Origin of the sequence: Leptospira sanjuanensis, assembly GCF_022267375.1 — a bacterium.
GTDB lineage: Bacteria > Spirochaetota > Leptospiria > Leptospirales > Leptospiraceae > Leptospira > Leptospira sanjuanensis.
Map to the genome: position 1 here is coordinate 3,357,672 of NZ_JAIZBH010000001.1, position 115,343 is coordinate 3,473,014.

Here is a 115,343-nt window from a genome sequence, read left to right on the forward strand (position 1 = left end):
AAAAAAAGATTTATTCGCGGTCGTTCAAGTGCCTTCCGTTCTCCCTCGATTTTTACAGCTCAAAGGAAAGGGAGAAGAAAGAAGATTCTTTCCTTTGGAAGAGATCATCAAACTGCACGTAGACGATCTTTTTTACGGAATGACCGTTAAGGAAATCTATCCCTTCCGAATCATCCGAGACGCGGACATTTCCATCGACGAGGAAAAATCCGTAAAGGATCTTCTCATCACGATGAAGGACGAACTCCGCAACCGAATCTGGGGCGACGCGGTTCGTATGGACATTCATCAAGGAACTTCTCCGTTCATCAAAAACACTCTGCGCGAACTGCTCGAACTTCAGGATCACGAAGTGTTCGACGTCGCTTCGATTTTGAACATCAGCGACGCGATGTTCTTTTACGGACTCGATCATACTTCCAAGCTCAAATATCCGTTCTTTCAACAGAAAATGACGTTGAAGTTCGATACGCCCGAAAAGATTTTCGAAGCGATCAAAAAGAAGGACCGACTTCTGCATCATCCGTATCAATCCTTTTCGGCGATCGAAGATCTGCTTCGGATTTCATCCGAAGATCCGAAGGTTCTCGGAATCAAGATGACCTTGTATCGCACGAGCGGGGATTCTCCGATCATTCAATATCTCGGACAGGCGGCGGAGAACGGAAAACAAGTGACCGTTCTCGTGGAACTCAAGGCCCGTTTCGACGAGGAAAGAAACATCAAGTGGGCGCAGAAACTCGAAGCGAGGGGCGTTCACGTCGTTTACGGCGTTGTCGGTTTAAAAATCCACTGCAAGATGCTTTTAGTGGTCCGCAAAGAGGACGATCACATGGTGCGTTATGTGCATCTTGGAACCGGAAACTACAACTCGACCACTTCCAAATATTACACCGACCTCAGTTTTTTTACGGTCAACAAACAGATCACCGAAGACGTCGCGACGATCTTCAACACGATCACGAGTTACGCAAAGATGCCGACTCTGAATCTTCTGTCCGCTTCTCCGCATAACCTAAAATCGACTTTCATGACTTTGATCGACAAGGAAAGGGAGAATGCCCTCGCGGGAAAACCGGCCCGGATCATCTTCAAAATGAACTCCCTCGTGGACCCGCATATTATTCTTTCCTTATATAAGGCGAGCCAGGCCGGCGTCAAAGTCGACTTGATCATCCGGGGAATTTGTTGTCTCAAACCGGGACTTAAAGGAATCTCCGAAAACATCACCGTTCTTTCGATCGTCGGAAGATTTTTGGAACACACGAGAATCTACTACTTCCACTCCGGAGGAGCTGAATCCGTTTTTCTCGCGTCCGCGGATTGTATGCCTAGAAACTTTGAAAGAAGGATCGAGGTTTTATTTCCGATCATCGAAGGCAAGAATAAGGAGAGAATCAAAAAGATTCTCGACGTCCAACTCCGGGACAACGTAAAAGCGAGATTCCTGCATCACGACGGACATTATAAAAAAAGAATATTACAAAAAGACGAAAAACCCGTCGACTCCCAAATCGAAAGAATGAGTTTCGCGGATTAAAAATTTTAATATATGACTACGACTTCGACAATCAATAAAACAGAACTCAAATCCCTGATCGGAACCGGAAAAATCTTTTTTAAAAACGATCCCGACTTCGACGAAGCGACCTTTCTTTCCTTTGGAACGGATAGAACCAAAGTTTACAAACCGGACTTCGACATTCTCGCGTTTCCGACGACCACCGAAGAAGTTGCAAAAATCGTAAAATACGCATACGACAACGATATCGCGATCGTTCCTTCCGGCGGACGCACGGGTTACGCGGGCGGAGCGATCGCAAAGAACGGAGAATTAGTTCTTTCGCTTGCGAAGATGGACAAGGTTGTCGACTTCGATCCGTTTTTCGGAAGCATCAAGGTTCAAGCCGGAATGATCACCAAAAATCTCCATAAGGAAGTCGAGGAAAGAGAATTCTATTTTCCAGTGGACTTCGCGGCTACCGGCTCCTCTCATATCGGGGGAAACATCGCGACGAACGCGGGCGGCGTAAGAGTCGTTCACTACGGTTTGATTCGCCAGTGGGTTTTAGGTCTTACGGTCGTAACGGGAACCGGTGAAATTTTAGAATTCAACGGAGAGGTTCTCAAAAACAATACGGGCTACGATCTCAAACAACTTTTTATCGGTTCGGAAGGAACGTTAGGCGTCATTACGGAGGCAACCCTCAAACTGACGACAAAACCTTTGGACAACCGGGTTCTGCTCGTATCCGTTCCCGACTTTTCCTCCATTCTTTCCTTGTTCAAGGAAACACATCGGGTCAAAGTTCCTTTGCTCGCTTTCGAATTCTTCACCGAATATTGTCTCGGAAAAGTGAAAGCGCACCTCGGAGTTCCCGACCCGTTTCAGGCTCCGAGTCCGTATTACGTTTTGATGGAATTCGAAATCGCGGAAGAATCGGACGAGGAAAAACTGTTCGGCTTTTTGGAAACGATCACCGAAAAAGGTCTGATCAGCGACGGAAGCCTCGCGCAAAATTCAAGACAATCCGAAACATTTTGGAAATACAGAGAAGGAATCAGCGAAAGTATTTCGATCGAGTACACGGTCCACAAAAACGACATATCCCTTCCTCTACGGAATATGGAACCGTTTCTCGTAGACATGGAAGCGCTGTTAAACGGCAAATATCCGGGTTTCGAAATCGCGCTCTTCGGGCATATCGGAGACGGAAATCTTCACCTAAACATCGTTAAACCGAAGGATCTTCCCAACGAAGAATTCTTCAAAAAGTGCAAGGACGTCGATCCCGACATGTTCCGTTTATTACAAAAATATCATGGATCGATCAGCGCCGAACACGGAATCGGACTTTTGAAAAAAGACTTTCTCCACTTTTCAAGAACCCAAGCCGAAATTCTTCTAATGAAGGAGATCAAAAAATCCATGGACCCTAAAAACATCATGAACCCGGGCAAATTGTTCTGATGATTTCGACCAACGGGTCCGGCGGAAAAAAGCCGAGTAAAAAAAAGAAGAAAATACAATCCGATCACCGGATTGTTATGCGAAGTCTTACTCTGGACGATTACGCGGACGTTAAAGAGATCATGGACATCGTTTTTCCGGAATTCGACGGTGCTTGGAAGAAGAATCAGTTCGAATCTCAAATCACGAAATTTCCGGAAGGTCAGATCTGTATCGAAGACAACGGAAAGGTCGTGGGCGCGGCGATCAGTCAGATCATCAAGTGGTCCGATTACGGAGACAATCATACCTACGAGGAGATCGTCGGAAAGGGCGATCTGAAAAATCATAACGAGAACGGAGACACGCTCTACGGGGTAGACATATTCGTTCACCCTGAATACAGAGGATTGCGTCTCGGTCGAAGATTATACGACGCCCGGAAAGAACTCTGCGAGAAATTGAATCTCAAACGGATCGTGGTCGGCGCGTGGATGCCCGGTTATGAAAACTACGAAGACACGATGACTCCCGCGCAATACATCGAAAAGGTTAGGGACAAAGAAATCTACGATCCGGTTCTTTCCTTTCAACTCGCAAACGGATTCCACGTCCGCAAACTCAAACGCGGATATTTCGGAAATACCAAGGGTTTCAGTTCTTACGCGGTTCTATTAGAATGGTTGAATATTTATTACGAAAAGGAAGAAACTACCCTGATCGGAGGACAAAAAACCGTCGTCCGCGTAGGCGTCGTTCAGATGCAGATGCGTCCCGTAACAGGGATCGAAGAATTGATGCGTCAGGTGGAATTCTTCGTGGATACGGTCGCGGGTTACAACGTCGACTTCGTATTATTCCCCGAATTTTTTAATGCGTCTTTACTTGCCCGCTACAACGACAGAAGCCCTTCCGACGCGATGCGAGCGCTTTCCAGTCATACGGAAAGCATCATCGAAAAGATGGTGGAACTCGCTGTTTCATACAACGTGAACATCATTTCGGGAAGTATGCCCGAATACAGGGATAACACTCTTCACAACGTTTCGTATCTTTGCAGAAGGGACGGAACCTACGAAGAGCAGTACAAACTTCACGTAACTCCGGACGAGGATTTTTATTGGGGCGTCAAGGGCGGCTATAATCTTTCCGTATTCAACACGGACGCGTGCAAGATCGGAATTCTTATCTGTTTCGACGTGGAATTTCCAGAGCTTCCGAGATTCTTAGCCGAACAGGGAATGGACGTTTTGTTCGTTCCGTTTTACACGGACACGAAAAACGGGTACAACCGCGTAAGACATTGTGCGATGGCGAGAGCGATCGAAAACGAATGTTATGTGGTCATCTCCGGATCGGTCGGCGCGCTTCCGTACGTGGAGAACATGGACATTCAATACGCTCAATCCGCCGTATTTACTCCGTCGGATTTCGCCTTTCCGCACGACTGCGTCGCGGCGGAATCCGTTCCAAATACGGAAATGACCTTGATCGCGGATTTGGATCTGGACTTATTAAAAGAACTCCGTAAAAAAGGTTCGGTTCGGAATCTTTCCAACCGAAGAAAAGATCTCTACGAACTCAAATGGATTCACGAATCATGAAAATTTTTTCCATCGTTACGATTTTTATTTGGCTCGTATTTGCGGGGCTTCAGTGGAACGATCCCGATCCGTGGCTTTGGATTCCTTTGTATTTAAGCGTTGCGATCTTATATGCAGGATTTTTAATGTATCCCGAAAAATCGAAACTCTGGCTGAGGACATCCTTGATTCTTTCCGCGCTCTTTTCGGCGGGAACTGTTTTGGCGGCGATGCAGATCGAAAACCTTTCCTTTGACGACGAGGTCACGAGAGAAACGGGGGGTCTGATTTTGTCAGCGATCTGGTCCAGAATTCCCGGCTTTTGGATCCGCAAGAGGGACACGAGTGCAATTTCGAAAGGATGAAATCTTTTCCTATCACAAGAAGAGGAATTTCTATTCCGGCCTGATCTTTCTCGGTTCCGTTTTTTTCGCCGTCATTCTTTTGAGTTTAACCGCATCCGGTCTTTTAAAACTGGAAATTCCGGGTTTGGAAGCGATTCAAAAACTCGTTCTTTACATAAGCAAGGAAATCCGCAAACCGAGCCTGCTCGGAGTTTTCTTTACGACCCTCTTTGGCGGTCTGTTTTTCTTTTATCTTCCGATCGAATTCTTATACATACGCGCCGCATATTCCAAACTTGACGGAAGCGATTTAGTAATTCTGCATATTCTCGGGTTGGCGATATCGTTCACGATCAATTACTTTCTGGGAAGAATCGCGGCCCGCGCTTGTATCAAACTGATCAGTCCGAAAAAATTCTATCGAATGAAGGGTTTCTTAAATCGTTACGGAGTTCTTGCCATCTTCGCATTCAACGCGTTGCCTTTGCCCGCGCCGATCTTGAGCGCCGTGTTAGGCGTGATCCGTTATAAGAAAAAAATTTTTTATCCGGTGTTTATCGCGGGTCAGTCGGCGCAGTGCGTGGCGATTCTTTTCTTTGTTCGTTTCGTATTTACCGGTAAGATTTTTTAGAACGTAGTAGTTCCTACATTCATTTGAAGCAGAAATTCTTTGATGAGTTGGTAAGAAGTAGCAGTTCCAACATTTCTTTTACGAGTCAATTGTCAGGGAAGTGTCATAGCCTTATCATTCCCTAAGTCCTGATTTCCAAAATTTTTTCCGACAGCATAAATGTTTTCTCCGCATTCTCCCTTGACTCTGAATGTCTCCGAAAAAATATTGAGAATCATTTTCAAAATCGAAAATATAAAAATGAAACAAAAATCAATTCTGTCCCTTTCTATCCTGATCTTATTCTTATTTTCTTGGGGAGTTCCCGCACAACCGCAGTCGGAAGAAAATTCAAATCAGCCGACATCCGACAAACAACCTCCGACGCCACAACCCTCGCCTTCTAATTCCAATGGAGAAGACGCGGAAAAGGAAAAATGGGGAAAAGGAACCATCTCGGTAATCGGGAAACGCAAAACCGATCTGAAACGAATCCCCGGTTCTGCAACCGTCATCGAAAAAGAATTCTTAGAACAGACCAAACCCGTCGATTCCATGGAAGTCCTGCGTAGAGTTCCCGGAGCTTCGATCCGTTATCAGGACACAGGACTGATTTTGAACGTCGGATTTCGAGGAGTGAACAACGACCTCGGCCGTAAAGTTCTCATCTTAGAAGACGGAATCTTTACTTCCCTCAATCCGTACTCAGCACCGGAACAATATTATACTCCGAACATCGATCGTATGGAACGAATCGAAGTCGTCAAAGGTTCGGGGGCGATTCTCTTCGGGCCTTCCACCATCGGGGGCGTGATCAACTTCATCACAAAACGTCCTCCGAAAGAACCGGTTCTTTCCGTTTCCGCACAAGGAGGCTCTTACGGTTTTTTCTCTTCTCAAATTTCCTATGGAGGAACGTTCGGAAACACGGGGATCGACATCACTCTCTTGAGAAAACAAGGGAACGGTTTTCGCGAACACCAAGACTTTCGTCTGCACGAACTCTCTTTCAAATCGGTCACCGATCTCAACGAAAAACATACGTTGACTACCAAGTTCTTGGGAACCGTCCAAGACGCGAATATGACGTATCTGGGTTTGACCACCGCTCAACTCTGGAACAATTCTTCCTCCAACTTTGCGGAACAGGACAATCGTCAGCTTCAACGATATTCCGGAGACATAGGTCACGAATGGAAGCTCACCGATCATTCCAAACTCGTCACGAAAGTTTATTCGGCTTATACGGAAAGAAACTGGGCGAGGCAGAATTACGTCCGAAACACTGGCTCGTATTTTACTTCTTATCCGGGAAACGTAATCAAAACGTACGATACGGAACCTTTGGTGAATAGACCGGGAGATACGGTTTACATGTTGGACGGCGTCGGCCATCGAAATCGTACGTATCGTTTCGTCGGCGCGGAATCCCGCTACCAACTCGATTATCAATTTTTAGGAATTAAGAATCAGCTCGACGCCGGTCTTCGGTATCACTATGAAACCGCGGATATCAAATACTTGGACGGGCCGTCTACTCCCGATTATGCGATCTTCGGAAACGGCTTCAACAACCCCGCGACCGGAACCGCTTCTTCCGAATATTCTCTCGCTAAATCCGGAACTCTGAGAGATCACGAAGTCAATCATACGAAATCGATCGCGGGTTTTGCGCAGAACAGTTTCAAATTTTTCGATAAGTTTTCCGTGATCCCCGGCGTTCGATACGAAACGTTCACACAGAACAGAACGATTCTCCGTCAACAAGCGGTGGATCCTGTCACCAACCAACCCGATCCGAATTCTCCCTCTCAAGAAGTGGATAAAGGAAGCAGACACGTCTATCACGTCGTGATCCCCGGTTTGGGTCTGACCTACGACATAAGAAAGGATCTGACTTGGTTTGCGGGAGCGCACAAAGGGTTTTCTCCTCCCCGCTATCAAGATGCGCTGAACAACTCAGGCGTCGTCAATCGAATCGATCCCGAATATTCGTATAATTACGAAACGGGAATCCGCGGAGATATTACGAATTATTTAAACGCCCAAGTCACGTATTTCGATTTGAATTACGTCAATCAGATCATCATCACTTCTTCGACTTCCGGAAACGACTCCGCTTCTTCCGCTAAGAACGGAGGAAGAACTTACAGCCGAGGAGTGGAAACGAACTTCACCTTCGATCCCGCAAAGCTGTTCGACGCCTCCTTTAAACTTCCGATCGATCTGATTTACACCAGGGCCGACGCGAGAATGAACCAATATTCCATCGACGCTTCCAAAGTTACCGCGAATCAATCCCTGCTCGACTTCGTCGTCACGCAGAAAGACAAGAATGGAAACTACGTGCCGTATGTTTCCCGCGATACGGCGACTCTTGCATTGGGATTTGTTCATCCGAAAGGTTTTTATGCAAGGGGAGAATATCAATACTTCTCCGCGCAGTATCACGACGACGCGAACACCCGCACCGTATATTGGGCGGATTCGATCACGGACCCTTTGGGTAAAAAAGTATTACAATATTTGAATATTTCTTCCAATAGTTCGGGCGAAACCGGAGTCATTCCGGCCTACGGCCTGATCAACGCTTCCTTCGGTTACAAACACCCCGTCAAACGCTGGAGCGTTTTCGTTACGGGTAAGAATTTAGCCGACGTTCGATACGTTTCCGGCCGCCTCCCCGAGGGGATTCAAGTCGGGCCGTTTCGCCAAATCAACGTAGGAGTTACCTTTGAACTCTAAGCTTTTTCGGGACCGTATTCGATCGAAATCTGCCGTAAGATTCGGAAGTTGCAGGAGTTCCAACACTGATTTTACGGTAAAACTTTTTGGGAACCGTATGAGTTCCCACATTTTACGAAGAATTCTCCACTTCAGCCGGGGATTTTCCCGGAAAACGTGTGGGAACTCCTCCCAATCCGGAATTTTTCGCGGGAGTTCCCGCAAATTCAACCCAACCCAGAATTTTCGGTTGACGATTTTAATGATATTGAGAATTAGTATCAATATCATAACAACCAGTTCATCGAAAATTCCCCGGTTGTGGGCGATACGCCCTCTTCCGGGCTCTTTTTTCAAAGACATTCAGGAAAATCTTATGAATCTAAAAAAAATCGTTTCTCTCCTCTGCGTTTCCGTTGCGATTCTTTTCTCGAATTGCAAACCCGAAGACAAATCCAACGATACGACAATGTTAACCGGAATCATCGCGTTAGGCGCCGTTCCAACCGCGACCAAAGCGCAGGTCGTCGATCGCTACCTCCAACTCGGATACGAATCCTATGATCAGAGTTATAAAGATGCGGTAACTCTTCAAACCGCGATCAACACCTTCGCTGCGACGACAACTCCCACGGCGGCGGATCACACGAATTTAAAGAATCTTTTTGTAATCGCAAGAGCTTCTTACTTAGTTACGGAAGCGTTCCGATTCTCCTCCGGCCCCGTCGACAACTCCGACGTTTTAGGTTGCGGAAGCAACGCGGACGGATCGGGAACTCAAGAATGCGAAGGACTCATCAACGCATGGCCGTTGGACGAAAGCGCGATCGATAACTTCGTCAACGGCGGCACGGCTGCAACATACGCGAACCTTCTCTTAGCAAACGGAGACGCCGCGGCAAACGGTGGAGCAACGGAAGGTAACGATGAAAAAGCGATCACAGTCGGTTGGCACGCGATCGAATATCTTCTCTGGGGGCAAGATTTGTCCAACGGCGGAGTCAACCAAATCTCCGGTCAACGCGTCGCGAACGATTTCAACGGGGCGGCAGGCGTTCAGTTGAAAAGAAAGACTTACATGAAAGTCGCGATGGACGCAATGGTCGCTCAAATCAAATTGATCCGGGACCAATATTCCAGCGGAAGTGCGTATTCAACTTCTCTAAAGTCCAATCCGGACGCTGCGATCACGAAAATTTTCCAAGGACTCGGAAAGTTCATCGCGGGAGAATGGGGCGGACAAAGACTTACCGGAACCTTCGACGGACAACAAGAAGAGGAACATTCCTGCTTTAGCGATACTACAAAAGCCGACTTCTATTACGACGCTCAAGGAGTGTTGAACGTATGGAACGGTACTTACGAACTGAAAAAAGGTACCGTGGTTTCCAGAGGACCCGGACTCGGAAGTTTATTCGGAACGTTAACCGCTCCTCCGATCGTCGCACAAGCGACCGCTTCCAGAGACGCGTTCTGTTTGAATCTTCCGGAACAAACCTCGGACCCGAACTACACGACTTCCTGTCCATCCGGTTCTTTGACGGGACGTTACGATCAGATCATTCGAAACGTGGACTCCGAATACAACATTCTTTTCAATACTCAGAAGCTGATCGGAGATACTCTGAAAAAAACGATCACCTCCGCGGCAAACGCGGTCGGCGTTTCGATTACGGACTTTTCTATCTAAGCCGAAAAAATAAAATATAAAGATGATGAATGGTTATGAAAAACAAAAATTTAATAAGAAAGGAAGAAGTTTCTTCTTTTCGGGTTTCAATCGTTTCTAAAATAAAAATAGGATTCCTGATCGGAATCCTATTCGGTTTATTCGCGCAGTGTAACAACGGAATCTTCGATCAGAAAAAAAAGAATCACGATCTGGAGATGGCGGCGATCCTATTGTATCTTCAGAACGCGGATCCGGGCGAACAATACTCAGGCGGATTAACCACCACGTTCGATACGACCGTAAACGCATTCGATCTCGTAGCGGCCAATCTGCGCGACGGCGGGAACATCGATTTTCAAGGCGGGAATTCGTTCTTCAATCGTATTTGGGTACAAGGCGGCAACTCCGCATCCGACGGACTCGGCCCGGTCTTCAACAGCACCTCCTGCAACGGTTGTCACGTGAAAGACGGAAGAGGAACTCCGCCCGCAAGCGGAAGCAGTACGTTCGCGACGATGTTGATCCGAGTCAGCAAAAACGGAAAAGATCCGATCACGGGCGGTCCGGTCGGACTCGATAATTACGGTTTGCAGATCAACGACCGCGGAGTCGCGGGCCCGCCCCTCGTACCGGGCGAAGCGACAACGACCGTAACGTTTGCCGAAGAACCCGGAACCTTCCCCGATGGAGAAGCGTATTCTCTAAGAAGACCTACGTTCACAATCTCCGCTTGGAACTTCGGAACTCCTCCCGTCGTAAACCAATCCCCGCGAACTTCTCCCATGATTCCCGGACTCGGACTTTTGGAAGCGATCCCCGAATCCACGATCCGTTCTTTCGCGGATGAAAACGATTCGGACGGAGACGGTATATCAGGAAAACCGAATATTGTCTGGGACGCGAAACTGCAGACAAAAACTCTCGGAAGATTCGGATGGAAAGCGAACGAGCCGAACCTCTTTCAGCAAAACCAAGGCGCGTTTCTCGGAGATATAGGAATCACAAGTCCCCTCTTTCCGAACCAAAACTGCGCGACAACGCAGACGAACTGCGCGGCGTCCACGCCCGGCAATAACGGAACCGCGGAAGGAACGGAGATTTCCACAAGAACGGCGAATCTCGTGACTCTTTATACGAAACTCGTAAGCGTTCCCGGAAGAAGAAACTGGACCCACGCCGATGTCGTTCGCGGGAAAGAAATATTTTCCGAAATCGGATGCAACTCTTGTCATAAACCTTATATCCTCACCGGATACGTGGAAGGGTTCCCCGAAATTTCCTTCCAACACATCAAACCGTATACGGATCTTCTGCTTCACGATATGGGAACGGACTTAGCGGATAACCGCGAAGATTTCGAAGCGACCGGAACCGAATGGAGAACTCCTCCTCTTTGGGGAACGGGACTCGTTCAAAAGGTAAACGGGCACAACAACCTTCTGCACGACGGACGCGCGCGAGGTCATAAGGAAGCGATCCTCTGGCACGGGGGAGAAGCGCTTTCCTCCAGAAATAAATTCAGAAATCTTCCGAAATCGGATCGGGACAAACTGATTCTGTTCCTGGAGTCTTTATGAGAATTTTAGAATATACTGATATTTTCGCGTCAAAAGTCAAACTCGCTCGAAAATTCAAAATTCTTGTCCTTTCTTTATCGATCGTTCTTCCCGGAATCCGTTGCGAAGACCTGGGCAAAATCACCGGCACCGAAACGCTATTGATCGCCTTATTCTCCAATGCAAGCACGGGAGAATTTCTCAACTATACGGCCAATCAAGTCGCGGTGCCGCAGTTCGGCAAACTTTTGGCTGCGGCCAATCAGTTGAAGGCGAGTGCGTTAGCTTACGATTTAGCGCCAAGCACAACGACTCTCGCGGATTTGCAAACCAAGTGGCTCGCCGCACGGAGAATCTTCAAACAAAACGAGATCTTTTACATCAACCGTTCCTACCTTGCATCCAATTACTTTCATCGATTGGACGGTTATATCTTGGGAGAAACGAATCGCCCCGTCGCCAACGATCTGAACACGGCGGCGGGAACTAGTCCGAGTACGAGCACCGTGGATTCGTATCCCTTGACAAGAAAAGGATTTCCCGCATTGGAATACTTCATCTTTGATAACGGTGACGGAGTTCACGACGCGACCGATACGATCGCGAACATCAACACAGCAAATATGGGAAGCGCGGGAAGAAGAGCTTACATCGTATCTCTCGCAAGCGTCATTCAAATGGATGCACAACGTCTCTACAATTCTTGGAACACTGCTTCGGGAAACTTTGCGGGAGAATTAGCGACCGGAACCGGATCGTTCGGCGGAATCAAAGACGCGGTCGATTCGTTTATCAACGGAATCGTTCAATTGGAATACGTGAATCAGGACGTTCGCGTCGGCGTTCCGGCCGGATTGACTTTGACCGGCACGACCCAATTCCCCGCAAAGCTGGAATCGATCTACAGCGATACTTCCTATCAGGATTTGCTTTCTTCCGTGGAAGGTTTCGAACTCGTATATTACGGAAACACGGGCGACAACGACGCGAGATCTCTCAGTTATCTCGTTCAATTTCAAAGCAGCGCGTTGGACGCACGCGTGAAAACGAAGATCGCCGCGCTCAAAGCCGCCATTCAAGGAAGAATCAACGCATCTTCCACGCTTAAAGCTGATCTTACGGGAAATTTAAGTTTTGTGAATACGGAAATCTATCAGAGATTCCGCGATCTCAGAACGACGACCGCGACCGAAATCATCGGAATCTTAGGAGCGAACGCCCTCCCATCCAACGCGGACGGAGACTAAAACTCGAAGCGGGATTCCAAGAAAAGAATCCGAAATAGATTCAAAACTTGGAATATTCCGTTATCCTAAAGAGAATACGGTATACAAGCCATATTCCCGACCGCGTTCGAATACGCGTATGAATGTTTCGCAAGTCCTGGATCAAGCGCGGAGAATGCGCCGAACTCGTTTGCGGAAACGTATAATTTGTTTTGATGAGAAACCGCGATTTTTCCGATAACCGCGTCAAACGTTCCGTCGACACCGGAGATAGCGAACGAAAGAGGAATCAAAGTCCAATTCGCGCCGCCGTCGGTTGTTTTATACAGTTTCGTGAGAGAATAATCCAAACCGTATAGAGCGTAACCGTCGTTCGAGCTCAAAAACTTTACTTTCAAAAAACTTCCGCCGGTCAAGTTATGCGTCACCGTCGTCCAAGTAACCCCGCCGTCCGTCGTTTTTCCCAAAGAGTTCGCGGCGGCCACCCAACCGTTCAAAGAATCCAAAAAGAAAAGTTTGGATCGATACGAAGTCGGAGCGTTTGTCGCATTAAAATTCGCGCCGCCGTCGGTCGAACGATACACGCTCATTTTCGAACCAGAATTCGAAGCGGTGTATAAAATATTCGAAGCGGAAAACATAACAAGATCGTAGACGGCGGTTTGCTGATCGATCGAATACCGAATCCAGGATTCTCCGCCGTCCGTAGTCCGATCCAGAAAATTCTCCGAGCCGTAACTCGCGGTATAAAAAGAGCCTCTTCGAATTCCGTTCAAAGAATCGGCAAACAAAACCGCTCTATAATATCCGGTCAATTTTGGACCGAGATAAATAGGACCGAAATAGGAAGATTCGAATTTCATCGGAGACCAACTCGCTCCCGAGTCCGAAGTTTTATACGTCACGGTTTCACCGTTTGTCGCATACATCGCGGCTTCGGATTGAAACGAATAACCGAACGTATAACCGCCCTTAAGCGGAGAAGCGGGAGTTCGGTTCGAAAAATTAGAACCGTTCACGCTGAACGCGAGCGTCACTTCTTCCTTGGAGTTGGTTTCGTAAGAGGCGGATCGGCTATAAGCGGCGACAATCGAACCGGAGGGAAAGAGTTTGATTTCGTTCGCGGTCACCGGTTGGGGCGGAGCATACGCCGTTTGCGCGCACCAAGTCATCATTAAGAGCTGTGTCTGGTCAAACGCTTCTTCTTTTTTACAACCCGTAGCGAACAGTATAATACCGCACAAAAGAATGAGATAGAACTTCTTATAAGAAGCGGACTTCGATTGCAAACGATCCATTTTCAAATCCTTCCTTTCGTTCTTCCCGACAAAGCTCAAAAAAAGATTCCATCTAAATCGACAGAACTTCACTTAACAATAATATCCGAAAAACGAAGGTTTCAAGCCATATTTTTCTTTTAAAATAAGGACTTTTATGCAAAATCAGATTTAAGACTTTCGAATATACGGCGGACGGATCGATATGAAACGGATTCTTTCTAAAATTCTAATCTATCTCCCGTTGCCTTTTTTTTGTATGAGCCAAGTTCACTACGAAACGATCGACCTTGACGAATTGATCCGCGGCTCTTCGCATATCGTTTTGGTTCGCGTCTCCGATCCTCCTTACTCCGTGCGAAAGGTCAAAATCGATTCCCGTCTTTTAAAGGAACTCGGAATCCAAACCAAACCGAAAAACAAAATCCCCGATTTCGAAAGAAGAATCTATCGTTACGAGGTTTTGGAAACGTATAAAGGAAACGTGGAAACGAAAACGATCGAAGTCCTACCGGCAAACTACGAAGATTCTTTGGAACTTCATATTCTCTATTACGGAATCGGACTTTCCAAATCCCCGATTTATCCCGCCTATCGATCCTCTCTCTCGGAGGAATCCGATCCGGAAAATCAGAATTTTATACTATTCTTAAGCGTTTTCCATCGCACCGGAGAATTCGAAATGAGCGCGATCGGCGGAATCGAATCTGCGGATAAAAAAGAGGAAATCTTAAATAAAATCGAAAAACGCTAAACCGAAAATCGGCTCTGCGAAATCTCTATTCGCAGGCAAACCGCTTTCGCGCCTTCCCGAACACTGGAGATTTACGGAGGAATCGATAGGATCTCTTTAGAAATCGGCTTGCCTTCCGAACGCATACTGATTCCATTCACCGGAAAAACAACCAATGGAGAATGGAATGAATCCTTCAGTCATCGCATTATTGGGTTTTGTCGCTTGGACGCTGATCCTCGGAATTTGGGTCGTAAGCATACGATCGATCAAGGTCTTAATGGGAGAAAAAAAATCGAACGAGTTTCCTTCGGGAATCCAGCACGGAAGCGATTTCTATTGGAGACTCAATCGGGCTCACGTGAATTGTATCGAAAATCTTCCCATATTCGGAGTGTTGGTTTTGATCGGAGTTTTTGCGGGAATGATCGACGAAACGTTCATACTCGTCAGCAAAATCGTTTTAGGAGCAAGAATCGTTCAAACTCTCGCACATCTCAGTTCCGGTTCAGCGCTTGCGGTCAACGTTCGTTTTACGGGATTTATCGTACAATACGGAAGTTTCGCTTGTCTACTCTGGCAGATTCTCCATAAATCCGGCGTCATCTGAAACGCGATGTCGCTTTAAACCGACGCAAAAAGAATTGGATTCTTTAGAATTCCCTAAAATTCTGGAATCAATGATCGTATTTGCGGACAAGGAGAAGGAGCTCAAGGACTCGAAAAGTTTTTGGGCCTGTCTCGGAAGGAACGTAATTTCAAAATCGGGAGAAAACTCGGGAAGACTGATCGACCTTCGTTTTCTCTCCGGAAATCTTTCCGGCATCATAGTACTCAAGGGTTTTCGCAGAGTTTATTTTTCCCGGGAACATCTCAAATCCGATTCCAAAGAAAGACTTCTGCTCAAAATCGATCCGCCGAGCAATCTTTTGGGAAAACGAGTCTACGATAAGAACGCGCGCTTTCTCGGCTCGGTTTCTTCCGTACAAGTCGCTCCTGGAACGGTCAAACTGATCCGCTTCTGGGTTCGGAAATTTCCATTCTCCTCCAAAACGGAATTTTATCCCGAAGACATCGAAACTTCGGTCAAGAATATCATATTAAAAAAAGATCATGCAAAACGAAGATAACATCACTTCGGACGATATTCTCGGGAAGGAAGCTCTCGATCCCGAAGGCCAAGTCCTCGGAGTCGTCGTCAAACTTCACATCGATCGTACGGAAAAAAAGATCACCGGGATTACGATCGATCAGGGTTTCATGAAACCAGATCTGTTTATCGGAATCGATTACGTCAAAACCCTCGGTGTGGACGCGATTCTACTCAACACGATTCCGTTCGAAAAATACAAAGGACTCAAAGTGTTGAACAGCGACGGTTCCGAAAACGGAATCGTGGAGGAAGTGATTTCCAAAAACGGAAAACTCGAATTTATCATCGTAAAAACTTCCCTCAATCCACTTTCCAAAGAACGAAACAAGATCCCCGCTTCCAAGATTCAGGAAATCGGAGACAAGATTTTGCTCAAAAGAAAATCTTCTTGACCAAAGCGGTTTTTTAAGAACGATTCTTTTTACTTAATCTTTTGTTCACGAGTCCTTATGTCCTCCAAGTTCGACTTCCTTCGTAAAAACCTCTACAGCATGGCCGAGCTATGTCTGGAACAGGTGTTGCTGCTGGACGACGCATTGGAACAAGACGACGGAGAACTTGCAAGAAAGCTAATCGACCGGGACGACCTGATCGACAACCTAGAAAAACAAAACGACAACCTTTCCCAGAACGCGATCTTGGAAGCCGTTGCAAACCGCAATTCCATGGGAATGGATCAAGTGGACGGAGAAGTCGTTTTAAAACGGGACCCTCTCCGCTTTGCTCTTTCCGCAATTCGGATCACGAGAAACTTGGAAAGAATGGGAGATCAGATCGTAAACTGCGCCAAATGTTTTCGAAGAGGTCTGATCCCGAAACGTTTCTTCTGCGACGAGGAAATTCTCAACAAACTCTTATCCAGAGTCATTACGATCGTAGGAATGGCGGTGGAATCCTTGGTTGAGGAAAAAAACCGTTTTTACGGAAGCGTTCATTCCGTGGAAGAAGAGATCAACAATCTCTGTCAATCCGCGTTCTTAAAGTTCGTAATGGACCCGAGACTGGATAAGAATCAATTCGCGGACGTTTATCGATTGATTCTTTGTTTGGAACGAACCGGAGACTACGCAGTCAACATCGCGGAAGAGTTGGTTCGTCTCAACACAGGCATGGACATTCGACACGTTTCCGATCCGGTGCAAGCGATCGCAAAAACCGCAAGCTGATCGGTTTCCATTTAGGCGGAGACGCTTTCGGCAATCTAAGAATCTATCGTTCCTTTAAGAATATTCTGGAAATATAATTCACTTCATTTCAGAATATAACCTGCTAAGGCATTTTCAAGCGAATGAGTTATACTGTTTCAGTCACTCTTATCATAAAAAGAATTTGGTTCTATCATGAAAAAACACTTTCTTCATACCGAAAACGGTTCGTCCGTTTTCTGGCAAATCGAAGTCTCCGGTCTTTCTCTGGTTCTTTCCTCCGGTAAAACCGGCTTTGTGGGTAAACGTTCCATCCGCAATTTCAACACGCGAGACCAATGTCTGAAAGAATTTCAAAAACTCATCGATCAAAAAACGAAACTCGGATTCCAAGAGTCGGATCAAATTCCTTCCTTTAAAACTCTGACCGGAAAAGCGAATTATCTCGAAACCTGGAAGTCTATCGTAAACGCCTCCGAACCCAAAGAAGCGCTCCGTTCCCACTTTCAATTCTTAACGGAAACGGAAGAATGCAAAGAACTTCTGGATAAGATCGTTTCCAAGATCGATCAAATCTACATCGAAAACGATCAGTTCGTGTTTACTCTTCCTTGGCATCACGACGAGGAAACCGCCGTTCATATCCGATGGAACGCGCCGTATCTCGGAAATATTCATTCTTCCGTTCCGTATTCTTTAGCGAAGTTCGTTTCCAACTTCAACGGCGTAGGCTTTCATCATGACAACGACGACTTTGCAACGCTTTCCATACAAGGAGTCAGCGCTTACGGAGAAAACAGACCTGCCCGCATCGTCGGAGACGGGGGTTGGGAAGAAGAGATTTTAGAAGAAGGAGACGATTGGTGGATCAATCCCTTGGTCGTCGTGGAAAAAGATTACGGAGACGTTCAAAGTTTCGGAGCATTCGACGAAAGCCAAAATTGGTATGTCTTTCATCCCTTTATCAAAAATAAACTCGGAGAACCCGCGATCGCGAGCGTCTATCACGGATCCTGCGAGATGGAAGGGGAAATCGTCCGTTTCGGAATGGGCGGTTTTATTCTGCGGGAGATCGGTTCCTGGATCTTGAACATCCGAGGATACGATCTCGAAAAAGATCTTTCTCTTTCCGGCGGACCGGTTCTCACGAATAAGTTTCAAGAGTTCATGGCGAAAAAAGCCGTGGCCCTTTCCGAAAATCACCCGATCATCGCCAAACGTTTGTTAGAGTATGATTGGCATTCCCTCTCGTCCTGGATTCATAATACGATTTCCGATTGGGTCAAGTCTCTCCAAAATTCCGTCAAAGAAAATATTCTCGTCATCGATACGTATTGGGACGACGCGGGAGAAATCATCGTTCTCGGTTTCGACTGGCATTCGGGGATCGACTACGACGAAGCGATGTCGGAAGGCGCGAACGAAATCGAATACATTTTAGACTTCACTTCCTTTTATAAGACCGTTTTAGGAACGACCTTTATCGAGGAATTGAACGGAGACGAAGTTATCGGAATCTTAGAGGACGACTACGCGATCACCCGTGACATCTTAGCGTATCTTTCGGTCGAAAATCTGATCTCGATCGTCAACGGAAAAGAGTTTCAAAAACTTCCCCGCGACGAAGAAGGGTTATACGTCGCTTATTCGCATTATCACGACGAGGAAGCGGAAGTCGCTTATCATTCTTCCGAAAAAGAGATTAAAAGCGAGTTTATCAAAAGTCTTTTTTCCGCGGACGAAAAAGGAAAACCGGTCAAGGAGATTTCGGAAAGCGAACAGGAGATTCTCGACGACATCACAGGCGACGTTTTAGAAGATTATCCTTGGGTTTGGAAAAGTTCGATCGAAAAAAGCATCAATCGGCTCGCGGCGAACTTTCAGGAAAACAAGGAACGGTATCAAAGGGAATTCAACAAGATTCTTGAATATAAGGATAAAGCCTCCAGCGACGAGGAGGAAATGACTTTGATGAACCTCGGGATGCAGATGAGTTCCGCCGCATTGAACCGTTTTTTACGCGAAAACAAACCGGACCTCGCGGGATGGGTGCTTCATTGCTACAACGAAATTTATCAGACTCTCGGAATCAGCCGTAATTCCACGTTGAAAGGAAACGAAACCGGAACTTCGTATAACACCGCCGAATACTTTTCCGGCGACATCATCGTCTTTATCGCGAAATACGGCGGAGGAAAATATCTTCCTTTGCTGGAGGATCTTTTGCCTTCGGACATTCAGGACGCGAGACTCGCATTCAATCTCGCGTGTTTGAATTCTCTGGAGAAGAAGAAGGACAATCTTCTGCGTTATACGAAATTGGCGCTCAGTTTAGGAAAACCCAAAAAGGATTTTCAAGACAGCGACTTCGACAACTTTCGAGACGACGCTGAATTCCATTCTTTGGTTGCGCTACACTGAAACAGGAAACCCGCCTAAAAAAATCGCTGCGTGGCGAGGGTTCAACGCGATCCAAGATGATCGGAGAAATTTCTTTCATTTTGGATCGGCTGCGACGAGATCGTTTAAAAAGAATTTTGCGCCGACTGCGATCGTCACTCCTTCGGATTGACCACGATCGGAAGATTGTCTTTTCCTTGCGGAACGAATATCAATTTAGAATTGGGACTTTCAAAAGATTTGTACTGAAGATATTTGGTCGTCAGTTTGTCGTTGATGATCGCCTGAGATTTCGCCTGTGCGTCGGCGCGGATCAACTGTGCCTCCGCATCGGCTCTCGCTTTTTTTTTGGCGATCTCGATATTTTTTTCCGCGATCTCAAGTTCGTATTTCTGTTGTTCGAGTTCCTGTTGTTTGGTCAGCTTCGCCTCGATCGCGTGCAGCATATTCGGTGAATATTCGATGTCGTCCAGAATCACGTCGAACACTTCGATATGTTTTCCTTTGGTCCGTTCCACAACCGCGGTTTTAATGTCGCGGGCCAACACCGCGCTGTTCTTAGAAATCTGAATCATCTGGTGATGCGAAACTACGTTCCGAATGGAAGCGCGGAACTCGGGCTGCACAATACTTCTATAATATTCCGGTCCCACTTCCACGTGAAGCTGATAGATTTCATCGCGGATCGGACGGAGAATGATCACAGCCTGGACGTCTATCTTCAAGTCGTCGTTCGTCAAAACGTCGACCTTCTCCTTATGAGAATCCCATTGCGTGGAATAGGTATAAATATCGTTCCAGGGAAGAAGCCAGTAAAATCCGTTCAACACGGGATCTTTGCTGAGTCCAACGTCCGTGATTCCGAACGGCTTCCAGAATAATCCGATCTGTCCCGGATGAACGGTGGAACCGCAGTTTAAGGTGAAAACCAAAAGTAACGCGAGAAAAAATTGATTCTTGTTCATAAGTAAACTCTTATATCCCTTTTTTAGTTACTGCCTTCGAATTCGATCGTAAAACGTTTGATCAGCTTCATATCCACGAACTTGGCGCTCGCGTAAAAATCCCGTTTGTGTCCGGCAGGCAAACCTTGGATCGCAAACTGACAAGATTCCAAAAGATTGTCTTCCTTATCGTAAATGTTCATCGTAAAGAACGCTTCGGAATAATCCTTGCCGGAAAGGTTTTCGATTTGTCCGTTGATCTCAAGATAGGTGAACTGATCCTGTAATCCGACGTTATAATATTTGAATTTTCCGTCCAAGGTGAATTCTCCCTGCGGTTTGCTCCAGAGAAGAACCGGAACCAATACAAGAAGAAGAACGAGACGGGAGAAAACATCGAAGACGATTCGTTGCGGATTGAGTAAGGAAGTTTTTTTGCCGGATAAGTCGGTGTGATCGGGTTGATGATTCATAAGATACTCGACTTAAAAGCGTATCATTCTATTCAAAAAACGGAAACCGTATTCCGAACCGTTTCCAAATTTTTCCGAATGTTCCGACAAGAATGAGGCTTTTTACTTGCAAAAAATATGATTCTCCGATAACGCTCGCGATCCGTAGAGACCGAGATTGAGTTTTCCCGCCGCCAAAAATCCGGGAAAAACTCAGCACGTCGCTCGCGCCGCAGGGTTCGAAAAATTTTACGACGGAATCGTCGTATCTCCGATATAGTATTTTCCCATAAGAAATTCGCGGGGATTCCCCTCAGTCCGATTCTCATCCGCTTTCCGGAACCTCGTCGAGATAACTTTTCAATTCTTCTTTGAGTCCGGGAGGAAGTTGAAGGCCGGAACTCTCGATCCGTTCGTTGTATTTGCTGAACGAAAATCGATGACGCGAAGTTCTCAGATAATCCGCGAGCGCTTCCGAACCCCAATCCAAAATGTCTTGGATGTATTCTTCGTTTTCTTCCAGCTTTTCGCAATACGGTATAAACAAAGGACGATTGACCGGTCTTCCGATCGTTCTGTAGAACATCAGGCGTTTGAGAAGATCGCTGTCCTTCAACGTGTCCTTCTGTTCCATCGCCTTCTCCACCATTCTTAGATTGATACAATCCAAGAATTCGACTTTGAGGTGATCGTCTTTCAGACGTTTGCAAAGAGAGGCTTTGATTTCTTCGGTTTCGTAGAGAAAATTAGGACAATATTCGGGACATTCCGTTTCTTTATGAAGATCGCAAAAATGAAGGAGAATACAATCGATATCGGAAGCGGTTTCCACGATTCCGAAATTGATCGATCCCAAGATTTCCACGCCCGTATGAAAGCCCTTGTCTTCGAGTTCTTTCAGCGCAATACGAAAGGCCTGCATTCGTTTGAGGGCTTCTTTGGTATCGTAATTTCGATATTTGTTTTTTAAAGCGATGTATTTCTCTACAAGTTTCGTCATCCGGTGATGTTCCTGAGATACAGGTTCATACCCCTAAGTACGATCTCTGGAATTTCATGTCCACCCGGAAAAGCGATCATTTCCCCTTTCCATCCGGCTCCGATTAACAGTTGTTCGAGTTTTTTTGCGGCGGGATAACCGAGGACCGGATCCATTCTTCCGTGACTTTGAAAAAACTTATAGTCCTTCTTTTTTTCCGCAAGGCGCTTCCAATCCGTTTCACTGATCAACGTCCCCGAAAGAATCAGCAAACCTGCCGGAGAAATTTCGGAATGAAGCGCTATGTCCGTTGCGAGCATCGCACCTTGACTGAAACCTCCAAGGATCACCTTGTCCATAGAGACTCCTAAACTGCGGATCATCTCGACGGCCTTCTCGCGAGCGCTTTCCAAACCTGCCGGATAACGATCCGAAAAATCGCGATACCCGCCGGTCATCATCGCTCGTTGTAAAGCTTCCATGTCGATCGGGAACCAAGCCCTTCCGTTATAACCGGGCATTACAGGAATCTCCAACACGCCGTTGGGGAAAAGCCAATTCGTTCCGTCGGGAAGATCCAAATAGGCGCTGAGAGGAGAAAGATCGTACGCGTTCGCTCCGTAACCGTGAAACAAAATCACAGTGAAAGCGTCCGGATTACCGGGCAAATGAACTGCTTCGATCGGGCCGACCATCTCCAAAGGGCGATTGTAAGAAGATTGCATGTCTAAATTCTCCAAAAACGAAATGAAAGAATGTTCATCTAACGAGTCTACCGTTGCAATTTGAAAAGGCAAAGGAAATTCGAGAGAAAGTTTTTACTTGGCAATTCTATTTCTCCCGCGGAAATGGAAAGCCAATTAGAAACTCGACGCGAGGGAAATCATGTCTAAACAATTCGAAGGGAAAGTAGCACTCGTTACCGGAGCGGCGTCTCCGCGCGGTCTCGGAAGAGCGATCGCAAATACAATCGCAAAAGAAGGAGGCGACATAGTAGTCGTCGACTTAAACAAAGAACATATCGAACAAGCGGCCGCCGATATCGCGAAAGAATTCGGCGTAAAAACGTTGGGAATTCCCTGCAACGTCACCAAACCGGACGACTGCGACGCGGTCATCGCCGGTGTAAAAGATAAATTCGGAAAACTCGACTTTCTCGTGAACAACGCCGGAGTATTGAAGGACAATCTTTTCATGAGAATGTCCGAGCAGGAATTCGACTTCGTTCTCGACGTAAACTTGAAGGGAGTTTTCTTGATGACCAAGTATGCGTCCAAACTTCTTCTCAAAGCCGAGTCCGGAAGAATCGTAAACATCTCCTCCGTTTCGGGACTTACGGGACAACCGGGACAAGCGAACTACTCCTCTTCCAAAGCGGGAGTGATCGCTCTTACGAAAGTTGCCGCGAGAGAATTTGCGGGAAGAAACGTTCTCGTAAACGCGGTTTGTCCGGGTTACGTTCAAACCGATATGACCGCCTCCCTTCCGGAAGAAGTTCAAAAGAAACTCACCGATCCGATGTTCATTCCTCTTCGTAGACCGGGAACACAACAAGAGATCGCAAACGCGGTGAAATTTTTCCTAAGCGATCAGTCCAATTACATCACCGGAACTTATTTGAGAGTCGACGGCGGCGCCGCGATCGGAATGTAAGATGGAAACACGCGGAGAGAAGAATCTCGAGCAATCCTGATTTTGTTCTCCGCGTTGTTTGAACGGCTCGCTGCGCATTTCGAACGCTTTTGTATCACGAAATCTAGTTCTTTCTTTTTCCAAACAATTCCGTTTATTCTTCTTAACGTAAAACGCTTTCCTAAGAATCCGGTTTTTACAAGCTGTTCCTAACTTGAAACGTTACGCATTCTTAATACTGCTATCTTTGATCGTATTCTCGTCCGCAAAATCCGTATTTTCCGAGGCGGTTTGTGTCGGCGTAGAATGCGCTTCCATCCCGGCGGAAATCACGTTGGGAGCAAATCTCGTCGATCCGGCCTTGGACGCGGTTTATACGAAGGAATTCCTTCTTTCGATGGGAGAAGCGGCCGTCCTGCAGAACATCAACTCATCTTTGTTAGGCGGGAACAAACTCGATCAAGGGAGAATCGGAATCGGTTATTCGATCGCGAGAACCAACCTAAGTCCGCGGAATTATCTGTTTGAGAACTCGGAACTTCGGGAGCTTCCGAAGCAGGGAATCGCGGCTTCTCCTTCGATCAGTTTCGGAGTCAACCTGGGCTCGCTCTTTGACAAACCGAGTCCGTTTTTATCCAAATGGGATCTTCACTTTCATTATTTTCCGTATCAACTTTCCGAACAAAACGTTCCTTTTTTAAAACTCAGAAAAACGGATCTGCACGGCAAAGTGGCGAACTCCGGTCTGAATCTTCGTTTTTTCCCGTTTGCGGAAGCGAAGAATTCTTTCGGAGAGGAAACAAAGGGCGGACTTTCGTTCGGGTTCGGTTTGTATCAATCGTTGCAGACGGTAAGTCTTCATTCTTACGATCGTAAACCGACAAATATCAATCTCGGCGGTCAAAGAAGAAAGTGGATCGGAATCAACGATCTAACATACAATTCTAATATTTATTCGGCGACCTTGGACGTTCGTTACGCGGAGTCGATCGGCTTTTTCACTCTTTACGGCGGTTTGGGCGCGATGTACAACCGCGGGACGTTGAACATTCAAGTGGATCGAAACGTCGCTCTTTCTTCCGCAAACAATCGGGAAGATTTTTTAACCAACCCTACTCTCGCTTTCCTAAGCTTGGAACGGAATCTTTCCATCGATCATACAAACTGGTACGGAACCTTCGGTATGGAATTTACCTTCGGAAGAGCGAACTTTCTAATCGAAGTTCTGAAAAATAAAAATTCGGAATCGGTCAGCGCGGGCGTATTCTATCGTTTTTGAATGTTCTCGGTTTTCGCAAATCTTCTTTTCGATTTTCTTTCGGTTCTTAAAGTCCCGAACCGGAAGATATGGTTCTCTGGGCAAAATCGGCGCGCTTCCGAATCGATTCCCCAAGGCCGATCGGCTTAACTCCCTTTCACTACGGCTTTTTAATCCGAAAAGACTGATCGAATCCGGCTTCGATCGGCTTTTGTCCGGATTCGATAAGAAAAGAAGCCGGAAATGCGTTTTACTATTTCCGAAAGTTCGGAGAAAAACCCGAACGAAAGGAAAAAACAATGAACGAACAATCTCAATGGATTCAAACCGCGGTCGAGTTACTTCCACACATACCGAAAGTCTTTCTCATCGATTTTCTCCGCTACTTCGTGTTTGCGGGCGTCGCCTTCGTAGTTCTGTATGTATGGAAACATCCCTTTCAAAACAGAAAGATTCAGGCTAAACAAGCGCAACCGTCTCAGTTTCGAAAAGAATTCCTCTATTCGATTTCCTCAGTTACGGTTTATACGGCGGTAACTCTTACCGTTTTATTTTTTCGAAAATTCGGTTATTTCCGATTTTATGACAACATCCAAGAACACGGATGGAGTTATTTGTTTTTCAGCGCTCTTCTCATTTTGGTGATCCAAGACTTTTACTTTTACTGGACTCACCGTTTGATGCACACTCGTCTGCTCTTCAAGGCATTTCATAAGGTTCATCACGAATCGGTTACGCCTTCTCCTTGGACCGCTTATTCGTTTAGTCCGGGAGAAGCGTTCATACACGCGCTGATTCTGCCGATCGTCGTTTCGCTGTTTCCCGTTCATACATTGGCTTTATTGATTTCGATGACGTTTCAGATCGTCAGAAACGTATTGGGACACAGCGGTTACGAAATGTTTCCCCGCTGGTTTCTTTCCAATCGAATCCTGAAATATATCAACACGAACACGAATCACGATATGCATCACCAATTCTTTCGTTACAATTTCGGACTCTATACGACGATCTGGGACGAGATATTCGGAACGATTCATCCGGAATATGAGAAAACCTTTAACAAGATCACCGAAGAAAAAGATGCGGGTGTTTCGGAGGAAATCGAACTCGGAGCGAATTAAAAACGCCGATCCGATCGATCGAAAAACGTGTTTCGAAAAAACGAACGTTAAGAACGAAATCGGATTCCAAGCGGATCTGCGCTTCTTCGGTTTCTTTCTTATCGTTTCAGTTGCGGAACCTGCTTTCTAAAATCGGAAGGTGTGGTTCCGGCAATTTCCTTAAACGCGCGATTGAAAGGCGCCAAAGAACCGTAACCGAGATCCATCGCGATCCGTAAAACGGGAATGTCGTTCTTTGTCTGGTCCGATAAGATCGCCTTCGCTTCCCGGATTCGATAATGATTTAAGAATTCGTTGAAATTTCTATAGTCGAGACCTTGGTTGATCAACCTGCGGATTTTCTTTTCGGAAACTCCGATTTTTTGAGCCAGCTTCAAAATCGTCAGATTCTCCATGAGATATATCTTTTCCTCTTCCAAAAGTGAATTCAATTTTTTGAATAAAACCTCGTCCAAAGGTTCTTCTTTTTTTCGATCCGGAATCAAAAACGTGTTTTCCCGAAATTCGAAAAGTTTAAAGGAAAAGAAAAAAACAAGGATCATGATCAAGAACGAATTCACTAAATCCAGCTCCGCGGAATAGTCGGAGTATTTGAGAATCAATTCGATCAAAACGACGGAGATCGCGTACGAGCCGGTTACGAAAACGAAAAGAACCCGGAATTCCCTTCTGGATTCGATCAAATCAATATTCTTATCTTTTAATACGTTTCCCAACGCCAATAGAAGAAGCGTCAAAAATATCAACTGAGGCGCGCTAAAAAGAATTTTGGAAAAAATCGAAGTTTCATAATACGTTTTCGAAAAAACGAACACGTAAAAACAGAACGCATTGATCAAAAGAAACGATACTCCGTGCAGAAAACTCGGACGAAAGCGATCCACAAACAAACTCGAAACGAAAAGGTAAAAAAAGAAGGAAACCGAATAGCAGCCGACGTGAACGAGTAGAAATACGGCCGGATTCGCCTCCGAGTGACGTAGCATCGGACAGATAAAATACGCGATCAAACTGGATAAAAATAAACTTCCGAAAATCCCTTGGGTTGTCGCCTTCATTCTCACTAAAAAGTTAAGAATCAAAAAACTCAGTTGTGCGATCGTAATCGCCTTACAGAAAAGAATCAAATTCGTCATTTCAAACATTTCGCACCCGATAAATCCGATCCTACGTCCGGTCTTTTTTAGACCTCGCCGTGAATTCTTACCTTACGAAACCGGATTTGCCTGAAAAGACAAATTAAAAAAAGAAGTGCAATCAAAAGCGGGCCGTATTCCCATTCTTCAGAGGGTTTAAAATGTCCGGAACTATATTAGAAATTTTGAAAGGAAAGAAGTGCGATTCCTGCGGTTTTCAAATGACCGAACCTTTGGTCGCCTGTACGCAGTGCGGGAGTTCCAAGATTTCCGAAACCCGGTTCAGCGGACTCGGAAAAATCTACACCTATACCGTGGTTCACGTAGGTTTCGGTCATCTTGCAAAAAGAGCGCCGTACGTATTAGCGGTTGTGGAACTTGAGGAAGGAATCAAAACGATGGGAATCTTGGAGGGAGAAGTTTCCGGTGTTCCTGTAACCGAATCCGTAAAGATCGATCTTCCCGTACGCTTTCAAAAAGAAGAATCCGGAACGGGTTTCATCTTCCACCCGGCGTAATTGGATTTTTCGGAACTTGAGAAAAATCAAGTCTCGTGACATTTGCCTGACAAAAAAATCCTATCGTGAAATTTCCTCGTACGATAAGCTGGTTCGCAATAAATAGAGGTGATTTTCGATGAACTCCAAAAATATGATCATTTCCATCGTGATCGCTCTTACCTCTCTGGTTCTGTTTTTGAACTGTGGAGATAAGTCCGAAAAACCGGCCGAAACTTCCGCACCTGCCGCGACCGAAACCGCTTCCGCTCTCAGCCCCGAACTTCAAAAAGGACAGGAAATCTTTTTACAAAACTGCGCTTCCTGTCACGGTGAAAAAGGAGCTGGGGACGGAGCCGCTGCGGCAAGTCTCAATCCGAAACCTCGTAACTATAAGGCTCCGGCCGGACAGTGGAAAAACGGAAATACGGAAGCCGGAGTTCTAAAAACTCTGAACAACGGGATTGCCGGAAGTCCGATGGTCGCTTACAAGTTCTTAGGTGATGAGAATCTGAAACTACTTGCAAAATACGTAGTTCACCTTTCTCAAAACTAAGATTTTCTTCGGGTCGGGAAGCGTTCGTTTTCCGGCCCTTCTTCCCTTTTTCGACTGGAATTTTTTAAACCTTCAATCCATGTTATTCTTGTGAATCAATCCAAAACACTGCCGCCTTGCGGCGAAGACTGCGGAATCAGCAGAACCTCTCCCAACTCTCGCGAAGAAAAAACATATACCAAACTCGGAATCTTTTTAATCCTTTTTGGGATTTCCTCCAAACCCCGAGCAGTTAAATTTTATTGTAAAAAATGCGGGCGACAATTTGACCAATTGTCCGAAATCGAACTCGGAAATTATGCGTAATTCGATTGACTTTAATGGAATTTAGCGATTTTTAGTTGATAGATTTCTTATGTCCGACGACTTCAAAATTTTCGTAGATCTTTCCGTGTCAGTTCCCATCATCCATATCGAAGGAGAAATCACTTCGGAAGCGGATGAGGAAATCGTTGGAAAATACGAATCCATTCCCGCAGAAAAAAGAAATAGAGTGATTCTCAACTTTCAGGGAACTTCATACATCAATTCGGCGGGAATCGCGACTCTCATCAGTCTCATTACAAGAGCGTCGGAAACAAAAGGAAAAATCGAGTTCGCCGGTCTGAACGAACATTTCAGAAAGGTGATGGACATCGTCGGATTAACCGACTTCGTGTTAATCCACAATTCTCTGCAAGAAGCTCTTAAGTAACCCACTTTCGTTTTTTAAAATCCTCGATTACGATCTCCAAATCCGCGGGCGTGTCCACGGAAAGTCCCGCTTCTTTTGCCAGAAATACGCCGATCCCGTAACCCGCTTCGATCGCCCTCAGTTGTTCGAGAGATTCGGATTCTTCCAAATTGCTCTTCGGCAAAGAATTGTATTTCAACAGAAAATCCCGATCGTATCCGTAAATTCCTATATGACGATAGAGAGGAACGGTCGCTTTGAACTGACTCGGAATGAGAGATCTGGAAAAGTAGATGGCCTTTCCGTTCTGATCAAAAATGACTTTGACCCGATGGTGATCGGTTCCATGAAAAGGGTCCAACATCGGAACAGCCGCCGTACTCATCGTCCATTCCGGATGAGAAGCTTTGAGGCTTGCCACCCCGTCGATCAACTCGGGCTCGATTCCGGGCTCGTCTCCTTGGATATTTACGATCACGCTAAATTCGGGAAACTTTTCGGCAACTTCGATGATTCGATCGGTTCCGGAAGGATGATCCGCGCTCGTCATGACGCTTTTACCGCCGAATGCTAATACGACATCGTGGATTCTTTCGTCGTCCGTCGCGACGACCAACTCGGATAGAGTGGTCGACCGGGAGGCGTTCCGATACGTCCATTCTATCATCGTTTTATCTCCGATCTTAGCGAGAGGTTTACCCGGAAAACGGGAGCTCGCATAACGCGCCGGAATCACACCGAGAATTTTTTTCATCAGTTGACGATAAATTCCGTGAAGTAAACTTCCTGAATTTTTCCTTCGGTAAGAATGTGATTCACCTGAGCCTTGATCTCTTCCCGAAGATCCAATTGATCCTCGATGTTGATGAGTTCGTCCTTGGACTTTCTTCCCACGATCAGGTTGATCAAGTCGCGCATCTGCGCGTTTCTTTCCGCGAGTTCCGCGGATAAGGTCTGATCTTCCTTCGCGATTCCGAACGCGAGTTTCATCTTTACGAAGTGCGCCTCGCCTTTGTCCGAAGTGTTAATCCGAAATTCTTCCGTGAAGTTGTAGTTCGCGAGCGGAGGAGGAGGTTTTACCAAAGCGACGTTCTTCATCTGTTTGAAAGTGCTCGTCGCCGTTTGTTTCGCGACTACCATCGCTATGATCGCGACGATGATAATTCCGAAAATGGCTCCCGCCACATAAAGAAGCCATTTGATAATGGGAGACGTACCACCGCCCCCCTCGGCCGCGGGTAGCCCGCCTTCTTCCTCGTCTATTTCCGCATCACCCATGGGTCTGCCTCCTGAATCTTGACGTTAGTTGTTCTTCCGATCACTCTTTGCCAGGAACGCTGGACTCGGAGCCGGGTATTTTCGTTTTTGGAAGCCCGAAGTTGGTTTCGTAAGGACTTCTCTTGGTTGACTTATCGGTCATAATTACGATATCGATTCTACGATTGTACGCTTTCGCTTCGGGAGTTCCCGTATATTCCACGACCAAAGGCCGGAACGCTCCGAAACTCACGGCTTGAAACCAGGAAGGATCGAGCTTCTCCACATTGATGATATAATCGGTGGAGTTGATCGCTCTCGCTCCCGCAAGATCCCAGTTGTTGATATAAGCCCGTTCTTCTTTTCCCGGCGGAACTCCCGGGTTGACCGCGTCCGCGTCGCAATGTCCTTCCACGCGAACGAAACGATCCAATTCTTTGATAAGCGAACTCGCTTTTCGAAGCGCGATCTTGATCGAATCGGTTAAAACCGCCGAACCAGGATTGAAATAATCCGCACTTACGAGAGAGATGATCAATCCTCGTTCGTCTTCGGTGATCTTCACCTTGCCCGCCTCCACTTCCGGTTTGAAAATTTCGGTCGCTAACTTTTTGGATTTTGATAACGCCTTTCCGGTGGTTTGAGAAGGAAGACTTTCGATGTTCATTCCCATCTCTTCGAGACGTCCTTTCGAAAGAGTCTGACCTCCGTCGAAAAATCCGGTCGTGGTCTTGAATGCGGAAAGAATGATCTGCATTTCGATCGCGTTCGTTTTACCGGTAGTATAAAGCATGATGAAGAAGCAAAGAAGCAACGTCACCATATCCCCGTATGTGAGCATATACTCGGGGATATTCTGAATACATTCCGGACATTTTGCTTTTGCCATAGTGAAAGCCCGAGTTTACTCGCTGTCGTCCTTGAGAACGTCTCTTTCCGAAGGAGGAAGGAACGATGACAGTTTATCCTTTACGATTCTCGGGTTGTCCCCGGATTGAATCGAAAGAGTTCCTTCGATCATGATTTGTTTGATCGTAAGTTCGTCTTCGGATTTACGCATGAGTTTTTTCATCACGGGAATCGCGAACATGTTGGCGCCCATCGATCCGTACAACGTCGTAATCAAAGCCGCCGCCATCCCCGTTCCGATCGCCGAAGGGTCGCCGGAACCGAGGTTCTTCAACATCTGAACGAGACCGATCAAAGTCCCGATCATCCCGAAGGCTGGAGCCAAGGCGCCCCAGTTTTCCCACCAAGCCTTTCCGTTATTGTGACGGGAAGCGATGTTGCCCATTTCGGTTTCCATGATGTTACGAACGAGTTCGGGGTCCGTTCCGTCCACGACGAGAGTGATTCCTTTGCGTAAGAATTCGTCGGGAAGTTCGTTTACGTCGTCTTCGAGCGCGAGAAGACCTTCCCTTCTCGCTTTTTCGGAGAAGGAGACTAACGTTTTGATGAGTTCGATCAAATCGTGTTTTTCGGTTCTAAACACCTTTTGTGTTACCTTTCCGACCGCAAGAGTGGATTCCCAAGGTACGGCCATGATCGTTCCGGCTGTCGCACCGCCGAAGGTAATCAAAATCGAAGGAACGTCAAAAAGGTCTAACGGAGTTAAACCCGCGGAGATAATCCCGAAAATCATCAGGACACACGCCGCACCTAAACCGACTACTGTTCCAAAATCCATGATATTTTATTCCACCCTTTTGAACTGATCCGGAGAAGATCCCAAAGGAAAAACGAGAATCCGCTTCTTATATTCTAAAATTTTTTCGATAACTTCGGGCACGGATTCCTTGACCACATATTTTCTATCGTTGGAAAGAGTGATCGTAGTATCCGGATTCGCTTCTAAGCTTTCGATATGCGAAGCGTTTAATACGAACTCATCCCCTTTCAGTCTGTGGAGCAAAATCAAAACGTTTATCCTTTTTTCCTTGGAGTTCTGATTCTATTCTCGACCTGCTTGCGGATTTCGATAATGAATTTTTCCTCGGTAAAACGGCTTACGTTCTTTTGAAAATCGGCGGTTTTCCAGGAAATCCGATCCGCCCGATCGATTGCCGCCTGAAAAGAATCCACCGTTTGTTCTTTGAAAAAGATTCCCGTTTTTCCGTCGACGACGGTTTCCAGAGCGCCGCCCTTTCCGTAAGCGATGACCGGGGTCGAATACGCCTGCGCTTCCACGGGGGCAATACCGAAATCTTCCATCCCCGGAAAGAGGAAGGCCTTTGCCTTTTTGTAATATTCCAAAACCTCGTCGCGTTTGAGATGCGGAAGCACTTCGATATTCTTAGGAAGATCCGAAGTGAGTTTTTTAAATTCTTGTCCGCCTCCGATTAGAACGAGACGTTTGCCGTTTTTACGGAATGTCTCGATCGCAAGGTCGATTCTTTTGTAGGGAGCGAATGCGGATACGATGAGATAGAAGTCGTCTTTGTTTTCCGAAACGACCTTCCATTTTTCGGGAAGACAAGGAGGAAAGATGACCTTTGCATCTCTTCTATAAAACTTTTGGATTCTTCTTGCGACGAACTCGGAGTTGGACCAGAACGAATCCACTCTCGAAGCGGAGGCCACGTCCCAGGTTCGGAGATAATTAGAGATCGCTTCAAACGCGAAAAACTTCAGTCCTTTGCGGGCGGGAAAATAATCGTAATACAAATCCCAAACATAACGCATCGGAGAATGCACATAACTGAAATGGATCGAGTCAGGATCGGTGATCACTCCCTTAGCGACACAATGCGAAGAAGAAATCACGAGATCGTATCCCTTCAGATCGAGAGACTCGATCGCCGTGGGAAATAAGGGCAGATACCATCGATACTTGGAATCCTTAAACGGAAGGTTGTCGGTAAACGCGGTTGTGATCTTTCTTTGTTCGATGCGAGCGTTCAACTTTCCGGGCGTGTAGAATAACGTGAACAAGTCGGCTGTCGGATAAATTTTTAAGAGAGAATCGAGGACCAATTCTCCACCCCGCATTCCGTTCAACCAGTCATGAATGATGGCAACTTTCATATTGGATGTATCGGCAGGATCGGAGATTCTCCTCGGCGGGAAAGTGTGGGAACTCATACGATAAGAAGTTGATCGGCGGCCGCATCGGCTTCGCCGTCGCGCTACTCCAGGCTCGCGGAGTCCCGCTCGGTCCGAAAGGGCGGCCCGCAAAAGGTAGATTCTGACGGCATTCTCAAAAACGAAACGGGGTTTCTTTCGGACCAAGCCTTTCGTATCGCTGCGGGTCGTGGTCCGTTGATTTTGCCGTGCAACGGGAGTGTGGGAACTCCTTCGTTTTCCCCGGGATTCCGTTCGTCGTCCGGCGACTCATGAAAGTGTGGGAACTCTTACAACTTCCCGAAGTAATAATCGTTTCCGACGCTGCCGATCAAAGTGGTCCGACGATACAAATTGATCGTAAACGGAGTCGGCGCGGAACGTTCCAACTTACGATAACCTTCCGTATAACGACGCGCGTCGTTGCCGAAAATTCTCGCGTCGGTGAGGAGTTCCAACACATTATCGTAGGTTTCGGGAGAATGGATCAACTGAGGAATCGTTCCTCGGTTCGATTTCAGCTTTTCCGAAATCTCATAAAAGTTATTGAAAGAAGTGCGGATGTCTTCCCGATTTTCTCGGATCACACCGGTGGAAGCCGCAAAGAAATCCTCAAAGTAATCGGCCGAAGGAAGAAAGTCGGGTGGTCGTTGTTCCTCCTCCAGATATGTCGGTTGAAAGAAAGTCGTGTCTTCCTTTTCCGACGAACCCGGATCGATGTCGATGGTTCTTCCCGAAAGAATCGTATTGGTTTGAAACGTAATCTTATAATTGTCCCAAAGAGTGATCGGTTCTTTGAGGCGAATCACGATTTCGATTGCCTTCGTCTGATCCTTGTTCAGGAATCTTTGATCTCCGACCTCGTCGATCGGAACCACATCGAGACTCAACACGATTCCCTGTTCCACTCCCAAGATCCGCACCGGCGCTCCGGGATGAATTCCTTCCAAACGGGGATAATAAATTTTCATCGTGTAGGGATATTGGTCCTTCGTTCCGGCCTTTTCAATCACGGACATATACATCGCCATCGAAAAAGCGAGAAAGAAGGTAACGCCCGTTAGGACCGCCGTGTGTTTGGTAAGATTCATAACCTGTGGACTTTATTAAGATCGGATTTCAAAACGTCGTTGTTCCGTCCTTTTAGGAAAAATGTAGGAACTCCTGCATTTCTCAAAATTCCGATTCGTACTTACGACCCGTTTCTTCCTCTGAGAATGGAACCTCATCGTAAAACCGGCAAATCTTTTCTAAAGCGAAACCTACTCCGTAAAACCAAGGATCAAAAAACGGGCTGTACTTCCGACCGCAGATCCCGATATTGGAACCAGGAAGAAATTTCCACGTAGAAATTACGATGAGACATAATCTGATTGACTTTCTAAGAGAATTCGTACAGAAAAGGAGAAATATTCTCCTTTTAGCTCTACTCATCGGTATTTTGAGCATTGGAATGATTCTCGGGTTCGGCTTTCAAGGAATTCCCCGGGAATTGAATAAGTTGATCATAACGGGGCACGAAAAGCTCAAAACGGAAGAAATCGTAAGAATGCTGGAAATTCAACCCGGAACCTCCTTTGATACGCTGGACTTGGATCTTCTGGAAAAAAGACTTTCCAGACTTCCCCGAGTGAACTCCGCCCGAATCACCAAAAAGTCGGAAGATCAACTTCTCATCGAACTCACGGAACGCAAGGCTTCCTATATCGTAAACTCGGACGGACATCTTTACGAAATCGATTCGGAGTTACGACTTCTTTCCAAAGACGACGTGCGCGAAAAAGATCTTTGTGTGCTTTCCGGAAACTTCCCGATCAAAAACGGCTTTATCCAAGACGCGAGTTTCCGCGATCTTTACAATTCCGTCGAACAAGCCTTCCGCATGTATCCGGCTTTAAAGCCGAGAATCTCCGAGGTTCTTCTGCAGGAAGACGGAGAAATTTTCTTTTTCGCGGACGAACCGATTCAATTAAGAATCCAAATCGGAACCCTTCTTCACAGGGACCAAGTACGAAAGCTCTACGCTATATTAGCATATTTTGAAAAAGACAAGATCCAATCCGAGCTTGTAGACATCAGAGGAGAAGACGCGGTCTATCACTGATATGTTGGAACCGAGAGATAGAATCATCGCCGCGTTGGACTTAGGAACCTCTTTGACGAAAGTGGTCGTTGCCCGTCCCATTTCCGAATACGAAGTCGAAATCATCGGAACCGGAGCGTATCCTTCCTCGGGCGTTAAAAACGGATCCATCATCAATATAGAATCCACCACACGTTCCATCATCGAAGCGGTAAGCGAAGCGGAACTCATGTCCGGTCAGGAAATTTCTTCCGTTGCGGTGAACATCACCGGCAAAACGGTAAAAGCGGACAATTCCAAAGGTGTGGTCGCTATCACGAACCGAGATCGAACCGTAACGGAACCGGACGTCGTTCGAGTGATCGAAGCCGCACAGGCGATCCGCGTTCCGGCCGATCAGCAGATCCTGCACGTCCTTTCCAAGGAATTCTCGGTGGACGATCAAACGAGCATCCGCGATCCGATCGGAATGACAGGAGTTCGACTCGAAGCCGAAGTTCACATAGTAACCGCGGGTATAACAGCAATTCATAATTTAGAAAAATGTGTTGAATCATCGGGGCTTGCCTGCGAGGTTATGATTCTTTCCAGCCTCGCCTCTTCCGAAGCCGTCTTAACTTCGGGAGAAAAGGATTTAGGAACCGCTGTTCTAGACATAGGCGCGGGAATCTGCGATCTGATCGTTTACGTGGACGGTGGAATTTCGTATTCTTCCGTGATTCCGTTCGGAGGAATCAACGTCACAAGCGACATTTCCATCGGACTCAAAACGACATTGGAAACCGCGGAACTTCTCAAAAAAAGATACGGTCATACCGTCCTTTCGGAAATCGATCCAACCGAAACGATCGAAATCCCTCCGATCAGCGGAAGACCCGCAAGACAAGTTCTTAGAGAAGAACTCGTTTCCATAATCGAACCGAGAATGCGGGAAATCTTCGAAATGGCGGATCGTGAGCTGGAAAAGTCCGGCAAAAAAGGACTTCTCGCGGGAGGAGTGATTCTTACCGGAGGAGGAAGCCTTCTGGAAGGAATCGACACTCTCGCCGAGGACGTGTTTCGTCTAACGGCATCCAGGGCAAGACCGGGCGGAATCAGCGGACTTGCGGAAAAAGCGTCTTCTCCCGAATTTTCGACGGTGATCGGAATGATCAAATACGCAGATAGAATGACGGACATGGATCAGAAATCCGTGGATCGTTCGGAAGGTTGGACGAAAAAAATCAGAAGATGGATTGAAGACAATCTTTGACCCGTTCTTTATAAGGAAAATTGAATATGATCCGTTTCGAAGAAGAATCAAAAACAAGCCCGGCAGTCATCAAGGTATTCGGAGTGGGCGGCGGCGGCATGAACGCTGTCACGAGAATGTCCAATTCCACTTTGAAAGGAGTGGAGTTCGCGATTCTCAATACGGACGAACAAGTGCTTCTTCGTTCTCCTGTGGAAAACAAAATCATCCTGGGAACCAAAGCGACACGAGGAATGGGCGCCGGCGGCGATCCCGAATTGGGTTACAAAGCCGCGGAAGAGGATAAGGAAAGAATCCAGTCCGCGGTTCGCGGAGCGGATATGGTTTTTGTCACAGCGGGAATGGGAGGCGGGACCGGAACGGGAGCCGCACCCGTGATCGCAAAGATCGCGAAAGAAATGAAATGTCTCGTCGTAGGCGTCGTCACTCTTCCCTTCTCGTTTGAAGGTAGAAGAAGAATGGAACTTGCCCGCAAAGGAATCGAACAACTCCGTTCACACGTGGACACTTTGATTCTTATCAATAACGATTCCATTTTCCGCGTCGTGGATAAAAATACGCCGATCGACCTTGCGTTTCAAGTCATCGACGATATTCTTTTGAACGCGGTACGGGGGATCAGCGACATCATCAACAATCCCGGACTCATCAACGTGGACTTTGCGGACGTCAAGGCGATCATGCGCGACACGGGCGACGCGGTGATGGGCGTGGGCGAAGGAAGCGGAGAGGGAAAGGTAAAGGAAGCGGTGGAATTCGCGATCAACAATTCGCTGTTAGACTCCACTTCGATTGCGGGAGCTTCTTCGCTTCTCATCAATGTTTCCGGCGGAAAGGATCTTACGATCTCGGATTGGAACGAGGTTTCCGGAATCATCACTTCCCAAGTCGATCCGAACGCAAACATCATCATCGGCCTTCACGAAGACGAAAATCTTTCGAACAAAATCCGCGTGACCGTGATCGCGACCGGATTCAACAAACGCTCTTCTTCCGGAAAACTGATTCAAAATCAGGATCTTGCTACGCGCGTTCAGGAGAATTACGGCTTTCAGAAAAAGGCCGTGGGTATGACGGATAACGCGGCTCCGGAAAAGAAGGATTATTTTCAAGACGATCTCGGAGAATCCAATCGGAATCCGGGTTCGTTGCGATACCGTTCTTCGAACACTTCTTCTCCAAAAGCGGAAGACTACGATATTCCGGCGTATTTAAGAAGAAACAGTTCCGGACCTTGATCGTTTTTTAAGTATTTACTTGTTTGAATTACGATTTTGACCGAATCGATTTCGAGCCAAACGAGCAGCTAAATGAGATTCAATTTTTCTTTATTAGTAACTTTGCATCCTATTTTGCGATCTCAAAAAGTATCGTAGTGATATCGACATACTTGGAAGCATGTCCGTGAATATCGATTCCAACGGGCTTTCCATTTTCATCCAGATCAACGTTTAAGTCGGAATTAATCTCTCTCGTTTCAACGGAAGGACGATTGGATAAATCGATATATATGGAATCGGTTTCTGGATAGTGAGTGATTTTCATTCTTTAAACCCTCTGTCGAAAAAGGTATTGTGAATCGTTTCGCCGTCCTCAAGTGTTATTACTCTCAGATATTTTTCGGCTTCCTCGATCCATTTCCAATGCCGGATTCTTCCGTCGTCTTGCACTTTTTTTTCAAGAGGATTTAAGATCGTTTCTTCAATCCATTCCAAACGAAGTTCCAAGCGTTTTCTTAGAACTTCGTTTTCGAAACAACGAGTGCATTTCATAATTCTATAACATTTTCTAAGAACTATTTCATTTCAAAATTTGAAAAAGACGAAGGAAATTTCGGTTATTGAACTTCTTCCTTTCCGAATTTCTTGCATTCTTTGAGATCGGAAAACTTTTCCTTTTCCAGCTCGCATTGAACCTGCTTCAAAGTTTTTTCGGACATACAACGCAAGACGATCGCACGAGACATGTCCGGCTGAAGAATTTGTTTTAACATAAGTTGCTGCATACCCGAAGGAATTTCATCCTCCGATGCCTGCGCGATCAGTTTTACGTTGTGCATTTGATTCTGCACACATTCTTCTTCTTTGGGAGTTTTTCTGCAATCGGCGAGAAACAGAAAAGATAGGACGGATATTGAAATAAGAAAAGCGGACTTACGCCCGCTTTTCCGGAAATTGAACCAATTCAAAAGGATCGGCTTATTTCGCGTTGCTTTCGTCAACAGCGTAAGTAGCTTCTACTCTTTTTCTAAGTTCTCTCAGGTAGCTTTTTTTAGCTCCGTTGATCTTCATAGCTTCTTCGTAGAGTTTGATTGCCTTTTCAAAATCACCGGTTGAGAAGTAGTAAGTTCCGAGGTTTGCTTTCGCTCCCCAAGACTGACCTTTCGCTTTTTTATCGGCTTTTTCCCACGCTTCTTTTGCTTTTTTGAAGCTTGGAGTCTCACCTTGGATTTCTTCGTAACCTTCAGTCAGAAGTTCTTTCACTTCTTCATCTTCGTCTTTTACGAAAATTTCGATCTTCTCGGTTTTAACTAAAGGAGAAAGTCTGCTCTTAATGTAAGCAGCCGCTTCGTCCAGACCTTGTCCGAAAGAATCGAGAACGGAAGGACATGCTAAGTTTCCGACGCTGTTGAAAATTTTCGCAGGGTTAGAAACGACCGCTTTCTTCACTTCGCCGGTATCAACTTTAATCAAAGTAGCATCGAGAGGAATCAGCATGTAACGAACGCCCGTCGGTTTAGAAACAGGATCGTTTCCTGTGTTCACTTCTCTACCGGTCGCCATAGAAGCTGCGAAACCTGCAACTTTCAAACCGGCCGCCACTGCGTCGATTTTGTTTTCGCTACCGCACTCGGTGTAAGGCTTTTGATAACCGATGTAAAGAATCGCTTCCGCTCCGATCAGGTTTCCGATCTTCGCTTTAGACTTAGTGATTCCAGTAAGGGAAAGAGTCGCTTCGTTCAAGATGTCGGCGCGTTTGCTAAGGTCCGTAAGCTTGTAATAGGATTCTTTGTCGAATGCCTCGAATACTTTAGAAGGCATTTGGTCGATGAAGCTGGATCCTTCTCCGAAGATCGCTTCCCAAAGACTTTTTTTAGGAGGCTCAACCGCCAAACCTACGTTACGAATCGTACCGAGGAATTTTTGAAGAGCGCGGCCTTCTTTATCTTTCGGGAATACCGGATATTCTACATCGACTGTATCTGCGCAATTTCCTAAGAACATAAGGAGAACTAGCACAGCAATTAGAGAAGATAATTTTCTCATGGTAAAGTAACACCAATCCTGTTTGATTTTGGGGATAAGGGCTCATTTAAAACTCGAAAAGAATCGTGTCAATATATTTTAGAATTGAAGGTTCAGATTTACATTTCGTTCATTCCCTGCCTCGTTTTTTTTTGATTGTATCGAGACTTCTCGCGAAAGAAATTGAAACGGAATGGATTTTGCTTCGCACAAACAAGCCGTTTGGATTCTAGTTTGGGTCGGATTCACAATGGGTTGTATCGCTTCCAAAAAAGAAGATAACAGTCGGAATCAACAACTTCTGAGCTGGCTTCTCGCTTCGGGTTCCAACCCGGTTTGCGTGGACTATTATTCTCAGGAAAATCTTTGTTTGAAATCCCCCGTTACGATCAGCGAGAAATGCTCGAGTAATGAATTGGATCGGTTCCAAAACGGAATTCAGCCTGCGAGTCTGCAGAAAAGAGAAATTTTAGAGGAGCTTCTCCGCTGCTGGAGCAAGTGCAATTCCACGTTCTTTTTGAGTTATTCCTCGGGTTCTCCCTGTTCCTTTGAAACCGAGGCGGATTACGTCACCGCAAAACGTTCCGGTTCCTCAAATAGCGGGAATCTTTGGAGGCAGTGCCAGTCTAATTGTAACACGGGGATTGATTCTTCCTATCCGAAGTTAAAAGGAATTTCGACTACTACGACCTATTGGCCTTACCCATGAAAACCCTCGACGAAGTAACAAAAGCTCTGAAGAGCACCTATATGGAACATGAGGTGGAAGCGAAACTTCCTCTCATCCAAGAAATTCAAAGATTGAAAAAGGAGAAGAATGCGGTTCTTCTCGGTCACAATTATATGACTCCGGACGTCTTTCACGGCGTATCCGATATTACGGGCGATTCTCTTTATTTAAGCAAGGTCGCGGCCGATACCGACGCCGATATCATTCTTTTCAACGGAGTTCACTTCATGGCGGAAACCGCAAAGCTTATGTCTCCGCAAAAGAAGGTTCTCATCGCGGATCTCAAAGCGGGTTGTTCTCTCGCCGAAAGCATCACGAGACAAGACGTCATCGACCTAAAACAAAAATATCCCGGAGTTCCGGTCGTTACCTACGTCAACTGCACCGCAGACGTGAAAGCGGAAACGGATATTTGCTGCACTTCCGCGAATGCGTTGCAAGTCGTGGAATCTTTGGAAAGCGATACAGTGATTTTTTTACCCGATCGTTATCTTGCGGCGAACGTTCAAAATCTTACCAAGAAAAAAATCATCACTCATCCCGGAAGCTGTATGGTTCACGAGATGTATTCCGCGGAAGATATCGAACTTACGAGAAGACAATTTCCCGGCGTTACGGTGATTTCGCATCCCGAATGTAAAACGGAAGTCGTCGATCATTCGGATTATTCCGGTTCCACTTCGCAGATGAGCGAATTTATTAAGAAGTCCGGAGCGAAGAACATCTTCCTGATCACCGAATGTTCGATGGGAGACAATCTTCGTTCCGAGTTTCCGGACAGACATTTCGTTTCCACTTGTCAGGTTTGCCCTCACATGAAACGGATCACGCTCGAAAAAATCAGGGACGCGCTTTTATACGATCAGTACGAGATTCATCTCGACCCGGAAGTGATCGAAAAGGGAAGAATGTCCGTGCAAAGAATGTTGGATCTTTCTTTTAAAAAGTGATCAAGAAAAAATCGTTTATCGGTCGTTAATCGAAATTTGCGTTTGGACCGAATGTGTCGCCTTTCACTCGAACGAAAACCATCGATCGGGATTCGGAAGAATCCGAAAAACGGAAATCATCGGCGTTCATGTTCCTTTTCGTTACAATATTCTTTTTTTATAATATTTTAGCGTCTTTGTCGGCGACTCCGGACAATAGCGAAATCCTTTTCGCGAATTATCCGAACAACGAAAAGGCGATGGAATTGAGACGTTTCAGCAAAGATGTTCAAAGAATAGCGATTCGAATCGACTTAGATAAACTCGTCGGATTTTCATCCGAACAGAAAAAGAAAATCAAAGAATCGATCTTAGAAGCTTTCGAAAAAGAATCTTACTTTCGATTTATCGAAGTCCGGAATACGGCGCGTTCAAAACAAAAACAACGAAACGCCGGAAGGGATTCAGACAAAAAGCGACGAATCGAAACCGAAAAAATTCTGATGAAAGTTACCTTGGATCGTAAAGAATCGAAAAGCGACGAAAGCGAACTCGCAGAAATCGGCGTTTTCATCGAATTGATCCGCAGGGATGCGGGCGGAAAACGATTCGTTTCTCAGCCGCCATCCTCCACAAATCCGAAAGAACTTAAGAATTTCATAATAAACTGGAAAAAGGATTTTTTTCCCTCGGAGGATTCGCTTACGATCGGAGAATTTTTCTGTTATGATCCGGACAAATCCATAAACGCATTGCTGGTCCGAGCCTGTTCCGATCTTATAGATCATACGCGAAATCCGGGAAGGGCAAAATTCTTTTTAGACAAAGCCAAAAAGAAAGTCGGCACCGATCGGAGTTCCGAATCGGTTCAAAATCTTCTCGGCTACCATTTCGTATCGATCGGAGATTTCAAAAGCGCGGAAGAATGTTTCTTGAAAGCGAAATCTTCGGACGAGGATGTAAATCAAAATAAATACGATTCTACGATCCAAAAGGTTCGAGAATTAAGAAATCAATATTTCTATTATGAAACACGTCCTTGAAAAACCCGAAACGAATCGAAACTCAAATCGTATATAATCCGGAATCAAAATGTGTGGATAAATTCAGCTTGTAAATGACAGAGAACTCGGAGTTCTTGAAACGAGAACGGACGGAAATCGCATGTATAGAATCGGAAACGGAATCGACTTTCATAAATTAGAGATCAATCCGGGACGTCCTCTCATGCTCGGCGGGATCGAGTGCGAATCCGAATTTGCCCTCGTGGGTCATTCGGACGCGGACATCATTCTTCATGCGCTTTCGGACGCGATCCTGGGGGCGCTTGCATTAGGCGACATCGGACAATACTTTCCCGATACGGATCAAAAACTCAAGAATATGGACAGCAAGATCATTCTTTTCAAATGTCTGGAATTGATGAAGGAAAGAAATTTCGCGCTCGTCAACGTGGATTGCACCGTGATCGGAGAACGGCCGAAAATCGCTCCTCTCAAGGAAAGAATTACGAAATCCTTAAGTAGCCTTCTGGATCTTTCCGCGGATTGTGTTTCCGTGAAAGCGACCACGACCGAAAAGATGGGCGCCTTGGGAAGACAGGAAGGAATCGGGACGTTCTGCACGATCCTTTTGGGAAAAAAAACCTAATATCCTTCGATCGATTCGAGAAATCAGGGATCGGAAATTTCTACGATATTCTCCGTTTTTTCAATTAAATCTAACGCTTTAGAGAGGGTTTTTTGAAGTACCCTTTTCATAGAATCATTGGAAGTGTTTCCCGATCGAATCCAAATTAATTTTGGAGGAGGTCCGTATTGATTTATGAGATCTATAAAATCACTGTCCTTGCTCATTATGACGATTCCCGATTTGCTACGGGCTTCCCAGAAAATTTCTCGATCCGTTTTCATGGAAAGCTGGAGTTCTCGAACACTAAGGGTTTCGATTCCCATTTCTTCGCGTAGCCATTTCGCAAGTTTCGGAGATAATTGAGCGTCCAGCCATAGAGTCAACCGGCAAGTACCACTGCATGATCTATTTTCATCGAAGCATACAGTAAACTCGCCTTAAGGTCCGCGGGCTCTAAATCCGGCATTTCCTCTAAAATTTGTTCATGGGAAAGCCCATTAGAAAAAAGTTCCAATACGTCGATCACTCGAATTCGGAGGCCTCGAATACAAGGTTTCCCTCCGCAGATTTCGGGATTCACTGTAATTCTTTTTATTAGATTAGAATCCATTCTCATCGAATTATTTCGGATTCACTCGATGAAATCAATAACAAAATGGAAAGAATCGGGCTATTGGCTTAAACGGTTTCTTTTTATAAATCTTCATTGAACTCCAGGCTCTCGTCAGAATTTTCTCGCTGGCCGGCCCATTACAGCCGAAAATCACCGGAGCACGGTCCGTTACTTCTTCGCCGAATCTTCGAACGCGATCCGGGCGATTTCCGTTTTTGGAATATTCTTCTTTTCTTTTATGGTTTTCGGAACGCGCATATCGATCTTATGAAGGGTGGACTTTTGGATCGTGATTTTTTTACCTTCCAGATTTTCGATCGTCACTTCCTTGTCGTCCTGTCCGATCTGTTTTCCGTCGATGGTTGTTCCGTCGCGTAAATACGCGCGATCGGTAAAACCTCCCTTAGGATCGGGAACCATGGTTTCGACTTCGATGGAAGCATCGTCGAACCCGAGAATTTTCACCTGAATCAAAGGATCTCCCGATCTCAGATGAACGACTGCTTTTCCGGTCACCGCCATTTGATAAAGGGTTTGATCGATCGAAACCTTTTCGGGATTCCAGTTGTTCGCGAATAAATTCTCTTCGCAGAACTCGATCGTTCTGGTTCTACGGACCAACGTGATCGCCCATCCTCCGATCGCGGTTACCGCATAGTCTTTCCAATTGGTGATCTCGGTGACGCGTAACGTTTGTCCGGGCGCGGGAATCGGTTCCGGATTTCGAAACACGGGAACCAAACCGAACAAGAACGCGTAGAGAGGTTGCGCCGCGGCGACCTTGCAACTCGCCGCGTCCTCGGAAGCGAGAACGGTTCTGTGAGTTTTATCGGAACTGATGCGCTGATCGATTTTGCAATCGAATAGAAACACGCAAAACAGGATGAAAAAAAGAACGTGAATTTTATTTTTCATGAAAGAATCGACCTCGGAATTCAATAGAACTTTTTCGTTTCTCCGTAAGCGGAGGAGTTATCATAAGACCGTACGCTTCGATTAAGAAGCGAGATTATACACACATCGAATCGCTTTTCCCTTGCTGCTCTTCGTATGCGTGGTCGTGTTGCTCGCACCGCCGAATTGAATGACTTGCATCGTCGCGGAAGTACAACCTCCTGGAGAAAATGTCCAATAGTATCCGTTTACGGTCTGAGGAAATAAGGTCGTATTGATCGTCGAACCCGTGTTACCCGGACACTGATCGGAGGTGCCGCAAGAAGACCCTTGCGAATAAGAGGAGCAGGAAATCAACGTATTCAAATTGTCGAAGGTAGGGGATCGCATCACGAACGGAAGAGAAACGAGTTCGGGAGGCGCTAACGTAGTCTGCATGTCGTAACATGCGTTTTGAAATTCGGACATACCGTAAGGATCGCAAGAACCGTCATCCGTACCACAAAATGCGACATCGAGATTCGCTCCGTAGTTGTCGGCCTCGCTTCCCTTTCCTTGACAATCGTTAAAACCCGGTCTCCAGACCTGGCCGTAAGAACATTTCGTCCAAATCAGTGACGAAAGAACGACCGTGCCGTTGACTTTATCTCCGGCGGACGCACGCACAACGGTTACGGTATAATTCTGAGAATTTCCGTTTTCATCCGTGAATTTATAAATCACCGGATTCGAAAAATCCAGCGACGTGGTTCCCGAAACCTGTTGAACGCCTCCGACCTCCAATTTGGAATTTTCGGGAATCAAAAAAGTCGCCTTTAAGGAACTTACGTTAGTTGCGTTCGGGACCGCCACGGTAACGGTGGAATTCGGCTGATTCTCCGTAATCCCTCCTGCGCATTTTCCCGAGATACAAAACAACGGAAACGAAGCAGATAAGTCGAAACCGAAAGCTTGAATTCCGTTCGCACGGGGTTGAAACACCGCGGCCAACGCGATCGCTCTCTGCTGATCGCAATTCTTACATTCTTCCTTTGTGGGAAAGAACGTTTCGGAAACCGCCTGAGAAAGAGGATTTAAAAAACAATTCGTAAAGAAGGAACAAGATAGCAAAAGAAAAACTGTACACGCGATTCTTTTCATTTTACAGCGTATCCAAGCATACTATATTTTATCAGAAAGATTAAGCGGCAAGTTTCCGTCCCGGACTCCGCGATTCATAGAGAGCGGTGTCATTGCGTTTTCTTCGGGACAGGTTCTTATAATTTTCCAATAGGTGCAAGTGTATACCGATCGGAAATAACTTTCAGCTAAAAAAGAGGTTCTAACGGACGCTTGACGAAAAAAATTTCCGATTCTTCCGTTAATGCGACAAGAACCGATTATTTAGAATTTTTGAATAAAGCAAAAGAAGGTGGAAACCCCTCGTTTTAGTGATCGCCGATCGGCGTCGGAACGCGGATTCGGTTTCTAATCCGGCACTTCGAAGTTGAAGATTTCGGAAACATCCGGAGGGGCTTTTTTGTAGATCAACGCATCGGAACCGTCTTCGTAATAACGTTTTCGCACGTGGATTCTTTGAAAGCCGCAGGCTTCATACAAACCGATCGCGGGAAGATTGAGGGAACTCACTTCCAGGAAAAAACTCTTTTCCCGTTCGGAATTTAAAAGATATTCCAAAAGTTTTTTCGCGATTCCCTTCTTTCGATGACGAGGATCAACGGCGACACGATAGATTTCGATCTCTTCGCCGGAGAGTTTGTAAAGAATATAACAGAGATCAGTCGCTCCGATCGCGGACGCTTCGTCAAGATGAGAATATAACATTTCCGTTGTCCAAGCGCCGCTTCCAAAACACTCGACTTCCAGGACATTGAGCCAATCCAGATCCGTTTTATTCAGAATTCTCGCTTCCACTTCGGAAAACCGTTCTCGTTTTTAAGTCAAATTCTAGTTGCAGAAGTCCAATATTCAATCAGGATTCAACACTTACCTTTCGGAGGAACCGGAATTTCGAAAAAAAAATTCCCGCCGAAAGAACTGAATCAAGGAGTCTCTATGAAAAAAATAGGTAAAATCGTTTATGCGGTCCCTTTCGCGATTTTCGGATTGTTCCATTTTATCTCCGGTCCGGCGATGTCCGGAATCGTTCCTTCTTACATTCCATTTCCTCTCGTTTGGGTTTATCTCGTCGGTTTGGCTCTGATCGCCGCTTCCGTTTCCATCATCACCGGAATCAAAACGCATCTCGCGACGATTCTTCTCGCGGTGCTTTTGGGAATTTTCGTAGTATTGGTGCATCTTCCCGGCGCGGCCGCAGGCAACCAAGCGTCCACGGTCGCTCTTTTGAAGGACGTTTCCCTTTTAGGAGCCGCTCTTTTGATCGCAGGCTCGACCAAAGACTGATTCTTTTCGTCCTCAAAGCGGAGTTTCGGCTCCGCTTTTCTTTCTTTTTTCCCTAAAATTCAAACCGCAGATTCGATTTCCGAAACCGCATCATTTAAGAAGATGAGAATTTTTCGTTCAACCGATATTCTCATTAGGACTTTGTATTCGTTTCGAGGAAGTTTTATGATTCAGAAAATTCTCCGCATTCTTACCCTACTTTGTTTGTTTGTGTTCGGGTTCGTCTCCTGCGAACGATCCAAAAATTTCGGATTTCAAAACCGAGGCGATCGACCTCCCACGGTCGAAGACTTGGAAGCGTGGAAGGAAAGGCTCGCGATGGAAGAAGCCGAGATCATTGAACTGGAAAAGAAAATTTCCTCGATGGCGCAGAAGACACGATCGGCGGGAGCCTTGAGTTGGAAGATCGCGCAGGGTTATATGAAGATCGGCGACTACGATATGGGCGTGAAATTCTACAACCGCGCGCTCAAAGAAAACAACGAAGGGAAGAAGGTAGAGATCGTCGGAGCCGAACTTCATTTTTTCGAGCCCGCGATTCCGTATTTCGAAAAAGCGCTATTGTTAAAACCGGTCGATCAACAACTTCTTTTCGAAACCGCGCTCGCATACGCGAACGCTTCGAGGGATAGGGGCTGGGAAACGACTCGAAGACAGATCGCGATCGATTTGTTTACGCACCTCGCAATCCAAGATCCGCGAGATTCGCGGTTCCCGTATCAGCTCGCGTTGATCTACTTCGATTCTTCCATGCCGGATTCCTCTTGGGAAGGCGTTTCCGCTGGCTTTCACGACCAGGACAGGGCGCTGCGCATCATCGATGATATTATAAAAAAAGAATATAGAAACGTCCCCGCGCGTTTTGCGAAGGCGAACTTTCTTTACAGACTCGGAAAGGTCGAGGATTCCAAGGAAGAATATCTCAAGGTCAAAAAGACGATCGAAGAACTGAACGACGCGGGTCTTGTCCGAGGCGGCCTCGAAAAGAACGACTCGTATCAGAACGTTCTGCAAAACCTGAAAAAAATCGAAAGCGCGTCCAAGGAAGAATGAACCCGTTCGTCCTTTCGGATTCCGCCGTTGCAAGAGTTTGTCATAAAAATAGAATATTCGAAATTATGAATTCCTGGGAAGAATCGATTCCGTATCTGGAACGGCTTCTTCCCGCAACGGTTTTGGATCGAGCGCTTGCCGCTTCGGAAACGATTCCGCGCGCCTTGGAACGAACCGGTTTTTCCGTCCTTACGATCTTTGATCCGCAATATCCTGCACTTTTAAAGGAAATTTACGATCCTCCTTTGCTTTTGTTTTACAAAGGAAACTTGGACGTTTTGCAGGGAAACTTCGCCGCGGTTGTCGGAACGAGAAATCCTTCTCCGATTTCCGTATATGCTTGCGAGTTGTTTCCCTCTCATTTAAAGCGACAAGGTTTTTCGGGAGTCGTATCCGGACTTGCCAAAGGAATCGACGCCGCGGTCATGCACGCTTCCTTAGACAATACGTTAGACGTCATTGGGGTTATGGGAACCGGACCGGAAACAGAATATCCTTTTGAAAACAAAAAACTTTATCAAAGAATGAAGTCATCCGATCGATCCTTGCTTCTCACCGAATATCCTCCGGGTCATAAAACGATGAAATATTCGTTTCCAAAACGAAACCGAATCGTGACCGGTCTTTGCGTCGACGTGTTTATCGTGGAAGCTCCGCAGAAATCGGGAGCGATTTCCTCCGCGCACAATGCCCTCGAACAAAACCGGAGGATCTTCGTGTTTTCCGATCCGCTCCAATCTCAGAATCAAGGCGGAGAAATTTTGATCGAAGACGGAGCCGAACGTCTCGATCTGCAAATCATCTCCTTGGGGATGCGCGAAGTCTTTCATATCAACGATCTTTTACCCGATTCTCAATCGAAAATCCCGGGAATGCTTGCAGAACTTTCAAAGAAGCGCTTTTCTGGCGAGTGGAAACCGATCGGTTCCGGTTATTATGCGAGAAAAACTTTTTTCCAACCTCTTCTCCCGGGATTTGAAACCGGTCCCGGCTTGGTCCCTGGGGGTTTATAGAATCATCCTCGGCGCCCTTCTTTTTATATTAGCATTTCGTTATTTTTCAAACGGATGGATCTCCCGGTATTTTTTGGATCCGGCGTTTCATTTTAAATTCTACGGTCTTTCGTGGATCGGGGTCCTTCCGGCATGGATTTTATACCCCCTTTTCGTTTCGCTTCTCTTTTTCGCGGTTTTTATCTCGTTGGGAATCTTTTACCGCGTCTCGGTACTTTGTTTCTTTCTGATTTTCTCCTACGTCAATCTTCTGGAAGTCGCCGTTTACCTGAATCACTATTATCTGATCTGTCTTCTTTTGTTTCTTTTGATCTGGATTCCGGCGGACAAGGCGCTGAACGTATTTCATATTTTTAGAATATTCAAAAGTCGCACGATTCAAGAGATCGATCCGATTCCCGCATGGAATCTTCATATCCTCCGATTTCAAGTCGGAGTCGTTTATTTTTTCGGAGGAATCGGAAAACTCGTCCCCGATTGGTTGTTCGACGCGCAACCCGTCCGGATTTGGCTTTTGCGGAATTCGGACATTCCGATTTTCGGACCTACGCTTTCCATGCCTGCCACCGGATATTTTTTCAGCTACGCCGGATTGATCTTCGACCTGAGCGTTCCGTTTCTTCTTTTGAACAAAAGAACGAGAGCCTTCGGATATTCATTAGTCTTAATATTCCATTTTTTGACTTGGAAGTTGTTTCCGATCGGAATGTTCCCTTGGGTGATGGTTTTAAACGCGACTTTGTTTTTTTCGCCCAAGTGGCCCGTGGATCTGTTCCAATTTCTCAAGTCGAAACGGATGCTTCCCGATCGGGAGAACATTCTGCATTTCTTATGGACTCGTTTTCCGATTCACTTTAGAAAATCGTTTTTCGCTTTCATCGAATCCTTTCTTACGCTTTTAGAATCCAAGTCGAACGCTTCCGAGTCCTTTCTTTTTGCGAAAGCGAAAACGATCCGCGGCAAATTCGGGATTCTTTTATCCGATCGGTCGCTGCGATACTTTTGGATTTTTTACGTATTCTTTCAATGCGCGTTTCCTCTACGGCATTTTTTATATCCTGGAAATCATCTTTGGACGGAACAGGGATTTCGTTTTTCCTGGCAGATCATGCTCGTTCAAAAAAACGGGATCGCATCCTTTCGGGTCGTAAATCAGCAAACCGGGGAAACGAACGTGATTCTCCCGGAATCGCATCTCAACGAAATTCAAAGGTTGATGATGAGTTATCAGCCGGATTTAATTCTTCAATTTGCGCACTGGATCGGTAAGACGGAAAAGGAAAGAACCGGTCAGGACGTTTCGGTTTATGCAGACGTTATGGTTTCGTTAAACGGAAGAAAAAGCCAGATCCTCATCGATCCCGATCGGGATCTGATGAAGGTTTCCAATTCTCTTGCGAACAAAGAATGGATTCTTTCGGGCGACGAAGAATGATTTTTTAAACCGAAGTGAAGGATCGCATCGATACGGATCGATTCTGAAAACCGTGATGTATGAACCTCACTTTTTCCTCAGGTTTCATCGCTCCCAACACGTAAAAGATCGGCTCTAAATGTTCCGTGCTCGGCGCGGATAACTTCGCGATCTCGCCCTTCTTTTGAAACTCGAGGATCGCCTTGTCGTTTCTGGATTCCAATGACTGACGTACAAACTCGTCGAACTCGATCGCCCAATCGGACGGCACCGCGTTCATGTTGTGGAAGTCGGCGGCTCTGAGATTGTGCACGATGTTTCCGCTTCCCAAGATCAAGGTTCCTTCTTCCCGAAGAGGCTGCAGCTCGCGTCCGATTTCGTATTGTTGTTCCGGGCTCAGATTCGCGTCGATGCTCAGTTGAACCACGGGAAGATTTGCCCTTTGAAAAAGAAAATAAAGAACTCCCCAACTTCCGTGATCGATCCCCCATTCGGTCGTTGTCTGCACGTCTACGCTCTTCAGAAGATTCTTTACTCGTTGTGCAAGTTTTGGCGATCCGGAAGGACGGTATTTTACCTCGTACAACTCTTGAGGGAATCCGTAAAAGTCGTAAATTTGTTCGGGCGGATCGGAAACAGTCACATACGTTCCCCTAGTTTTCCAATGCGCGGATACGACGAGAACGTTTTTCACATCCTTAAGAGTGGAACCGAATTCTTCCAGATTTCGAGTGAAGTCAGACCGGATTACGAGGTTCATCGGGGAACCGTGACCGAAAAATACTACGGGATTCATTCTTTTACTTAGACATAACCCATCCTAAAAAGAAACGTACTTTTGTCAAAATTCTCCATAACTTCCCGACCTTGATCCCGGCTTTGAAATTTTTTTCCGCGGCTCTCATGTTCGCCTTTTAAAATCCGAGATTTAATTTACGGGCTTTTCCGGCGTTCGCAGAAACCGAATATATTATTTTTTTTGAATATTCAATTTTTGCGTTATCCTTAGGAGAATCGGTCCGTTATTCGGTCATTGCTTCGGGACATAGATCCGAAAGCGATTCAAAACGGAGGCGCACAATGGACTCTAATTCAAAGTTATGGCATTTTGAAGCAAATTTGCGTTCTTTACTTTGCCGGGACAAACACTTAGTCTCTTATCGTTTTCAAACTAATCCCTTAAAGCTAAAAAAATAAACCGATTGCCGGATTTACACGAATGCAAACGTCGAAAAAGACAACAAACAAGATACGCCAAGCCCCTTTGATGAAGTTTAAATTTTTCGTTCTTATTTTTCTTTCGGTTTTTTTTCAACGTTGTATGGCTTGGCCGATGCTCACCGGCGCCGTAGGTTTAGCGGCCGGCAAAAAAGGAAGTTCTCCGTTGTTCTTTCTTCCCGGAGGTTCTTCCGATCCGGTCCTGACTCGCATCGAGTTGAGTTCCGAAAATGCTTCCATCGCTAAAGGAACAAACACCACTCTTCACGTCACGGCGATCTTCGATAACGGAACGAACAAGGACGTTACGAGTTCTTCTACGATCGTTTCGGCTTCCGAATCCATCGCGGCGGTGCAGGGAAATGCCGTTCGCGGAATTTCCGCCGGTGAAACGACTCTACAGGCGGAATACCAAAGTTCGAGCGCGAAGCTTAAGATCACGGTTACGTCCGCCGTTTTAAATTCAATTCAAGTGTCAAGCTCCGACTCCGGTTCTCTTCCGAAAGGTACGAGTCGTTCATTTTCCGCGATCGGAATCTTTTCGGACGGTTCCAATCAAGATCTTTCCACGGATCCTTTGCTCGTTTGGTCTACGAGCAATTCTTCTTTATTAAGCGTCAACGCTTCCGGTTCGGTTACGGGTCGCAATGTCGGCACTGCGAATGTTCAGGCCGTTTGGGGTTCCAGGCAAGGTTTCGCATCCGTGAACATAAGCCCGGCGATTTTATCTTCCATTCAAGTCACTCCGGCCAATCCAAGCCTTCCTTTAGGCGCCAATCAGCAGCTGACTGCGACCGGAGTTTTTTCGGACAATTCCACACAGGACGTTTCCGCTTCCGTGACTTGGACCGTTTTGGACACGAGCATCGCATCCGTTCAGTCGAACGGTTTATTAGAAAGTTCGAATACAGGTTCCACAACCGTCTTTGCTTCCATTGGCGCCGTGATCGGCTCCACCGGACTCACGGTGACATCCGCGACGCTCGTTGGAATTTCGGTATCTCCGGTGAATTCTTCCCGTGCGAAGGGATTGACGCAGCATTTTACCGCAACCGGAATCCTTTCCGACAATACGAGTATAGACATTACCGATCAGGTCTCCTGGACTTCTTCCGATACGAACGTATTAACGATTTCGAATGTATTCGGAAACAACGGCTTGGCTTCGACGCTCAACCAGGGAACCGTTTCCGTCACCGCAACCATCGGAGGAATCGAAGGTTTTACCGATTTTACGGTAACACAAGCGACCCTCGTTTCCATTGCGGTTACTCCGGCGTTTTCTTCCAAAGCGAAAGGACTTACGCAGCAATTCACGGCAACGGGAATCTTTACGGACAACTCCGCGCAGGATCTGACGGCTTTGGCGACTTGGACCTCGTCCTCGGGGGCGGTAAACGTGTCTAACGTTTCCGGTTCGGAAGGCCTTGCGCAGACTTTGTTTACGGGGAGTTCGGTGATCACGGCTGCGTTTGACGGGATTTCAGGGAACACTTCGTTTACGGTTACTTCCGCAATTCTTACTTCGATTCAAGTCAACCCGAACAATCCTTCTTTGGCGAAAGGATTAACCCGATCCTTTTTCGCCACGGGGATCTATTCGGATCTTACCAATGCGGATATCACGACTTCCGTAACTTGGGCTTCTTCCGATCCGACGGTTTCAACGATTTCAAACGCGACGGGAAGCGAAGGATACGCATTCGGGAATTCGATCGGTTCCGCCAATATCACCGCTAGTTTAGGAACCGTGACCAGTTCTTCATCTACGTTATCCGTAACAGCCGCCGAACTCGTTTCGATCGGTATCACACCGGCCTCTTCCTCGAAAGCCAAAGGACTTACGGAGAATTTTTCGGCCACCGGAATTTTTACGGACAACTCTACGCAGGACTTAACCGAGCAAGTGACTTGGTCTTCGTCCGATACGGTGATCGCGCAGATCTCCAACGTCGCGGGCAATAAAGGTTTTACGAACGCTCTTGTTTCCGGTTCGAGCGATATCTCTGCGGCTCTCGGTTCCGTGACCAGTCCTTCCGTTTCATTCACTGTATCGGCCGCGGAACTCGTCTCCATCGCCGTTACACCGAGCAATTCTTCCCTTGCAAAAGGATTAACGGGACAACTGAACGCGACGGGAACGTATACCGATAACTCGACCGAAGATCTTACGAATCTTGTTTCTTGGTCTTCTTCCAATTCCTCAAGAGCGATCGTGAGCAACGCGTTAGGATCGCAAGGTATTGCAACCGCGCTCGGAGCGGGAAGCGTGAATATGACCGCGACCCTCGGCTCTATTTCCGGTAGCACCGGCTTAAACGTGACCGCCGCCGTGTTGACTTCGATTCAAGTTACCCCGAGCATCGCTTCCGTCGCCAAAGGTCTTACGATACAATTTGCCGCGACCGGTATTTATTCGGACAATTCCACCCAAGACCTGACCGCGCTTGCCACTTGGATTTCTTCCGATTCTTCCAAGGTGATCATAGGGAACGCGGCCGGCTCCGAAGGTTTAGCGCTCGCTTCTACTTTAGGAAATTCGAATATTCGAGCGATCTACAATTCGATCCAGAGCGCCTCCGCTGCGATGACCGTCACCGAAGCGGAATTAGTCGGCATCGTGATCAGTCCGCCTTCTCCCTCCAAGGCGAAAGGTCTTACGCAACAATTTACCGCGACCGGTATTTTCACGGACAGCACGAGTCAGGATCTGACTTCTCTTGCGACTTGGGTTTCTTCCGATACGAGCGTGGCGTCCATCAGCAACGCAATCGGTTCGGCGGGTTTGGCGACCGCATTGAGCACTGGTTCGTCCGATGTTTACGCGGTTTATAATTCTAGGAACAGCAATACAGTATCTTTCGGAGTCACACCGGCAACGTTAGTCTCTCTTCAACTTTCTCCGGTAAACGGAAGTCTTGCCAAAGGTCTTACACAACAATTCAACGCGCTCGGAGTTTATACGGACGCATCCACGCAGGATTTGACTTCTTCCGTAACTTGGTCGAGCATGAACACGACTTCGTCCACGATCTCAAACGCCGTCGGCACGGTGGGAAGAGCGACCGCGATTCAAATCGGAACCAGCACGATCTCGGCCACTTCCGGTTCGATCACCGGCAGTACAAACTTTACAGTAAGCGCGGCCATTCTTTCTTCGATCGCCGTGTCGCCGACCAATCCGTCCATCAACGCGACCGCGACTCGACAATTCTCCGCGGTGGGAACCTTTTCGGACGGAACTACTACGGACTTAACTTCTACCGTAACCTGGGCTAGTTCGAATACGTCGATGGCAACCGTAAGCAACGCGTCGGGAACGCAAGGATTGGCTACCGGAATTTCCGCGGGAAGCCCTACCGTTTCAGCGACTTACAATTCCGTTTCGGGGAATACGATTCTTACCGTGAATGCGATCGACACGACACCTCCTACGATCACATCCGCCGTTTCCTTGTCTCCGAATACGATCCGAGTAGTATATTCAGAATCCGTAAATAACACGGAAGCATTGAGCTTATCCAACTATAAGATCGTAAACGGTTCTTCCTTTACCGGAAATTGTTCGGACAATACGGACTTTACCGGAAATTCTCAAACGGCAGATTTTGCGCCGAGCAGCATCAGCGGAAGCGGAAACACGTTTACGATTACGCTTTCGACTTCGCAGCTTTCCGGAAAAACATATACGCTTGTCGTAAACAAAGCAGGTGTTCACGATCTTTCCTTCGCTCCGAATCTTTTGGGTTGTCCGAATAACGCCGATTTTACGGGACAGGAACAACTCAAAATCTCCGGCGCGGTCTGCAACACGGTGGGAAGAGTGATCGTGTCCTTCTCCAAACCGTTGTTCGCGGGAGCCGATGTCGCTAAGTCAGCGGAATGTTCCAATCAAACACAGTGCGCACTTCGGTATAAATTTACGGGAGTTTCCTCTTTAGGAAACATCACGAGCGCGAAAATTTTGGACGGAAGCGTTTGCGGCGGAGCTGCCGCGGATTCCTCCAAAGTTTGTATTACGCATTCCTTGTCCCAGTCCGGCGGTCAATATACGATCATCGCCGCGAACAACTTGGACGGAGACGGATTCGACAACACGTCTTGGGGATCGATTCGTAATTCATCCGATGCGGAGAATTTACAATCTTCTCCGAAGGATAGAACGAGCTTTATCGGCTGCGGAAGTTCTCCCGTAAACTTCACGGACGGCCCCGTTGCGACCAATCCGTTTGCCGACGATTCTTCCTTCGGTTATCTCACGGGATACAACAATCGGATTTATATCGGGCCGAACACGAACGGAAACCAAGCGGTTCGTTTTAATTACGACGGCACTTCTCCGGAGTCGGTATCGTTCTCCTTTACCAAGGATACGACTTCCTCTTCCGGAACTTCGAACGTATCGTCTAACAGCGCTTCAACGAGGGACGGAGGAATCGGAGTTCCTCCATACGTGACGATCGGTCATACGGGCTGCACTCTCAATAACGCGAATCAGGCGAACGGCTGCGGTCCGGATAACGAAGACGGCCGGGGCGTATTCGCAACCGGTTCACTCGGTGGAACGGCTCACATCCTGATGGCGGGCTCCCGATCCGCGGAGAACTTTAATTATCTCTACTATTCTTCCGATACAGATTCCGGATTGGACTTCAAATACATCGATATGGGAACGATCACCGGAACGGTTACTGCGGGAACTTCGTCGATCACCGTTTTGAACGATCGGATCTACGCCGGTTTTGCTAAGCGAAATCAAGGTTCTAATTCTCCGGACTTCGGAAAAATCACTTTCAATGCCGCGGACTCTTCTCGATGTACGGTCGGCTCTAACTGCAACGCAAACGACGGTTCGCGCGGAGATCGTTTTAGAATCGATAGAATGCCTTACTTCGGAGGCGGTTCTCAGGAAGGGAACAACTCCTCGATCAACTGGGCTTACTACGTCGGAATCGATTCGCTCTTCGTTTTTAACGGAAGAATCTACGCCGCAAACGGAGGCTTTCCAAATTCCTTACATAATGGAAGTATAATACGTTCCACGAGCGGAAATCCGACTCCTTGCGACGGGACCGACAGTTGTCCGGGTTGGGTCGATGCCGCTCCGAGAAGCGACGCAAAGTGGCATAACGGATCGAACAACAATTGGTTCTCTCTCGAACTTACGAAATACTACGATATGGTTCCGGGCGACAAGGCGTTCTCTCAGTTCGCCGAGTTTAACGGAAGAATGTACGTCACAAGAACGATCTGCGTGACTCCTCAGGACAACTCCGGTTTACGCGGATCGGTTCAAACGACCGCAGGTTGCACGAACGGATCCTATACGAATCGAAGACCGCAGCTTTGGAAATGCGATCCGAGTCTGAGCGGAAACTCGACTTTGTGCGATGCGGGTGATTGGTCCGTGGTCGGGGACGACGGAAGCGGTTTTACGAATTTCGGAAACGTTTCCAACCATAGTATGACGATGGCGGTCGCAAACGGATCGTATCTCTACGTCGGCTTTGACAACGAAAGCGGAATCCAAATTTGGAGAACCAATATCGCAAATCCGGGAAGCGCGTCGAATGTTTGGGAACAAGTCGGCGGAAGCGGCTTAGGAGACGCGACCAATCGTCAAATCTACTCGGCCATTGCCGGATCGGACGCGGGTGTAAACTACATCTACGTCAGCGTCGGAAAGAACAATCAACCGGTACGAGTTTACAGACAACAGAATAATTGATATGCGACATCGACAAACCTTATCACTGATCGTTACCGTGCTGATTCTAATCGGTTTCGTTCTCTTCGGAGAAGAAGGAAATTCGGAACGACTCACGTTTACGAAAAACGATCGGAACGAAATGATCCGGCTCCAATCCTTCGTTCACGGAAGAATGGAATCTGGAAACAACGTTCAAAATTACGAATTTATCCTCAAACAATCGGAGAATATGCGAGGAATCTTTCAAATCGATTCCGTAAGCTCCGATCTAAAACTCGAATTGATCAAAAAAGAATTTCCCTTCGACTCAAAGACTTCCTGTGCAAACACGAATTCAGGAAACACGTTCTCCTGCAAAATCGAAATCCAATCCCTGGAAAAAGGAAAGTATCGACTGACCGTTTTCCGGGGCACAAACAAAAAAGAATCCGATTTCAATCTATTTGCGGGAATATTCGGAAAGGGTTATATAGATGTCGACTCAACATCCGATCGTTAAAGCGGCGATCGCGTTTTTATTCATGGGAATCTTCGTCGCCTGCCAGCACGCGCGCGTCCGATTTCCGCAGGACCCGCCTAAATCCTGTTTAAATCCGTCCACGCAGAGGCAGTGTAAGGCCGCGCTGGAAGACAGGGAACGATTGAACGCGGAACCTTCGCAGATGCACGTGATTCCTCAGTCCTTTTATTTCTGGGGAATGAGCCCGAAAAACTATCCGATAAACGCGGCCGACTATTGTACGAACGGAGTGAAGGAAGCGCATCAGTATTCGACTTTTTTCGACGCGCTCTACGAACAGCTTACGCTCGGAATCTATTCACCGAGGACTTTGGATCTGATCTGCTACAACTGAGAAGTATATGAGAATTTTAAAAACCATACTGTTGACGATTACGATCGGAACGGCGACGGGATGTCACAATACCACATTACAAATCTATAATTCTCCCGGAGCGGCCTCATTTCCGGACGAAACCAAAGCGGATCAGACCTATAAACAAGGCGGCTACGCCGTGGGCTTGATCGAATCTTTCGATACGCCCGAGGTGAAATGCCAGGAAGGAAAACCGCGGATTCTCATCCAAAGAAACTTTTGGGATAACGTGATTCACTGGACGATCGGCGGAATTTACACACGAAGGACAGTGCAGGTGTTTTGTAAAAAGTAAGGCGGAGTTAAAACAGGAAATCCTCCGGCGTCGTCGAAGGATTTCGAATCTGTGAAAGTACCGTTTAGACTTCTTTCGGTCCCGGATAAAAGGCCGGATTCCAAGCGACTTCCCAATAATATCCTTCGGGATCCTCGAAGTAACCCGAATAACCTCCCCAGAAAACGTCCTGTGGTCGCTTAACAATTTTTGCTCCCGCCTTTTCCGCCTTTGCGATAACTTCGTTGACTTCCTCTTTGGAATGTCCGTTGTAAGCGAGCGTAAATCCCCGAAAACCGTTTCCTTTTGCGGGAACTCCGACGTCCTCGGCGAGAGCTTCGAGCGGATATAAAGCGAACCAGGTTCCGTTTAACGTAAAGAAGGCGATATTTCCTTCGAACTTCATTTTAGGAAAACCGAGTCCTTCCTCGTAGAAGCGAACCGCTTGATCGAAGTTTTTTACGCCTAAGGTGATGATGTTGATTCTGGGTTGCATGGGGCCGATTTTTAATACGACAAAGAATTTAGAAAAGAATTTTCCGGTCGAAAGAGATTTCGAAACGTAGAATTTATCGATCGGGTAAAGTTCGTTTCGGGGTAAAATCCGAACAATCGGTTTCGGAAAGAATTTGAAACGGAGAATAAACGAGAATTCGGAAAGATCTTTCTACCGCTTCAGACCGTATCGCGCTTTGACCGTTTGGATTTTCTTTTCCATCTCAGCCCAAAGGGATTCTTTGTTCGGATGAAAGGAGGCGAAAACTCCCTGCCGGATCAGGTCCACGATTTCGTCCAAAGAGAAATCCAAGAATCTCCAAAGTTTATAATATTCGTATGTAAGATTTACGTTGAATATTTCAGGATCGTCCGTGTTCACGCTGAGAGGAAGTCCCTGATCGTAATAGTATCGAACCGGGTGATTCTGCTCCTTGCGGACGTATTTCCCCGTAAATACGTTAGACGTCACACAAATCTCGATGGGGATATGATTCTCTCTGAGATATTTTACGAGTTCGGGATCTTGGATCGCGGAGGTTCCGTGTCCGATCCGTTCCGCTTTGAGAAGTTCGACCGCTTCCCAGATCGCCCAAGGACCGTCGTCCTCTCCGGAGTGAGCGACCACGCGGAGTCCCGCTTCTCTCGCTTTTTTGAAAACTTCCTGATAATCCCGCGCAGGCCCCATCAGTTCCGCGCCGCCCAAACCGATCCCGATCACTTCGGGATGTCTGAGTTTTAAAACGCGGTTTAAGTTGTTCATCGCGTTTTCCGGTCCGAAGGAACGCGACACATCGACTAACAAGCGTATGGTGATTCCGTCGTTTTCCTTTTCTTCACGGATACGGTTCACGAGAAAGTCGATCATCTCCTCGAAATCGAGTCCGTTTTGGATGAATTTGGAAGGAGCGAAGAACACTTCGGTGTAAACGATGTTGTTGGCCCGCATGTATTCCGCCAAACTCCCTACAAAGTAGGAAAAGTCAGCGGGTTCTTTCACGAGCGATTGTATAAAAAAGAATACTTGGATGAACCCGTTCAAGTCCTTGAAGTTGAACTTCGCTTCGAATTCTTCGTCCGAAACGCTGATCCCGTTCTTTTCCATCAACTGTTTCATCGTGTCTTTGTTGACGCAGGCCTCGAGATGAAGATGGATTTCGGTCTTGGGGAGTTCCCGCAGGAAGTTGATTACATCTTGGTCGTCCGGCTTCTCTTTGGAAAGATCTCCGGAAGGAAAAAGCCCTTTGATCGGAACCGGAGTTTCTTGAGGAATGCCGGCCGTGGGAACTCCTAAAATCCAAGAAGGAGGGTCCAGAACCTCGAGTTCCATGAGTCCGACCCTTTCGTTCAAAAGTTCGTTGATCTGTTTGTCGAAAGAAATCTGTAAGGAAGAAGAATAAGGACGGTCGGCGGGAAGCCTGGATTTCAGGCGGTTCAATTCGGTTACATCGCGATCGATGATCCGAATTCGTTCTAAAATCTCTCCAAAAGTTAACGCCACTAAGGCAAAATATATTTCCTCGGAAAAGATTTCAATTCTTATCGAGCGACCCGTAGGAAGCGAGATAGCCAACGAGCAGCGGAGCGACGCGAGTGGTTTCCAACGAAGGTGGAAAAGAGAGCGCCCCGTAGGAAGCGAGATAGCCGGCGAGCAGCGGAGCGACGCGAGTGGTTTCCAACGAAGGTGGAAAAGAGAGCGACCCGTAGGAAGCGAGATAGCCAACGAGCAGCGGAGCGACGCGAGTGGTTTCCAACGAAGGTGGAAAAGAGAGCGCCCCGTAGGAAGCGAGATAGCCGGCGAGCAGCGGAGCGATGCGAGTGGTTTCCAACGAAGGTGGAAAAGAGAGCGCCCTGTAGGAAGCGAGATAGCCAACGAGCAGCGGAGCGATGCGAGTGGTTTCCAACGAAGGTGGAAAAGAGAGCGCCCCCGTAACTTCTGAGTTCAGAAATTCTCAATGGCGGTTACAATTGGAGTTCCCACACACAGCCCGCAAGGGACGCGCAAGACTTGGTCCGATTTTGCGGTTCCTGTAGAAGAAAGAGCACGCTTTTTTTTCGACCGACGCCTCAGACCGAGCGGGACTCCGCGAGTCTGGAGCGGCCCGACCCCGCTTGCGGGGATGCGGCCGTAAGTTTTCGTATGAGTTCCTACATTTTTCCGGATCGCCGATCGATTTACAACTCAGGAAAAATCGAAATCTGCCGAAGCTTAAAAAAGCACCGGGGGTTATGTCCGATTTATGATTACAGCACGCAAAACCTTTCTCCCATTCGCCCTGCCTTGCATTTCGGAAAGGGCTATCGAAGAAGTTTCCGCAGTTCTCCGATCCGGCTGGATCACCTCCGGTCCTAAGGTGAAAGAATTCGAGGAAGAATTTGCGCGTTACACCGGAGCCGAATACGCGCTGGCTCTCAACTCCGCGACCGCAGGTCTTCATCTCGCTTTGGAGGCAATCGGAATGAGCCGGGAAGACGCGGCCATTTGCCCCGCGGTTACGTTTACCGCGACCGCGGAAGTCATCTGTTACTTCGACGCGGAACCGATTCTTACGGACGTCGATCCGATCTTCAACCTGATGACACCGGAAACTCTCCGCGCCACAATCGAAAGAGAATGTATCTATCAAAACGGAACCCTCTTCCATAAAAAAACCGGCAAAACGGTACGGGCGATTCTTCCCGTACATCTTGCGGGAGTGATCTGCGACATGGAAGGTATATTAGAAATCGCTAAAGAATATCATCTCTACGTGATCGAAGACGCGGCCCACGCGTTCCCCGCCGTTCACAAAGGAAGAAAGATCGGCACCTTCGGCGATTTTACCGTTTTCAGTTTTTATGCCACCAAAGGAATCACGACCGGCGAAGGAGGAATGGTGACGACCAACCATTCTCACTTTGCGGATCGGATCAAATTGATGCGTCTTCACGGAATCAACCGGGAAACATACGATCGTCCGGGTTGGTATTACGAAGTCGTTTCCCCTGGTTTTAAATACAATATGACCGACGTCGCCGCAGCGCTTGGCATCGTTCAGCTTTCCGAAGCGGACGATCTCTGGAAACGTAGAATTGCAATCGCCGAATTGTACAAAAAAGAATTCGCCGATCTTCCGTTTTTACATCTGCCTCTTTCCGCTCCGGACGGAGAACATTCCTGGCATCTCTTCCGCGTGGAAGTCGACCGCGCTTCCTCCAAAATGGATCGGGACATCTTCGCGGCCGAATTAAAAAAACGGAATATAGGTTCGAGCCTTCATTTTATTCCTCTTTACGAACATCCGTTTTACGGTTCCCGTTTCGGATTTAAAAAGGAACATTTCCCGAACGCGAACGCGATGTATTCGAGATCGCTTTCGATTCCTTTGTTTCCGGGAATGAAGGACGGAGACGTTCAGGACGTGATCAAAGCGGTCAAAGAAATTTTCAGCGCGCTCTGAAACGGAGCGCTTTAATCCAGATAACGATTGATTTCCAACGAAAGCTCTTCCGGTTTTTCCATGTGGATGGCGTGTTTCGCATCGGGAATCAGGACGAGCTTGCTCTTCTTCAGGTAAGAATGCAGCTTCTTCGTCATCGCTACGTCCGTGATCGGATCTTCTTTGCCGGATACGATCAACGCCGGAATTTTTATATCACCGAGTTTTTTGCCTAAAAAGATTTCCGCTTCCCGTTCAAGGGTATTGATCGTCAGAAATTGATTCGGCAGTTCGTTCCAAGATTGAATCAAAGCCTTTCTTGCAATTCTTCCCGGAAGCTCGGGAGTTTCGTAATACAACGCTTCGATCAGCTTAACGAGATCGTTTTCGTTTTTCGGAAACAGAAGTTCCTTCATCTCGTCCCGTTTGGGATGAGGAATTCCTCCGGGAGAAATCAAAACCAATTTGGAAATCCGTTTCTCCCGATCCCGCAGCGCGATATGCATCGCGATCAATGCGCCCATCGAATGTCCGCCTAACACGAGATTATCGAGGTCCAGTTTGCGAATCGCCTCGTAGATCAAATCACCGAACACGTCCACTTGATAGAGATATTTGAGAGGAGGAAGTTTGCTCTTTCCGAACCCCGGAATGTCCGGAATTAAAATACGATAATCCTGCCGCAGCTTGGGAGCGACCCTGCGAAGTCCCGTAGCCGAATCGAGCAACCCGTGGATCAACAGAATCGTCTTATTCCTGTCCGGATTCTTCTCCAAAAAATAAACGGAATTGCCCCCGATATCCGCTTTAAGATCGTCGAACCCTAGGATCTCCTTCATATATTTTTTCTTTTTCCAGTGATAGTGGCGCAGGAACAATCCGTACATCGATTTCATGATTGCATATTCTCTATGTTAAAAGTTGCAGAGTTCCGGCGAACGGGAAAAAGAGCCGGTCGATTTCAAAAATTCCATCCCTGCTCTCGCTGTAAATCCTTCCGCTTCCAAGTTTCCCGATTTAATTCTTGCAAAGAATCGAAAGAAAGCCGAAATACAATATAGGTTTTCCCGGATCAGCATGCCCGACTCTTTACTCTCCGTGCTTCATTCCTTCTTCTATCCGGTTAAGGAAGGAATTCTCGCCTTAGACACGGAAACGGAGAAAATTTTATACGTCAATCCGACTCTCGAAAACCTGCTCGGTTATTCCGGAGAAGAACTCAGAGGCAAACCTCTCGATTTCATTCTCCCCAGTCCGAACAATCCGAGAGAAACGTTCACGATCAAACGCAACGAACCTCTCAAAGTCTATTGGCAGTTAAGGGACAAGCACGGACAAAGAAAGCTCGTCAACTTTACCATCAACACTTCCAGCTTCGGGGGAAAAGACGTCTTTCTTTTTTACTTCACGGATCGATCCGAGATCCAACAGACCGAACTCAGACTTTATTATATGCAAAGTATCTTAAGAACCCTACGGCTCTTGAGACAAAACCTGAGATACTTGACTTCGGAAAGTTCCGTCTTTCAAAAACTCTGCGACACTTTAAAGGAGAATCCGCATTACTTTTTGGTCTGGGCGTTCTACTTTAAAGAAGGAGAATTGCAGGTCATCGGTCAACGGGATATGAATCCGGTCCTCAAGCAGCAGATTCATTCATTCATTTCTTCTAATGCTCTCTTTCCGATGCGCAACCTGATCGAAACGAAGGAGAATTTCATCATCCACGAGTTCGGAAACGGAAAATACGCCGAATGGGAATCCCTTTTTGCGGATCACAAATTCCGCAGAAGTCTTTCGATCGGAATCCGGGAAAAAGGACAACTCCTAGGAGGAATCGAAATTCTTTCTTTGGAAGGGATGGCCTTCGATTCCGGAGAGAATTTTCTTTACGAGGAGATCATCTCCGACGTCCACAGCTCGCTTCAAAACGCGAAAACGGAACGAACTCGTATCGAAAACTCGAAAAAACTTCAGTTTCAGGGAGCGCTTCTCAACTCGATCGAGGTTCCGTTGATCTCGACGGACGACGAGGGTTATATCACGTACGGAAACCGAAGTCTCGAAAAAATATTAGGAGTTTATAAAGAAGATTTCATCGATCTTCCCATCGAGGAATTCTTAAATCTCACTCCTTCGGTTTTGGATCGTCTTTCCAAGGAAGAATTCAGAACCGAAATCAAGATGAAAATTTTTCCGGGAATAGAAGCGCCGATGCTCCTCGCCTCCTCCCGAATTCGGGACGAATACGGAAATTCGATCGGAACGATCCTTCTCCTGCTCGATATCACCGAACAAAAGAAAAACGAGGAACTGATCCGTTCTTCGGAGATCAAACTCAGAAATCTTTTTTCAGCGATGAACAACGGAATCGTGATTTTGACCCCCGAAGGAATCGTTCTCGAAGTCGCGCCGATTCTCAAATTTCTTTTATTCCAAATTTTGAATGTAAATCCCGGAGAGGATTTCTTTTCGTTATTTGCCGAGAACGTTTCGGACGAACTCAAAGCCGGAATCAAAAGCTGTCTCGATTCGCAAAGAGCGGTCTTTTTGGATCTTCCGATCCAATTCATCGCGGAAGAGGAAAACTTCTTCTCGATCAAGATTCTCCCTTTAAAAAAATACAGGGAAGAAGGCGAAGCGGTGATGCTGATTTTCTCGGACGTCACTCAGACCAAACTCCTCGACAAACAACTCTACGAAACCGCAAGATTCGCCTCCATCGGAGAACTCGCCGCCGGGATCGCGCACGAAGTCAACAACCCTCTGCAAGCGAGTCTTTTGTATCTGGAAGATCTCATCGAAACCGAGGAAACTGATCCGATCGAACGTCAAAAAATTTACAAACGAATCGAAGCGGCGAGCATTCGAATCCGCGATCTCATCAAATCCCTTTTGGATTTGGGAAGGACGGTAACGCGGGAAAAGGAACTCGTTTCTCCGTATTATATTCTTCTTCGAGCCTGCGAGTTGATCGAAGTTTCCTGTAGAAAGAACGGAATCGAACTCAAACGGATCGCAAGCCCCGATCTTCCTAAAATCCGCGTTGCATGGCAGGAAATCGAACAGGTTTTGATCAACTGTATGGTCAATGCGATCAACGCAATCTCCGAAATGGATGTAAAACCGGCTTCTCCCAAAATTACGATCAACGCCAGAAAAGAATTTCATTTGAATCGGGATTCGATTCTTTTTACAATTTCAGATAACGGTCCGGGAATGACGAAAGAAGTTCGAGATAAGGCGTTTCTACCTTTGTTTACGACTCGAAGAGGAAAACAAGGAACGGGATTGGGTCTTGCCATTTCACAAAGGATCATTTCCGAACACAACGGAACGATTTCTTTGGACTCTTCTCCCGGAAACGGGACTAGGGTTTTGATTCGCCTTCCCATATAGATCGGTTTTTCTGGTAAAATAGCGTTGTCCTATGGAATCCAAGTCAACATCAGTACTCGTGATCGACGACGAATCCGAAATCCGCACGGTTCTGGAAAGAGTCATTTCCAGAGAAGGGTATCGCGTGTTCCTTGCAAAGGATTACGATTCCGCTCTTGAAATCATCAAAAGTCAAAACATCGACATCGTGATCTCCGATATCGTGATGAACGGCAAAAACGGAATCGAAGTCACGAAGGAAATCCGCAAAATCAACGAAAACATTCCCGTCATCTTAATGACCGGAAATCCCGATCTCACCACCGCCGAGGAAGCCGTCCGCAACCGAGCTTTCGATTACATCTCCAAGCCGATCCGAAGAACGAGCATCTTGGAAGTTCTCGAAAAAGCCAAAGTGGAAAAGGAAACCCGCGATCAACACGCGGAAACCCTCATCAAGTCGGCGACGGAGAATACGAAACTCGCACAGAGAGCCAAGGATCTTTATTTACAAAATTATAATATTCTCAGCGCAACGAGCGACTGCGTCATCACCCTCGACCAGAACCTCAACTTCTCCAGCATGAATCAAGCCGCGTTAGACGCATTCGGTTATCCGGAGGAGGAAATCATCGGAAAACACTTCAACATCCTGATCCCTCCCGGCAGAGAAAACGTATACATGGAAAAGGTTGCACAGCTCCTCAAGCGTAAGGTCAAAAAACAAATCGCGAGAATCAACCGATCCGATCTCAAAAGTAAAAACGGAGAAGTGCGGACATACGACATCTCGATCTGTTATTACGACATCGAAGGTCAGACCTATTATACCGGAATCGCGCGGGACATCACGAGCAAACTTCTGATTTCGGAAAAACTCATCGACGCGGAAAGGCGCGCATTCCTTTCCACGCTCGCGTCGAGCATCGGACACGAAATCAACAACTCTCTGACGGCCATTCAAGGACATATCGAAATCGCAAGACTTCCCGATTCTACGGAACAGACGCGTCAAAAGGCGATTCAGATTACTTGGAGTCAGTTGATCAAACTCAAAACGCTTACGAACAACCTGCTTCAACTCGGTAAACCGGGCGACAACTTAAGAAAGTCTTCCGAACCGATCAACCTAAATGATTCCGTGGAAAGCGTGATCGACGTTTTTCAGAAAACTTCGCGGCTCAAACACTGTGTGATTCATTTTAAGCCGGAACCCAATCCGGTGCTGGTCGAATCGAATCAGGATCAGCTCTCTCTGCTCTTATCCAACATCATGCTGAACTCCGCGGACGCGACGGGCAATCGGGGAAATATTAGTATTTCCGTATATATTAGAAATCATCACCCCGTCGTCTCGATTTTGGACGACGGGGTCGGCATGAACGAAGAAGTGATTCAAAAAATCTATCAACCCTATTTTACGACCAAGGGAATCGGAAAAGGAACAGGACTCGGAATGTTCGTCGCAAAAGAAATCGCCGATCAATACGGAATCAGAATCGAAATCGAGTCGGAACCGAACTCGGGAACGGAATTCCGTTTGGTCTTTCCGGATAAGGTATAAGCATCCATGAGCAACGCTGCCGCAACAACCCTTACCGAACAAGAACTGAAATTTTTGGAATACGGCGGTAAATTCCCCGAAAAGATTTCACCGATCACATTGGAAGCTTCCGATCGGAAGTATTTCCGGGTCCAATACCCGGATCGAACGTTGATACTCTGTAAAGACGTTCGTTTTCAACACGACTTCATCGACGTCGCGGAGTTCTTATCGCACGAACACTTTCACGTTCCCGAAATTCTAAAAAAGGATCTGATTCACTTTTTGATCCTAATGACGGACGGAGGAGAAAAGGATCTCACTTCGATCACGGACGACGTGGAATACCGGGAATGGCTCGTAAAGTCGATCGAGATTTTGGTAAAACTGCAAAAGACGCATCCGATTCCTCCCGTAAGTTCCCGGGAATTCGACGTGGAAAAACTCGGGTTCGAAAGCAAGTTCACATATTCAAATTACCTAAAGCTTCAGAAACAATTCAATCTCAAGACGCAGCTTCGAAGTGAAGTAAAGATATTCATCGAGGAATGTTCGGCGTTTCTCGCCGAATATCCGGTCAAGGTGTTTTGTCACAGGGATTTTCACGGAAGAAATCTTCTGATCAATCCGCAAAATGAAATCTGCATGATTGATTTTCAGGACGCGAGAATGGGAACTCCGTTCTACGATCTTTCCAGCATTCTCTACGACGCATACAGACCGATTCCCTTCGCGATGCGGCAGGGACTCTATCAGCTTTTTCTAAAATTGAGCGAACAGAATTTTCCTAGATCCAAGGAATGTTATTACATTCAATGTCTGCAGCGTTCGTATAAGGCGTTAGGTTCTTATTTTTATCTAGTCGCGGACAAGAAGATGGATAGATACAGACCCAGCATTTTGAGCGCGCTCGATAATCTATTGGAAATCGTACAAGCGGGTTTGTTCCCGGATCAGTTGTATGTCTTCTTTCATCTATTAAAGGAAGAACTTCTGGAGAATTCCTCCTTTAAAAAAGGACTCAAACCTTGAGAGAAACGTTTTGAAATTTTTTATCCCCGCCGCCGGTTTCGGAACGAGAATGAAGGAGCTGACCAAAGACCTTCCTAAACCTCTGCTTCCTGTGAACGGAATTCCTCTGATTTATTATTCTCTCTTTCAAGCCTGGATGCAAAACGCGGAGGCTGCGGTCGTCAACACGCATTATCTCGGAGGGAAGATCAGAAAGGAACTGAAAGACTTTCAACCTTTTCCTCTGTTTTTTTCGGACGAAACCGAAAAGATCTTAGGGACCGCGGGCGGAATCGTAACCGGACTTACTCGAGCCGGTTGGATGGGTGAAACGATCGGAATCGTGAATCCCGATTTCCTTTATTTTCCCGAAACAGGTTTTCGACTCCCGACCTCGCTTCCGGAAAACGATTGTCTTTTGTATTTAATGTCTCAACCGTCAAATGCGAGTTATACGGGACTAGGACTCGACGAAGGGAAGGTCACGTTCGGAAGCGGAAACCTTTTTTACATCGGAATCTCTGTGTTGAACAGCGCGGTGTTAAGCGACATTCAACCCGAAACGTTTTTCGATCTTTCCAATATGTTCCGCGGGCTTTCCGCAAAACGAAGATTAGCCGGAGAAATTTTTCCGGGCGAGGCGATCGACCTCGGTGAAAAAGAATATTATCTTTCTCTAAAGAATCGGGACTTTTCACCGAACCTCGGAGAACGGTGGCCGGAATTTTTGGATCTCTGCGGTTTAAGGATTCAGAGATAGGAAGAAAGGCACCAGGCGCAGATTCCATTTCCGGCGCGAATCGGCTCCGGAATTCCCTTTACGGGGATGTCGTCCGGAATTTTGGAAAAGAAAATCCGATCGTCCACCGTTCTCCCGCAAAAACTGCAACGACTCGTTTTCCAAGGAAGTTCGGCTTCTTCGTGGCTTTCTTTCGGAAACGGAAGAATCTCCTCGTCGTTCAGGATTTTTTTGCGGATGCTCCGATATTCCTCTCCGAAAGGAACTTCCAAACGCGAAGTATGAACTTCTTCTCCCGAACCGATACGAAGCAGTTCCGGTTTCAATCCGGTTTCCCTGAGCATCAATATCGAAAGCGCAAGTCCGATGTCCCGTCCTTCACGGTCCGCCGGATAACAATCGTAGTAGTCCATCAAATTCTTAAATTCCATCGCGGCCGAAAGATACTTTCTTAGGCGCTCTTCCATAAACGGAATCAGTTTAGAATTGTGTAATACTTCCGCGGCAAGGCCCGTATCGTTGTGACGAATGATCACTTTTAAAAACAATCCTTTCGTTTTGAGAGCGTTTCGCACAGCCTTGGCGTCGAACGTATGTAAGAATTTCCTAAATTCTTCCTCGCTGGCATCGAAGGCGCTTTGATCAAAAGGATCGATCCCCTTTTCGAAGGAAAAATAGTCGCGCAGGTTGGACATGGCGGCGCGCAAAAGCATTTCCTGAATCACGGAATATACGACAGGCGCCAAATCGTTCTTATTATAATTTTCGAGACAGAGCTTTACGAACTTTTCCAAGTTGGTCCGAAACGAATCGTTGAGGATATAACCGGTAAGCTCGATCCGGGTTCCGGATTCGATCGCCCGCAGAAGGCGGGTCCATCTTTTGAATTCTTGGTCCATTTTTGCTTCGGGGAAAAATTCCCCGGCAAAACTACCTCAACTTCGAGATAAAAGAAACCTATTTTTAGGCCGGAAAAAAAATATGCCAACCCCGGTTTCGGGAACGAGTAAATTCCCAAGAACCGGGATTGGCACAATTTGGAGATCCGTAAGTTGCAAACAGTAATAAGGACAAAGATAAAATCGATAATAATAACGAACCAGCAACCTCAAGGGTCAAAAGCACGGCGCTGTATATTACGAAAATAACGAACAGAGAATGGTAAGACATATTTCCCCCGTAAGGACAAAACTAGAAAACGTAAGGACTAGTTATACGAGAGAAGGAGGCGGTAAATTCAGCAGATTTAGAGTTTGGATGTTACAGAAATGGAATTGGAACCTATCCTGGAGGGAAGTTATTTTGCCCTTGAATACGAATAGAATGTTTTTGTGGGTTAAAGAGAGGAAACTGAAAAGGAATTCGGATTCCTCTTCCAATTGGACCGGCTCTTTATATTCGGATTCAATCCCGTCTATGATCTGTTTTTGGGTAGGCAACTTCCCAGGAAGATTGCTGGAAAAAGGGGTAGAAAACGTAAGAAACAGAAACGCCAAAGCGAGGACGCCCGTCAGCGAAATGCTGATTTTGTTTCTAAGCCCTTTCATGCCTTCATAGCGTGCTGAATTTTAAAACATGTCAAGCAGTAAAATAATTTTCATCGAAAAGATAGAATGACCGGAATGTATACGGGAAGAAACGCTAAACGATAGTGTTATACGAACGAATCCTTCAGTTTCCGAGAATTCTTTTGCGAAGCGATTCTCCCTCTTTCTCAAAACCGTTCTTATTCAAAAGGGCGAACATATTCTTTTTATAGGTCTCGACTCCGGGCTGATCGAACGGATTGACTCCGAGGGAATAACCGGAAATCGCGCAAGAATACTCGAAGAAATACATTAACTCCCCCAAGGACTTCGGCGAAATATCGGAAAAGATCAATTCCAAACAAGGAACACCGCCGTCCGCGTGCGCGAGAAGAGTTCCAAGACGCGCTTGTTCGTTCACGTGACCAAGCGTATTTCCGGCCAAGAAATTGAGAGAATCCAGATTGTCGGGTGTAGGTTTTAAAGTCAGATCGGAGCGGATTTCGACCGGACTTAAAACGGTCTCAAACAGAATCCGTTTCCCTTCCTGAACGTATTGACCGAGGGAATGAAGATCGGTGGTAAAGTCCATGGAAGCCGGAAAAATTCCCTTATTCTCCTTACCTTCGCTTTCTCCGAAAAGCTGCTTCCACCATTCGGAGAGATAACGCAAAGAAGGATTAAAATTCGCTAATACTTCCACATGTCTTCCGGAGGATAAAAAATAATTCCTGAGAGCGGAGTAATGCGTGGCCGGATTAAGCAGCGGATTCGACTCCGAATGTAAAACTTCCAGAATATTCTGAAATCCTAATATAAAATTTCGAATCTGGATTCCGGCTACGGCGAGCGGAAACAGCCCGACCGGCGTCAAAACGGAATATCTTCCTCCCACGTCGTCGGGGATCGTAAACGTTTCGAAACCTTCCGAGTCGGCGAAAGTCTTCAAAGCGCCCTTGGAGGAATCGGTGGTGGCTACGACTCTCGAAGCGGCCGCGTTTCCGTATTTTTTACGGAGAAGTTCCCAGAAAAGACGGAATGCGATCGCAGGTTCGGTGGTCGTTCCCGATTTGGAAATTACGTTTACCGAAAAATCCTTATCTTCCAAATATTCCATCAACTCGGACAAATATCTGGATTCGAGATGATGTCCCGCAAAGACGACTCCCGGATTTCCTTGGGAAGGTCTTTGAAAAAAAGGAAGAGTCGCCTCCAGAACGGCGCGCGATCCCAAATACGAACCGCCGATTCCGATAACGACCACCACTTCGGAAGAGGCACGAAGTCTTTGTGCCGCTTGGATGATTTTTTCGATTTCCGATTCTTGGATTCGTTTCGGAAGATCCAACCAACCCAAATATTCGTTTCCCTTTCCTTGAAGGGAATGAAGCGTCTTTCTTGCGGATTCCGCCTTTGCCAAAAAGGGTTCGAATTCCCCGGAAGGAACAAACGAAGAAGCGAATCTGGTTTCCAATCGAATCATAAATTATTACGAAGTATCTTTTTTACGTTATGATTTCGGAAACGGCCGCGAAAATTCTACCGAAAAACGAACGCTGGAACAGTTTAGAAAAATGGAATCGAGGGGCAAGAAAAAACCAAGTCTTCGCGACGGAGAAGGATTGACGGAATCCGAGCGTCCATCAATCTTTCCGGGATTTTCAAACCGTATTTACCAAAATGAATCAAGATGAATTAGCGGAAATTCTCCGGAAAGAATTCTCCCCGAGCAGTGAAACGATCCGATTTTTTTCAGCGCCGGGAAGAATCAACATCATCGGCGAACACGTGGACTACGCGGGAGGAATCGTATTGCCGGCGGCGATCGATTTTTCGATTCGGATCGCGATCCGTAAGAACGAAGTCCGCAAGTTCAGAATCTTCTCCGTTTCAACGGGTGAAAAAATCGAATCCCCGTCCGCCGCTTACGATTCGAAACATTCTTGGGTGAATTACGTTTATGGAGTGATCGACGAGTTTCAAAAGCTCGGTCTCGTCCCGGACTTTTTCGATTTGGTCGTTTGGGGAAATATTCCGCAAGGAGCGGGACTTTCTTCCTCCGCTGCGTTCGAGGTCGCGGTTGCATTCGCGCTTTCGGAAATTCACGGTTGGAATTTTTCCAGAGAAGAAATCGCTCTGCTCAGTCAAAGGGCGGAGAACCGTTTTGTCGGAGTGAACTGCGGAATCATGGATCAATTCGCGATCGCGACCGCAAAGGAAGGTTTCTGCATCGCATTGAATACGGAAAATCTCCGATATGAATTCTACGAAATGCGTCTCGACGGTTATGAATTCTATCTGATCGATTCCAAAGTGAAACATTCTCTTAAAGACAGCGCTTACAACGATCGCAGAAAGGAAGTCGAATCGGCGTTTCAGAAAATCAAAAAGCACAGACCGGAACTCGCGACCTTATATCAAGCCGAACCGGAGGATGCGGAGAATTCTTCCTTCGGTCTGAACGAAACCGAAATCCGACGAGCAAGACATGTCACCTCGGAACGATATCGAACCCGCAACATGATCGGGAATTTGAAGTCGGGTAATGCGGAAGAAGCGGGAAAAATCCTATTCGAATGTCACGATTCCCTCTCCAAAGACTACGAAGTTTCGTGTGAAGAGACGGATTTTATAGTCGAAGAACTCAAGGCCGAAGGTGTCCTCGGCGCGAGAATGATCGGAGGCGGTTTCGGCGGTTGCGTTTTGATACTGGACAAAGCGGGAAGAAAAGATATACTGTTCGAGAAAATAAAAAGCCGTTACTTTAAGAAATTTGAAAGCAACCCCGAGTTGTATACGTTCCGAATTTCGGACGGAGTCAAAGAATTCTAAAAATCCGATTTTAAATAGAACTGGAGATAAACGAAATGGGAGCAGACGATTCTCTTAGCCTCGACGGCGACGAAGTGGATTTTTCAATCAACGAACTCAAGGTGGCTCTTCAAAAGGAGGACGTTCCCGGAAATTTTCCGAAGGACGCGGTCGTCCTGAAAATCAGCGGCGAAATCAATCTCTATTCCGCACACGCTTTAAAGGAGAAAATCTTCGATCTGATCGATAAAGGTTTTGTTTTTATTTTCGTGAACATGGAAGACATCCGTTATATCGATTCTTCCGGTCTTGCTGTTTTTATGAGCACCCACGCAAAGCTGGTCAAAAACGGAAAGGGAGGAATCGCGATATTCTCTCCTTCTTCCCAGGTGAATAAAATCCTGGAACTTACGAAATTAAAATCGCTGATCCGCGTGACCGGAACTCTGACGGACGCGATGAACATTATTATGAATTGATTTCCCCTTTGAATGAAAAACAGAAAATTAGAATATTCAAATCACATAAATCATCTTTTAAGCTGCAGAAAATGTCCCAAAATGGAAGGCAATCCGGTTCACGGTTGTGTTCCTTCCGCGAGAATCATCAGTTTAGGTCAGGCGCCCGGAGTTCACGAGGAACGGTTCGGCAAACCCTTCGCTTATACCGCCGGAAAAACTCTCTTCGGTTGGTTCAGAAAAATCGGAATCGAAGAGGAAACCTTTCGTACCAAGGTGAACATGTCCGCGGTTTGCCGTTGTTTTCCAGGAAAGGCCAAGAGCGGAGATCGTAAACCGGACTCGGACGAAGTTTCGAACTGTTCGGAGTTTCTGGAGTTCGAGGTTCGTTTTCACAAACCGGAGCTTTTAATTCCTATCGGAAAACTCGCGATCGATCAGTTGATCGAAATCAAAAAATACAAACTGGAAGATGTAATCGGTCAGCGATTTACGAGAGAATTCCACGGAATCAACGTGGATTGGATTCCGTTGCCCCATCCGTCCGGACTCAACGTCTGGAATCATACGGAAATCGGCAAAAGGCTGATAGAACAGGCCCTGAACAAACTCAAAAAACATCCGGTCATCCGGGAGGAATTCTCCCTTTAAAACTATATTCAAAAAGAATAAATAACTTTCACGAATGCGCCTGCAGAAGCTCCCGCAAAGCTTCCTCCAGATTCGGATATCGAAACGTAAAACCGGATTTGGAAAGTCGTTGCGGAACGACCTTCTGTCCCTGAAGAATCACGTCCGCTCCGTCCTCGAACAGAAACTTCAACACGCTCGCGGGAACTCGAAAAAACGCGGGTCGCCTTAACACGCTTGCAAGCGTTTTGGTGAACGTCTCGTTGTCAACGGGATGAGGAGAAACCAAATTGAAAGCCCCGCTAAGTTCCTTGTTTTCGATCAAATGAAGAATCGCGCTCACCATGTCTTCGATATGAATCCAACTGAGAATTTGTTTTCCCGAACCGATCGGGCCGCCCATCCCGAGCCGAAACGGAGAAAGCATACTTTTCAAAGCGCCGTCGAACGGACTCAAGACGATCCCCGTTCTAATTTTTACGAGACGAATTCCTATGTTCGTTACGGGTTGGGCGGCCGCTTCCCAATCAGCGCATAACGTTGCGAGAGAATCGCGGCCCAAAGGAGATTCTTCCGAAAATGTGTTCGCATCGTCCTCATACGAACCGTAATAACCGATAGCCGAACCTTGAATCAAAACTTCCGGGGGAGTATCCACGACCGTTTGCAAAGAAGCGGCTAAGTTCTTCGTATAATCGACTCGGGAAGATCGGATTTCCTGTTTTACTTTTTCCGTCCAGCGAACACCCGCGATCGGAAAGCCCGCAAGATTTACGACGGCGTCCAATCCCTGCAGATCCTTGGACTTAGGAAAAGTTCCCGCGACGATTTCCAGATTTTTTTGGCCGCGAAGCAACGGGGGAATATCGGAAAAACGGCTGAAAATTCTCACGAAATTTCCGGTTTGAAGCAAACGATGCGCCAATGTTCTTCCGATCAAACCGGTTCCGCCGGCAATTCCTACTTTCATAGTTGATTCCTTTCTTCTATTGTTCGGTTTTTGAAAACGCAAGAATCCTGATTGCCCAAACGGAGGAGTTCCCGCAATTTTGATCCTGTGATTCCTAAAAACGTTCTCTTCAAAAGTTTAACCTTAATTTTCCCAATCGCAATCCTATCCGGAAATCTTTATTTATGGAATACCACAAAGAATCGAATCGAGACGTACACCGAACGTCCTCCGTTTTTGGCGTTCGATTTTACGAACTCGTATCTTTCGGATCGGAACTCGAGAATTTCTCATTTGTTGGATCGTAACAAGGCGACCACGTGGACAAAGCTACGGGGTTCCGACCTGAAACAGGATTTTCTCGTGGAACTCAGACAAACGCATCATCTCCAAAATGGAAAGCCCGAAATTTCCAACTGGAAAACTCTTCATGTTGTCGGTTGTCCGGAAACCGTCGGCGAACTAAAGTTGGAAATTATCTTGCGAGAATCCATCGACATGGACAAAGAATTGCGATTGCCGAAGGATCAAATCCTCGGCGAACAAGTTCTCCGTTTTTCCGAATCCAAACATTTCGAAATCCCGCTTGGGCAATACTATCGGCCGGGGAAAAGCGAGGAGTTCCCACAAAACATGTTTCTCTGGACGGTCGGCGGAACTTGGTTGGAGAAATCTCCGAAAAGCTCCGACAAAAGCAAAACACTTTGTCTCGAAGACATTTGGCTCGGCGAAGATTGAAAACCGAAGCTGAAAACGATTTTCGGTGAAACTTGAGAATGAGAAGGTCTGCGAGGAAAGCCGGAGAAAGAGCGAAACGTTTTGAAGGAGTTCCCGCAAAAACTGGGGAGAACGACGGGAATCGAACCCGCGACGGCCAGTACCACAAACTGGAGCTCTACCAACTGAGCTACGTTCTCCGTCTCTGCTCATCCTGGTGACCCGAGAGGGATTCGAACCCCCGACCCACTGCTTAGAAGGCAGTTGCTCTATCCAACTGAGCTACCGAGTCTTGGGAGGATTTGAAAATCGGGATGATAGGATTTGAACCTACGACCCTCTGCTCCCAAGGCAGATGCGCTACCCCTGCGCTACATCCCGTTTCCGACTCCATGTTTTTAAAAACAGCCGCACTGTCAAGTAGAGTCTTCTACTTTTTCAATATGTCGTAAGATCTCAGGATGTGTAGGAGCTTTTAAGAGAGCCTTTTTGAAAGCGAGAATGGCTTCTTCTTTTTTGCCGCTCTTGGAAAGAAGAACGCCGAACGAATCCAAATACGCGGGATGATCCGGTTCGTTTTTCAGAACCGTTTTCAGACAATCGGCGGCCAATTTCCATTCTTCCGGACTCGGCTCCCTTTGGTTCAGCAAAAGATAACCGAGAGAATTCAAACTGTTTTTATAATCGGGACGCAAGCGGAGAATTCTTTTGTGAATTTCGATCGCGTCTTCGATACGCCCCGACTTTTCCAGAGCGAAAGCCTTCATGGAGAGAATTCTCAGATCGTCCACTTGCACCTTGAGACGTTCCTCGCATTTTTCCAGAGCCTTGTCGTATTCCTTGTTTTGAATCAAAGAATACACGATCATCAAGATCGAATTTTCGCGTTCCCCAAAACGCGGAAATTTTTCCAGAAGCTGTTCGAGAATCGAAACGCATTTTTTATGGTTATCGGTTCTTGCGCAACATATCGCAAAATTATAATATAGTTCCGGATCTTCGTTGCCGGAGGAAATTTCGCGGTCGATCAGAGTCAGCGCGAAAAGGAAATTCTCCTTATCGATTTCCTGAAGAATCCGCTTCTTTGCGGACGAGGATTTTTTATTCTTATCCTTATCGGACATTCTTACCCAAGGAAGCGGAGAGTTCGTTTAACAAAGACGCGTCGGTCTGATCGAGAGACAACGGAGTTAGAGAGACTTTTCCCGCAAAGAACGCGGTAAAATCCGTGCCCTCGTCCGTGGAATGTCCGAGTTCGGAACCGCCGAGATAAAAGTCCGCGATTCCTCCGATGATATTCTTTTTGGAATATGTGTCCTCGTAGGTTCGCTTGCCGAGTTTCGTTATTTTAAGATTCTCCATAGAAGGTTCGAAATCGGCGGGGATGTTCATGTTGTATACCGTTCCTACCTTCAGAAACGAAACGTATTCACGGATGAAATGTTTGATAAATTCAGCTTCTCGAATATAATCATATTCTTTATTTATATTTCCCGAACTCACCGCCAAAGAAAGACGATTGTGAATCGCACCGTGTCTCGCGGCGCCCACCGTTCCCGAATAATGAACGTCGTGTCCCATGTTCACGCCTCGGTTGATTCCCGATAAAACGAGATCGATCTTCGGAAAAATTTCACCGTGCAGACCGATGTTCACGCAATCGGCCGGATAACCGTCCACGATATAATGATTGTCGTTGATCCGTTCCACGCGCATCGAATCGTAAATCGACAAAGCCATGGAAGTCGCGGATCTTTCTCGCAGAGGCGCGATCAAATACGTATTGTGTTCTTTTTGAAGGACCGCTTCCAGAGCCTTGATGCCGGAGGAAGCGATTCCGTCGTCGTTGGTAATCAGAATATTCATAAAATCAAATGGAGAATGGAACCGGAAATATAGAAGTAAAACACGAACGGGAACGCACCCGAAATCACGGCCGCGGTGATCGCAAAACGAACCGCATCGGAGGTTTTCAAATCGTAGATGTATTGAATTCCTCTGGATAAAATCGCGACGTAATATCCGATCAAAAAGAGAAGAATCAGAAAGTAGCCGATTCCTCCGGTCAAACCGGTTTCCCGCAGAAGAATCGCAAGCGGAGTAAAGAAAACGAAGATCGCCATACCGAAACGGCAAAGATTATACGAATAATGGACGTTTCCTGTTCTTTGTTTTCTCTGCGCGTAAAAATCGATCACAGCGCCCAACATCGTAGGAAGAATGGAAATCATCGAAAGGTTCGCCGCAAACGCGAGGAAAATCAAACCCATGGAACCGCTCGTATAAGGAGGCGAAAGATACGTCGCGCCGACGGAAATGCTGAGTGCGCTCGGAATCAGAACGATCCACGAAAACAGATTCAGATTCTTTTCGGTTAAGTTTGCAAGAGCCGCTTCCAAACGAATCGGTTCATACAAGGAAGCTTCCAAAACTTCGAGAATGGAATTCAATAAATCTTTCAAGGAACTTACCTGATCGCCTGAGGAAGAATCACAAGCACGGGAGAATTCTTAAATTCTTTGAAGAAGATCTTTTCGCCCGAAAAGGAATTCATCTTGGAACCGAGCATCATAAACAATCTGTCGAAGGGAGATTCTTCCTCTTCGTAAAGAGGGATTTCTCCGTCGTATTGACAAAGCCTGGATAATTCTTCGAGGGCTTCTTTTCTTCCTCCGATTTCATCCACGAGTTTATTGCGGAACGCGTCTTGCCCGGAATAGATGCGTCCTTCCGCAAGATTTTGTACGGACTTTACGGTTTGATTTCTTCCTTTGGCGACGTCCTGCACGAATTCGTTGTACGTGTCGGAAAGCATCTTCTGGATCATCTCGTCTTCTTCGGAAGTGGAATCGCGAAACAAGGACAAGGAATCCTTATACTTTCCTTCCTTGTAGACTTTCATCTTCACTCCGTAACGATCCAGAAGTCCTTTGATGTTCGGAGCCATCGCGATCACACCGATCGAACCGGTGATCGTTCCGGATAACGCGAAGATTTTATCCGCGGAAGCAGCGATATAATATCCGCCCGAAGCCGCCATGTCCTTCATCGACACGACGATCTTCCTCGTTTTGCGGAGACGCATCAATTCGTTGTAAACTTCCTGAGAAGCTCCGACCGTTCCGCCGGGTGAATTGATTTCGATTAAGATTCCTTTAATATTCGGATTTCCTTCTATATCCCGCAGCTTCTGGAGAATACTTTCGGAGCCGGTCGATTCGAAGGTGGAATGTCCGGAATGAATCTCCCCTTCGATTTTGATCAACGCCGCGCCGATCGGAGCCGTACTGAAGAAGGTTCCTCCTGTGGTTCGGGAGTATTTCGAGGTCGTAGTCGCGAGTGAGATGTTCACAAGTCCGATGAGAACGGACAAAATGGTTAATACGAATGTAATTGCTAATGCAAGGCGGTTTCTTTCCACTCTTGAGATCAGATTCTTCCCTTTTAGCGGTGTCAAATGAAATAAGAGGAGAATTTAGACGGAGTTCCGTCCCAGTTCCCCCGAAAATCGGGGATTTTGCAGGAGTTCCCACATTTTCCATTCCTCACTTATACCTCCGCGAAACAAAATTCTTCGGTTTTTTAGGAGTTCCCACATTTTCAAGTTTGACAGCAAAACAAACCCTTTGAGAAACTGACCAGTCAGTCAGAAATATATATGAGATCCTTAATCGAATCCTTTATCAAAAACCGCCTTTTCATGTATTTGGGGATGACTTTCATCTTCTTGTCCGGAGTCGTATCCCTCTTGGGATTGCGACGAGACGCTTTTCCGAACGTGGACATGAAACAAATGGTCATTTCCACGAAATTCCCGGGGGCTTCTCCCGCGGATGTGGAACTTCGAGTCACGTATCCGATCGAAGAACGACTCAAAGAAATCGACGGAATCGACGAGATCCGTTCGTTTTCGCGTAATTCGCTCTCGGATATCGACGTTCGCGTTAGTCTGGAAGAAAAAGACCCGGAAAAAGTTTTGAACGAAATCCGAAGAGCCGTGGACAACGCGATGTCCGAATTCCCGGTTCAAGTCACCGAAAAACCGAAAATGACCGAACGGAAATCGGGCTCATTTCCGATTCTCGAATTCTCGATCTTCGGAGGTAAGGACGAAATCGAACTCCATACCACCGCGGAATTCGTCGAACGAGAACTCGAAAAGATCCAAGGCGTCGCACGCGTGGACGTCTTCGGAAAACGCGACAGAGAATGGCAAATATTAGTCAATGCTAATAAACTAAAGCAGTATTCCCTCGATCTTACGGATATCACCAATACGATCCGCAATCGGAACATCAATCTTCCGGCGGGTTCGGTGGACTCCGATACCGCGTTCGATTTGAGAATCGACGGTGAATTCAAGGATCCTTCGGAAATCGGAAAGATTCCCGCGAGAACGAACGAGATATTTTCCACCGTTAAACTCCGCGATCTCGCGCGAGTAGAGGACACGTTCGAATATCCTAGATTTCTCGCGATCGCAAACGGAAAACAGGGTTTGATTCTTTCCGTGATCAAAAAGGAAAGAGCGGATGCGATCGAAGTTGCGGATAACGTCCACAAACGACTCGGCGAACTTTCCAAAACCTATCCTTCCGGCATGAAAACGTTCGTGTTAAACGACGAGGCAAAACGGACCAAGAACCGTTTGAACGTAGTTTCGTCTAACGCGTTGATCGGATTTGCGATCGTCTTCGGAATTCTGTTTCTGTTTTTGGATTTTAGAACGGCGACATTGACCTCCCTTTCCCTGCCGTTTTCGATGTTGATGACCTTTGCGGTTCTACCGTTTTTCGACGTTTCGTTCAACATGATTTCGATGATGGGTCTAATCATCTCTTTGGGGATGCTCGTCGACAACTCGATCGTCATCTCGGAAAACATCTACACGTATCTCGCGGAAAAGAACGATTCGTTTACCGCTTCCTTACGCGGAACCGTGGAGATGATCGTTCCGATTTTCGGTTCGTACCTCACGACAGTGACCGCATTCTTACCGATGTTGTTCATGTCGGGAATCATGGGAAAATTCGTCTGGGAAATTCCTCTGGTCGTGATCGTCGCGCTTACCGCGAGTTTGATCGAATCCTTTCTCTTTCTTCCCGCGAGAATCGCCGCGTTCGCAAAAACTCCGGATCAGATGAAGATCAAAAGCCGATTCCGTCAAAAGATGGATTCCATCTTCCAATCGATCGAAGCGAAGTTTTCTAAGTTCGTTTCGTTCAACATCAAACATAAGAAGTCTTCGTTTGCGGTGATCCTTCTTCTCGTATTCGGTTCCTGCGGAGCGATGTCTCAGATGGACTTCATTCTTTTCCCGAAAGAAGACATCGAGATCATCATGATCAAAGCGGAGTTTCCCCCCACTTCGAGAATCTTCCAAACGAGAGAGAAGATGAAGTATATGGAGAGCATCGTTCAACGAATTCCTAAGGAAGAGTTGGTCAGCTATTCCACGAAAATCGGAGTTCAACAAACCGATCCCGACGATCCGTTGTCTCGTTTCGGCGAGAATCTCGCGGTGATTCTGATTTATCTTACGCCGGAAGTGAAACGGGATCGAAAGGCCTCGGAAATTCTCCGCAGCATCGAACCCGACTTAAGAAAAACTCCGGGAGTGAACGAAATCTTTTTGGAGGAATTCGGTAACGCTCCTCCGATCGGTGCGCCGATCACGATTTCCATTCAAGGAAGAGATTACGAAACTCTAAAGAAGATTTCGAACGAACTTCAGGCGTTTTTAAAATCGATTCCGGGCGTGTTTTCGGTCCGCGACGATTATCGTTACGGAAGAAAACAGATGTATATCCAACTGGACGAGGGTTTGGAAAGTTTTACGGGAGTTTCCACGTTGTCCGCAGCGAACAGCCTTCGCGCCGCCTACGACGGAGAAAGAGCGGGAACCGTCCGCAAAGGAAGAACGAAAATCTATCTGAGAGTTCTTTACGACAAGGATTTCCGCAAAAATCCGAACGAGATCAAATCGATCCCTCTGCGCAACAAGGCCGGGAACATTACGAATCTTGCAAAGATTTCCAAGATGGATCTGATCGAATCCCCCGAACTTCTCGCGCATAAGGATTTCGAAAGAGCAATCACCGTCAACGGCGACGTTAAGTTAGACGAAATCACGGCGCACGACGCGAATCAAAGAGTGATCGACGAATTCAAACCGCTGATCGAAAGACAATATCCCGGCATTTCGATCAGCTTCGGCGGAGAAGAAAAAGACACACAAAGATCGATGGCTTCTCTCGCAAAGGCGGGACTGATCGCGATCTTCGGTATTTTCGGAATTCTCGCGTTAACGATCCGAAGCTTCTGGAAACCCGTGTTGATCCTAAGCACCATTCCGTTGGGAATCATAGGAATCGTGATCGGCTTTCCTCTTTCCGGCAAATCCATCAGCTTCTTGGCGATGATCGGTATCATCGGTCTCGCGGGAGTTCTCGTAAACGCATCGATCGTTCTTGTGGATTGTATCGATTCGATTCGAAAAGATTCGAAAGCGACGATGGACGAAATTCTGATCGAAGCGAGCCAACGGAGATTCAGGCCGATCCTTTTGACTACTCTTACCACGGTGGCCGGTCTTTTGCCGACCGCATACAGTCTCGGAGGTTCCGATCCGGTTTTGATTCCGATGACCTTGGCCTTAGGTTGGGGATTGGGTTTCGGTACGCTTGGCAGCCTTTTATACGTTCCGATTACCTTATCCGTGTTCAACGATCTTTCTATGAAATTCAGCGGTAAAAAATCCAAGAAGTAATAAGGCGTTGACTTCGAACCCAAAAGAAGATCTCAAAAACGAATCCGGGAAAAAGGAAAACTTTCCCGGATTCGGAGCGCATTACCCCACTTCCGCAAAGAAAGAATCGAAAAAATCAGTCGAAACAAGGGACAAACTTTTGGAAGCGACCTTGATGATTTTCGGAAGCAAGGGGTTTCACGAAGCGAGAGTGGAGGACATTACCGCGCAAGCGGGATTCGCCAAAGGAACGTTTTACGAACACTTCAAAAGCAAGGACGATCTGATCTATATTCTGATCGACTACGCGGCTCGAAAAGATCTGGAAATCACGCAGTCCTTGTTTCAGAAATGCACGAGTTCTCTCGCGATCCGCGAAGAATATCTCAAACCGATCCTGCTGGAGATCCATTCCAAAAAGGAACTCAACCGTGTCTGTTACCAATTCCTCACGAACGAAATTCTCACGAACGAAAAACTTCAGAAAAAAATAAACTACTACAATCGATTGTATCAGCGGTATCATCTGAGCAATATCAAACGCGCGCAAAAGCTCGGGTATATTCGGATGGATTTCGAAAAAGAGGAGATCTTTCTGATCTTTCGATACCTGATCGAAGGGTTTACCATCAATCAGGCATATTCTTTTTTTTGCACATTGGGGGGAGACGTGGAAATCGGATCTCTTTTGAAACTCTACGACCGATCCCTTCTCGTAACTTGAAATGTTTTCGTAAAAAACATTTCGCTGAGTTTATCAAATGTTTTCGTAAAAAACATTTCGCTGAGTTTATCAAATACTTTCGTAAAAAACATTTCGCCGAGTTTCTGAAACGGAAACAAACCGGAACGGACATCGCGTCGATCGGATGATCCGTCCCTTCGTCCGACTTGGATCAATAGTCCTGTCTGTAAATCGCACCGCCGGAAATATTCTCGGGAGAAGTCGTTCCCGTCCAAAAATTCGCTTGGAACTGAAGATAGACGTTTCTCGCGTCCCGATTGTCCGGAGTGTTCCAGAAATAATTCTTCGCGACGTTCGTATGAATGACCTGATAGAAAAGTTGAACCTTGAAGAGATGATAATCTCCCATCAAGTTGATTCCGGCCCAATAGATGTAATACGCCTCGCCGGGTTCGAACATCTGATTCTGATTCCAATCCCCTTTCATAAACTCCGCTTTAAGAACGGGCATGATGTATTTGGAATCGTAAAGATGGAAGTTGTAGCCGATCATCCCGTGATATCCCATCACTTGATTTGCGGCCGAGCCGGAAAATTTGCTCCAAGCTCCGTTTAAGTAAAACCCCTTCCATGTAAACGTCATATCGTAAGTATGACCGACAATTCCGAAATTCGGACGTCCCGGCGTAGTGATTGTTCTGGCCGCGAGATAATCCGAACGAAGTCCCGTCGGATCCGTACCTCCGGTAGGAGTAGTCTGCTGAATCGCAAGAGCCGTTGTAGGATTGATTTCTTTAAACAGATATTCAACGGGAACGGGTTGTGCGGTTTTCAACTGAGTCGTTTGCGCGACGGCAGCTCCGAAAGACAACTTCGCATCGTCCTGAAAGATCTCGTCTCCTTCCACCCAACCGATATCGTTGTCCTTCTTCACCAAACCGCCGAAAGCGTTGTATTGAATTCTTCCGTAATAAATCGGAGCGAGTAGCTGAGGAAGATTTTGACGAGCCGCAGTATTGTCTTGTCTTCTACCGTACCCGTAGTCCCCGCCGCCTCCGTGACCGTTCCCGATAAAACCGTGCAAAGATAAATATCTCGTGTATTTTTTATCGACGACGCTGAGAGGGTGAACCGCGATCATCGCGCCCGTGTCGAACTGAGGAAGCATATTGGTTACGATCGATCGTTCCAAGGAAACGAAGTTCGCCGAACTCTGGATGTATTCCCGGTTGAACGGAACGTTGATCTGACCGATCGTAAAACGGGAATGCATAAACGGAATGTTCAGCCAGACGACAGCTTCGTGAATCAAACCTCTCGCGTCGTTCAAGGTTACATCCTGAACGTCTCCGGTAGTTTTATCCTTCGTAACTCTTAAGAATTGGCTGTTGATCGCGTTTTCGAGACGAAGCTGGGTCGCAAAACCCCACCACTTCGCACCTTGGTAAAAGAATCCGAGACGAAGTCTTCGAAAGTTCGCATCGGCGGTATGAAAGTCCTCGTTCCCGGAAAAGGGAGATTGGCGATCCCCGCTGACCGCGCGGAACTGCGTTCTTGCGGCGATCACGAGTTTCTCTTCATTGATGTTGTCGGGTCTGTGTTTGTAATGATTGGGGAGCTGCATATCCTTGCGTTCCGGAAAAGCCCCTTCTTTGTTCAAGGAATCGATCTTAGTTCGGTTCGGACCGGGTTTCGTATAAATCAGACCCGTATCGTTGTCTTCGTAAAATTCCTTCTTCGCTTTTTCAGCCGATTTGTCTCCCACGGGCTTATCCTGAGCGAATAAACCGACTTCGGTTAACAAAACCAACCCGATTATCTGAAAACCGATTTGTAATTTTCTAACCCTTATATTACGTTTCTTTTTCTTTTCCATTTCAAGATACCGGATCAAGATCCGTCCCCTTCTCTGTTTGAACCTTTTTGTAATTTAATCGAAATCTATATTTCATTTACGTTACAATCAGATGAGAGAATTATTTCATTTTGATTACAATGCTCAAATCCGATAAAACGCCCCATGCAGGATTCAGACGGCGGCTTGCCCAGATATTTTCTTTTAGGAATGGTCCGGGAAACAAATCCGCGGACTTTGTATGGACGTTTTTCGGCTTCAAAAAACGTTACGGGAGAATCAACCGGCCTATTCCTTACCTGTAAAGAATCCGGCAAGACCGGAAAGTACGATAGGATACGACGGAAAAAGAAAGTCTTTACAACCCAATCAGTTCGAGAAGCGGGAAATTTATTTCGCATCTCCGTCGCCGTTAAAAAGACGTTGATCGGAACAAACGATCTTCCAAAGGACGAATGCGGCATTTCACAAAAGAAAGGTCTAACTAACACATGGCAACTCTGCAAAAAAAGCGCCTTGAAAACTCGCCGGGAAACTTTTACGTAGATTCGACCTGCATCGACTGCGAAACCTGCAGGATTCTCGCACCTTCGACATTTTCCGAAAAAAACGGAGCCTCGTATGTCCGACGCCAACCGGAAACGGCGCTCGAAAAGAATGCGGCCTTACGGGCCTTAATCGCCTGTCCGACGACCTCGATCGGAACCGAAGACAGAACCGATCTAAAAGAAGCGAAAGAAGGCTTTCCGTCGTTGATAGAAAAGAACGTATATCATTGCGGTTATCATTCCAAGGATTCTTACGGTGCGTTTTCCTATCTGATCGTTCGAAAGGACGGAAACATTCTCGTGGATTCTCCCCGATTCGTTCCGTCACTTGCCGATAAGATCGAAAGTCTCGGCGGTATCCGTTATCACTTTCTTACGCATCGAGACGACGTCGCCGATCATCAAAAATTTCATGAACGTTTCGGATGCGAACGGATCATTCACGAAGACGAGAGAAGCGCTGTTCCGAACGCTGAAATTTTCCTTTCGGGAAATTCGGTTTATACGTTGGCGGAGGACGTAAAGATCATTCCGACTCCCGGTCATACGAAAGGGCACGCGGTTCTTCTTTTGGACGATCGATTTTTATTTACCGGAGATCATCTCGCATACGATCCAAACCGCGATCGATTGATCGCGTTTCGAAGCGTTTGCTGGTTTTCCTGGCCGGAACAAACGAAGTCGATGAAACGTTTGTTGGATACTTCTTTCGAATGGGTTTTGCCCGGTCACGGTTATCCCGCAAACAAGGGATACGAGACGATGCGGAGAATGTTGCAGGATTGTGTTTCTTGGATGGAGAAACGTTAGACATCTTTAAAAGAGAATGTAAATCTCGTTTTCTTCCTTTCGAATTCTCTCTCGCAAAGCGAGGATTAGTTTTTCGGTATCTTCCCGAAACTGAGATTCGTTTTTTAAAATGGAAGAAGGCAATAACCATTTGGAATGATATGTTTTAAAAGAACTCTTTAATTCCATAGTACGCTTTTTATATTCCTCCGCAATGGATGAGGAATTTTCCACGTCGCTTTCTTTGATTTTCGGATAGATCACGCTTTCTTCCACATTGATATGAAGTTTCAATCGAGCGCAGAAGCTAGCAAGTTCGTGAAGCAATCCGTCCATACTTTCCGAAATTTCGCCGTATAATCTTTTTTCAAGATCGGTGAGAAGTTTTTGAATTTCCGCGTATTGAACTTTATAGAATTCTATGTTCAAAATCGTTTTCCTTCACTTAGAAAATTTACAGCGTGGTCTCAAACTGACTGCACTTTATCAGAAAGATTAAGCTGCAAGGTTCTGTCCCTGACATTGCGATCCGTAAAGAGCGGTGTCATCCGTTTCCTTTGGAACAGGTTCTTATTCTACAACTTGTTCAATATAAACACTGAAAGCAAGAATCCTAAATCCAAAAAGACGAAACCCGGTTATAGGCCAAGTGTTTATTCCTTGAATTCTTCATTTGAGCGTAAGAAAAGATCGTTTGCTTCTATCACAAATTTTACAAATTCGAAACAATCTCGTTGAACGTTCCAATTTGTGTTTGTTTTTACCAGCGAAATCATCGAGGCAAAGAATGTTTCTCGATGCATAGTTATAATAGCGAACATTTTGAATTATAGTACGGATTTCATTATTACGGTTTGACGTTAATATTTTAATATGGGAACGCAAATACAAAATCTATCTCCGTCTTTACAGAAATCGCTACTGTATTTTTCGGATCAGTCTGCGGAAGGAATCGTTGTTGTTGATCGCGAATGGAAGAAAGTATACGCAAATCATAAGTTTCAAAATTTTTGGTCGTTTCCCAATTTCCAAATACTTTACGAAAAGATAATACCGGTTCTAAAATCAAAAAAACAGAAATTAGAAAGCGATACGAACATCTCCCATCTTTTGCAGGAAACGGAAGAACCCGAAGATTCTTTTTTGAACGAAACCAACTTTCAACTGCAACTGAGCGTTCACGACTTCGACGATTCTTACATGATTCGTTTCAAACCGCAACTCGGCGTTCAGCCCCGCAAGGATTACGAGGCCGGCCATTGGGATCGTAATACGAACCTTCCCAATCAAAAATACTATTTGCATCATTTCGGCAATCTTCTAGCGGAAGATGAATCGGTGTCCGAAGGTCATTTTTCCTTCCTTCTTTCCGTATCCAATCCGGACGCGATCGCATCCAGCGCAAACAATTCCTACTTTGAGGAGATTTCCGTAAAAGTCACGGATCGTTTGAAAAAATATCTGAATCCGACCGATCATCTGTTCCGAATCGAAAGCGATAAATTTCTGATTTCTTCTCCGATCGTCGATTCAGACGTCAAAGCGGAATGGTTTGCGGAATGCCTTCGAATGCTCTTCGATTTCCCGTTCACATACGAAAACCGGGAATTTCATTTAAACGTAAACATCGGGTATACTCGTTTCGATTCCGAGGCCGGAGCCGATATGAACGGTCTGCGAATTTTAAAGGAAGCGCTTCATCGGTCCTGTCTGATCGGGCCGAATTCCCTGTTTTACTACGATCACAGCGCGATCCGCCGTTCTTCCGAAAAGGCCAAAATCGAAATCGATCTGAGAAAGGTGCTGAATCGGAACGAGTTGGAAATTCATTTTCAACCGATCATCGATCTCAAAGAGAATCGAATCTTCTCGATGGAAACGCTGGTTCGTTGGAATCATCCTCAAAAAGGAAAGCTGTTGCCCGGAAGTTTTATCTCCATCGCGGAAAGTTCCAGTTTTATCAAAACGATCGGAGAATGGATGATCTGGGAAACGTTTCGTTATTACGAAAACTCGATCTTAAAATCCAAGAACGTTTCTCTTTCTCTGAACATTTCTCCGAAACAATTGAGCGACAAGAATATCTTTCCTTTGCTGAAGGAAGCGAGCGACTTTTATAAGATTCAACCGGGTCATATCATTCTGGAGATCGTAGAGGATTCTTTCGACGCGAAAGAAAGACAGATCGGCAAGGTTGTCGCTTCACTGAAGGATTACGGTTTTAAATTCGCGATCGACGATTTCGGAAAGGGATATTCTTCCTTGGGAAGATTGATCCACCTTCCGATCGATTACATCAAACTCGACAAGATGTTTCTTTTTAATTACTTTCAGACTTCCACGCGCGCGGTCATCACTTCGATGGTAAACTTAGTGCAGGCGATGGGCAAATCGATCATCGTGGAAGGTGTGGAAAACGAAATGCAGCACGATCTTCTCAAGGAGCTCAACTGCGACTTCGGACAAGGATACTACTACTCTCATCCGGTCGAAATCGAACTCGCCGAGAAAATCGCGCAGAACGAATCGTTTCCCGTAGCTTAAAAGTGAATCACCGACTTTAAACGTTCGTTGTTTCCCGAAAAACTTCCGGAAGGCGCGAACTCATGGGAAGAATTCACAAGATCCAAATAACCGTCTCGGAATAGGGACAAATCCTTTTGTGCGTTCGGAGCGTTCTTACCGGAAATGTCGGAAAGCGCCGCCAATGCGAACGTCTCGAAAGCAAGATCGGCGATGTAAATCCGATTCAAATCCAATTCTTCCGAAGTGGAGTTGTCCAAAAGACTTTGCAAGTGTTTGGATTTTTTCCCGATCGTTGCAGCGGCCTCGCTGTTCGCATCGGTGATTTCCTCCACGTATTTAAAAAACGTCTTTGCCACCTTCTCCCGTTTAAACGCGCGCAAAACGTGTTCGCTTAACAAAAGATGCGTTCCTTCCCAGGTTTCGTTGATGATGGAATCGTTGTGCAGTCTCGGAAGCGCGGAAAAATCCCCTACGATTCCGTTTCCTCCCAACACCAAAATCGAGTTGTACGTGATCTCGGTGGAAGTGGAGGAACATTTGTATTTCAACAGAGGAGCCAACACTTCTCCCGCGAGTTTGAGAGGTTCGGGCGTATGAACGTGACGGAAGACGGAGGTCAACATCGCCGTGTGTTTGAGTCTTTGGTCGCTCAACTGTTTTAGTAAAGAAGAAAATTCTAATATTTTGCTTCCGTAAGCCGTTCTAAACTTCGCGTATTCGTAGGCTTCCATCCAAGCCCTTCTCGAAATACCGGAAGCCGCAAGCGATACGTGCAATCTGGAAATCCCGATCACGTATTTCATAAGATTCACGATTCCGTGCGCGGGACGTCCGAGCGCTTCCGCTTCCACTCCGTCGTAGATGATTTCCACGGTGAGTTTTCCCCTGGAACCGATGATGTCTTTTTTACGGAGAATATGATGTCCGTTTAACGTACCGTCGTCTTTGATGCGCGGAACCAAAAACATCCCGATCGTGTTCGTGTCTTCGACTCTTGCGGTCGTGACCCAAAGATCTCCGGGATTGGAACAGAACCATTTTTCTCCGGTGAGAATCCACTTTCCGTTTTCCTGTTTTCTCGCGATCGTTCTGTTCGCGCTTACGTTGGAACCGCCCACTCTTTCGGTCACGTATTGACCCGCCATAAAGTGGGATTCGCTTCCTTCGCCCGCCACGAGACGAAGATACTTTTCTTTTTGTTCGGGAGTTCCGAGCGCTTCGAGAACCTTGATCATCCCTTCGGTCATCGCGAGAGGACAAGTGACTCCGCCTTCTCCGTTTTGATTGGCGAGATATGCGAGCGAGTAACGATGCAGATCGGTAAAAGGATGTTTCCAGGAAGAATGATAGTTTAAGTTTACGATTCCGTAATCATAGGAAAGTTTTCTGGAAAGTTTTTGTTCGTTCGAATAAACTACCGCGTCGATTCTGTTTCCGGTTCGATCGTATTTGACGACCTCTCCGTATTTTCCTTCCTTATGAGAAGCGTCGGTGAGTTCGTCCAAGATTCCTCCCACCAAGGAACCGTAACCCGTCAGATGTTCGATCATCGCTTTCTTATGCGCGGCATCGTATCCTTTGGAATATTTTTCCACGAGAGTCTGCAAAACTCTGTCTTCATCGTAAAAATTCTTTCCCCGATTTCCGCGGTAATCGGAAATATCAAACGGAGCGAGAGCCGGGTTTGCGGCTTGGTTTAAAGGATACTGCATCATTCTCTCCTGATTCTTTGGAAAGTATAAGTCCACCCGCGTTTTCAAGCGAGCAAAAAAGAATCGAACGAACTAACGTGAACTTTTGTTCGACAAAACGAAAAAGATCCGCAATCAGATCGAAATTTCTTCGAGGATTTGTTCCCCCAAAGGAAGGGTGAGAATTTTTTCTCTCAGTTTAAAAAGAAGATTCGGATCTTCCAGCTTGGAACCGTCTCCAGTCTGCAGATAAAAAGAATCATACGCATAATCGGCGCTTGTCGAAACTCTCAGATAACGCACTTTCAAATCCGAATGAAGAATCACCTGAAGAATCCGATACACCAAGCCGACTACGTCGGGCATTCTCACTTCCATGATCGTAACGTCCGGAAGATCGCCGTTGTAAAACATCACCGAACGATTGACGATGCTTTCCGGCGTCGGTTTGCGCGGATTCCAGCCCGTTCGTTGAAAGGCGATGCTTTCCCGTTTCAAATTTCCGGAGGCGATCGATTTGAGTTTCGCTTCGACACGATCAAGTTTGTCCTGCGGTAAGTTTCCGCCGCCCGCGGAATCCGTCAGTTGAACCGAAGTGATCCAATATTCTCCGATCGTATAACTCTTCATTCCCAAAAGGCTCAAACCCTCGGAAGAAATCGCGCAGGATAAATCCAAAAGGATCTCAGGTTGATTTACCGTTACCACGTCGATCGTTACGAATGCGGGATCTTGTTCCGTTTCAAAGATCGTCCGCAAGGAAGAATCCTGTGCGAGCGTTCCGATCGCTTTAAAATTTCTTAATATCTTTCGATTGGAAGCGGTGTGAAGATAGGTGTTTGGAACGACCTCGTTCGCGAATTGAACCACGGACTTCGCGATCGATTCGTCCAAACCCTCCTTTGTTACGAGATAATTTTTCAGGTCCTCGAGTTGAACGTCGCGAACCGGACCGGTCTCGCCGAAGTTATCCGCCGAATCGCTTACGAGATACGGAATCGTATTCCGATAGAGAGTGTTCAAGATCGAACTCTTCCAATTCGTAAGAACGCCCGTTCCGACGGACTTCGTGTCGATTACGGTAAGAATATACAGTTTTCTTAATCTTTCTCTGCTTCCCACGATTCTCGCAAAATCAAAAAGGAGTTTCGGATCGCCGATGTCCCGTTTGGAACTCAGCTCTGACATGAGAGTGTGTTTTTCCACGAGAAAACGGCAAAGCTCCGTGTCTTCTTCGCTTAATCCGAGACGATCTCCGACGGACACGACGAGTTCGGCCCCGTATTCGGAATGATCGCCTTCCTTTACTTTTCCCGCGTCGTGCAAAAGAATCGCGAGCGCGAGCAATTCGATCTTGGAACATTCCCGATACGCCTTCTGCACTTCCGCATCCTGAAACTTACCCTCGTCGAGAAGATCCAGTTCATGCAAAATCAATAATGTATGTTCGTCGACGGTGTATTCGTGATGATAACTGAACAAAGGAAAGTTCGTGCAGGCGCCGAACTCGGGAAGAATCGCGGCCAAGACGCCGGATTCGTGCATCAGCTTGAGAACTCGTCCTCTTTGAGAGGGAGTTCGCAGGATCTTCAAAAATTCCTCGTTCACTTCGGAAGAATATTTGAAGTCGTCGTCCAAAAAATTGGAGGCGAATCGGAATTCGTTCAGCAACGTGCCTGAAATCTGAAGATTCTTTTCCTGAATCATCCGAAAAGAGCGCATAACGTCTCTGTAAATCGTATGCGGATTCGTAAACAGAGTGCCGATTACCGGCGGAAAAACCGTGTCCCCGATCTTAAAGAAGTGAAGGTCCTCGTACGGAAAACTTTCGCCTTCGGAACTTTTTCTTTTTTCGATGATGGAATCCAGATACGTACGGATGATAAAGTAGATGTTCTTTTGATGACGATACAGAGCGTGCATGAACTTTTCCACGGAGGAAAGTTCCTCTTTTTTGCCGAAGCCCAGAGACTCCGCGACGTCCTGCTGCAGATTGAGATCGAGACGGTCCGTTTTACGGGAAGTGATCCTATGCATCGCGATCCTAGTCCGAAGAATGAAATCATACGCTTCCTGCAAAAGCTGGATTTCCCCTCTTTGAAACACGGGCAGAATCGATAAACCGCCGAGAGAAGGAAGATTGCGGACCGACTTTTCCATCCAGAACATATATTGAATGTCCCGAAGACCGCAGAGATCCGTTTTAAGATTCGGTTCGCTTAACAAAATCGGGCGTTCTTCGTTGAGAAAGCGGGAGGAAAGAATCTCCTCTTTCGCCTCGTTGTAACGTTTCGTCCATTTAGCGGGAAGTTTTTCAAGAAAGTCGGATTTAAACTTTTCGAATAAAGCCCTCGAACCCGCCAAGAAGCGTGCGTCCAGAAACGCGTGATAGGAGGACATATCGTCCAGATATTGAAAACATTCCTTGATCGTTCTGCAGGAATGTCCGACTTCCTTTCCCGAATCATAGAGATAGGTGTTGATCTTTCCGATTACGGACTCTAGTCTTTGCACCTTGATCCCGTTGTGAAGATATAAAAGATCGATGTCAGAATGGGGAGCCATTTCCATTCTTCCGTAGCCGCCCATCGCGATGATACAAAGTTCGTCCCCGGATTTGAATTCGACTCCCGAGTTTTCGAACTTGGAAAGAATAAAGGAATCCACGATATGCGTAAGCTGTCTGGATACGAGACGACCTCCCACGTTCTTGCTCTTTTCCAAAAGTCTTTGAAAGCTGTATGTGATATCCAGTTGCAGAGGCATATTATAAAAATTGAAAGTTCGTCCGAACGACTTTGTTTACATTTTAATCCGACTTAACAACAGAAGCGACCGAAATCTTATTTCAGCTTATCGCCCGGCTTCGCGTCCTTGTGAGGAACAAACAAACTCAACGTTTCTCCCTCGCCGGAAGCGAGCAGCATCGCCTCCGAAACGCCGAATTTCATCTTTCTCGGTTTGAGATTGGCGACGACCACAACCTTTAGACCTTTCAGATCTTCCGGTTGATAAGCGACTTTGATTCCGGCGAATACGTTCTTGATTCCGAGTTCGCCGAGATCGACCTTGACGTTCACTAGTTTATCCGCGCCTTCCACCGGTCCGGCTTCCACGATCCGACCGACCCGCAGTTCCACTTTCGCGAGATCCTCGATCGAAATTTCAAGTCGTTCTTCTTGGGAAGAAGTTTCGGCAGTTTTTGCGGGTTCCGCTTTTTTGGAAGCTTCTACGGATTGTTTGTTTTCTTCTAACATAGCGTCGATTGCCTTTTCATCCACACGTTTTGTGATCATTTCGTAGGGATTTACTTTCGTTTTTTCTAATACGTTTGCAAGATCCAGGTCGTCGAACTTCGGAGTTCCTTCCAGATTCAGGAGTTTATAAATTTTTTCCGAGATTTGAGGCACGACCGGATATAAGTAAACCGCAAGAAAACGACTTGCGTTCAAGGTCGTAGTTACGACTTCTCTCGCTTTTTCCGGATTCTCCTTGATGAGTTTCCAAGGAGCGTTGTCGTTCACATAACGATTGACCGTATCGCCGAGACGCGCGATTTCCCGCATCACTCTCGCGTAGTTCTTTTGTTCGTATGCGGTTTTTATAATATCCTGAACCGAGACTTCGCCCGTTCCTTGTTTGATCGGTTGATTGAGCAGTTCGTTTAACAATTCCTTTCCGTCGACCGGTAAAACTCCAAGAGTGCGATCCAACTGATCCAAAATGCTAGTTGAAATTCTAGAAACCAAGTTTACGAGGTTTCCGACCAGATCTGCGTTGACTTTCGAAGTGTAATCGTCGAACGAAAGATCCAAGTCGTCCATTCCCGAACCCAACTTGCCTGCGAGATAAAACCGAAGATGTTCGGGATCGAGGTGTTTTACGTACGTGTTCGCATTGATGAACGTTCCTCTCGACTTCGACATCTTCTCCCCGTTTACGGTGATAAAACCGTGGACGTGAACTTTGGAAGGCGCTCGATAAGCGCTTCCTTCCAACATCGCGGGCCAAAACAAAGTATGAAAATATAATATATCTTTTCCGATAAAGTGAACGATTTCAGCGTCGCGTTCTTTCCAAAAGGAATCGAACTTCTTTCGATCGCCTTTGAAAAAGTTCAAGGAAGAAGCCATATAACCGATCGGAGCGTCGAGCCAAACGTAAAAGTATTTATTCTTTTCGCCCGGAATTTCAAAACCGAAATAAGGCCCGTCTCTGGAAATATCCCAAGCCTGCAGACCGTCTTCGCTATCGAGCCATTCGCTCAATTTTTTTTGAACGCCTTCGACGGTCCCGCTTCGAATCCAATCTTCCAAATAGAACTCATCGGTTCGCTTCTTTTGATCCTCGGCGGTTGCAGTTTCGACTTTTTTTCTGTGAAAGTTTCCGAGTTCGAAAAAGATATGCTCCGAATCCTTACGAACGGGAGAAGTTCCGCACAAAGCGCAATGAGAATCGATCAAATCTTTCGGACTATAAGTCGCGCCGCAAACTTCGCAGTTATCTCCGTATTGATCCTTGGATTTACAATTCGGACAAGTTCCTTTGATAAATCGATCGGGAAGAAACATCTTATCGTTTTCACAGTAAGCCTGTTCGATGTTTCTTCTCGAAATATGTCCTCTCTCTTTGAGTTTCAAATAAATTTCTTCGGAGATACTCTTGTTTTCGTTCGAATTCGTGGAATAATAGTTATCGTATCGAATTCCGAAAGAAGTTAAGTCTCTATAATGTTCCTGTTGAACTCTCTCGATGAGTTGTTCCGGAGTAATTCCTTCCTTACGCGCCGCTAACATTACCGGAGTGCCGTGCGTGTCGTCCGCACAGAAGAAATAACATTCGTTTCCGTTCGCCTTTTGAAAACGAACCCAGATGTCCGTTTGTATTCCTTCCAACACATGTCCTAAGTGAATCGGACCGTTCGCATAGGGAAGCGCCGATGTAACCAGTATCTTTCTTGGGATTCTTTTAAGAGAAGAGTTCACAAAAGTCAGGTTCCTAAAATTTAGGTCAAAATCAACGTCTTTCTTTTCAGATTTTCATTGCAAAATCAATGGTTCGGATAGAATTTTCTGAAAACCTGGAGGAACTCCCGATGCCAATGGAGAATCTTTCATCCCTTGCAAGTAAAGTCCTGCCGGGGCATGAATTCTATGAAAAGTTCAGAGAAGAAATGAACCCCGAACAAGAGATATTCCATCTGAAGATGAACTACGCGAAGGTTCTCGTCAGCATCTGGTCTTATTCCTGCATGGCCGATGGAATCTTTCATCAAAAAGAAGGAAGTCTTGTCGGTCAGATGGTCAAAGCTCTTTTCGAAGAAGGTTGTATTTTCTTCGATCATCAGGAAGAAAAAACTTCCATCATCAGCGAGTTATCGGACGTGTTCGAAAATCCTCTTCCCGTAAAAACGGTTCGTAACTTTTCGGAAGGCAATCCGATTATGGCCGCCGGATTTTACGAAGACGCGTGCGTGATCGTGTCGATGGACGGAGGCCTTACGAAAAAGGAAAGGGAATTCCTGGACGATCTCGCCAAAGAACTCGAAATTTCTTCCATGGATAAGAAGAATATCGAGAACAGAATTCTCGAGAAAAAGAAGTAAATCCATCTTTTTGAGAAATAATTTCTTTCCAAAGTTCCAATCTTCCCGTTTTGAGGAATCGATTCCATGAACTGGGTTTGGGAAACGTTATTCTATCTTCTCATCCTGTACGCCGGACTTCAGTTTTTGTTTTCCGGCCCGATCCTGCAACTTCTCGTTAATTTTTTCTCCTTCCGTCACTTCAAGTTTCGCTGGATTTCTTCCGGAGTTCTTCTGCCGATCTTTTACGTCATTTCCAAGAACTGCACGATCGAATTTCCGGGAATTTTAAAAACGGATCAGGTTTACGCCAGAGTTTCGTCCTTGAATTTCAAGATCGATTTTCTTTCTCTCTTCAAGGGTCAGTTGAGAATCCCCTCCTCTCTCTTTAAAAATTTTCACATGGATTATACGAACATCATCAGTCCGCATAAAAAAATCGGACTTATGCCCAAACGCGGAAGAATCGTATTCCAAAATATGAAAATAGAAAACGGATCGATTTCGATCGTGGACAAAACGCTGACGCCCACGTATTCGATTCAGCTCCACGACATCGCGATCGACGGCGGATATATGGACTCGGGATCGCCTCTCGAGATTCTTTTCAGAACCAAAAGCGGATCGTGCAGACTCGGCAAAAGAGGGAATTTAAAGATCGGCGTTTTAGGCGGAGAAACGAGAGGATTCTTATCGTTAAGCGACATCACTTGGTCCGAACTCGCGGGCCTGCAGGTGATTCCCCTTCCGTTTTTAAAAAACAGGGTGCAGATCTACGTGGAATTCAAACATATCAATTCGGATCAAACCGCGGTCGAAGGAACTCTGATTCATTTCGGACCGCATTCTCAGGATAAACCCGAACAGAGTTATCCGTTTCACTTTACGATCGACTGGAAGAATTACAATCTTCCTTTCGATCTCGCTCTACGTGAACTCGTCTTGGAATTATTTCTGAAGATCAAATTGAAAGGTGTGATGACCAGAGCCCTTCAGACGGTCGCCAAAGGATTATATGCGATCATAGGAAGAAACAGATCGCATCACCATCATCACAAATAGAATTCTAATTGTTCCGCACAAGAACGTCGAAACCGAATCGCAAAAATCGTATTCCGATTTTTTAAAGCGAATTGTTAAACGAAGAGATCGCGATTCAAACCGCAAATACTTTCAATTTGTCCGAAATATGCTATGCGGCTTCTTTTCCTATGCGACGTTTTATCATTGTTCGATACAAAGAATCAAACGCGGAGCCGTAGTACACAAATATCCCGTCATACCGTCGCCCGATAAACCGGTTCCGGTCGCATTATTCGTCCAATCTCCGCAATTTTGCAGCGTATCTACGGTCCAGTTTGTAAGAAATCCGGACCAGAAATTATTAGCCGGATTCGCGGTGCTTCCATAGATCGTGGCATACGGGATCAGACCGTTCACGTCCGAAGTTGCGATCGCGTTTAGAGTATCGTAATTGTAATAGCGGGTGTTCGGTTTGATCGGCCAACCGGCGCTTCCAGGCACGCGGGACGCGACACCGAGCAACGCTTTTGAAGCAAATCCCGCATTGCCGGAACAAGAAGAATCCGCACCATCCACTCCGAAAGTGGCTCCGCCGTACTGCATGTTTCCGCCGCTGTTCCGAACGACTTCCCGAACTCTTCGATCGTTGTCCAAGATCTTCATCGTAAAACTCAAAGAAAGTCCGATCGGAGTCGCAGTTACGGATAACGTATGAACCTTGTCCCCGAAGTCGCCCACATTTGCAGGGGTCAGATCCGAAGCGGTCACGGAAACCGTATCAGGATTGGCAAAGTTCGTGTCGAAGTTTTCCGGCCCGGGACTAAAATGATCGATCGTTGCGTTCGTTGAAAGCCCGATATGCGTCACCGGATCGTTCGGCCCCCATGGACCGCTCAAAGAAATCTGAACGTTCAACGCGGTTCCGTCTTCTTTGATTTCGATCGTGTCGCCGGCAACCTTACCGTTGATCAAAATCGTCGTGCAATAAACGACTAAGTTGGAAACGTTCGCAGTCGCCGTCCCCGAAGGATTTTCGGTGGAATCGGAGTAGACTTTGCAGGAATGGTTCGCTGCGGGGCTTGCCACACTGATCTGGTAATTCTTATTTGGAGCGACGGAAGAATTGAATTGAAATGTTCCATTTGCCGAGATAGGAAGAATTTCGTCGTTTAACTTGAGTTGGACAGTTCCGGATTTCAATCCTTGAACAGTCCCCCCGATTCGAAATCCTGAGGAGTTCCCACCAAGGGACGCAGATTCGGAAACGTCTTCCACAATGCTGATCAACGCACCGCTTTGACCGTCTAAAGCAAAACGACTCGCTTCGGCACACGCTGCAAAAAAGAGAATCGTCAGTAAGATTGCGGTATATTTATAAAAAGCAATTGGCTTCATATCGTCAGCGAATTGAATTCGTTGGGTCTATTCAAGAGACAACTGATTCAAAAATTTTTTGATTCCTTTTTATTGGGATTTCATTCTTTTGAATTCAAAATCAAAGGAAATTCTTTCTTTTTGCAAGGCTTTTTGGCGGATGATCCTTGTCGAAACGTTTCGATTTAAGTAGGAGTTCCCACAATTTTCCAAAGTTCTCACCGAATCCAATGTCTTGAAGGGATAAAAAATCCCTGTCTTGCCCATAGCACAAAACAGGGATTCAATATCTTTAGATCGTGTGAGAATATCGAGAATCAAAATCTTCCATCTCGTCTTCTTTACTTTTGTAGTTCGTAAGATTTTCTTCCCGGAACGCTTTCGGAGATTTTTTTGTCTCTTTCAAAAAGGCCCGATGAAACGCGGATGAAGAACTAAAACCGACCGCCATTCCGATCGAAAGAATCGAACGATCCGGTTCTTCGAGCAACATGACCTTTGCTTCTTTTACCCGATGGTGATTGATAAAGGAATTAAAATTCATTCCCATGTGCTCGTTTAAAAAAGCGGAAAGGTGGTGCACCGAAAGTCCCATTTCCGAAGCCAAAGAAGGAAGTCGAAGTTCTTCATCCAGATGGATTTTTTCGTTTTGCATCAACTCGGTCAGCTTGCTCTCCACCTTCTCGATGTTAAGATCTTCCAAAAGGGATCGTTTTTCCTGACTGGAATCTCGATTGGTAAGATTCTTATCCGTTTCTTCGTTTTCGGAATCGCCAAGCAGGAATTCGCTCTGCGTTCTCTGCAAATCGGAAATGATCGGAATAAATTCGCTCAGGATAATCGGCGAAAGAATTAGAAAATAATAATTGATCGTGTTGATCGGCTCGATAATTTTCGCACCTTCAAAATATCGGAACACTTCCGTTAACTTGATGATCAGCAACACGCAAACGGAAGGAAGAATTCTTACCAGATTCGCCTTGTTTTTAGCGGAACGCAAGGGAATCAGAATCTGAAAAAGCAGATAAACAAAAAACAGAAAGGTTCCCAATGAAACCATTTCCGAAAGATTCGGAATTTTGAATTCGTCAAGCAGATCCCAAAGCACCACGATTGCCGCAGTAGCCGCAAAACTTCTAAGAAGCAATTTTCGGAACGCGCTCAAAGAATCGATATACTGAAAGCTACCGCTCTTTACGTTTGAAGCGAGATTCATAAAAAAGAACGCGACTGTTACCGAAAAGTAAGCGTAAAAATATTGGGCTAATTTTTTTGCGAGAGTGTTTTCCGTGATAAACATCGTGGCCGTAAACGACCAAAAAACACAGGCCATCAGAAAAAACAGCACGGGGGCGCTTAAATTCTTTTGCCGATCCCTTTTGAAAACTCCGAATGCGGCAATCATAAAGTATAACATTGCCGCTAATGAATAATATTTAACCTCTTCCACATCCGAATCCTTTTGTCGTTTTGTTTGTATTTTTACCAGATCAGCTTTTTATTTCGGTAAGAAAGCCCTTGCCTTTCGATCGAAGAAGAATCTCTTTTTTTATTCTGCAATCAAGATGCATATACACAGCTTCCTTGATTACTCAACAAAAGGTTTCCGAGCTTTTGCTCATTTTTTATTTTTTTTAGAATTATAATTCGTAATTTCCTGAAAAAAATTTATTAGCTAGTCAGTTTAGAATTTTTTGTTTGATACTCAAATGAACAAAAGAGTGTCTTAAAATGCCTTAAATCGACGTTTTGACAAAGAATTTTGAACTCCTGAATTATAGGAAAGTTGGGTTTGTCAAAGTACGGAAATGAAGTCAAAAAAATAAACGATCGTTCTCTTTTGAAAATTTTTTTTCCAGGCACGTTAGTCAATCTTTTCCTAACGCAGATTCTTTTTAAGCCATTCCAAAGAAATTTTTGGAACCCACGGAACATACTTTTCCCATATTTTTTTTAGTTGCGAACAGAATTTTCACGAGTATTGCGAACAAAATCGTAGGCTCACACCCCAAATTTTGGACTAAGCTCTAACTTATAATCAAAGAATTCCTTACTTATATGCAATGACGTATTCTTTAAAAAAAAGAAGTAAATTACTCTCAAGTGAATTCAAATTCTCCGGATTAAAATGTTGTGGGAGTCTTCTATGGGTCAGGGAATCAAAAAACAACATGCGAAATTAAAAAAAGAAATTTGCTTATTATACATTCTTTTCCTTTGCTGGGGCATCGCTTTCTCCAATTGTTTGGTAGGTGAAGGAAAAAAAGGGTTCAATTTTTTCTTTCTTCCAGGTTCCAGCATTTCGAATCCTGGCGGCGGAATTCAAGATACTCCGATCCTTACGACTCCGGTCGCCCCTCAAGGAAGTATTACTTACAGTTCCGCGACCACTTTTTATGTGAGTAACAACGCAGGGGCAATTCAATATTATGATATTTCTTGGTCTTCCAGCCTCGGAGCATCCTATGAGCTTCGCAAAGGCGCGACCAATTGTAGCGACGGAAGCGTTCATACCAGCGGAAGCGTGACCGCGTCCACTTCCAACACCGATCGAATCAATGCATCCGATCTTAGCGCAGGAAGTAACGGAATCAAACTTTGTCTCAAAAGTCCGGACGGAACTCTGGCTTGGGATACCGTTAGCATTAACGGAATCCGGGACGACGTCGCGCCTACGATCGGATTCTCCCCTGCGGGAGGAACATACGGCTCATCCGTTCCGAACATCACTCTTTCTTGCACCGACACAGGCGCATCCGGTTGTCTTGGAATGGCTTTTCGAAACGATGGGACCAATCCGGGCATAGCCGCGGATGGAACGGTTGCATCCGGATCCACCGGGTATTCTTCCGCGTTTGCCGTTGCAAACAACGCCACCACCGACGTGAAAGTAATCGCTGTGGATAAGGCCGGTAACATAAGTGCGGTCAGTACAAGTCAGTACGTCGTTGCCGTAGGAAATCCTACGATCACGATCAATTCCGTTTCCAAAGCCGATATGAGAAGCGTGGATTCGAGCGTCGTAAAATGGCAATCGGATCTTGCAGGTAATTACGATATCCGAGTCGGTGGAACAGATTGTAACTCCGGCACAAACGGAAGCTCTTTGTCCCTCACGGGTTCTGCGGCCGCTAACACGGAAATCACCACTACGATCAGCGGTGCGGCCCCTCTCGCAGTCGGTGCGAATACGATTCGAATCTGCCTTACGACCGCGGGAAGCAACGTAGGATCGAACTCGACCGCGATCAACATCGATAATACGGCGCCGACTCTCACTTCCGCCACGCCTGCGAATAACTCAACCTCTTTGAGCGTAGATCAAAACACTTTCGTTTTTACGTTCAACGAGGATATGGATCAAAGTCTCAAACCTCTTCCCGAACATCACGACAGCGGAGTAAGCGGCAACCCTCAAATCGCTTGGCCTACGATGGCCGGAACTTGGACGGATGCAAGAACCTATTCATTAGCGTTGAACAGTAAATTACCGGAATTGCATACGTTTTATCTGCAATTCACCGCTACTGGATTTAAGGATAAAGCAGGAAACGCAGTGGGCACAACGCCCGTTGCGATCGTAGGAGGAGTGTTCAAACTCAACTATAAGTCTTTAACCGAAACGAAAGTCACTCTTGTTACGGATACGGCCCAAACGAACTGTTACGATTCTTCCGGAAACGCCATTGCTTGCGCAGGCTCCGGTCAAGATTCGGAACTCAGCGTTATGCCTTACGGTCTTGGAGTTCCAACGACAAACCCCGGATATCCGAACGATCGAATTACAAGAGATACGGTCAACAACGTGATCTGGAAAACCTGTCCTCCAACTTACGTTTGGTCCGGTGCGACCTGCGTTCAGGATGCGGTGGATCCTTACAACGCCGCTCTCATCGCAAGAAACATGGGATCGGGAATTTTGGATCTGACTTGGGGAGATTCTCTGGAATATTGTTTGCAACTCAATCTCGCGAACTCCGGAGCCGGATTTGCGGGAGTGAAAACGTGGAGACTTCCGACTCTCAGCGAACAGATGAGCATTCTTACGTATGAAGGATCTATCGGAAACGAAACGATCCAGAATACGAGTTTCCCCGGTTTTATTAAAAACGATTACCAAAGATATTGGACCTCTACGAATGCAGTCAGCGCTTCGATCGCTCTGAACGGTTATACGGGAAGCGAATTAGGAAACGGTTCCAATGCTTGGGGCGCTTGGCAAATTTCCGTTTTCGGCGGAGGAACTCATATCAACAGCAAAGGGAAAGCCACTTCCTGGAACTGGCCGAACCGATATATGGCGCTTGCGATGTGCATCGCGGATTAAGGAGAAGAATCACATGAAACTATTGAAAACGTTTATACTTCTTACCATTTTACTCGGAATCATTGAAACGTTAACCGCCATCGGAGGACCATATACGGATCCGAACGATGGAACGATCAACGATACGGGAAACCGTCTTCTCTGGAGAAAATGCGGCAGAGGACGCGGAACTGCGGGATCGAATTACACGAACTGTAGCGTCGTTTCGGGACCGGCAGAAACGAGCAACTGGGCGACAGCGGTCGCTTATTGTAGCAGCCTTGGAACGACTTTGGGCGACGGAAGACAATGGAGATTGCCCACGGTAAAGGAACTCATCTCGATCGTGGATTACAGCAGATCGACAAAACCGATCATCAATCCGACCTTTTTCCCGAATACCGCGGAAGGAAGATTCTGGACATCCACAAATTCGTTCGTAGCGGGAAATAGTCCTGTCTTACCGAGCACCCCCACCGACGAAACGGGCACGACGGATCCGAAACAATACGTAACCAACCCGGGGAACACCGAACAACACTATAAAATTCCGCAAGGCGCCAATTATAGATCAATGGCTTACATCGTGGAATTTACCGTAGGCGGCGTGGTGGAATACGGAAAATCGAACAACGCATACGTTCGCTGCGTGAGCGGACCTTACTGATCTTTTTAAAGCGACGTCCGTAAAAATCGCGGGCGTCGCTCTCCTGTATCTCTTCCCTTCCGATCGTTTTCGCGGAAGCCGAGTTTCACGAAATTCAAACGATCACTCAATGACAAAACAGGCGTTCAGCATAAACTCGATATTCTCTTTGGAAATCAAATCCAAACGCTCGTTCCACTTTGTTGCGGGAAGAACCTTATCTTCCTTTTCGAGATAACTCAACTGAGGAATCAAAGTATACGTCTTATTGACTTCGTGAATGTCCGAATCGGAAAAAGAAATCAGATTGTGGATAACGGGAACACAATTGGCCTGGGTCTGATCGCAGTATTCAACTCTCTGCTGAACGTGTCTAACGTGGATTTCCGCTTCCTTTCCGATCAACATCTTCTTTTTAGGAAATATTTTTTTCAGCACTAAAACCAATTCCAGGGCCTTCGTAAGATTTTTCTCTTTCGTAGAAGGCGCAAAAACTTTTTTCCACAACTCTTGTTGTCGCTTGTGAATACAGGATTCGCTTTCTACGTCTGCGGCGGCAGGATCGGGCGCTTTCTCGCAAATTTCGCGGATCGAGGCGGGAGAAAAAGATTCCACGACTACGGACTTTGCGGTCTGTATCTTTTCAATTTGATTCTGATTTTCCGGCTCTTGGGTCTGCGCGGTCGCGCAGTAGAATAAAATCAATGCCGGCAAAATGTAGGAAACTCTATTTATCATATAATTCGAAACAACGAAACATCAACGTTTTTGAATACATTTTGCGGAACATTTTATTTTTTTCGAATTCGATGTCCGTCTTTCGAATCGATTCGGATATGTTTGTCTTCCTTTTACTCTGCCGAAAGGAGAATCAGGAACTCTTACTAGGAAAGATTCAAAAATTATCAAGTAGGCAAGCAGTTATAATCTGGGAGGAGGATTACTTTTTATAATTTCAAATTCATCTCTTGCGATTGTTTAATAATCAATAGGAGAATATTATGAAAATATTAGGAATTATTATAAAGAGAACCTTACTCTCCGCGGTCTTAATCGCGCTCGGAGCTTTGAGTTTTCTCTTTTTAAAATTTCCGGACATCGGTGAAAAGGAAGAAATCAAAATCGCTCATACCCCGGAACAAATCCGACGAGGCGAATATCTCGTGAAGTCTGTGGCGGGTTGTATGGGATGTCACACGGGTGATCGGGATCCAAAACAACTCTTCTATCCGGTGACGCATAACGTGGGAGCCGGAAATCTCCGCATGGCGGAAGATAATTTCGGTTTACCTGGAACTTTTTATTCTAAAAACATCACTCCCGCCTCCACCGGATTGGGAAATTGGACCGATACGGAAATCTTTTACGCGATTACGGCGGGTGTCTCCAAGGACGGAAGTCCTCTTTTTCCGATCATGCCTTATCCGAATTACGCGCAAATGGACAAGGAAGATATCTTCGCAATCATCGCATACATAAGGACTCTCCAACCGATCGAAAACAAAGTGGAGAAGTCGAACGTGAAATTTCCGATGAATCTCATCGTAAGAACGATTCCAAAATCTCCCGAGTTTCAAAAACGACCCGATCCGAATGATTCAGTTGCCTACGGAAAATATCTAACGACCTTTGCCGGCTGCGACGACTGCCATACGCAAAGAATCGAAGGCAAGGTCGTCGAAGGAATGGAGTTTGCGGGAGGAACCGTCTTTCCGCTCTCGACCGGAGGGAAAGTAAGAGGAGCAAACATCACACCCGACCGAAAAACCGGAATCGGCAACTGGACTCGTGAAAGTTTTATCGCAAGATTTCGCGCGAACCAACTCAGAGCAAAAACCAATCCAATCATTCAAGCGGGAGAATTCAACAGCGTTATGCCTTGGTTGGAATATTCGGGAATGAATGACCAAGACTTAGGAGCGATCTTCGATTATTTAATGAGCTTGAAACCAGTTTCGAACTCCGTTTCGATTTTCGAAAAATAAAGAAATCATACTGCTTGTACGAAGAAGAAAACCGTACAAGCGTACGTCTTTCGTTCTTGAAACCGTTCAGGAAAGAAATTTCTGTATTAAAAGAAAAGCAAAGAGTTCAAATGCCATAAAAATGAAACAATTCACGCTTGAATGAGTGACGTTCCGATTTGTTCGAGAGTGGATCCATTTTTTTATAAATAAAGATCACCGTATCACACTCTTTGCAGTCATTAGTAGCACTATATATTCGGCGATTATCAAATTATAACAAACGAAGAAATTAGAAGATTAGTTGAGTATACTCGTTTGAGTATGAAACGATCACTGAGACTTCAGATTATTTCCATTTATTCTTTGCTGACAGTGATCAATCTCACGTTTGTTGCGGTGATGATTTTCGAAAATCAAACCGACTTGCTCATCGATAATTTCACTCTGGAGTCGGATCAGATCGCGAGAAAAATTCTCAAAAAAATCGAAGGTTTAGAATCTCAAAACTACGAGGATCCGGACAAACTCGCAGACATCGAAAGTAAACTGCTCAGTATCGGAATCGAAAATTTTTCCGTAATCTCGGTCGAAGACCGTTCCGTCGAAAAATTCAAAATCAATCTCGAACACGGAAATAGAATTTCCATCGATTATCTGAAAGGAAAACTCGCAACGATCATCAACGCGAAGGAAGCGATCAACAGTTCCTATGACATCGAACTCGATTCGAAAAACTTCATCGTAAATCTCATCTTCTATCTTACTGAAAAAACTTTTTTAGTTTCGCAGGTTCGCGTAAAGGAAATCCTCGATCGTCTCAATTCCCTTTATATACAGCTCGCACTTCTTCTTCTTTGGGGAGTGGTCTTTCACATTCTATTCGGGATCTTTCTCTATAGAAAAATTTTCGTTCGTTTATTCATCCTGAAGGAAGTGAGCGAGACGATGGCTTCGGGAGATTTGACCGTAAGAGCCGGATGGAATTTTTCCTCCAAGGACGAACTCGATCTTTTGGGAAGTACCTTCAACGGAATGGTGGAAAGAATCGCCTCGCAAGTTGAAAGTTTAGAACATAAGAATCAACAGATTCAAACTGAATTGGAAATCGGCAAGAACGTCCAGGAATGTCTGCTTCCCGGTCGTAGAAGAAAATTCAATCTGATCACGGCGGATATTTTTTACAAACCGATGCGCGAGGTCAGCGGGGATATCTACGACATTCTCGAGATCAACGACGAACGCACAGGATTCTTCTTGGCCGATGCGACCGGCCACGGAGTTTCAGCGGCTCTTATCACATCGATCATCCACTTCAATATCGAAAACATCATGAAGGAAACCGTGAATCCTTCCTTCATCTTCACCCGATTGAGTGAAAAACTTTTCGATACGCTTCAAGGTTCGTTCTTTGCGACCGGAATTTTTATGTTGTTCGATAAGGAAGGATTCGCTTATTTCTGCAGCGCGGGCCACAACCCGATCTACTATTACAGAAAGAGCAAAAATAAGATCGTTACTCTCAATTCCACCGGACATATCCTCGGCATCGGTATTCCGGAGGAATATCAGGTTCTTAAAATCAAAACGGAACCGGGCGACAAGGTTCTCATTTATACGGACGGAATTTTGGACGCGACGGCTCCAACGGGCGAACAATTCGGAGACGATCGTCTTCTCGAAGTATTCCAAGCGAACGTTCATCAGGAAGCAAAACAGATCACTAACGAAATCAAAAAGGAAATGGACGCGTTCGCGGACCGTTTCCCGGACGACGTCACCTTTGGAATCATCGAAATTCAATAATCGTCATGAAGAAGAGCGTTTTCATAGCCCTAATCGGATTTCTATTGATTCTTCCTTTGGGATTTATCGTACTCGAAACCAAACTTTTCGAGTTGAGAATCATATTAGAAAGACGTAAAATTCTTAACTTCTCTTTTTCGAGCGAGATTCTCCGCTCCAAATTCGAAGGAATCATTTCGAACAAGGAAAACATCAAGGCGGAAATGAAGTTGAATCACTTGCAAAGTTCCATGATCAACAACACGAACACAACCATTTCTTTGGAACCGAACTTGATCCACGAAACCGGCGCCGTATTGATCAACTCAGTCCGTTCCCTTTCCTTAAAAGCGGGAATCAATCTTCATATGAATTCATCCAAGATCCGTCTTTTGGAACACGCGTTCGCCTTGGAAAGAAATCAATTCTATAAGGAAGCCTACCGCACTTACGAAGAATCCTTCGATCAATTCGGTAAACAATCGGAGGAAGGCGGATTCATCCAATTACATCAGGGTTTTTGCCTTGCGGTTCAAGGAGAATTCGATTCCGCCTTGCGTCCTCTCTACGAGGTGAAAGCGAATCATCCGGGCACCTTGCTTTCCAGCGACGCGGAAATTCTCATCTCTTTGATTCTGAAAGCGAAACAGAGCGCAAAAGAAATCGAAAACAATTTGGACGATCCCGAAAAAAGGGCCAAGGCGTATTTTGCAAAAGGGAATTATGCGAAGGCTCTCGAAGAAATCGAAAGAGCGAAGATCAACAACCCGGAAATAAATTATATCAAAGGTTATTCTCTGGAAAAAACGGGACATCAATCCGAAGCGATCCGGGAATACGCCGCCCTCGCCTTTTCGGACAAAAACAAAGACATCGCAATCAAGGCTAACCGAAGATTGTTGATGCTCGGATATTATTACAACGCCGGTTCGGAGATAGCGTCTCTTTCCGATAAGAACGCTGAACGTTTGGGAGACGCTTCCGAAGCGAAGGAAATCAAAACCTCTTCCGAAAAATTGAAACAACCGAGCCGCCTTTTAGACAACGGGGATTTCGAATCGAAAAACGAAATCTTGGAACGGGATCTTTCCAAACAGAATCAAGCGATGCTGGAAGAAGTGATTCAGAAATCGAATCAGTTTCTGAAAAAAGCGGAAGCGCCTCCGCCTCCGAAAGCGATGATCAAGATCGTCGTATCCGATTCGGATCCCGTTTATGCGAACCAGGTCGTGATCGAAGGGGACAAGGCGAGACTTTTCTCATCCCACTTTCCGATCACCCTTCCCACGTTTTCCATCGAATCGATCTCGATGGATAAGAACGCGACGAAGAATTCCAAACTGATCATGACCAAGGACTCAAACAAGCAATCTTTTTTAAAAGCTTCCGTAGACGACGATTCGATTACTCTTATGGACAAGGTTTCCAAGAAGAAAGTTCAAATCAATTCTGCGATTAAGATAGAGGTTATTCAGTGAGCAGAATTCTTTTTCTACTTTCCATTACGATTCTCCCGTTGTTATCCTTCGAGATTTCGGCGCATCGAATCATTTTAAAATCCGGGGAAGAGATTTCGGGTAACGTTACCGATAACGATCCGGCTCTTGAAGAGATTACGATCCAAACCGGAGACGGTGAACGAAAGATCAAAAAGAGTGAAATTTCCGAAATGCGTTTCGAAGAGGCCGGAAACATCCTTTGTTTGGAATTGGACGAGGATCCGAAGCGGACCTGCACGCATAAGCTTACTCGAATCAACGCACAAACCTTGTTTTACGTCACGGAAGAAGGGGAATATCTCCGAGTCGCGATCGAACGGGTAAAATACGCCAAGATCACCGAGCCTTCCCCGAGAATTCTCCAGCAGCTTTCCAAAACGAATTTGAAGTTCACCGTTTCCTCCGAAACGGAAGACGATATCCTTTCCAAGATTTCGATCCTGAACGACGAATCGATTATGTTGACGCGCGGAGAAACCGAAGCTCCCACTATTTTAGAAAATAAGAATATTTCAAAGATCGTATATAAACTGGAGGATCTGACTCCGAAAAATCCGGAAACGGGTCTGGTTCTCTGGGATTATCTGATTCCGGGTTATTACCTCGCAAGAAAGGAACACACAAAGTCCGGTTACGCTCTCATGGGAGTCACCGGATTGTTCGCCTTGGGCGCCGCTTACGAATACTATTCGGGAATCAACGTAAAGGAGAAACAGCCGATGTTTCTTCCGCAAGACAACGGAACCTTTCTTTTGTTCGATCAGGACAATTCAGAGTATTCGAGACACAAACAACTCAATCATCTTTTTCTAATATCCTTGTCGTTGAGCTATATTTTCAACACGGCTTTGATTTCTTTCCCTGCGGTTTTTTCGATCGCCGCGACCGAAAGAAATATTCCTTACGCATCGGCGGTGAGGGAACGAAACATCGAATTTAAAATGACGTATAACTTTTAGGGAGAATTAACTTATGCAAAACACAGGCGGCGGACTGGCATCCAAAGACGAACTTTTAGTTCAGGAAATCACGGACTCTCACGTTCAGGGAGTTCTCAAAAAGAACATGGCGATCTTGAAGACGACGGGAGAAATCAGTTTATTCTCCGCAAAAAAATTCAAGGAAGCGATGAACGACAGAATCGAAAACGGAGTAAACATCTTCCTCGTAGATCTTTCCTCCACTACTCATATCGATTCTTCCGGATTGGCCGCTTTTATCAGCACGCAAGCGAGACTTTTTAAGGAATCTCAGGGAAAGATCGTGATCTTCTCCGTTCCGATGCACCTTCAAAAGATTTTCGAGCTTACAAAACTCGACAAACTCATCGGGATCACCATCGATCTGGATGCGGCGATCGACCGCGCAATGGCTTCCTAACCGGGCCGCGGAACGATTCGCGGCCGTTTGAGATCGGTAAACCGGCTCTCAAAATGAGTTGCAACGGGTTGAATGCTTCCTAAGCTTTCCTGCGATGGCAGGAAAGCTGTTTCTGATCGGGTCCAACGTTCTTTTAAGCGGAGTCCCGGTCTCCAACGAACTTCACGAACACTATAGCGCCTCTTTTCTTTTGAGCAAAGGAAAACCGTTCCGTTTCAGAACCGGCGTCACGGATTGGATGGAATCGAAAGCCGTCCTCGTCCGTCCGAACGTCGAACAGCAGTTAGAAGCTCCGAACAAAGACATCTTCATTCTCCATTTCGATCCGGACAGCGTTCGAATTCAGGGAACGATCTTCGACTTCCGATCCGATTTTCTCGAACTGAAACCGGAAGTATATTCACAAATTCTAAAATTCTTAACCTTTCCCGCTAACGAAGAGGAAGCGGTTCTACTTTGGAAGAGAACCCTCGACGTGCTTAGAAAAGAGGGAACCGATCGCAAAGAAAGGGATCCTCGGATCAAGCAGGCCTTAAAAAAAATTTCCGAATCCATTCCCGAAAATCTTCCGCTCGAAGAATTGACCCAATCCACCGGTTTGTCCGAAAGCAGACTGATGCATTTGTTTAAAGAAGAGGTCGGAATTCCGATCCGAAAATACGTTCAATGGCTGCGAATCAAAACCTGCGTGCTTTCCCTGGCAAAAGGAAATTCGCTGACCGTCGCATCCCACGAGGCGGGCTTTGCGGACCAGGCCCACATGAGCCGGACCTTCCGGGAAATGTTCGGTTTAAAACCCTCGCTTTTTTTGAAAAATAGCAGTTCCGTTCAAGTAATCTTCTGCAAAATCGGGGATGATGTGCAACTCTAAACGGAGCCGAAAATCGAAACACGGCTTCAATCTTTGATGAAGGGAGTTGATATGAAAACGATCGAACAGTGGTTGACCGAATACGCGGAGAGTCACCAAAATATCATTAACAAAAGAATTCACTGGATCGCCGTGCCGACCATCATGTTTACGTTGCTCGGAATGCTTTGGTCCATTCCTTCCGGTTCCATTCAGAGCCTTCTTCCCGAATCCCTGGGTCAGAGCAGATTGTTTTTGAACTGGGCTACGATCTTCGTTTTAGTGACCGGAATTTTCTATCTCAGACTTTCCATCCCCATGTTTCTCGGAATGATGACGATGGTCGCAGTAATGCTCGCGGGCGTTTATTTCATTTCCCTTTCCGGAATTTCCACTTTGATCAGCATATCCGTCGGAGTGTTCGTCGTTGCGTGGATCTTTCAATTCATCGGTCATAAGATCGAAGGGAAGAAGCCTTCTTTTTTCAAAGACCTTCAGTTTCTTTTGATCGGGCCCGCTTGGTGCCTGAGTTATTTCTATAAGAAGGTAGGAATCTCCTACTAAGAAAAATTTAGGGCGCTCCTGCGCCGATACGACGATTTACGAATCACGAACTAAGAAGGCGCAGGCCAGGCTCGCTGCGCGCTTCGGCTACCGCCTTCGGTTGCATCGCGATTCGTAAAGGCGAGATGACCAAAAGCAAAGTTTGACAGGTTTTGCCGAATAACGGCGATGCAACTGCTACACACGCTCCGCATCCTTAGCGCGTTTACAAAACGGTTGACTCGATCCTTAAAAACGACGAAACTCGCCTTCCACGGAGAATTAAAATTGAAAACGACCCAAACTACGTTCACATCCAAAAATTTTTCCAGAAAGGAATTCCTCCGTTCTTCCGCGAAGTTTTTCATTTTGAGCGGAACGGGTGCGGCGGTCCTTTCTTCCGCAAACGGATGCGGCTCCGGTCCGAAAGGGATCGTCGACAAGGGATTGACTTTTTCTTCCCTATCGCAAGTGTTAAGCGAACTGGAAACATTCAAAAAATCGAATTCGATTCAAGGATACGGAAACTGGGACGCGGGAAAAGTTTTTCTTCACTGCGCTCAATCGATCGAATATTCGATCCAAGGTTATCCCGAAAATAAAAGCGCTCTATTTCAAAACACGATCGGAAAACTCGTATTCTTAAAGTTCGCTTCTTCGCAAAAGATGTCGCACGACTTGGAGGCTCCGATTCCGGGCGCCGCTCCGATCCATTCCGATACGGATTGGAAGGCAAGCCTCGGGGTTTTACAAGAAACGATTTTGAAGTTCCAAGCATACGGCGGGGAACTCAAACCCCATTTCGCATACGGAAGTTTATCCAAGGAAGAATACGATCTGGCGCATGCGATGCATATCGCGAACCATTTCAGTTTTTTGACTTTCAATTCTTAAGTTAAGAGGCGTTAAAAAAAATAGACTTCGGAATTCCGGGGAACTCCGAAGTCCGAGAGCAAGTGTTTCGGATGGATTCGTTAGTGAAAAAAATGAATGATTACAAAGCGGAAAGACTCGCTTCCGCCAATTCGTAGCCGCCCATTTGATCCGGATGAAAATTCGGCCGGAAGTATTTCAAACATCCTTGGAACAAAGGAGGCACCGAAGCTCCGAGATGTTTGCGGGCGTAAAAACGATCCGCTCGAAACTTCTTCCAGGAAACTTCCTTATCCGCGATCAAGAACCAATACTGAAACAGAATCGCATACGACCAAAGCAGAACGGTCGCGATCGCAAAACCGAAAATTCTCAAGAAATAATTCGGAGCGACTTCCTGAAGAACGTCGTAAACGACCGATTTGTGTTCTATCTCTTCACAAGCGTGCCAAACGAGAAGTTTTCTCATATCGCCGTGAGCGTCGCGGGCCAGATCGTATTTTAACGATATTTCGCCTAACGTGGCCGTATAGTGTTCGAGAGCGGCGGTGATCGAAAGATCGATCTTAGGTCCGAATAAAAATCTTAAAAACGGAAAGATTCCTTTATACAGGGTCGTGTAATAGAACTTGGCGATCTTATCGAGCGGAAGACCGTATCTGCGGATTGCGGACCAAACCCGCTCGTGTTCTTTTCCGTGCTGCACTTCTTGACCGATAAAAGACTTCACGCGATTCTTTAAAGGTTCGCTGAGTCGGTCTTGAAACGGTTTCACGCTTCGGATAAAATAGCGTTCCCCTTCCGGAAAGATCACGTGAAAACTGTTCAACGCGTGCGTAATGATCGCGTTATCGTTGAAATAATGTCTGGGAAGATTTTCCAAACCTTCAAAGTCCATTTTGCGGACCGAAGGTGATTGCCCATCAATCGTTTTTGCGAACGGCTTTTTCATTTTCCAAACCTCTTCTTCTTTTACCGGAACTCTTTTTCTTTTCGATTTCGGCGAGTAGGATACCCGATCCTTCGTTTTCGTTCTTTCCGAATCCCGAAACACCTGATGGATTTTGAAATCGGCTAGGATTTTCTCGGAGAAAGTTTCGGAAAAGACGCGGACTTCGTTCGAAATTCTCGGATCCGAACGCGTTCTTCCTTGATTCTTCCCCGGAAGGAGAAAAGGAATCTTCTTTACGAATAAAGCGCGACGCAGATTCTGGAATACAAGGCAAAGGGGGATTAGCTCAGCTGGTTAGAGCGCTACCTTGACATGGTAGAGGTCACTGGTTCGATCCCAGTATCTCCCACCACTTATCGAGCGCCCCGTGGGAAGCGAGATTTGAGTTTCTTCGAGCGCCTTGTAGGAAGCGAGATCTGAGTTTCGCGATTGATTGAGTCTTCCTCGAGCGCTCCGTTCATCGTTAATTTTCGAACATACGCGTAAGGCGATCGACGAACCGAATCGGAAACGTCCATAGTCCGTCGAAATACACGCCTGTTCAACAAGGAGTCGAACTCGAAAGTTTCGTCCATGTTCGTTCCTTCCAAAAGTATCATCACAAAAACCATTCTGATTCTTTCGATCGTCAGTCTGTTGACGGACGTCGCGTCCGAGATGTTGTATCCGATTCTTCCCATTTATTTGAAGGAAATCGGCTTTTCGATTTTTCTGATCGGACTCTTGGAAGGAGTCGCGGAAGCGACCGCCGGATTCAGCAAAGGTTCTTTCGGAAGAATGTCCGATCTAAGCGGAAAACGGCTTCCGTTCGTTCGATGGGGTTACCTACTCAGCGCGCTTTCCAAACCGATGATGACTTTTTTGGCGTCTCCGTTTTGGGTTTTTTTCGTGAGAACCACGGATCGACTGGGCAAGGGAATCCGAACTTCCGCCAGAGACGCCCTTCTTTCCGACGAAACTACGATCGAAAACAAAGGAAGGGTTTTCGGTTTTCATCGATCGATGGATACGTTCGGAGCGGTACTCGGACCGCTTTCGGCTCTCGTGTTTTTATACTTTTATCCCGGAAGATACAAAGAATTATTTCTGCTAGCGTTTATTCCCGGACTTCACGCGATCCTATTTACCTTTTGGATCCGAGAAAAGAATACGATACCGCTCGTTCCCAAAGAGGAGGAGAAATATTCGATTCTTCTTTTTTTCAAATATTGGAAGAGCGCTTCTCCTTCGTATAAAAATCTAACGCGGGGAATTCTGTTTTTCACGTTGTTCAACGGTTCGGATGTGTTTCTTCTTTTGCGTTTGAAAGAGTCGGGCATGAGCGATTCCTCTTCCATCGGAGCCTATATATTTTACAACATCGTGTACGCGGTCGCCGCTTATCCGTTGGGAGTGATCGCGGATAAGGTGGGATTGAAGAAGATGTTTCTCTTCGGTTTATTATGTTTCGCGCTCGTTTATTGGAGTATGGGATTCGGAGAATCCTCTTGGATTCTTTGGATCGCGTTTGCCGGATACGGGGTTTACGCTGCTTCCACGGAAGGAATTTCAAAGGCATGGATCAGCAATCTGGTTCCCAAAACGGAAACCGCAACGGCATTAGGAACCTTTAATGCGTTTCAAAGTCTTTGTATGATTCTCGCAAGTTCGATCACGGGTTATCTGTGGGTCCAATGGAACTCGACCGCGGCGTTGACGGTTTCGGGAACGGCCGCTCTGATTGCGGGCGCGTATCTATATTTTTCGGAAGAATCCGTACAACAAAAA

General features: G+C 46.2%; 105 protein-coding genes, 4 tRNA genes and 1 pseudogene (2 of these 110 cut by a window edge). 64 read left to right on the forward strand and 46 right to left on the reverse strand.

What is annotated here, in order from left to right; all coding sequences use genetic code 11:
• The 9 genes from ppk1 to LFX17_RS15205 form a co-directional block, all read left to right on the forward strand.
• Nucleotides 1-1,540, forward strand: the 3' portion of a protein-coding gene (gene ppk1, locus LFX17_RS15165; protein WP_238730955.1) for a polyphosphate kinase 1. Its footprint begins 599 nt before the window's first position; only the last 1,540 of its 2,139 coding nucleotides appear in the window; the start codon falls outside the window, past its left edge; the stop codon is at nucleotides 1,538-1,540.
• Between the two features lie 12 nt (nucleotides 1,541-1,552).
• Nucleotides 1,553-2,971 (forward strand): FAD-binding oxidoreductase, encoded by a 1,419-nt coding sequence (locus LFX17_RS15170; protein WP_238730956.1) that lies wholly within the window; start codon nucleotides 1,553-1,555, stop codon nucleotides 2,969-2,971.
• A complete protein-coding gene (locus LFX17_RS15175; protein ID WP_238730957.1) occupies nucleotides 2,971-4,554 on the forward strand; it encodes a bifunctional GNAT family N-acetyltransferase/carbon-nitrogen hydrolase family protein in 1,584 nt (527 codons plus the stop codon). Before LFX17_RS15170 ends, LFX17_RS15175 begins: the two co-directional genes overlap by 1 nt.
• The gene (locus tag LFX17_RS15180) at nucleotides 4,536-4,898 is read left to right on the forward strand and encodes a transmembrane 220 family protein (protein WP_238730958.1); all 363 of its coding nucleotides are present in this window, start codon (nucleotides 4,536-4,538) and stop codon (nucleotides 4,896-4,898) included. Before LFX17_RS15175 ends, LFX17_RS15180 begins: the two co-directional genes overlap by 19 nt.
• Complete coding sequence (locus tag LFX17_RS15185; protein ID WP_238730959.1) at nucleotides 4,879-5,508, forward strand: hypothetical protein; 630 nt, start codon at nucleotides 4,879-4,881, stop codon at nucleotides 5,506-5,508. The genes LFX17_RS15180 and LFX17_RS15185 overlap by 20 nt, the downstream gene beginning before the upstream one ends.
• A gap of 240 nt (nucleotides 5,509-5,748) precedes the next feature.
• Entirely contained in the window at nucleotides 5,749-8,232 is a 2,484-nt protein-coding gene (locus LFX17_RS15190) for a TonB-dependent receptor family protein (RefSeq protein WP_238747238.1), read from the forward strand.
• A gap of 355 nt (nucleotides 8,233-8,587) precedes the next feature.
• Nucleotides 8,588-9,901 (forward strand): imelysin family protein, encoded by a 1,314-nt coding sequence (locus tag LFX17_RS15195; RefSeq protein ID WP_238747240.1) that lies wholly within the window; start codon nucleotides 8,588-8,590, stop codon nucleotides 9,899-9,901.
• A gap of 35 nt (nucleotides 9,902-9,936) precedes the next feature.
• Nucleotides 9,937-11,460 carry a di-heme oxidoreductase family protein gene (locus LFX17_RS15200; RefSeq protein ID WP_238747242.1) on the forward strand — a complete coding sequence of 508 codons (1,524 nt, stop codon included), beginning with the start codon at nucleotides 9,937-9,939 and terminating at the stop codon, nucleotides 11,458-11,460.
• Complete coding sequence (locus tag LFX17_RS15205) at nucleotides 11,457-12,686, forward strand: imelysin family protein (RefSeq protein WP_238747243.1); 1,230 nt, start codon at nucleotides 11,457-11,459, stop codon at nucleotides 12,684-12,686. The genes LFX17_RS15200 and LFX17_RS15205 overlap by 4 nt, the downstream gene beginning before the upstream one ends.
• A 65-nt stretch (nucleotides 12,687-12,751) precedes the next feature.
• Here the strand turns inward: LFX17_RS15205 and LFX17_RS15210 are convergent, their stop codons facing one another.
• Nucleotides 12,752-13,840 carry a WD40/YVTN/BNR-like repeat-containing protein gene (locus LFX17_RS15210; protein ID WP_238747810.1) on the reverse strand — a complete coding sequence of 363 codons (1,089 nt, stop codon included), beginning with the start codon at nucleotides 13,838-13,840 and terminating at the stop codon, nucleotides 12,752-12,754.
• A gap of 307 nt (nucleotides 13,841-14,147) precedes the next feature.
• Between LFX17_RS15210 and LFX17_RS15215 the strand changes: the two genes are divergently transcribed.
• The 6 genes from LFX17_RS15215 (at nucleotide 14,148) to LFX17_RS15240 (ending at nucleotide 19,394) form a co-directional block, all read left to right on the forward strand.
• Complete coding sequence (locus tag LFX17_RS15215) at nucleotides 14,148-14,696, forward strand: hypothetical protein (RefSeq protein ID WP_238747244.1); 549 nt, start codon at nucleotides 14,148-14,150, stop codon at nucleotides 14,694-14,696.
• A 166-nt stretch (nucleotides 14,697-14,862) separates the two neighbouring features.
• Entirely contained in the window at nucleotides 14,863-15,285 is a 423-nt protein-coding gene (locus LFX17_RS15220) for an MAPEG family protein (protein ID WP_238747245.1), read from the forward strand.
• A gap of 70 nt (nucleotides 15,286-15,355) precedes the next feature.
• Nucleotides 15,356-15,805: a hypothetical protein gene (locus LFX17_RS15225; protein ID WP_238747246.1), complete on the forward strand. Its 450-nt coding sequence runs from the start codon at nucleotides 15,356-15,358 to the stop codon at nucleotides 15,803-15,805.
• Nucleotides 15,789-16,220 carry a PRC-barrel domain-containing protein gene (locus LFX17_RS15230; RefSeq protein ID WP_238730967.1) on the forward strand — a complete coding sequence of 144 codons (432 nt, stop codon included), beginning with the start codon at nucleotides 15,789-15,791 and terminating at the stop codon, nucleotides 16,218-16,220. Before LFX17_RS15225 ends, LFX17_RS15230 begins: the two co-directional genes overlap by 17 nt.
• A gap of 57 nt (nucleotides 16,221-16,277) precedes the next feature.
• Entirely contained in the window at nucleotides 16,278-16,994 is a 717-nt protein-coding gene (locus tag LFX17_RS15235) for a phosphate signaling complex PhoU family protein (RefSeq protein ID WP_118955070.1), read from the forward strand.
• 174 nt (nucleotides 16,995-17,168) lie between these two features.
• Nucleotides 17,169-19,394, forward strand: a complete 2,226-nt coding sequence (locus tag LFX17_RS15240) for a WGR domain-containing protein (RefSeq protein ID WP_238747247.1) — start codon at nucleotides 17,169-17,171, stop codon at nucleotides 19,392-19,394.
• 134 nt (nucleotides 19,395-19,528) lie between these two features.
• On the opposite strand, the gene LFX17_RS15245 is transcribed toward LFX17_RS15240, so the two are convergent.
• From LFX17_RS15245 to LFX17_RS15260, 4 genes are all read right to left on the reverse strand, one after another.
• Complete coding sequence (locus LFX17_RS15245) at nucleotides 19,529-20,338, reverse strand: prohibitin family protein (RefSeq protein ID WP_238730969.1); 810 nt, start codon at nucleotides 20,336-20,338, stop codon at nucleotides 19,529-19,531.
• A gap of 23 nt (nucleotides 20,339-20,361) precedes the next feature.
• Complete coding sequence (locus LFX17_RS15250) at nucleotides 20,362-20,790, reverse strand: FxLYD domain-containing protein (protein WP_238747248.1); 429 nt, start codon at nucleotides 20,788-20,790, stop codon at nucleotides 20,362-20,364.
• A 304-nt stretch (nucleotides 20,791-21,094) separates the two neighbouring features.
• Nucleotides 21,095-21,769 (reverse strand): hypothetical protein, encoded by a 675-nt coding sequence (locus LFX17_RS15255; RefSeq protein ID WP_238730971.1) that lies wholly within the window; start codon nucleotides 21,767-21,769, stop codon nucleotides 21,095-21,097.
• The gene (locus LFX17_RS15260; protein WP_238730972.1) at nucleotides 21,766-22,473 is read right to left on the reverse strand and encodes an alpha/beta hydrolase; all 708 of its coding nucleotides are present in this window, start codon (nucleotides 22,471-22,473) and stop codon (nucleotides 21,766-21,768) included. The genes LFX17_RS15255 and LFX17_RS15260 overlap by 4 nt, the downstream gene beginning before the upstream one ends.
• Nucleotides 22,474-22,633: 160 nt before the next feature.
• Here LFX17_RS15260 and LFX17_RS15265 point away from each other — a divergent pair, with 160 nt between their 5' ends.
• The 3 genes from LFX17_RS15265 to LFX17_RS15275 all read left to right on the forward strand — a co-directional run bounded on the left by LFX17_RS15265 (nucleotide 22,634) and on the right by LFX17_RS15275 (nucleotide 25,762).
• The gene (locus tag LFX17_RS15265; protein ID WP_238730973.1) at nucleotides 22,634-23,401 is read left to right on the forward strand and encodes a beta-ketoacyl-ACP reductase; all 768 of its coding nucleotides are present in this window, start codon (nucleotides 22,634-22,636) and stop codon (nucleotides 23,399-23,401) included.
• Nucleotides 23,402-23,594: 193 nt separating this feature from the next.
• Nucleotides 23,595-24,659, forward strand: a complete 1,065-nt coding sequence (locus LFX17_RS15270) for an Lsa36 family surface (lipo)protein (protein WP_238747249.1) — start codon at nucleotides 23,595-23,597, stop codon at nucleotides 24,657-24,659.
• A gap of 278 nt (nucleotides 24,660-24,937) precedes the next feature.
• Entirely contained in the window at nucleotides 24,938-25,762 is an 825-nt protein-coding gene (locus LFX17_RS15275) for a sterol desaturase family protein (protein WP_238747250.1), read from the forward strand.
• Between the two features lie 98 nt (nucleotides 25,763-25,860).
• Here the strand turns inward: LFX17_RS15275 and LFX17_RS15280 are convergent, their stop codons facing one another.
• On the reverse strand, nucleotides 25,861-26,907 hold the full coding sequence (locus tag LFX17_RS15280; RefSeq protein ID WP_238747251.1) for an AraC family transcriptional regulator: 1,047 nt from the start codon (nucleotides 26,905-26,907) through the stop codon (nucleotides 25,861-25,863).
• A 152-nt stretch (nucleotides 26,908-27,059) separates the two neighbouring features.
• On the opposite strand from LFX17_RS15280, the gene LFX17_RS15285 reads away from it, so the two are divergent.
• The 4 genes from LFX17_RS15285 to LFX17_RS15300 all read left to right on the forward strand — a co-directional run bounded on the left by LFX17_RS15285 (nucleotide 27,060) and on the right by LFX17_RS15300 (nucleotide 28,645).
• Nucleotides 27,060-27,416, forward strand: coding sequence for a Zn-ribbon domain-containing OB-fold protein (locus tag LFX17_RS15285; RefSeq protein ID WP_238731623.1), 357 nt, complete (start codon nucleotides 27,060-27,062; stop codon nucleotides 27,414-27,416).
• 118 nt (nucleotides 27,417-27,534) lie between these two features.
• Nucleotides 27,535-27,951, forward strand: a complete 417-nt coding sequence (locus LFX17_RS15290; RefSeq protein WP_238730977.1) for a c-type cytochrome — start codon at nucleotides 27,535-27,537, stop codon at nucleotides 27,949-27,951.
• A 90-nt stretch (nucleotides 27,952-28,041) separates the two neighbouring features.
• Nucleotides 28,042-28,257, forward strand: a complete 216-nt coding sequence (locus LFX17_RS15295) for a hypothetical protein (RefSeq protein ID WP_238730978.1) — start codon at nucleotides 28,042-28,044, stop codon at nucleotides 28,255-28,257.
• A 49-nt stretch (nucleotides 28,258-28,306) separates the two neighbouring features.
• Nucleotides 28,307-28,645, forward strand: coding sequence for an STAS domain-containing protein (locus LFX17_RS15300; protein ID WP_118955053.1), 339 nt, complete (start codon nucleotides 28,307-28,309; stop codon nucleotides 28,643-28,645).
• Here LFX17_RS15300 and kdsB read toward each other — a convergent pair.
• The 7 genes from kdsB to LFX17_RS15335 form a co-directional block, all read right to left on the reverse strand.
• Nucleotides 28,638-29,378, reverse strand: coding sequence for a 3-deoxy-manno-octulosonate cytidylyltransferase (gene kdsB, locus LFX17_RS15305; protein WP_238747252.1), 741 nt, complete (start codon nucleotides 29,376-29,378; stop codon nucleotides 28,638-28,640). The two genes, LFX17_RS15300 and kdsB, sit on opposite strands and share 8 nt — an antisense overlap.
• Nucleotides 29,378-29,902 (reverse strand): flagellar basal body-associated FliL family protein, encoded by a 525-nt coding sequence (locus tag LFX17_RS15310; RefSeq protein ID WP_010573664.1) that lies wholly within the window; start codon nucleotides 29,900-29,902, stop codon nucleotides 29,378-29,380. The genes kdsB and LFX17_RS15310 overlap by 1 nt, the downstream gene beginning before the upstream one ends.
• Before the next feature lie 40 nt (nucleotides 29,903-29,942).
• Nucleotides 29,943-30,770, reverse strand: coding sequence for a flagellar motor protein MotB (gene motB, locus LFX17_RS15315; protein WP_118955051.1), 828 nt, complete (start codon nucleotides 30,768-30,770; stop codon nucleotides 29,943-29,945).
• A 15-nt stretch (nucleotides 30,771-30,785) separates the two neighbouring features.
• Entirely contained in the window at nucleotides 30,786-31,568 is a 783-nt protein-coding gene (locus tag LFX17_RS15320) for a motility protein A (RefSeq protein WP_017810132.1), read from the reverse strand.
• A gap of 6 nt (nucleotides 31,569-31,574) precedes the next feature.
• Entirely contained in the window at nucleotides 31,575-31,799 is a 225-nt protein-coding gene (locus LFX17_RS15325; RefSeq protein ID WP_118964293.1) for a flagellar FlbD family protein, read from the reverse strand.
• A gap of 5 nt (nucleotides 31,800-31,804) precedes the next feature.
• Nucleotides 31,805-32,905, reverse strand: a complete 1,101-nt coding sequence (locus tag LFX17_RS15330) for a glycosyltransferase (RefSeq protein WP_238747253.1) — start codon at nucleotides 32,903-32,905, stop codon at nucleotides 31,805-31,807.
• 326 nt (nucleotides 32,906-33,231) lie between these two features.
• The gene (locus LFX17_RS15335; protein WP_238730981.1) at nucleotides 33,232-34,032 is read right to left on the reverse strand and encodes an MlaD family protein; all 801 of its coding nucleotides are present in this window, start codon (nucleotides 34,030-34,032) and stop codon (nucleotides 33,232-33,234) included.
• Nucleotides 34,033-34,298: 266 nt separating this feature from the next.
• On the opposite strand from LFX17_RS15335, the gene LFX17_RS15340 reads away from it, so the two are divergent.
• The 3 genes from LFX17_RS15340 to ftsZ are packed head-to-tail and all read left to right on the forward strand — an operon-like array spanning nucleotide 34,299 to nucleotide 37,514.
• A complete protein-coding gene (locus tag LFX17_RS15340) occupies nucleotides 34,299-35,045 on the forward strand; it encodes a cell division protein FtsQ/DivIB (protein ID WP_118955043.1) in 747 nt (248 codons plus the stop codon).
• A gap of 1 nt (nucleotide 35,046) precedes the next feature.
• Entirely contained in the window at nucleotides 35,047-36,276 is a 1,230-nt protein-coding gene (gene ftsA, locus LFX17_RS15345) for a cell division protein FtsA (protein ID WP_135573873.1), read from the forward strand.
• A gap of 26 nt (nucleotides 36,277-36,302) precedes the next feature.
• Complete coding sequence (gene ftsZ / locus LFX17_RS15350; RefSeq protein ID WP_238730982.1) at nucleotides 36,303-37,514, forward strand: cell division protein FtsZ; 1,212 nt, start codon at nucleotides 36,303-36,305, stop codon at nucleotides 37,512-37,514.
• 109 nt (nucleotides 37,515-37,623) lie between these two features.
• Here ftsZ and LFX17_RS15355 read toward each other — a convergent pair whose 3' ends face one another.
• From LFX17_RS15355 to LFX17_RS15370, 4 genes are all read right to left on the reverse strand, one after another.
• Nucleotides 37,624-37,821 (reverse strand): DUF2283 domain-containing protein, encoded by a 198-nt coding sequence (locus tag LFX17_RS15355; protein WP_238730983.1) that lies wholly within the window; start codon nucleotides 37,819-37,821, stop codon nucleotides 37,624-37,626.
• Nucleotides 37,818-38,048 carry a hypothetical protein gene (locus LFX17_RS15360; protein WP_319937424.1) on the reverse strand — a complete coding sequence of 77 codons (231 nt, stop codon included), beginning with the start codon at nucleotides 38,046-38,048 and terminating at the stop codon, nucleotides 37,818-37,820. Before LFX17_RS15360 ends, LFX17_RS15355 begins: the two co-directional genes overlap by 4 nt.
• 65 nt (nucleotides 38,049-38,113) lie before the next feature.
• Entirely contained in the window at nucleotides 38,114-38,497 is a 384-nt protein-coding gene (gene lep, locus LFX17_RS15365; RefSeq protein ID WP_238730985.1) for a LipL41-expression chaperone Lep, read from the reverse strand.
• Nucleotides 38,475-39,542 carry a lipoprotein LipL41 gene (locus LFX17_RS15370; RefSeq protein ID WP_238730986.1) on the reverse strand — a complete coding sequence of 356 codons (1,068 nt, stop codon included), beginning with the start codon at nucleotides 39,540-39,542 and terminating at the stop codon, nucleotides 38,475-38,477. The genes lep and LFX17_RS15370 overlap by 23 nt, the downstream gene beginning before the upstream one ends.
• 172 nt (nucleotides 39,543-39,714) lie before the next feature.
• Here LFX17_RS15370 and LFX17_RS15375 point away from each other — a divergent pair, with 172 nt between their 5' ends.
• The 4 genes from LFX17_RS15375 (at nucleotide 39,715) to ispF (ending at nucleotide 42,830) form a co-directional block, all read left to right on the forward strand.
• Nucleotides 39,715-40,230 carry a hypothetical protein gene (locus tag LFX17_RS15375; RefSeq protein ID WP_238730987.1) on the forward strand — a complete coding sequence of 172 codons (516 nt, stop codon included), beginning with the start codon at nucleotides 39,715-39,717 and terminating at the stop codon, nucleotides 40,228-40,230.
• Nucleotides 40,227-41,201 carry a quinolinate synthase NadA gene (gene nadA / locus LFX17_RS15380; protein ID WP_135573879.1) on the forward strand — a complete coding sequence of 325 codons (975 nt, stop codon included), beginning with the start codon at nucleotides 40,227-40,229 and terminating at the stop codon, nucleotides 41,199-41,201. Before LFX17_RS15375 ends, nadA begins: the two co-directional genes overlap by 4 nt.
• A 128-nt stretch (nucleotides 41,202-41,329) precedes the next feature.
• Nucleotides 41,330-42,223 carry a hypothetical protein gene (locus LFX17_RS15385; protein ID WP_238747254.1) on the forward strand — a complete coding sequence of 298 codons (894 nt, stop codon included), beginning with the start codon at nucleotides 41,330-41,332 and terminating at the stop codon, nucleotides 42,221-42,223.
• A gap of 121 nt (nucleotides 42,224-42,344) precedes the next feature.
• On the forward strand, nucleotides 42,345-42,830 hold the full coding sequence (ispF, locus tag LFX17_RS15390; protein ID WP_238730989.1) for a 2-C-methyl-D-erythritol 2,4-cyclodiphosphate synthase: 486 nt from the start codon (nucleotides 42,345-42,347) through the stop codon (nucleotides 42,828-42,830).
• 23 nt (nucleotides 42,831-42,853) lie between these two features.
• Here ispF and LFX17_RS21055 read toward each other — a convergent pair whose 3' ends face one another.
• The 5 genes from LFX17_RS21055 to LFX17_RS15410 form a co-directional block, all read right to left on the reverse strand.
• Nucleotides 42,854-43,195 (reverse strand): DUF5615 family PIN-like protein, encoded by a 342-nt coding sequence (locus LFX17_RS21055; RefSeq protein WP_406600683.1) that lies wholly within the window; start codon nucleotides 43,193-43,195, stop codon nucleotides 42,854-42,856.
• Nucleotides 43,192-43,428, reverse strand: coding sequence for a DUF433 domain-containing protein (locus LFX17_RS15395; RefSeq protein ID WP_319941257.1), 237 nt, complete (start codon nucleotides 43,426-43,428; stop codon nucleotides 43,192-43,194). Before LFX17_RS15395 ends, LFX17_RS21055 begins: the two co-directional genes overlap by 4 nt.
• 165 nt (nucleotides 43,429-43,593) lie before the next feature.
• On the reverse strand, nucleotides 43,594-44,340 hold the full coding sequence (locus tag LFX17_RS15400; RefSeq protein ID WP_238747256.1) for an LIC_13076 family protein: 747 nt from the start codon (nucleotides 44,338-44,340) through the stop codon (nucleotides 43,594-43,596).
• Nucleotides 44,341-44,421: 81 nt separating this feature from the next.
• Entirely contained in the window at nucleotides 44,422-45,459 is a 1,038-nt protein-coding gene (locus LFX17_RS15405; protein ID WP_238747257.1) for a cadherin-like beta sandwich domain-containing protein, read from the reverse strand.
• A 327-nt stretch (nucleotides 45,460-45,786) separates the two neighbouring features.
• Entirely contained in the window at nucleotides 45,787-46,233 is a 447-nt protein-coding gene (locus tag LFX17_RS15410) for a GNAT family N-acetyltransferase (protein WP_238730992.1), read from the reverse strand.
• 141 nt (nucleotides 46,234-46,374) lie between these two features.
• Here LFX17_RS15410 and LFX17_RS15415 point away from each other — a divergent pair, with 141 nt between their 5' ends.
• The 4 genes and pseudogenes from LFX17_RS15415 to LFX17_RS15430 all read left to right on the forward strand — a co-directional run bounded on the left by LFX17_RS15415 (nucleotide 46,375) and on the right by LFX17_RS15430 (nucleotide 50,223).
• On the forward strand, nucleotides 46,375-46,722 hold the full coding sequence (locus LFX17_RS15415) for a DoxX family protein (RefSeq protein ID WP_238747258.1): 348 nt from the start codon (nucleotides 46,375-46,377) through the stop codon (nucleotides 46,720-46,722).
• Between the two features lie 183 nt (nucleotides 46,723-46,905).
• A pseudogene (locus tag LFX17_RS15420) lies at nucleotides 46,906-47,775 on the forward strand (tetratricopeptide repeat protein); the annotation flags it as partial.
• Nucleotides 47,772-48,788 carry a DNA-processing protein DprA gene (gene dprA / locus LFX17_RS15425; protein WP_238747259.1) on the forward strand — a complete coding sequence of 339 codons (1,017 nt, stop codon included), beginning with the start codon at nucleotides 47,772-47,774 and terminating at the stop codon, nucleotides 48,786-48,788. The pseudogene LFX17_RS15420 and the gene dprA, both read left to right, overlap by 4 nt.
• Entirely contained in the window at nucleotides 48,712-50,223 is a 1,512-nt protein-coding gene (locus tag LFX17_RS15430) for an HTTM domain-containing protein (protein WP_238747260.1), read from the forward strand. The genes dprA and LFX17_RS15430 overlap by 77 nt, the downstream gene beginning before the upstream one ends.
• Nucleotides 50,224-50,227: 4 nt before the next feature.
• Here LFX17_RS15430 and ygiD read toward each other — a convergent pair whose 3' ends face one another.
• On the reverse strand, nucleotides 50,228-50,998 hold the full coding sequence (gene ygiD / locus LFX17_RS15435) for a 4,5-DOPA-extradiol-dioxygenase (protein ID WP_238747261.1): 771 nt from the start codon (nucleotides 50,996-50,998) through the stop codon (nucleotides 50,228-50,230).
• A 471-nt stretch (nucleotides 50,999-51,469) separates the two neighbouring features.
• On the opposite strand from ygiD, the gene LFX17_RS15440 reads away from it, so the two are divergent.
• The 4 genes from LFX17_RS15440 to LFX17_RS15455 are packed head-to-tail and all read left to right on the forward strand — an operon-like array spanning nucleotide 51,470 to nucleotide 58,300.
• The gene (locus LFX17_RS15440) at nucleotides 51,470-57,148 is read left to right on the forward strand and encodes a beta strand repeat-containing protein (RefSeq protein ID WP_238747812.1); all 5,679 of its coding nucleotides are present in this window, start codon (nucleotides 51,470-51,472) and stop codon (nucleotides 57,146-57,148) included.
• Nucleotide 57,149: 1 nt separating this feature from the next.
• Nucleotides 57,150-57,629, forward strand: a complete 480-nt coding sequence (locus LFX17_RS15445; protein ID WP_238730998.1) for an LIC_10463 family lipoprotein — start codon at nucleotides 57,150-57,152, stop codon at nucleotides 57,627-57,629.
• Nucleotides 57,604-57,984 carry a Bor family protein gene (locus LFX17_RS15450; RefSeq protein ID WP_238730999.1) on the forward strand — a complete coding sequence of 127 codons (381 nt, stop codon included), beginning with the start codon at nucleotides 57,604-57,606 and terminating at the stop codon, nucleotides 57,982-57,984. The genes LFX17_RS15445 and LFX17_RS15450 overlap by 26 nt, the downstream gene beginning before the upstream one ends.
• 7 nt (nucleotides 57,985-57,991) lie before the next feature.
• Nucleotides 57,992-58,300: an LA_3781 family PerA/PerB upregulated protein gene (locus LFX17_RS15455; protein ID WP_238731000.1), complete on the forward strand. Its 309-nt coding sequence runs from the start codon at nucleotides 57,992-57,994 to the stop codon at nucleotides 58,298-58,300.
• Nucleotides 58,301-58,364: 64 nt separating this feature from the next.
• On the opposite strand, the gene LFX17_RS15460 is transcribed toward LFX17_RS15455, so the two are convergent.
• Nucleotides 58,365-58,775 (reverse strand): VOC family protein, encoded by a 411-nt coding sequence (locus LFX17_RS15460; RefSeq protein ID WP_238747262.1) that lies wholly within the window; start codon nucleotides 58,773-58,775, stop codon nucleotides 58,365-58,367.
• Between the two features lie 171 nt (nucleotides 58,776-58,946).
• A complete protein-coding gene (add, locus tag LFX17_RS15465; RefSeq protein ID WP_238731002.1) occupies nucleotides 58,947-60,275 on the reverse strand; it encodes an adenosine deaminase in 1,329 nt (442 codons plus the stop codon).
• 739 nt (nucleotides 60,276-61,014) lie between these two features.
• Between add and LFX17_RS15470 the strand changes: the two genes are divergently transcribed.
• Nucleotides 61,015-62,214 carry a DegT/DnrJ/EryC1/StrS family aminotransferase gene (locus LFX17_RS15470; protein ID WP_238747263.1) on the forward strand — a complete coding sequence of 400 codons (1,200 nt, stop codon included), beginning with the start codon at nucleotides 61,015-61,017 and terminating at the stop codon, nucleotides 62,212-62,214.
• A gap of 11 nt (nucleotides 62,215-62,225) precedes the next feature.
• On the opposite strand, the gene LFX17_RS15475 is transcribed toward LFX17_RS15470, so the two are convergent.
• Nucleotides 62,226-63,032 (reverse strand): alpha/beta fold hydrolase, encoded by an 807-nt coding sequence (locus LFX17_RS15475; protein ID WP_406600709.1) that lies wholly within the window; start codon nucleotides 63,030-63,032, stop codon nucleotides 62,226-62,228.
• A 238-nt stretch (nucleotides 63,033-63,270) separates the two neighbouring features.
• Here LFX17_RS15475 and LFX17_RS15480 point away from each other — a divergent pair, with 238 nt between their 5' ends.
• From LFX17_RS15480 to LFX17_RS15495, 4 genes are read left to right on the forward strand one after another with little or no spacing between them, the layout of a single operon-like run.
• Nucleotides 63,271-65,592 (forward strand): PAS domain S-box protein, encoded by a 2,322-nt coding sequence (locus tag LFX17_RS15480; RefSeq protein WP_238747265.1) that lies wholly within the window; start codon nucleotides 63,271-63,273, stop codon nucleotides 65,590-65,592.
• A gap of 31 nt (nucleotides 65,593-65,623) precedes the next feature.
• Nucleotides 65,624-67,135 (forward strand): hybrid sensor histidine kinase/response regulator, encoded by a 1,512-nt coding sequence (locus tag LFX17_RS15485; protein WP_238731007.1) that lies wholly within the window; start codon nucleotides 65,624-65,626, stop codon nucleotides 67,133-67,135.
• Nucleotides 67,136-67,141: 6 nt separating this feature from the next.
• On the forward strand, nucleotides 67,142-68,146 hold the full coding sequence (locus LFX17_RS15490) for an aminoglycoside phosphotransferase family protein (protein WP_238747266.1): 1,005 nt from the start codon (nucleotides 67,142-67,144) through the stop codon (nucleotides 68,144-68,146).
• A gap of 10 nt (nucleotides 68,147-68,156) precedes the next feature.
• Nucleotides 68,157-68,885, forward strand: coding sequence for a sugar phosphate nucleotidyltransferase (locus LFX17_RS15495; protein ID WP_238747267.1), 729 nt, complete (start codon nucleotides 68,157-68,159; stop codon nucleotides 68,883-68,885).
• Here the strand turns inward: LFX17_RS15495 and LFX17_RS15500 are convergent.
• The 3 genes from LFX17_RS15500 to LFX17_RS15510 all read right to left on the reverse strand — a co-directional run bounded on the left by LFX17_RS15500 (nucleotide 68,876) and on the right by LFX17_RS15510 (nucleotide 71,873).
• Nucleotides 68,876-69,763, reverse strand: coding sequence for a hypothetical protein (locus LFX17_RS15500; RefSeq protein ID WP_238747268.1), 888 nt, complete (start codon nucleotides 69,761-69,763; stop codon nucleotides 68,876-68,878). The genes LFX17_RS15495 and LFX17_RS15500 overlap by 10 nt on opposite strands.
• 312 nt (nucleotides 69,764-70,075) lie before the next feature.
• On the reverse strand, nucleotides 70,076-70,411 hold the full coding sequence (locus LFX17_RS15505; RefSeq protein ID WP_238731011.1) for a hypothetical protein: 336 nt from the start codon (nucleotides 70,409-70,411) through the stop codon (nucleotides 70,076-70,078).
• Between the two features lie 124 nt (nucleotides 70,412-70,535).
• The gene (locus tag LFX17_RS15510; protein WP_238731012.1) at nucleotides 70,536-71,873 is read right to left on the reverse strand and encodes a glucose-6-phosphate isomerase; all 1,338 of its coding nucleotides are present in this window, start codon (nucleotides 71,871-71,873) and stop codon (nucleotides 70,536-70,538) included.
• Between the two features lie 197 nt (nucleotides 71,874-72,070).
• On the opposite strand from LFX17_RS15510, the gene galK reads away from it, so the two are divergent.
• From galK to LFX17_RS15525, 3 genes are read left to right on the forward strand one after another with little or no spacing between them, the layout of a single operon-like run.
• On the forward strand, nucleotides 72,071-73,222 hold the full coding sequence (gene galK / locus LFX17_RS15515; RefSeq protein ID WP_238747269.1) for a galactokinase: 1,152 nt from the start codon (nucleotides 72,071-72,073) through the stop codon (nucleotides 73,220-73,222).
• A 35-nt stretch (nucleotides 73,223-73,257) separates the two neighbouring features.
• The gene (locus tag LFX17_RS15520; RefSeq protein WP_238731014.1) at nucleotides 73,258-73,680 is read left to right on the forward strand and encodes an STAS domain-containing protein; all 423 of its coding nucleotides are present in this window, start codon (nucleotides 73,258-73,260) and stop codon (nucleotides 73,678-73,680) included.
• Between the two features lie 12 nt (nucleotides 73,681-73,692).
• Entirely contained in the window at nucleotides 73,693-74,310 is a 618-nt protein-coding gene (locus LFX17_RS15525) for a uracil-DNA glycosylase family protein (RefSeq protein ID WP_238731015.1), read from the forward strand.
• A 28-nt stretch (nucleotides 74,311-74,338) separates the two neighbouring features.
• Here the strand turns inward: LFX17_RS15525 and LFX17_RS15530 are convergent, their stop codons facing one another.
• Nucleotides 74,339-75,259, reverse strand: coding sequence for a TIGR01777 family oxidoreductase (locus LFX17_RS15530; protein ID WP_238747270.1), 921 nt, complete (start codon nucleotides 75,257-75,259; stop codon nucleotides 74,339-74,341).
• A gap of 87 nt (nucleotides 75,260-75,346) precedes the next feature.
• Between LFX17_RS15530 and LFX17_RS15535 the strand changes: the two genes are divergently transcribed.
• Complete coding sequence (locus LFX17_RS15535) at nucleotides 75,347-75,976, forward strand: hypothetical protein (protein ID WP_238731017.1); 630 nt, start codon at nucleotides 75,347-75,349, stop codon at nucleotides 75,974-75,976.
• A gap of 103 nt (nucleotides 75,977-76,079) precedes the next feature.
• Here LFX17_RS15535 and LFX17_RS15540 read toward each other — a convergent pair.
• The 7 genes from LFX17_RS15540 to sppA all read right to left on the reverse strand — a co-directional run bounded on the left by LFX17_RS15540 (nucleotide 76,080) and on the right by sppA (nucleotide 79,376).
• Nucleotides 76,080-76,155: transfer RNA gene (locus LFX17_RS15540), tRNA-His, on the reverse strand.
• A 15-nt stretch (nucleotides 76,156-76,170) separates the two neighbouring features.
• A tRNA-Arg gene (locus LFX17_RS15545) sits at nucleotides 76,171-76,247 on the reverse strand.
• A 17-nt stretch (nucleotides 76,248-76,264) separates the two neighbouring features.
• Nucleotides 76,265-76,336 (reverse strand) — tRNA-Pro (locus LFX17_RS15550).
• Between the two features lie 35 nt (nucleotides 76,337-76,371).
• Nucleotides 76,372-77,079, reverse strand: a complete 708-nt coding sequence (locus LFX17_RS15555; RefSeq protein ID WP_238747271.1) for a tetratricopeptide repeat protein — start codon at nucleotides 77,077-77,079, stop codon at nucleotides 76,372-76,374.
• Nucleotides 77,069-77,821: a 5'/3'-nucleotidase SurE gene (gene surE, locus LFX17_RS15560; RefSeq protein ID WP_238747272.1), complete on the reverse strand. Its 753-nt coding sequence runs from the start codon at nucleotides 77,819-77,821 to the stop codon at nucleotides 77,069-77,071. Before surE ends, LFX17_RS15555 begins: the two co-directional genes overlap by 11 nt.
• A complete protein-coding gene (locus LFX17_RS15565; protein WP_238747273.1) occupies nucleotides 77,818-78,417 on the reverse strand; it encodes a hypothetical protein in 600 nt (199 codons plus the stop codon). The genes surE and LFX17_RS15565 overlap by 4 nt, the downstream gene beginning before the upstream one ends.
• Before the next feature lie 5 nt (nucleotides 78,418-78,422).
• Nucleotides 78,423-79,376, reverse strand: a complete 954-nt coding sequence (gene sppA, locus LFX17_RS15570; RefSeq protein WP_238731021.1) for a signal peptide peptidase SppA — start codon at nucleotides 79,374-79,376, stop codon at nucleotides 78,423-78,425.
• Nucleotides 79,377-79,613: 237 nt separating this feature from the next.
• Here sppA and LFX17_RS15575 point away from each other — a divergent pair, with 237 nt between their 5' ends.
• The gene (locus tag LFX17_RS15575) at nucleotides 79,614-82,724 is read left to right on the forward strand and encodes an efflux RND transporter permease subunit (RefSeq protein ID WP_238731022.1); all 3,111 of its coding nucleotides are present in this window, start codon (nucleotides 79,614-79,616) and stop codon (nucleotides 82,722-82,724) included.
• Nucleotides 82,725-82,731: 7 nt separating this feature from the next.
• A complete protein-coding gene (locus LFX17_RS15580; RefSeq protein WP_238731023.1) occupies nucleotides 82,732-83,427 on the forward strand; it encodes a TetR/AcrR family transcriptional regulator in 696 nt (231 codons plus the stop codon).
• Nucleotides 83,428-83,599: 172 nt separating this feature from the next.
• On the opposite strand, the gene LFX17_RS15585 is transcribed toward LFX17_RS15580, so the two are convergent.
• Complete coding sequence (locus tag LFX17_RS15585) at nucleotides 83,600-85,264, reverse strand: hypothetical protein (protein WP_238731024.1); 1,665 nt, start codon at nucleotides 85,262-85,264, stop codon at nucleotides 83,600-83,602.
• Nucleotides 85,265-85,734: 470 nt separating this feature from the next.
• Between LFX17_RS15585 and LFX17_RS15590 the strand changes: the two genes are divergently transcribed.
• Complete coding sequence (locus LFX17_RS15590) at nucleotides 85,735-86,601, forward strand: MBL fold metallo-hydrolase (RefSeq protein WP_238747274.1); 867 nt, start codon at nucleotides 85,735-85,737, stop codon at nucleotides 86,599-86,601.
• Between the two features lie 6 nt (nucleotides 86,602-86,607).
• Here the strand turns inward: LFX17_RS15590 and LFX17_RS15595 are convergent, their stop codons facing one another.
• On the reverse strand, nucleotides 86,608-87,009 hold the full coding sequence (locus LFX17_RS15595) for a hemerythrin domain-containing protein (RefSeq protein WP_238731026.1): 402 nt from the start codon (nucleotides 87,007-87,009) through the stop codon (nucleotides 86,608-86,610).
• A gap of 444 nt (nucleotides 87,010-87,453) precedes the next feature.
• On the opposite strand from LFX17_RS15595, the gene LFX17_RS15600 reads away from it, so the two are divergent.
• Nucleotides 87,454-89,124 carry a GGDEF domain-containing phosphodiesterase gene (locus LFX17_RS15600; RefSeq protein ID WP_238747275.1) on the forward strand — a complete coding sequence of 557 codons (1,671 nt, stop codon included), beginning with the start codon at nucleotides 87,454-87,456 and terminating at the stop codon, nucleotides 89,122-89,124.
• Here the strand turns inward: LFX17_RS15600 and LFX17_RS15605 are convergent.
• The 3 genes from LFX17_RS15605 to metG all read right to left on the reverse strand — a co-directional run bounded on the left by LFX17_RS15605 (nucleotide 89,121) and on the right by metG (nucleotide 95,782).
• Complete coding sequence (locus tag LFX17_RS15605) at nucleotides 89,121-90,818, reverse strand: acyl-CoA dehydrogenase family protein (protein WP_238747814.1); 1,698 nt, start codon at nucleotides 90,816-90,818, stop codon at nucleotides 89,121-89,123. The genes LFX17_RS15600 and LFX17_RS15605 overlap by 4 nt on opposite strands.
• 114 nt (nucleotides 90,819-90,932) lie before the next feature.
• Nucleotides 90,933-93,563, reverse strand: coding sequence for a [protein-PII] uridylyltransferase family protein (locus tag LFX17_RS15610; protein ID WP_238747276.1), 2,631 nt, complete (start codon nucleotides 93,561-93,563; stop codon nucleotides 90,933-90,935).
• Nucleotides 93,564-93,640: 77 nt separating this feature from the next.
• Nucleotides 93,641-95,782 (reverse strand): methionine--tRNA ligase, encoded by a 2,142-nt coding sequence (gene metG / locus LFX17_RS15615; protein ID WP_238747277.1) that lies wholly within the window; start codon nucleotides 95,780-95,782, stop codon nucleotides 93,641-93,643.
• Between the two features lie 116 nt (nucleotides 95,783-95,898).
• Here metG and LFX17_RS15620 point away from each other — a divergent pair, with 116 nt between their 5' ends.
• The gene (locus tag LFX17_RS15620) at nucleotides 95,899-96,402 is read left to right on the forward strand and encodes a tellurite resistance TerB family protein (protein WP_406600505.1); all 504 of its coding nucleotides are present in this window, start codon (nucleotides 95,899-95,901) and stop codon (nucleotides 96,400-96,402) included.
• A 66-nt stretch (nucleotides 96,403-96,468) separates the two neighbouring features.
• On the forward strand, nucleotides 96,469-97,443 hold the full coding sequence (locus LFX17_RS15625; protein WP_238731031.1) for a hypothetical protein: 975 nt from the start codon (nucleotides 96,469-96,471) through the stop codon (nucleotides 97,441-97,443).
• A 162-nt stretch (nucleotides 97,444-97,605) separates the two neighbouring features.
• Here LFX17_RS15625 and LFX17_RS15630 read toward each other — a convergent pair whose 3' ends face one another.
• Nucleotides 97,606-98,799 (reverse strand): DUF1554 domain-containing protein, encoded by a 1,194-nt coding sequence (locus LFX17_RS15630; RefSeq protein ID WP_238747279.1) that lies wholly within the window; start codon nucleotides 98,797-98,799, stop codon nucleotides 97,606-97,608.
• Between the two features lie 271 nt (nucleotides 98,800-99,070).
• Complete coding sequence (locus LFX17_RS15635) at nucleotides 99,071-100,228, reverse strand: AraC family transcriptional regulator (RefSeq protein ID WP_238731033.1); 1,158 nt, start codon at nucleotides 100,226-100,228, stop codon at nucleotides 99,071-99,073.
• A gap of 678 nt (nucleotides 100,229-100,906) precedes the next feature.
• Between LFX17_RS15635 and LFX17_RS15640 the strand changes: the two genes are divergently transcribed.
• The gene (locus LFX17_RS15640; protein ID WP_238747281.1) at nucleotides 100,907-103,105 is read left to right on the forward strand and encodes an Lcl domain-containing protein; all 2,199 of its coding nucleotides are present in this window, start codon (nucleotides 100,907-100,909) and stop codon (nucleotides 103,103-103,105) included.
• A 13-nt stretch (nucleotides 103,106-103,118) separates the two neighbouring features.
• Nucleotides 103,119-103,751, forward strand: coding sequence for an Lcl C-terminal domain-containing protein (locus LFX17_RS15645; RefSeq protein WP_238731035.1), 633 nt, complete (start codon nucleotides 103,119-103,121; stop codon nucleotides 103,749-103,751).
• 102 nt (nucleotides 103,752-103,853) lie between these two features.
• Here the strand turns inward: LFX17_RS15645 and LFX17_RS15650 are convergent, their stop codons facing one another.
• Nucleotides 103,854-104,468, reverse strand: a complete 615-nt coding sequence (locus tag LFX17_RS15650) for a hypothetical protein (RefSeq protein ID WP_238731036.1) — start codon at nucleotides 104,466-104,468, stop codon at nucleotides 103,854-103,856.
• 263 nt (nucleotides 104,469-104,731) lie between these two features.
• Between LFX17_RS15650 and LFX17_RS15655 the strand changes: the two genes are divergently transcribed.
• The 8 genes from LFX17_RS15655 to LFX17_RS15690 all read left to right on the forward strand — a co-directional run bounded on the left by LFX17_RS15655 (nucleotide 104,732) and on the right by LFX17_RS15690 (nucleotide 112,645).
• Nucleotides 104,732-105,715 carry a c-type cytochrome gene (locus tag LFX17_RS15655; protein WP_238747282.1) on the forward strand — a complete coding sequence of 328 codons (984 nt, stop codon included), beginning with the start codon at nucleotides 104,732-104,734 and terminating at the stop codon, nucleotides 105,713-105,715.
• A gap of 303 nt (nucleotides 105,716-106,018) precedes the next feature.
• Nucleotides 106,019-107,500 carry a SpoIIE family protein phosphatase gene (locus LFX17_RS15660; protein ID WP_238731038.1) on the forward strand — a complete coding sequence of 494 codons (1,482 nt, stop codon included), beginning with the start codon at nucleotides 106,019-106,021 and terminating at the stop codon, nucleotides 107,498-107,500.
• Nucleotides 107,501-107,505: 5 nt separating this feature from the next.
• Nucleotides 107,506-108,957, forward strand: a complete 1,452-nt coding sequence (locus tag LFX17_RS15665) for a hypothetical protein (protein ID WP_238731039.1) — start codon at nucleotides 107,506-107,508, stop codon at nucleotides 108,955-108,957.
• On the forward strand, nucleotides 108,954-109,937 hold the full coding sequence (locus tag LFX17_RS15670; protein WP_238731040.1) for an LB_137 family protein: 984 nt from the start codon (nucleotides 108,954-108,956) through the stop codon (nucleotides 109,935-109,937). The genes LFX17_RS15665 and LFX17_RS15670 overlap by 4 nt, the downstream gene beginning before the upstream one ends.
• Before the next feature lie 13 nt (nucleotides 109,938-109,950).
• A complete protein-coding gene (locus LFX17_RS15675) occupies nucleotides 109,951-110,358 on the forward strand; it encodes an STAS domain-containing protein (RefSeq protein WP_238731041.1) in 408 nt (135 codons plus the stop codon).
• 94 nt (nucleotides 110,359-110,452) lie between these two features.
• Nucleotides 110,453-111,229, forward strand: a complete 777-nt coding sequence (locus tag LFX17_RS15680; protein WP_238731042.1) for a helix-turn-helix domain-containing protein — start codon at nucleotides 110,453-110,455, stop codon at nucleotides 111,227-111,229.
• 51 nt (nucleotides 111,230-111,280) lie between these two features.
• On the forward strand, nucleotides 111,281-111,772 hold the full coding sequence (locus tag LFX17_RS15685) for an Mpo1 family 2-hydroxy fatty acid dioxygenase (protein WP_238731043.1): 492 nt from the start codon (nucleotides 111,281-111,283) through the stop codon (nucleotides 111,770-111,772).
• A gap of 168 nt (nucleotides 111,773-111,940) precedes the next feature.
• Nucleotides 111,941-112,645, forward strand: coding sequence for a DUF1569 domain-containing protein (locus tag LFX17_RS15690; protein ID WP_238747283.1), 705 nt, complete (start codon nucleotides 111,941-111,943; stop codon nucleotides 112,643-112,645).
• A 100-nt stretch (nucleotides 112,646-112,745) separates the two neighbouring features.
• Here LFX17_RS15690 and LFX17_RS15695 read toward each other — a convergent pair whose 3' ends face one another.
• Nucleotides 112,746-113,576 (reverse strand): metal-dependent hydrolase, encoded by an 831-nt coding sequence (locus LFX17_RS15695; RefSeq protein ID WP_238747284.1) that lies wholly within the window; start codon nucleotides 113,574-113,576, stop codon nucleotides 112,746-112,748.
• A gap of 275 nt (nucleotides 113,577-113,851) precedes the next feature.
• On the opposite strand from LFX17_RS15695, the gene LFX17_RS15700 reads away from it, so the two are divergent.
• Together LFX17_RS15700 and LFX17_RS15705 are read left to right on the forward strand one after the other, a co-directional pair.
• Nucleotides 113,852-113,928: transfer RNA gene (locus tag LFX17_RS15700), tRNA-Val, on the forward strand.
• 221 nt (nucleotides 113,929-114,149) lie between these two features.
• On the forward strand, nucleotides 114,150-115,343 hold the 5' portion of the coding sequence (locus LFX17_RS15705; protein WP_238747285.1) for an MFS transporter. Its footprint extends 9 nt past the window's final position; only the first 1,194 of its 1,203 coding nucleotides appear in the window; its start codon is at nucleotides 114,150-114,152; its stop codon lies off the right edge, out of view.

Coding starts and splice junctions, on each gene's coding strand:
- LFX17_RS15685 (WP_238731043.1), top strand. CDS start 111,281: ATGAAAACGATCGAACAGTGGTTGACCGAATACGCGGAGAGTCACCAA.
- LFX17_RS15485 (WP_238731007.1), top strand. CDS start 65,624: ATGGAATCCAAGTCAACATCAGTACTCGTGATCGACGACGAATCCGAA.
- ftsA (WP_135573873.1), top strand. CDS start 35,047: ATGTTGGAACCGAGAGATAGAATCATCGCCGCGTTGGACTTAGGAACC.
- LFX17_RS15520 (WP_238731014.1), top strand. CDS start 73,258: ATGGGAGCAGACGATTCTCTTAGCCTCGACGGCGACGAAGTGGATTTT.
- motB (WP_118955051.1), bottom strand. CDS start 30,770: ATGGCAAAAGCAAAATGTCCGGAATGTATTCAGAATATCCCCGAGTAT.
- LFX17_RS15460 (WP_238747262.1), bottom strand. CDS start 58,775: ATGCAACCCAGAATCAACATCATCACCTTAGGCGTAAAAAACTTCGAT.
- ispF (WP_238730989.1), top strand. CDS start 42,345: ATGTATAGAATCGGAAACGGAATCGACTTTCATAAATTAGAGATCAAT.
- LFX17_RS15330 (WP_238747253.1), bottom strand. CDS start 32,905: ATGAAAGTTGCCATCATTCATGACTGGTTGAACGGAATGCGGGGTGGA.
- LFX17_RS15600 (WP_238747275.1), top strand. CDS start 87,454: ATGGGAACGCAAATACAAAATCTATCTCCGTCTTTACAGAAATCGCTA.
- ftsZ (WP_238730982.1), top strand. CDS start 36,303: ATGATCCGTTTCGAAGAAGAATCAAAAACAAGCCCGGCAGTCATCAAG.
- dprA (WP_238747259.1), top strand. CDS start 47,772: ATGAACCCGTTCGTCCTTTCGGATTCCGCCGTTGCAAGAGTTTGTCAT.
- LFX17_RS15370 (WP_238730986.1), bottom strand. CDS start 39,542: ATGAGAAAATTATCTTCTCTAATTGCTGTGCTAGTTCTCCTTATGTTC.
- LFX17_RS15680 (WP_238731042.1), top strand. CDS start 110,453: ATGGCAGGAAAGCTGTTTCTGATCGGGTCCAACGTTCTTTTAAGCGGA.
- LFX17_RS15180 (WP_238730958.1), top strand. CDS start 4,536: ATGGATTCACGAATCATGAAAATTTTTTCCATCGTTACGATTTTTATT.
- LFX17_RS15300 (WP_118955053.1), top strand. CDS start 28,307: ATGTCCGACGACTTCAAAATTTTCGTAGATCTTTCCGTGTCAGTTCCC.
- LFX17_RS15530 (WP_238747270.1), bottom strand. CDS start 75,259: ATGAAAGTAGGAATTGCCGGCGGAACCGGTTTGATCGGAAGAACATTG.
- LFX17_RS15575 (WP_238731022.1), top strand. CDS start 79,614: ATGAGATCCTTAATCGAATCCTTTATCAAAAACCGCCTTTTCATGTAT.
- LFX17_RS15255 (WP_238730971.1), bottom strand. CDS start 21,769: ATGACGAAACTTGTAGAGAAATACATCGCTTTAAAAAACAAATATCGA.
- kdsB (WP_238747252.1), bottom strand. CDS start 29,378: ATGAAAAAAATTCTCGGTGTGATTCCGGCGCGTTATGCGAGCTCCCGT.
- LFX17_RS15660 (WP_238731038.1), top strand. CDS start 106,019: ATGAAACGATCACTGAGACTTCAGATTATTTCCATTTATTCTTTGCTG.
- LFX17_RS15490 (WP_238747266.1), top strand. CDS start 67,142: ATGAGCAACGCTGCCGCAACAACCCTTACCGAACAAGAACTGAAATTT.
- LFX17_RS15230 (WP_238730967.1), top strand. CDS start 15,789: ATGCAAAACGAAGATAACATCACTTCGGACGATATTCTCGGGAAGGAA.
- galK (WP_238747269.1), top strand. CDS start 72,071: ATGAATCAAGATGAATTAGCGGAAATTCTCCGGAAAGAATTCTCCCCG.
- LFX17_RS15190 (WP_238747238.1), top strand. CDS start 5,749: ATGAAACAAAAATCAATTCTGTCCCTTTCTATCCTGATCTTATTCTTA.
- LFX17_RS15630 (WP_238747279.1), bottom strand. CDS start 98,799: ATGAAGCCAATTGCTTTTTATAAATATACCGCAATCTTACTGACGATT.
- LFX17_RS15210 (WP_238747810.1), bottom strand. CDS start 13,840: ATGATGACTTGGTGCGCGCAAACGGCGTATGCTCCGCCCCAACCGGTG.
- LFX17_RS15395 (WP_319941257.1), bottom strand. CDS start 43,428: ATGAGAATGGATTCTAATCTAATAAAAAGAATTACAGTGAATCCCGAA.
- LFX17_RS15220 (WP_238747245.1), top strand. CDS start 14,863: ATGAATCCTTCAGTCATCGCATTATTGGGTTTTGTCGCTTGGACGCTG.
- LFX17_RS15360 (WP_319937424.1), bottom strand. CDS start 38,048: ATGAAATGCACTCGTTGTTTCGAAAACGAAGTTCTAAGAAAACGCTTG.
- LFX17_RS15170 (WP_238730956.1), top strand. CDS start 1,553: ATGACTACGACTTCGACAATCAATAAAACAGAACTCAAATCCCTGATC.
- LFX17_RS15440 (WP_238747812.1), top strand. CDS start 51,470: ATGAAGTTTAAATTTTTCGTTCTTATTTTTCTTTCGGTTTTTTTTCAA.
- LFX17_RS15400 (WP_238747256.1), bottom strand. CDS start 44,340: ATGAAAAATAAAATTCACGTTCTTTTTTTCATCCTGTTTTGCGTGTTT.
- LFX17_RS15290 (WP_238730977.1), top strand. CDS start 27,535: ATGAACTCCAAAAATATGATCATTTCCATCGTGATCGCTCTTACCTCT.
- LFX17_RS15605 (WP_238747814.1), bottom strand. CDS start 90,818: ATGCAGTATCCTTTAAACCAAGCCGCAAACCCGGCTCTCGCTCCGTTT.
- LFX17_RS15625 (WP_238731031.1), top strand. CDS start 96,469: ATGAACTGGGTTTGGGAAACGTTATTCTATCTTCTCATCCTGTACGCC.
- LFX17_RS15450 (WP_238730999.1), top strand. CDS start 57,604: ATGTCGACTCAACATCCGATCGTTAAAGCGGCGATCGCGTTTTTATTC.
- LFX17_RS15690 (WP_238747283.1), top strand. CDS start 111,941: ATGCAACTGCTACACACGCTCCGCATCCTTAGCGCGTTTACAAAACGG.
- LFX17_RS15215 (WP_238747244.1), top strand. CDS start 14,148: ATGAAACGGATTCTTTCTAAAATTCTAATCTATCTCCCGTTGCCTTTT.
- LFX17_RS15385 (WP_238747254.1), top strand. CDS start 41,330: ATGTTCCTTTTCGTTACAATATTCTTTTTTTATAATATTTTAGCGTCT.
- LFX17_RS15510 (WP_238731012.1), bottom strand. CDS start 71,873: ATGATTCGATTGGAAACCAGATTCGCTTCTTCGTTTGTTCCTTCCGGG.
- LFX17_RS15240 (WP_238747247.1), top strand. CDS start 17,169: ATGAAAAAACACTTTCTTCATACCGAAAACGGTTCGTCCGTTTTCTGG.
- LFX17_RS15355 (WP_238730983.1), bottom strand. CDS start 37,821: ATGAAAATCACTCACTATCCAGAAACCGATTCCATATATATCGATTTA.
- LFX17_RS15320 (WP_017810132.1), bottom strand. CDS start 31,568: ATGGATTTTGGAACAGTAGTCGGTTTAGGTGCGGCGTGTGTCCTGATG.
- LFX17_RS15285 (WP_238731623.1), top strand. CDS start 27,060: ATGTCCGGAACTATATTAGAAATTTTGAAAGGAAAGAAGTGCGATTCC.
- LFX17_RS15620 (WP_406600505.1), top strand. CDS start 95,899: ATGGAGAATCTTTCATCCCTTGCAAGTAAAGTCCTGCCGGGGCATGAA.
- LFX17_RS15675 (WP_238731041.1), top strand. CDS start 109,951: ATGCAAAACACAGGCGGCGGACTGGCATCCAAAGACGAACTTTTAGTT.
- LFX17_RS15585 (WP_238731024.1), bottom strand. CDS start 85,264: ATGGAAAAGAAAAAGAAACGTAATATAAGGGTTAGAAAATTACAAATC.
- LFX17_RS15695 (WP_238747284.1), bottom strand. CDS start 113,576: ATGAAAAAGCCGTTCGCAAAAACGATTGATGGGCAATCACCTTCGGTC.
- LFX17_RS15430 (WP_238747260.1), top strand. CDS start 48,712: ATGCGAGAAAAACTTTTTTCCAACCTCTTCTCCCGGGATTTGAAACCG.
- LFX17_RS15475 (WP_406600709.1), bottom strand. CDS start 63,032: ATGAAGGAGATCCTAGGGTTCGACGATCTTAAAGCGGATATCGGGGGC.
- LFX17_RS15250 (WP_238747248.1), bottom strand. CDS start 20,790: ATGAATCATCAACCCGATCACACCGACTTATCCGGCAAAAAAACTTCC.
- surE (WP_238747272.1), bottom strand. CDS start 77,821: ATGAATATTCTGATTACCAACGACGACGGAATCGCTTCCTCCGGCATC.
- LFX17_RS15175 (WP_238730957.1), top strand. CDS start 2,971: ATGATTTCGACCAACGGGTCCGGCGGAAAAAAGCCGAGTAAAAAAAAG.
- LFX17_RS15470 (WP_238747263.1), top strand. CDS start 61,015: ATGATTACAGCACGCAAAACCTTTCTCCCATTCGCCCTGCCTTGCATT.
- LFX17_RS15205 (WP_238747243.1), top strand. CDS start 11,457: ATGAGAATTTTAGAATATACTGATATTTTCGCGTCAAAAGTCAAACTC.
- LFX17_RS15590 (WP_238747274.1), top strand. CDS start 85,735: ATGGCAACTCTGCAAAAAAAGCGCCTTGAAAACTCGCCGGGAAACTTT.
- LFX17_RS15275 (WP_238747250.1), top strand. CDS start 24,938: ATGAACGAACAATCTCAATGGATTCAAACCGCGGTCGAGTTACTTCCA.
- LFX17_RS15245 (WP_238730969.1), bottom strand. CDS start 20,338: ATGAACAAGAATCAATTTTTTCTCGCGTTACTTTTGGTTTTCACCTTA.
- LFX17_RS15650 (WP_238731036.1), bottom strand. CDS start 104,468: ATGATAAATAGAGTTTCCTACATTTTGCCGGCATTGATTTTATTCTAC.
- LFX17_RS15200 (WP_238747242.1), top strand. CDS start 9,937: ATGAAAAACAAAAATTTAATAAGAAAGGAAGAAGTTTCTTCTTTTCGG.
- LFX17_RS15645 (WP_238731035.1), top strand. CDS start 103,119: ATGAAACTATTGAAAACGTTTATACTTCTTACCATTTTACTCGGAATC.
- LFX17_RS15280 (WP_238747251.1), bottom strand. CDS start 26,907: ATGTTTGAAATGACGAATTTGATTCTTTTCTGTAAGGCGATTACGATC.
- LFX17_RS15640 (WP_238747281.1), top strand. CDS start 100,907: ATGTTGTGGGAGTCTTCTATGGGTCAGGGAATCAAAAAACAACATGCG.
- LFX17_RS15260 (WP_238730972.1), bottom strand. CDS start 22,473: ATGCAATCTTCTTACAATCGCCCTTTGGAGATGGTCGGCCCGATCGAA.
- LFX17_RS15310 (WP_010573664.1), bottom strand. CDS start 29,902: ATGGGTGATGCGGAAATAGACGAGGAAGAAGGCGGGCTACCCGCGGCC.
- nadA (WP_135573879.1), top strand. CDS start 40,227: ATGAAAACCCTCGACGAAGTAACAAAAGCTCTGAAGAGCACCTATATG.
- LFX17_RS15655 (WP_238747282.1), top strand. CDS start 104,732: ATGAAAATATTAGGAATTATTATAAAGAGAACCTTACTCTCCGCGGTC.
- LFX17_RS15340 (WP_118955043.1), top strand. CDS start 34,299: ATGAGACATAATCTGATTGACTTTCTAAGAGAATTCGTACAGAAAAGG.
- LFX17_RS15225 (WP_238747246.1), top strand. CDS start 15,356: ATGATCGTATTTGCGGACAAGGAGAAGGAGCTCAAGGACTCGAAAAGT.
- LFX17_RS15525 (WP_238731015.1), top strand. CDS start 73,693: ATGAAAAACAGAAAATTAGAATATTCAAATCACATAAATCATCTTTTA.
- LFX17_RS15665 (WP_238731039.1), top strand. CDS start 107,506: ATGAAGAAGAGCGTTTTCATAGCCCTAATCGGATTTCTATTGATTCTT.
- LFX17_RS15375 (WP_238730987.1), top strand. CDS start 39,715: ATGGATTTTGCTTCGCACAAACAAGCCGTTTGGATTCTAGTTTGGGTC.
- LFX17_RS15480 (WP_238747265.1), top strand. CDS start 63,271: ATGCCCGACTCTTTACTCTCCGTGCTTCATTCCTTCTTCTATCCGGTT.
- LFX17_RS15555 (WP_238747271.1), bottom strand. CDS start 77,079: ATGTCCGATAAGGATAAGAATAAAAAATCCTCGTCCGCAAAGAAGCGG.
- LFX17_RS15195 (WP_238747240.1), top strand. CDS start 8,588: ATGAATCTAAAAAAAATCGTTTCTCTCCTCTGCGTTTCCGTTGCGATT.
- LFX17_RS15405 (WP_238747257.1), bottom strand. CDS start 45,459: ATGAAAAGAATCGCGTGTACAGTTTTTCTTTTGCTATCTTGTTCCTTC.
- ygiD (WP_238747261.1), bottom strand. CDS start 50,998: ATGAATCCCGTAGTATTTTTCGGTCACGGTTCCCCGATGAACCTCGTA.
- LFX17_RS15505 (WP_238731011.1), bottom strand. CDS start 70,411: ATGAAAGGGCTTAGAAACAAAATCAGCATTTCGCTGACGGGCGTCCTC.
- LFX17_RS15265 (WP_238730973.1), top strand. CDS start 22,634: ATGTCTAAACAATTCGAAGGGAAAGTAGCACTCGTTACCGGAGCGGCG.
- LFX17_RS15235 (WP_118955070.1), top strand. CDS start 16,278: ATGTCCTCCAAGTTCGACTTCCTTCGTAAAAACCTCTACAGCATGGCC.
- LFX17_RS15500 (WP_238747268.1), bottom strand. CDS start 69,763: ATGGACCAAGAATTCAAAAGATGGACCCGCCTTCTGCGGGCGATCGAA.
- LFX17_RS15610 (WP_238747276.1), bottom strand. CDS start 93,563: ATGCCTCTGCAACTGGATATCACATACAGCTTTCAAAGACTTTTGGAA.
- LFX17_RS15415 (WP_238747258.1), top strand. CDS start 46,375: ATGAAAAAAATAGGTAAAATCGTTTATGCGGTCCCTTTCGCGATTTTC.
- LFX17_RS15445 (WP_238730998.1), top strand. CDS start 57,150: ATGCGACATCGACAAACCTTATCACTGATCGTTACCGTGCTGATTCTA.
- LFX17_RS15335 (WP_238730981.1), bottom strand. CDS start 34,032: ATGAATCTTACCAAACACACGGCGGTCCTAACGGGCGTTACCTTCTTT.
- LFX17_RS15455 (WP_238731000.1), top strand. CDS start 57,992: ATGAGAATTTTAAAAACCATACTGTTGACGATTACGATCGGAACGGCG.